Source organism: Urechidicola vernalis (assembly GCF_031846385.1).
GTDB lineage: Bacteria > Bacteroidota > Bacteroidia > Flavobacteriales > Flavobacteriaceae > Urechidicola > Urechidicola vernalis.
The window spans coordinates 57,672-173,014 of record NZ_JAVRHV010000002.1; the positions used below are offsets into that span (position 1 = coordinate 57,672).

General features: G+C 33.8%; 107 protein-coding genes, 3 tRNA genes and 1 other RNA gene (2 of these 111 cut by a window edge). 68 read left to right on the forward strand and 43 right to left on the reverse strand.

What is annotated here, in order from left to right; genetic code table 11:
* The 4 genes from RM519_RS05495 to RM519_RS05510 all read left to right on the forward strand — a co-directional run.
* A protein-coding gene (locus tag RM519_RS05495) for an alpha/beta hydrolase (RefSeq protein WP_311592616.1) crosses the window boundary here: on the forward strand, window positions 1–67 show its 3' portion. 800 nt of this gene lie to the left of the window's left edge; only the last 67 of its 867 coding nucleotides appear in the window; its start codon lies off the left edge, out of view; it ends in the stop codon at window positions 65–67.
* 12 nt (window positions 68–79) lie between these two features.
* Window positions 80–4,549, forward strand: coding sequence for a beta-galactosidase, LacZ type (lacZ, locus tag RM519_RS05500; protein ID WP_311592618.1), 4,470 nt, complete (start codon window positions 80–82; stop codon window positions 4,547–4,549).
* A 7-nt stretch (window positions 4,550–4,556) separates the two neighbouring features.
* Window positions 4,557–5,954: an arylsulfatase gene (locus RM519_RS05505; protein ID WP_311592619.1), complete on the forward strand. Its 1,398-nt coding sequence runs from the start codon at window positions 4,557–4,559 to the stop codon at window positions 5,952–5,954.
* Between the two features lie 91 nt (window positions 5,955–6,045).
* Window positions 6,046–6,759: a DUF4488 domain-containing protein gene (locus RM519_RS05510; protein WP_311592620.1), complete on the forward strand. Its 714-nt coding sequence runs from the start codon at window positions 6,046–6,048 to the stop codon at window positions 6,757–6,759.
* Window positions 6,760–6,772: 13 nt separating this feature from the next.
* Here the strand turns inward: RM519_RS05510 and RM519_RS05515 are convergent, their stop codons facing one another.
* The 4 genes from RM519_RS05515 to RM519_RS05530 form a co-directional block, all read right to left on the reverse strand.
* Entirely contained in the window at window positions 6,773–7,282 is a 510-nt protein-coding gene (locus tag RM519_RS05515) for a lactoylglutathione lyase family protein (RefSeq protein WP_311592621.1), read from the reverse strand.
* Between the two features lie 82 nt (window positions 7,283–7,364).
* Window positions 7,365–8,000, reverse strand: coding sequence for a peptidylprolyl isomerase (locus RM519_RS05520; RefSeq protein ID WP_311592622.1), 636 nt, complete (start codon window positions 7,998–8,000; stop codon window positions 7,365–7,367).
* Window positions 7,993–8,907, reverse strand: a complete 915-nt coding sequence (locus RM519_RS05525) for a sterol desaturase family protein (RefSeq protein WP_311592623.1) — start codon at window positions 8,905–8,907, stop codon at window positions 7,993–7,995. The genes RM519_RS05520 and RM519_RS05525 overlap by 8 nt, the downstream gene beginning before the upstream one ends.
* A 22-nt stretch (window positions 8,908–8,929) precedes the next feature.
* On the reverse strand, window positions 8,930–9,391 hold the full coding sequence (locus RM519_RS05530) for an Lrp/AsnC family transcriptional regulator (protein WP_311592625.1): 462 nt from the start codon (window positions 9,389–9,391) through the stop codon (window positions 8,930–8,932).
* A gap of 170 nt (window positions 9,392–9,561) precedes the next feature.
* Between RM519_RS05530 and RM519_RS05535 the strand changes: the two genes are divergently transcribed.
* Both RM519_RS05535 and kbl read left to right on the forward strand, forming a co-directional pair.
* Window positions 9,562–10,518 carry an NAD-dependent epimerase/dehydratase family protein gene (locus RM519_RS05535; protein WP_311592627.1) on the forward strand — a complete coding sequence of 319 codons (957 nt, stop codon included), beginning with the start codon at window positions 9,562–9,564 and terminating at the stop codon, window positions 10,516–10,518.
* A 12-nt stretch (window positions 10,519–10,530) separates the two neighbouring features.
* On the forward strand, window positions 10,531–11,724 hold the full coding sequence (gene kbl, locus RM519_RS05540; protein WP_311592628.1) for a glycine C-acetyltransferase: 1,194 nt from the start codon (window positions 10,531–10,533) through the stop codon (window positions 11,722–11,724).
* Between the two features lie 85 nt (window positions 11,725–11,809).
* Here the strand turns inward: kbl and RM519_RS05545 are convergent, their stop codons facing one another.
* Complete coding sequence (locus RM519_RS05545; RefSeq protein WP_311592995.1) at window positions 11,810–12,886, reverse strand: PA0069 family radical SAM protein; 1,077 nt, start codon at window positions 12,884–12,886, stop codon at window positions 11,810–11,812.
* A gap of 267 nt (window positions 12,887–13,153) precedes the next feature.
* Here RM519_RS05545 and RM519_RS05550 point away from each other — a divergent pair, with 267 nt between their 5' ends.
* The 4 genes from RM519_RS05550 (at window position 13,154) to RM519_RS05565 (ending at window position 16,678) form a co-directional block, all read left to right on the forward strand.
* The gene (locus tag RM519_RS05550; protein ID WP_311592629.1) at window positions 13,154–14,188 is read left to right on the forward strand and encodes a BLUF domain-containing protein; all 1,035 of its coding nucleotides are present in this window, start codon (window positions 13,154–13,156) and stop codon (window positions 14,186–14,188) included.
* Window positions 14,151–14,489: a hypothetical protein gene (locus tag RM519_RS05555; RefSeq protein ID WP_311592630.1), complete on the forward strand. Its 339-nt coding sequence runs from the start codon at window positions 14,151–14,153 to the stop codon at window positions 14,487–14,489. Before RM519_RS05550 ends, RM519_RS05555 begins: the two co-directional genes overlap by 38 nt.
* A gap of 104 nt (window positions 14,490–14,593) precedes the next feature.
* Window positions 14,594–15,076, forward strand: coding sequence for a nuclear transport factor 2 family protein (locus tag RM519_RS05560; protein WP_311592632.1), 483 nt, complete (start codon window positions 14,594–14,596; stop codon window positions 15,074–15,076).
* Window positions 15,077–15,253: 177 nt separating this feature from the next.
* Complete coding sequence (locus RM519_RS05565; RefSeq protein ID WP_311592633.1) at window positions 15,254–16,678, forward strand: serine hydrolase; 1,425 nt, start codon at window positions 15,254–15,256, stop codon at window positions 16,676–16,678.
* Window positions 16,679–16,696: 18 nt separating this feature from the next.
* Here RM519_RS05565 and aroC read toward each other — a convergent pair whose 3' ends face one another.
* The gene (gene aroC / locus RM519_RS05570) at window positions 16,697–17,761 is read right to left on the reverse strand and encodes a chorismate synthase (RefSeq protein ID WP_311592634.1); all 1,065 of its coding nucleotides are present in this window, start codon (window positions 17,759–17,761) and stop codon (window positions 16,697–16,699) included.
* Window positions 17,762–17,939: 178 nt separating this feature from the next.
* Here aroC and RM519_RS05575 point away from each other — a divergent pair.
* The 3 genes from RM519_RS05575 to RM519_RS05585 all read left to right on the forward strand — a co-directional run bounded on the left by RM519_RS05575 (window position 17,940) and on the right by RM519_RS05585 (window position 19,816).
* Window positions 17,940–18,024: transfer RNA gene (locus RM519_RS05575), tRNA-Ser, on the forward strand.
* A gap of 261 nt (window positions 18,025–18,285) precedes the next feature.
* Entirely contained in the window at window positions 18,286–19,047 is a 762-nt protein-coding gene (locus tag RM519_RS05580) for an FkbM family methyltransferase (RefSeq protein ID WP_311592636.1), read from the forward strand.
* A 76-nt stretch (window positions 19,048–19,123) separates the two neighbouring features.
* Window positions 19,124–19,816: an SIMPL domain-containing protein gene (locus RM519_RS05585; protein WP_311592637.1), complete on the forward strand. Its 693-nt coding sequence runs from the start codon at window positions 19,124–19,126 to the stop codon at window positions 19,814–19,816.
* A gap of 58 nt (window positions 19,817–19,874) precedes the next feature.
* On the opposite strand, the gene RM519_RS05590 is transcribed toward RM519_RS05585, so the two are convergent.
* Together RM519_RS05590 and RM519_RS05595 are read right to left on the reverse strand one after the other, a co-directional pair.
* Window positions 19,875–20,282, reverse strand: a complete 408-nt coding sequence (locus RM519_RS05590) for a hypothetical protein (protein ID WP_311592638.1) — start codon at window positions 20,280–20,282, stop codon at window positions 19,875–19,877.
* Window positions 20,260–20,853 (reverse strand): RNA polymerase sigma factor, encoded by a 594-nt coding sequence (locus tag RM519_RS05595; protein WP_311592639.1) that lies wholly within the window; start codon window positions 20,851–20,853, stop codon window positions 20,260–20,262. Before RM519_RS05595 ends, RM519_RS05590 begins: the two co-directional genes overlap by 23 nt.
* Before the next feature lie 109 nt (window positions 20,854–20,962).
* Between RM519_RS05595 and RM519_RS05600 the strand changes: the two genes are divergently transcribed.
* The 3 genes from RM519_RS05600 (at window position 20,963) to RM519_RS05610 (ending at window position 23,066) form a co-directional block, all read left to right on the forward strand.
* Window positions 20,963–22,402, forward strand: a complete 1,440-nt coding sequence (locus RM519_RS05600; RefSeq protein WP_311592640.1) for an arylsulfatase — start codon at window positions 20,963–20,965, stop codon at window positions 22,400–22,402.
* A 1-nt stretch (window position 22,403) separates the two neighbouring features.
* Complete coding sequence (locus RM519_RS05605) at window positions 22,404–22,631, forward strand: DUF1059 domain-containing protein (protein ID WP_311592641.1); 228 nt, start codon at window positions 22,404–22,406, stop codon at window positions 22,629–22,631.
* A 90-nt stretch (window positions 22,632–22,721) separates the two neighbouring features.
* On the forward strand, window positions 22,722–23,066 hold the full coding sequence (locus RM519_RS05610; RefSeq protein ID WP_311592643.1) for a DUF6249 domain-containing protein: 345 nt from the start codon (window positions 22,722–22,724) through the stop codon (window positions 23,064–23,066).
* Between the two features lie 75 nt (window positions 23,067–23,141).
* Here the strand turns inward: RM519_RS05610 and RM519_RS05615 are convergent, their stop codons facing one another.
* Window positions 23,142–23,921: a S1/P1 nuclease gene (locus tag RM519_RS05615; protein WP_311592644.1), complete on the reverse strand. Its 780-nt coding sequence runs from the start codon at window positions 23,919–23,921 to the stop codon at window positions 23,142–23,144.
* A 112-nt stretch (window positions 23,922–24,033) separates the two neighbouring features.
* On the opposite strand from RM519_RS05615, the gene RM519_RS05620 reads away from it, so the two are divergent.
* The 7 genes from RM519_RS05620 (at window position 24,034) to RM519_RS05650 (ending at window position 28,692) form a co-directional block, all read left to right on the forward strand.
* Window positions 24,034–24,894 (forward strand): SPFH domain-containing protein, encoded by an 861-nt coding sequence (locus RM519_RS05620; protein ID WP_311592645.1) that lies wholly within the window; start codon window positions 24,034–24,036, stop codon window positions 24,892–24,894.
* 4 nt (window positions 24,895–24,898) lie between these two features.
* Window positions 24,899–25,054, forward strand: a complete 156-nt coding sequence (locus tag RM519_RS05625) for a hypothetical protein (protein ID WP_311592647.1) — start codon at window positions 24,899–24,901, stop codon at window positions 25,052–25,054.
* Between the two features lie 244 nt (window positions 25,055–25,298).
* Window positions 25,299–25,811 carry a hypothetical protein gene (locus tag RM519_RS05630; protein ID WP_311592648.1) on the forward strand — a complete coding sequence of 171 codons (513 nt, stop codon included), beginning with the start codon at window positions 25,299–25,301 and terminating at the stop codon, window positions 25,809–25,811.
* Complete coding sequence (locus RM519_RS05635; RefSeq protein ID WP_311592649.1) at window positions 25,804–25,971, forward strand: type II toxin-antitoxin system antitoxin; 168 nt, start codon at window positions 25,804–25,806, stop codon at window positions 25,969–25,971. Before RM519_RS05630 ends, RM519_RS05635 begins: the two co-directional genes overlap by 8 nt.
* Before the next feature lie 32 nt (window positions 25,972–26,003).
* Entirely contained in the window at window positions 26,004–26,585 is a 582-nt protein-coding gene (locus RM519_RS05640) for a hypothetical protein (RefSeq protein WP_311592651.1), read from the forward strand.
* Window positions 26,586–26,650: 65 nt separating this feature from the next.
* A complete protein-coding gene (locus tag RM519_RS05645) occupies window positions 26,651–27,910 on the forward strand; it encodes a DUF819 family protein (protein ID WP_311592652.1) in 1,260 nt (419 codons plus the stop codon).
* Between the two features lie 77 nt (window positions 27,911–27,987).
* Window positions 27,988–28,692: a DUF4369 domain-containing protein gene (locus tag RM519_RS05650; protein ID WP_311592654.1), complete on the forward strand. Its 705-nt coding sequence runs from the start codon at window positions 27,988–27,990 to the stop codon at window positions 28,690–28,692.
* On the opposite strand, the gene RM519_RS05655 is transcribed toward RM519_RS05650, so the two are convergent.
* Window positions 28,693–29,112, reverse strand: coding sequence for a DUF4442 domain-containing protein (locus RM519_RS05655; protein WP_311592657.1), 420 nt, complete (start codon window positions 29,110–29,112; stop codon window positions 28,693–28,695).
* Between the two features lie 334 nt (window positions 29,113–29,446).
* On the opposite strand from RM519_RS05655, the gene RM519_RS05660 reads away from it, so the two are divergent.
* The 4 genes from RM519_RS05660 (at window position 29,447) to RM519_RS05675 (ending at window position 32,819) form a co-directional block, all read left to right on the forward strand.
* Complete coding sequence (locus tag RM519_RS05660; protein ID WP_311592658.1) at window positions 29,447–29,878, forward strand: DUF4870 domain-containing protein; 432 nt, start codon at window positions 29,447–29,449, stop codon at window positions 29,876–29,878.
* Window positions 29,879–29,888: 10 nt separating this feature from the next.
* The gene (locus RM519_RS05665; RefSeq protein ID WP_311592659.1) at window positions 29,889–30,230 is read left to right on the forward strand and encodes a PadR family transcriptional regulator; all 342 of its coding nucleotides are present in this window, start codon (window positions 29,889–29,891) and stop codon (window positions 30,228–30,230) included.
* Window positions 30,227–31,984: a PspC domain-containing protein gene (locus tag RM519_RS05670; RefSeq protein WP_311592660.1), complete on the forward strand. Its 1,758-nt coding sequence runs from the start codon at window positions 30,227–30,229 to the stop codon at window positions 31,982–31,984. Before RM519_RS05665 ends, RM519_RS05670 begins: the two co-directional genes overlap by 4 nt.
* Window positions 31,985–32,102: 118 nt before the next feature.
* Entirely contained in the window at window positions 32,103–32,819 is a 717-nt protein-coding gene (locus tag RM519_RS05675) for a head GIN domain-containing protein (protein ID WP_311592661.1), read from the forward strand.
* Window positions 32,820–33,150: 331 nt separating this feature from the next.
* Here the strand turns inward: RM519_RS05675 and ctlX are convergent, their stop codons facing one another.
* The 7 genes from ctlX to RM519_RS05710 form a co-directional block, all read right to left on the reverse strand.
* Window positions 33,151–34,086: a citrulline utilization hydrolase CtlX gene (gene ctlX / locus RM519_RS05680; RefSeq protein ID WP_311592662.1), complete on the reverse strand. Its 936-nt coding sequence runs from the start codon at window positions 34,084–34,086 to the stop codon at window positions 33,151–33,153.
* Window positions 34,087–34,193: 107 nt separating this feature from the next.
* Window positions 34,194–34,814, reverse strand: coding sequence for a thioredoxin family protein (locus tag RM519_RS05685; protein ID WP_311592664.1), 621 nt, complete (start codon window positions 34,812–34,814; stop codon window positions 34,194–34,196).
* 158 nt (window positions 34,815–34,972) lie between these two features.
* Window positions 34,973–36,226 carry an alginate export family protein gene (locus RM519_RS05690; RefSeq protein ID WP_311592665.1) on the reverse strand — a complete coding sequence of 418 codons (1,254 nt, stop codon included), beginning with the start codon at window positions 36,224–36,226 and terminating at the stop codon, window positions 34,973–34,975.
* A gap of 13 nt (window positions 36,227–36,239) precedes the next feature.
* Window positions 36,240–36,965 (reverse strand): iron-sulfur cluster repair di-iron protein, encoded by a 726-nt coding sequence (ric, locus tag RM519_RS05695; protein ID WP_311592666.1) that lies wholly within the window; start codon window positions 36,963–36,965, stop codon window positions 36,240–36,242.
* Window positions 36,966–37,122: 157 nt separating this feature from the next.
* Window positions 37,123–37,195, reverse strand: a tRNA-Lys gene (locus RM519_RS05700).
* A 62-nt stretch (window positions 37,196–37,257) separates the two neighbouring features.
* Window positions 37,258–38,028 carry an ABC transporter ATP-binding protein gene (locus RM519_RS05705; protein ID WP_311592667.1) on the reverse strand — a complete coding sequence of 257 codons (771 nt, stop codon included), beginning with the start codon at window positions 38,026–38,028 and terminating at the stop codon, window positions 37,258–37,260.
* Window positions 38,028–38,768, reverse strand: a complete 741-nt coding sequence (locus tag RM519_RS05710; protein ID WP_311592668.1) for an MlaE family ABC transporter permease — start codon at window positions 38,766–38,768, stop codon at window positions 38,028–38,030. Before RM519_RS05710 ends, RM519_RS05705 begins: the two co-directional genes overlap by 1 nt.
* Window positions 38,769–38,872: 104 nt before the next feature.
* On the opposite strand from RM519_RS05710, the gene pafA reads away from it, so the two are divergent.
* Genes pafA through RM519_RS05725 form a run of 3 tightly spaced genes read left to right on the forward strand, consistent with a single transcriptional unit; the run spans window position 38,873 to window position 42,418 of the window.
* Entirely contained in the window at window positions 38,873–40,501 is a 1,629-nt protein-coding gene (gene pafA / locus RM519_RS05715; protein ID WP_311592670.1) for an alkaline phosphatase PafA, read from the forward strand.
* 58 nt (window positions 40,502–40,559) lie between these two features.
* A complete protein-coding gene (locus RM519_RS05720; protein ID WP_311592671.1) occupies window positions 40,560–40,943 on the forward strand; it encodes a hypothetical protein in 384 nt (127 codons plus the stop codon).
* A 44-nt stretch (window positions 40,944–40,987) separates the two neighbouring features.
* Window positions 40,988–42,418, forward strand: coding sequence for an amidohydrolase family protein (locus tag RM519_RS05725; protein ID WP_311592672.1), 1,431 nt, complete (start codon window positions 40,988–40,990; stop codon window positions 42,416–42,418).
* Here RM519_RS05725 and RM519_RS05730 read toward each other — a convergent pair whose 3' ends face one another.
* Window positions 42,419–43,774: a UDP-N-acetylmuramate--L-alanine ligase gene (locus RM519_RS05730; RefSeq protein WP_311592673.1), complete on the reverse strand. Its 1,356-nt coding sequence runs from the start codon at window positions 43,772–43,774 to the stop codon at window positions 42,419–42,421.
* A 173-nt stretch (window positions 43,775–43,947) separates the two neighbouring features.
* Between RM519_RS05730 and RM519_RS05735 the strand changes: the two genes are divergently transcribed.
* From RM519_RS05735 to RM519_RS05745, 3 genes are read left to right on the forward strand one after another with little or no spacing between them, the layout of a single operon-like run.
* Window positions 43,948–47,940: a gliding motility-associated C-terminal domain-containing protein gene (locus tag RM519_RS05735; RefSeq protein ID WP_311592674.1), complete on the forward strand. Its 3,993-nt coding sequence runs from the start codon at window positions 43,948–43,950 to the stop codon at window positions 47,938–47,940.
* 24 nt (window positions 47,941–47,964) lie between these two features.
* On the forward strand, window positions 47,965–48,897 hold the full coding sequence (locus tag RM519_RS05740) for a PorP/SprF family type IX secretion system membrane protein (RefSeq protein WP_311592675.1): 933 nt from the start codon (window positions 47,965–47,967) through the stop codon (window positions 48,895–48,897).
* 15 nt (window positions 48,898–48,912) lie between these two features.
* Complete coding sequence (locus tag RM519_RS05745) at window positions 48,913–50,817, forward strand: OmpA family protein (RefSeq protein WP_311592676.1); 1,905 nt, start codon at window positions 48,913–48,915, stop codon at window positions 50,815–50,817.
* A 62-nt stretch (window positions 50,818–50,879) separates the two neighbouring features.
* Here RM519_RS05745 and RM519_RS05750 read toward each other — a convergent pair whose 3' ends face one another.
* Together RM519_RS05750 and RM519_RS05755 are read right to left on the reverse strand one after the other, a co-directional pair.
* Window positions 50,880–51,227: a TfoX/Sxy family protein gene (locus RM519_RS05750; protein ID WP_311592677.1), complete on the reverse strand. Its 348-nt coding sequence runs from the start codon at window positions 51,225–51,227 to the stop codon at window positions 50,880–50,882.
* Complete coding sequence (locus tag RM519_RS05755; protein WP_311592678.1) at window positions 51,227–52,219, reverse strand: M28 family peptidase; 993 nt, start codon at window positions 52,217–52,219, stop codon at window positions 51,227–51,229. Before RM519_RS05755 ends, RM519_RS05750 begins: the two co-directional genes overlap by 1 nt.
* Window positions 52,220–52,295: 76 nt before the next feature.
* Here RM519_RS05755 and kdsA point away from each other — a divergent pair, with 76 nt between their 5' ends.
* Both kdsA and RM519_RS05765 read left to right on the forward strand, forming a co-directional pair.
* Window positions 52,296–53,114, forward strand: coding sequence for a 3-deoxy-8-phosphooctulonate synthase (kdsA, locus tag RM519_RS05760; RefSeq protein ID WP_311592679.1), 819 nt, complete (start codon window positions 52,296–52,298; stop codon window positions 53,112–53,114).
* Window positions 53,115–53,189: 75 nt separating this feature from the next.
* Complete coding sequence (locus RM519_RS05765) at window positions 53,190–53,828, forward strand: peroxiredoxin (RefSeq protein ID WP_311592680.1); 639 nt, start codon at window positions 53,190–53,192, stop codon at window positions 53,826–53,828.
* 61 nt (window positions 53,829–53,889) lie between these two features.
* Here RM519_RS05765 and RM519_RS05770 read toward each other — a convergent pair whose 3' ends face one another.
* From RM519_RS05770 to RM519_RS05780, 3 genes are read right to left on the reverse strand one after another with little or no spacing between them, the layout of a single operon-like run.
* On the reverse strand, window positions 53,890–54,267 hold the full coding sequence (locus tag RM519_RS05770; RefSeq protein WP_311592681.1) for a DUF1801 domain-containing protein: 378 nt from the start codon (window positions 54,265–54,267) through the stop codon (window positions 53,890–53,892).
* The gene (locus RM519_RS05775; protein ID WP_311592682.1) at window positions 54,267–54,488 is read right to left on the reverse strand and encodes a DUF3820 family protein; all 222 of its coding nucleotides are present in this window, start codon (window positions 54,486–54,488) and stop codon (window positions 54,267–54,269) included. The genes RM519_RS05770 and RM519_RS05775 overlap by 1 nt, the downstream gene beginning before the upstream one ends.
* Complete coding sequence (locus tag RM519_RS05780; RefSeq protein WP_311592683.1) at window positions 54,488–55,693, reverse strand: NAD(P)-dependent oxidoreductase; 1,206 nt, start codon at window positions 55,691–55,693, stop codon at window positions 54,488–54,490. Before RM519_RS05780 ends, RM519_RS05775 begins: the two co-directional genes overlap by 1 nt.
* Before the next feature lie 240 nt (window positions 55,694–55,933).
* Here RM519_RS05780 and ssrA point away from each other — a divergent pair.
* Window positions 55,934–56,327: a transfer-messenger RNA gene (gene ssrA, locus RM519_RS05785) on the forward strand.
* A 1,336-nt stretch (window positions 56,328–57,663) separates the two neighbouring features.
* Here the strand turns inward: ssrA and RM519_RS05790 are convergent.
* From RM519_RS05790 to RM519_RS05810, 5 genes are all read right to left on the reverse strand, one after another.
* Window positions 57,664–58,698 (reverse strand): DUF1254 domain-containing protein, encoded by a 1,035-nt coding sequence (locus RM519_RS05790; protein WP_311592684.1) that lies wholly within the window; start codon window positions 58,696–58,698, stop codon window positions 57,664–57,666.
* A 147-nt stretch (window positions 58,699–58,845) separates the two neighbouring features.
* The gene (locus RM519_RS05795) at window positions 58,846–61,566 is read right to left on the reverse strand and encodes an outer membrane beta-barrel protein (protein ID WP_311592685.1); all 2,721 of its coding nucleotides are present in this window, start codon (window positions 61,564–61,566) and stop codon (window positions 58,846–58,848) included.
* A gap of 156 nt (window positions 61,567–61,722) precedes the next feature.
* Window positions 61,723–62,406 carry a hypothetical protein gene (locus tag RM519_RS05800; RefSeq protein ID WP_311592686.1) on the reverse strand — a complete coding sequence of 228 codons (684 nt, stop codon included), beginning with the start codon at window positions 62,404–62,406 and terminating at the stop codon, window positions 61,723–61,725.
* 131 nt (window positions 62,407–62,537) lie between these two features.
* The gene (locus RM519_RS05805; RefSeq protein ID WP_311592687.1) at window positions 62,538–63,209 is read right to left on the reverse strand and encodes a hypothetical protein; all 672 of its coding nucleotides are present in this window, start codon (window positions 63,207–63,209) and stop codon (window positions 62,538–62,540) included.
* A 258-nt stretch (window positions 63,210–63,467) separates the two neighbouring features.
* Entirely contained in the window at window positions 63,468–64,151 is a 684-nt protein-coding gene (locus RM519_RS05810) for a cell division ATP-binding protein FtsE (protein ID WP_311592689.1), read from the reverse strand.
* 123 nt (window positions 64,152–64,274) lie between these two features.
* Between RM519_RS05810 and RM519_RS05815 the strand changes: the two genes are divergently transcribed.
* The 8 genes from RM519_RS05815 to RM519_RS05850 all read left to right on the forward strand — a co-directional run bounded on the left by RM519_RS05815 (window position 64,275) and on the right by RM519_RS05850 (window position 75,926).
* Complete coding sequence (locus RM519_RS05815; RefSeq protein ID WP_311592690.1) at window positions 64,275–65,498, forward strand: TlpA disulfide reductase family protein; 1,224 nt, start codon at window positions 64,275–64,277, stop codon at window positions 65,496–65,498.
* Between the two features lie 154 nt (window positions 65,499–65,652).
* Window positions 65,653–68,676: a tetratricopeptide repeat protein gene (locus RM519_RS05820; RefSeq protein ID WP_311592691.1), complete on the forward strand. Its 3,024-nt coding sequence runs from the start codon at window positions 65,653–65,655 to the stop codon at window positions 68,674–68,676.
* Window positions 68,677–68,710: 34 nt separating this feature from the next.
* Window positions 68,711–70,429: a TonB-dependent receptor gene (locus tag RM519_RS05825; RefSeq protein ID WP_311592692.1), complete on the forward strand. Its 1,719-nt coding sequence runs from the start codon at window positions 68,711–68,713 to the stop codon at window positions 70,427–70,429.
* Between the two features lie 57 nt (window positions 70,430–70,486).
* Window positions 70,487–71,458 (forward strand): YitT family protein, encoded by a 972-nt coding sequence (locus tag RM519_RS05830; RefSeq protein ID WP_311592693.1) that lies wholly within the window; start codon window positions 70,487–70,489, stop codon window positions 71,456–71,458.
* Window positions 71,459–71,520: 62 nt separating this feature from the next.
* Entirely contained in the window at window positions 71,521–72,945 is a 1,425-nt protein-coding gene (locus RM519_RS05835; RefSeq protein ID WP_311592694.1) for a M20/M25/M40 family metallo-hydrolase, read from the forward strand.
* Window positions 72,946–72,947: 2 nt separating this feature from the next.
* Window positions 72,948–74,558: an amidohydrolase gene (locus tag RM519_RS05840; RefSeq protein ID WP_311592695.1), complete on the forward strand. Its 1,611-nt coding sequence runs from the start codon at window positions 72,948–72,950 to the stop codon at window positions 74,556–74,558.
* Window positions 74,558–75,271 (forward strand): uracil-DNA glycosylase family protein, encoded by a 714-nt coding sequence (locus RM519_RS05845; RefSeq protein WP_311592696.1) that lies wholly within the window; start codon window positions 74,558–74,560, stop codon window positions 75,269–75,271. The genes RM519_RS05840 and RM519_RS05845 overlap by 1 nt, the downstream gene beginning before the upstream one ends.
* Before the next feature lie 346 nt (window positions 75,272–75,617).
* Window positions 75,618–75,926, forward strand: coding sequence for a DUF6122 family protein (locus RM519_RS05850; RefSeq protein WP_311592697.1), 309 nt, complete (start codon window positions 75,618–75,620; stop codon window positions 75,924–75,926).
* Window positions 75,927–75,931: 5 nt separating this feature from the next.
* Here RM519_RS05850 and RM519_RS05855 read toward each other — a convergent pair whose 3' ends face one another.
* Genes RM519_RS05855 through RM519_RS05895 form a run of 9 tightly spaced genes read right to left on the reverse strand, consistent with a single transcriptional unit; the run spans window position 75,932 to window position 83,614 of the window.
* Window positions 75,932–76,807 (reverse strand): glycoside hydrolase family 16 protein, encoded by an 876-nt coding sequence (locus tag RM519_RS05855; RefSeq protein ID WP_311592698.1) that lies wholly within the window; start codon window positions 76,805–76,807, stop codon window positions 75,932–75,934.
* Between the two features lie 38 nt (window positions 76,808–76,845).
* The gene (gene trpA / locus RM519_RS05860) at window positions 76,846–77,613 is read right to left on the reverse strand and encodes a tryptophan synthase subunit alpha (RefSeq protein ID WP_311592699.1); all 768 of its coding nucleotides are present in this window, start codon (window positions 77,611–77,613) and stop codon (window positions 76,846–76,848) included.
* On the reverse strand, window positions 77,606–78,796 hold the full coding sequence (gene trpB, locus RM519_RS05865) for a tryptophan synthase subunit beta (RefSeq protein ID WP_311592700.1): 1,191 nt from the start codon (window positions 78,794–78,796) through the stop codon (window positions 77,606–77,608). The genes trpA and trpB overlap by 8 nt, the downstream gene beginning before the upstream one ends.
* A gap of 5 nt (window positions 78,797–78,801) precedes the next feature.
* The gene (locus tag RM519_RS05870; RefSeq protein WP_311592701.1) at window positions 78,802–79,479 is read right to left on the reverse strand and encodes a phosphoribosylanthranilate isomerase; all 678 of its coding nucleotides are present in this window, start codon (window positions 79,477–79,479) and stop codon (window positions 78,802–78,804) included.
* Window positions 79,479–80,270 (reverse strand): indole-3-glycerol phosphate synthase TrpC, encoded by a 792-nt coding sequence (trpC, locus tag RM519_RS05875; protein ID WP_311592702.1) that lies wholly within the window; start codon window positions 80,268–80,270, stop codon window positions 79,479–79,481. Before trpC ends, RM519_RS05870 begins: the two co-directional genes overlap by 1 nt.
* Window positions 80,271–80,289: 19 nt before the next feature.
* Window positions 80,290–80,643, reverse strand: coding sequence for a four helix bundle protein (locus tag RM519_RS05880; protein ID WP_311592703.1), 354 nt, complete (start codon window positions 80,641–80,643; stop codon window positions 80,290–80,292).
* Window positions 80,644–80,655: 12 nt separating this feature from the next.
* Window positions 80,656–81,645, reverse strand: coding sequence for an anthranilate phosphoribosyltransferase (gene trpD / locus RM519_RS05885; protein ID WP_311592704.1), 990 nt, complete (start codon window positions 81,643–81,645; stop codon window positions 80,656–80,658).
* Window positions 81,645–82,220, reverse strand: coding sequence for an anthranilate synthase component II (locus RM519_RS05890; protein ID WP_311592705.1), 576 nt, complete (start codon window positions 82,218–82,220; stop codon window positions 81,645–81,647). The genes trpD and RM519_RS05890 overlap by 1 nt, the downstream gene beginning before the upstream one ends.
* 2 nt (window positions 82,221–82,222) lie before the next feature.
* The gene (locus tag RM519_RS05895) at window positions 82,223–83,614 is read right to left on the reverse strand and encodes an anthranilate synthase component I family protein (RefSeq protein WP_311592706.1); all 1,392 of its coding nucleotides are present in this window, start codon (window positions 83,612–83,614) and stop codon (window positions 82,223–82,225) included.
* Between the two features lie 387 nt (window positions 83,615–84,001).
* On the opposite strand from RM519_RS05895, the gene asnB reads away from it, so the two are divergent.
* The 5 genes from asnB (at window position 84,002) to RM519_RS05920 (ending at window position 88,979) form a co-directional block, all read left to right on the forward strand.
* Window positions 84,002–85,666 (forward strand): asparagine synthase B, encoded by a 1,665-nt coding sequence (gene asnB, locus RM519_RS05900; protein WP_311592707.1) that lies wholly within the window; start codon window positions 84,002–84,004, stop codon window positions 85,664–85,666.
* Window positions 85,667–85,827: 161 nt separating this feature from the next.
* Window positions 85,828–86,388 carry a magnetosome magnetite crystal formation protein family gene (locus RM519_RS05905; RefSeq protein WP_311592708.1) on the forward strand — a complete coding sequence of 187 codons (561 nt, stop codon included), beginning with the start codon at window positions 85,828–85,830 and terminating at the stop codon, window positions 86,386–86,388.
* A gap of 24 nt (window positions 86,389–86,412) precedes the next feature.
* Window positions 86,413–87,108, forward strand: coding sequence for a CPBP family intramembrane glutamic endopeptidase (locus RM519_RS05910; protein WP_311592709.1), 696 nt, complete (start codon window positions 86,413–86,415; stop codon window positions 87,106–87,108).
* Window positions 87,105–87,941 carry a CPBP family intramembrane glutamic endopeptidase gene (locus RM519_RS05915; protein WP_311592710.1) on the forward strand — a complete coding sequence of 279 codons (837 nt, stop codon included), beginning with the start codon at window positions 87,105–87,107 and terminating at the stop codon, window positions 87,939–87,941. The genes RM519_RS05910 and RM519_RS05915 overlap by 4 nt, the downstream gene beginning before the upstream one ends.
* Window positions 87,942–87,959: 18 nt before the next feature.
* Window positions 87,960–88,979, forward strand: a complete 1,020-nt coding sequence (locus tag RM519_RS05920) for a dipeptide epimerase (RefSeq protein ID WP_311592711.1) — start codon at window positions 87,960–87,962, stop codon at window positions 88,977–88,979.
* 69 nt (window positions 88,980–89,048) lie between these two features.
* Here the strand turns inward: RM519_RS05920 and trxB are convergent, their stop codons facing one another.
* Window positions 89,049–89,996 carry a thioredoxin-disulfide reductase gene (gene trxB / locus RM519_RS05925; RefSeq protein WP_311592712.1) on the reverse strand — a complete coding sequence of 316 codons (948 nt, stop codon included), beginning with the start codon at window positions 89,994–89,996 and terminating at the stop codon, window positions 89,049–89,051.
* A 160-nt stretch (window positions 89,997–90,156) separates the two neighbouring features.
* Between trxB and RM519_RS05930 the strand changes: the two genes are divergently transcribed.
* The 11 genes from RM519_RS05930 (at window position 90,157) to scpA (ending at window position 101,647) form a co-directional block, all read left to right on the forward strand.
* Window positions 90,157–90,231 (forward strand) — tRNA-Pro (locus tag RM519_RS05930).
* 449 nt (window positions 90,232–90,680) lie between these two features.
* Entirely contained in the window at window positions 90,681–92,192 is a 1,512-nt protein-coding gene (locus RM519_RS05935; protein WP_311592713.1) for a carboxypeptidase-like regulatory domain-containing protein, read from the forward strand.
* Between the two features lie 93 nt (window positions 92,193–92,285).
* A complete protein-coding gene (locus RM519_RS05940; RefSeq protein WP_311592714.1) occupies window positions 92,286–93,320 on the forward strand; it encodes a hypothetical protein in 1,035 nt (344 codons plus the stop codon).
* 26 nt (window positions 93,321–93,346) lie between these two features.
* On the forward strand, window positions 93,347–94,735 hold the full coding sequence (locus tag RM519_RS05945) for a metal-dependent hydrolase family protein (RefSeq protein WP_311592715.1): 1,389 nt from the start codon (window positions 93,347–93,349) through the stop codon (window positions 94,733–94,735).
* Between the two features lie 63 nt (window positions 94,736–94,798).
* Complete coding sequence (locus tag RM519_RS05950; RefSeq protein ID WP_311592716.1) at window positions 94,799–95,359, forward strand: PepSY domain-containing protein; 561 nt, start codon at window positions 94,799–94,801, stop codon at window positions 95,357–95,359.
* 11 nt (window positions 95,360–95,370) lie between these two features.
* Window positions 95,371–96,675: a carbohydrate porin gene (locus tag RM519_RS05955; protein ID WP_311592718.1), complete on the forward strand. Its 1,305-nt coding sequence runs from the start codon at window positions 95,371–95,373 to the stop codon at window positions 96,673–96,675.
* Window positions 96,676–96,727: 52 nt separating this feature from the next.
* Window positions 96,728–97,168: a hypothetical protein gene (locus RM519_RS05960; protein ID WP_311592719.1), complete on the forward strand. Its 441-nt coding sequence runs from the start codon at window positions 96,728–96,730 to the stop codon at window positions 97,166–97,168.
* 118 nt (window positions 97,169–97,286) lie between these two features.
* On the forward strand, window positions 97,287–97,895 hold the full coding sequence (udk, locus tag RM519_RS05965; protein ID WP_311592720.1) for a uridine kinase: 609 nt from the start codon (window positions 97,287–97,289) through the stop codon (window positions 97,893–97,895).
* A 2-nt stretch (window positions 97,896–97,897) separates the two neighbouring features.
* Window positions 97,898–98,218 carry an FtsB family cell division protein gene (locus RM519_RS05970; protein ID WP_311592721.1) on the forward strand — a complete coding sequence of 107 codons (321 nt, stop codon included), beginning with the start codon at window positions 97,898–97,900 and terminating at the stop codon, window positions 98,216–98,218.
* A 2-nt stretch (window positions 98,219–98,220) separates the two neighbouring features.
* The gene (locus RM519_RS05975; protein WP_311592722.1) at window positions 98,221–99,594 is read left to right on the forward strand and encodes a methylmalonyl-CoA mutase subunit beta; all 1,374 of its coding nucleotides are present in this window, start codon (window positions 98,221–98,223) and stop codon (window positions 99,592–99,594) included.
* On the forward strand, window positions 99,584–101,647 hold the full coding sequence (gene scpA, locus RM519_RS05980; RefSeq protein ID WP_311592723.1) for a methylmalonyl-CoA mutase: 2,064 nt from the start codon (window positions 99,584–99,586) through the stop codon (window positions 101,645–101,647). The genes RM519_RS05975 and scpA overlap by 11 nt, the downstream gene beginning before the upstream one ends.
* Here scpA and RM519_RS05985 read toward each other — a convergent pair.
* The 3 genes from RM519_RS05985 to mgrA all read right to left on the reverse strand — a co-directional run bounded on the left by RM519_RS05985 (window position 101,644) and on the right by mgrA (window position 103,438).
* Window positions 101,644–101,940, reverse strand: a complete 297-nt coding sequence (locus RM519_RS05985) for an isoamylase early set domain-containing protein (RefSeq protein WP_311592724.1) — start codon at window positions 101,938–101,940, stop codon at window positions 101,644–101,646. The genes scpA and RM519_RS05985 overlap by 4 nt on opposite strands.
* 98 nt (window positions 101,941–102,038) lie before the next feature.
* Window positions 102,039–102,416, reverse strand: coding sequence for a hypothetical protein (locus tag RM519_RS05990; RefSeq protein ID WP_311592725.1), 378 nt, complete (start codon window positions 102,414–102,416; stop codon window positions 102,039–102,041).
* Window positions 102,417–102,421: 5 nt separating this feature from the next.
* Window positions 102,422–103,438, reverse strand: a complete 1,017-nt coding sequence (gene mgrA, locus RM519_RS05995) for an L-glyceraldehyde 3-phosphate reductase (RefSeq protein ID WP_311592726.1) — start codon at window positions 103,436–103,438, stop codon at window positions 102,422–102,424.
* Between the two features lie 168 nt (window positions 103,439–103,606).
* Between mgrA and ccsB the strand changes: the two genes are divergently transcribed.
* The 6 genes from ccsB to RM519_RS06020 all read left to right on the forward strand — a co-directional run bounded on the left by ccsB (window position 103,607) and on the right by RM519_RS06020 (window position 110,932).
* Entirely contained in the window at window positions 103,607–106,723 is a 3,117-nt protein-coding gene (ccsB, locus tag RM519_RS06000; protein ID WP_311592727.1) for a c-type cytochrome biogenesis protein CcsB, read from the forward strand.
* A gap of 41 nt (window positions 106,724–106,764) precedes the next feature.
* On the forward strand, window positions 106,765–107,322 hold the full coding sequence (locus RM519_RS06005) for a DUF2892 domain-containing protein (RefSeq protein WP_311592728.1): 558 nt from the start codon (window positions 106,765–106,767) through the stop codon (window positions 107,320–107,322).
* A 106-nt stretch (window positions 107,323–107,428) separates the two neighbouring features.
* Window positions 107,429–107,623, forward strand: coding sequence for a PLDc N-terminal domain-containing protein (locus RM519_RS14010; RefSeq protein ID WP_432280180.1), 195 nt, complete (start codon window positions 107,429–107,431; stop codon window positions 107,621–107,623).
* A 63-nt stretch (window positions 107,624–107,686) separates the two neighbouring features.
* Complete coding sequence (locus tag RM519_RS06010) at window positions 107,687–108,973, forward strand: cryptochrome/photolyase family protein (protein WP_311592729.1); 1,287 nt, start codon at window positions 107,687–107,689, stop codon at window positions 108,971–108,973.
* 128 nt (window positions 108,974–109,101) lie between these two features.
* On the forward strand, window positions 109,102–109,797 hold the full coding sequence (locus RM519_RS06015; RefSeq protein ID WP_311592730.1) for an SDR family NAD(P)-dependent oxidoreductase: 696 nt from the start codon (window positions 109,102–109,104) through the stop codon (window positions 109,795–109,797).
* 73 nt (window positions 109,798–109,870) lie between these two features.
* Window positions 109,871–110,932: an FG-GAP repeat domain-containing protein gene (locus RM519_RS06020; protein WP_311592732.1), complete on the forward strand. Its 1,062-nt coding sequence runs from the start codon at window positions 109,871–109,873 to the stop codon at window positions 110,930–110,932.
* Between the two features lie 43 nt (window positions 110,933–110,975).
* Here RM519_RS06020 and RM519_RS06025 read toward each other — a convergent pair whose 3' ends face one another.
* Together RM519_RS06025 and guaA are read right to left on the reverse strand one after the other, a co-directional pair.
* Window positions 110,976–112,679, reverse strand: a complete 1,704-nt coding sequence (locus RM519_RS06025) for a LysM peptidoglycan-binding domain-containing protein (protein ID WP_311592734.1) — start codon at window positions 112,677–112,679, stop codon at window positions 110,976–110,978.
* Between the two features lie 30 nt (window positions 112,680–112,709).
* Entirely contained in the window at window positions 112,710–114,242 is a 1,533-nt protein-coding gene (gene guaA, locus RM519_RS06030) for a glutamine-hydrolyzing GMP synthase (RefSeq protein WP_311592735.1), read from the reverse strand.
* Between the two features lie 84 nt (window positions 114,243–114,326).
* Here guaA and RM519_RS06035 point away from each other — a divergent pair, with 84 nt between their 5' ends.
* Together RM519_RS06035 and gyrB are read left to right on the forward strand one after the other, a co-directional pair.
* Window positions 114,327–114,797 carry a histidine triad nucleotide-binding protein gene (locus RM519_RS06035; RefSeq protein ID WP_311592736.1) on the forward strand — a complete coding sequence of 157 codons (471 nt, stop codon included), beginning with the start codon at window positions 114,327–114,329 and terminating at the stop codon, window positions 114,795–114,797.
* A gap of 283 nt (window positions 114,798–115,080) precedes the next feature.
* Window positions 115,081–115,343: the 5' portion of a DNA topoisomerase (ATP-hydrolyzing) subunit B gene (gene gyrB, locus RM519_RS06040; protein WP_311592737.1), read on the forward strand. Its footprint extends 1,678 nt past the window's final position; the window shows 263 of its 1,941 coding nt (coding positions 1–263); its start codon is at window positions 115,081–115,083; the stop codon falls past the right edge of the window.

Genomic DNA, 115,343 nt, shown 5'->3' on the forward strand with positions numbered 1-115,343 from the left:
TGGAAACGAAGCCGCTGAAAAATGGCCTGTTTTGGCCGAAGATTGGTTCACTAAAATTTTAAAATAAATCTATACATAAATGCTTAAATCAAAATTACTAATAGCTATTGCAATATTATTTTCATGTGCCCTTTTTGCACAAAAAAATGATGCGCCAAATATTATCATTATCCTAACCGATGATCAGGGATATAAAGATGTTGGTTTTAATGGAAGTAAAGACATTCCTACCCCAAACATAGATCAAATCGCTAAAAACGGAGTTGTTTTTACAAACGGTTACGTTAGTTATGCGGTATGCGGACCCAGTAGAGCAGGATTATTAACCGGACGTTATCAGGATAGGTTTGGTTTTGGACGTAACCCTCTATTGGCACCAAATGATATAAAACAAGGAGTTCCTGTAGAAGAAGAAATGCTTTCCGAAGCACTAGATAAAGTTGGTTACAACACCTTAGCAGTCGGAAAATGGCATTTAGGAGCACATAGAAAACAACGTCCTTTACAACGTGGGTTTGATGAACACTTCGGATTCTTAAGTGGAGGACATCGTTATTTTCCAGAAGATTGGACTTTAAACGATATTTCTGAAATTAGAAGTCAAGGTGACGGTTACAGAACAAAACTTTTAAAAAATGGAAATCGCGTTGAAGAAACAGAATACTTAACGGATGTATTATCTAGAGAAGCGGTGGAATTCATCCATCAAGATCGAAGTGATCCATTCTTTATTTATTTAGCCTACAATGCACCTCATGCACCGCTACAGGCTACTAAAAAATATTTAGATAGATTCCCTCATATTAAGGATAAAAAGAGAAAAACATATGCCGCTATGGTTAGCGCTGTAGACGATGGTGTTGGCGCTGTTTTAGAAGCGTTAGAAGACAAGGGAATTACAGACAATACTATTGTGTATTTCTTATCAGATAATGGTGGCCCTATTAAAAATGGCTCTAATAACGATCCATTAAGAGGTAAAAAAGGTGATCTTTTTGAAGGAGGCATCCGAGTTCCTTTTGCTATGCAATGGCCTAAAATGATTAAGTCAGGACAAACTTATGATCACCCAATTATTTCTTTAGATATTTTTGCCACTGCGGCTGAATATGCCGGTTTTACACCTAAAAATGATATTGACGGTGTAAATATTGTTCCTTATTTAAATGGAAAATCTAAGGAGGCACCACATGATTATTTATTCTGGAGAAAATTTGATCAAGAGAGAATTGCGGTAAGACATGGAGATTATAAACTAGTGCAGGAGTCTGGCAAAAAAGCACAGCTATATAATGTATCGGAAGACAAAAGCGAAAGTAACGCTGTTAGCAACGAAACTGAATTTTCAAACCTAGCTGAGAAGCATGCCTCTTGGAATAAAGAACAAAAAGATCCGGTTTTCTTAGGCTTATTAAAAGATAAAGAATACAACAAGACACACCCTAATCGTTTCAAAATTTCAGAAGTGAAGGACTCCTATCCGGAATGGGAAGATTTATCTATAGTTGGGGTTAATAAGGAAGAGCCAACTGCTACTTTTTATCACAATGTTCCTAAAGGCAAACATAACGATTGGAGTAGTTCTGAAAATTATATTTCATTAAATGGGACTTGGAAATTTAATCACGTAAATAAACCTTCTGACAGACCTATAGATTTTTACAAAACAGATTATGACATTTCTAAATGGAAAGACATTGAAGTACCGTCTGATTGGCAAATGCATGGATATGATTTCCCTATTTACACTAATACTATTTATCCATTTCCAATAGACCCTCCTTTTATTCCAGACAGTTTCAATCCTGTTGGAAGTTATAAACGCAACTTAAAAATAGAAAGTGACTGGGAAGGACAACAAGTATTTATGCACTTTGGCGGAGTTAACTCTGCGTTCTATTTATGGATTAATGGTCAAAAAGTTGGATATAGCGAAGGTGCTAAGACTCCTGCAGAATTCGACATTACAAAATATTTACATGTTGGAAATAACGATGTAGCTGTAGAAGTTTATCGTTGGAGTGATGCTTCTTATTTACAAGATCAAGATTTTTGGAGATTAAGTGGAATTGAACGGGATGTTTATGTATATGCGGTTCCTTTTAATCACATAGCAAATGTTAAGACAAATGCTTCTCTCGATGCTTCATATACTCAAGGAATTTTCAATGCTGATATTACCTTAGCTGGTACTTATGAAGACCAACAAAAATTAGAAATCTCAATCGAAGATACCAATGGAGAAACTGTTTTTAACAAAACGGTTGTGGCTTCAAATGAATTGAACATTTCAGAGCCTGTAAATGGTATTAAATCTTGGTCTGCGGAGAGTCCAACCTTGTACAATTTATCTATCAAATTAATTGAAAACAATTCTGTTATTGACAATACAGAATTAAGAATTGGATTTAGAACAACTGAGATAAAAAATGGACAATTATTAGTAAATGGGCAACCTGTTTTATTAAAAGGAGTTAATAGACATGAACATCATCCAAAAAATGGGCATGTTGTTACTAAGGAAGATATGATGGCTGACATTATAGATTTCAAAAAATACAACATCAACGCAGTAAGAACGGCCCACTACCCTAACGACCCCTTATGGTATAGCCTTTGTGATGAATACGGAATTTACGTTGTCGATGAAGCAAATATCGAATCGCACGGATTTGGATATGCACAGAGCAAAACTCCGGCGGCAAAACCGGAATGGGAAAAAATGCATTTAGATCGTATTGAGCGCATGGTAAAAAGAGACATCAATCATCCTTCAATTGTTTATTGGTCTATGGGTAATGAATCTGGAGCAGGGATTAACTTTAAGAAAGCATATGATTGGATGAAGCGCTATGATACTTCTAGACCTGTTCACTACGAGCGCACTGAACGCAGAGATATTAAATATAAGGAACGTATTACAGACATTATTGGCTGGATGTATACCCAAAGAAAAGGTGTTGAAAGAGACTTACTTTCCAAATTACCAAACATGCCAGAAGAAGAAAGAAGACCTTTTATTTGGTGTGAATATAGTCATGCAATGGGTAACAGTAATGGAAACTTTAAAGACAACTGGGATTGGGTTAGAAAACATCCAAATGTACAAGGTGGATTTATTTGGGATTGGATGGACCAAGGAATTGAAATGACCTCTGATGATGGCGAAATCTATTATGGTTATGGAGGAGATTTTGAACCGAAAAAAGCAAGAATAAACAACGATAATAATTTTTGTGCCAACGGATTAATTGGATCAGACAGAACACCGCATCCGGCTATTTATGAAGTTAAAAAAGCACATCAAGACTATCATTTTACAAGAAATGAAGATGGAACTATTGCTATTTACAACGAGAATTTCTTTATAAACTCAGCCGATGTTGCTTTTTCTTGGGAACTTTTAGAAAACGGATTAGCAATTGAGTCTGGGTCTTTAAATGTTAAAGATATTGCACCGCAACAAACGGCAACCGTTTCGATCAATTTCAACACGAACCTGAAATCGGAAAATGAATATTTCTTAACAATTTTTGGAAAGAAAAAAACGGATGGTGAATTGCTATCTATTGGTCATTCTTTAGCCCATGAACAATTCTTAATTCAAGAAGCCCCGCAAACAACTATAGCCAATAGAAAAGGTAAATTAAAAATTAACATGGACAAGGCCAATCAAACGCATGTTGTTTCTGGTAAGAATTTCGAATATGTATTTGATGCGAATGGCTTTGGGTTAGAATCTATTAAAAACAATGGAGTAGAGCAGTTAACAGCACCTTTAGCGTTGAATTTTTGGCGTGCACCAATCGATAATGACTTTGGAGCATTTAAAGTAGATATGAGACCGAAAGACAGTGTGTATTTTGAATGGAGAAAAGCGGCTAACTCTAAAAAGCTAATTGCTTTAACCCCATCAAAAACTAAAAACACCTATAAATTAGTTTATGAATTTGAGCATCCTTTAATCGATTCTAAGAACACGATTACTTATACAATTCATGGAGATGGTACTTTAGAAGTGCATTCTAAATTAACGCCGAGTGCTACCCACGATTTTAAATTTATGCCTAGATACGGATTTACATTAGGTATTTTGAAAGAGTACAATAATGTCTCATATTACGGAAAAGGGCCTTTCGAAAATTACAACGACAGAAATACAGCTGCCAATGTTGGTGTATACAATTCTTTGGTTGCAAATTTCTTTGAGCCGTATATTAGACCACAAGAAAATGGAAACAGAACAGAGGTTCGTAATGTTTCTTTCGTAAACAATTCAAACGAAGGATTTTATTTTGAAGCGCTGAATACTCCAATTTCTTTTTCTTCTCATCATAATCCTATGAGTGATTTTGATCCTGGAAATATCAAAAAGCAAACACATACGATTGACATTAAACCAAAAGATGCAGTTTATTTACATATAGATCATGCGCAAGTTGGTGTAGGTGGTGATGATAGTTGGAGTAGAAATGGATTAGCCGATCCACAATATAGAATTGACCCAAACAACTGTGAATTTAGTTTCTCAATTAACCTAATAAAGTAATTTATAGATGAGGTCCTTAAAGTTTTTAATCGTCATTTTTCTTGCAGTTAATTTTGCAAATTGTCAAGCACAAAAACAACCAAACATCATCTTAATAGTTGCAGATGATTTAGGATGGGGTGATGTGGGCTTTAACGGACAGGACAAAATCAAAACACCAAATATAGATTTACTTGCAAAGCAAGGAATGGTGTTTAACAACTTTTATGCTGGCTCTACGGTTTGTGGCCCCTCAAGAGCCAGTTTAATGACTGGTATGCACATGGGGCATAGTACCGTAAGAGGAAACCCTAGATGGACTGCTACGGGTAAACCGGTAGACATTACTAAAGAGGATGTAACCATCGCCGAAGAATTGAAAAAGGCAGGGTACCAAACCGCCATGATTGGAAAATGGGGCTTAGCAGAAAATTTAGAAGAAGGAAGACCAAATGAGCAAGGGTTTGATTATTTCTATGGATTTAATAAACATAGACCAGCGCATCATTATTATCCAGATTCTATTTATGAAAACAATAAGAAATTAGTTATTGACGGAAACAATTGGAAAAAAAAGGAGAAGCATTATATCCAAGACATGTTTACTGATAAAGCCAAAAACTATTTACGTAAGCAAAATGACAAACCGTTTTTCTTGTATTTAGCCTATACTACTCCCCATTATGAGTTAACGGTACCAGAAGAATCAAAAAAAGCATACAGAGCATTAGATTGGCCATTAAGAGAAATGAAACCAAGACATTATCTACACGATAAAAATGGTCATGTTACTTATGCTGCCATGGTTAGCAGAATGGATCAACAAATTGGAGAATTAATGAGTCAATTAAAAGAGCAAGGACTCGAAGAAAACACTATTGTAATATTTACCAGTGACAACGGTCATGAATATGACAATGTAAAAAATGAATTCTTTAATAGCAATGGCCCTTACAAAGGTCGAAAAAGAGATCTATACGAAGGCGGGGTAAAATTACCATTTGTTGTAAAATGGCCAAAGAAAATTAAACCAAATACTTATTCAAATCATATTAGTGCGTATTGGGATTTACTCCCAACATTCTGTGATGTTGCAGCAATGAATCCTACAGCAAATATAGATGGTATATCGATGTTAAATAGTTTTAAAGGGAAAGATAAAAAGCAACTTATACACGATTACTTATATTGGGAATTTAATGAAGGTAGAGGGCCGATTCAGGCCATTAGAAAAGGTAAATGGAAATTGGTGAAACGTTATCAAAAAGACTTTGAATTGTATAATTTAGACGAAGATGAAGGGGAAACAAAAAATTTGGCTTCTGAAAACTCAAAAATATTAGACGATTTAAAAACTAAACTCGTTGATGCTAGAACCGAAAATGAAAACTTTCCTTTGATAAAATTAAATCCCAATAAAAAGTAAAGTTTTAGATTTTAGCGACTTCAAAAATAATTAGACTATCAGTTTTTCATTTAATTTGTATTTTAGTGCAAGCAACTAGAACCATTCTATTATGAAAAATATAATCTTAATCTTCATATTTCTTTTCACAACATTTAGTGCAATAAGTCAAAGTCCTGTGGGCGCCTGGGAGCGAACCTATACTGATAATGAAGGAAAAGAATTACGAATGACTGTCATTTTTACCGACAAATATCAAGTTGCAACTTGGTATGATGCCAAAACGGGTGCTTTCGTAATGACCAACGGAGGTACATGGAGTTTAGACGGAAAGACCATGACAGAGAAGGTTGAATTTGATTCGAATGACTCTGAAAATGTAGGTAATGAAGTTTCGTTTGAGGTTGAATTAACCAAAAAATCATTGCAGATAACGGGAACAGATAATATTCTAAAACGCCTAGATAATGGAAAACCTGGAGCACTGCAAGGGGCTTGGCTAATGTCTGGAAGAAAACGTGATGGTGAAATGCAATCTAGAAATACAGATAGACCACGTAAAACCATGAAAATTCTTTCTGGCACTCAATTTCAGTGGATTGCATATAATACAGAAACCAAGCAATTTATGGGAACAGGTGGAGGAAAATACACCACCGTTAACGGAAAATACACTGAAAATATTGAGTTCTTCTCAAGAGATGATAGTCGCGTAGGTGCAAACCTAGAGTTCAATTATGAGTTAAAGGACGGTGCTTGGCACCATTCTGGATTTTCTAGTAAAGGAGCCCCTTTATACGAAGTTTGGAGTACTCGAACGAAATAGATAAAAAGCGTAATTATTCTTGATAAGCTCCTGAAGAGTATGTCAATTCATAACTGTGTGAATATATCTCAAAAACAACTCCAAATGGATCTTCTACATATACCATTTTGTAAGGTTTTTCACCTGGATAATATTCTCTAATTGGCATTCGCTGTTTACCGCCATACGCCACAATTTTTTCTGTTAAACCTTCAATATCTGGGTCTTGAACGCAAAAATGAAAAAGACCTGAATTAAAAGGATTAAATTCGGGTTTCGTGTTTATTGATTGAGGGAAAGAAAACAACTCTATACCAATGCCATCCGAAGTAGACATATGCGCAATTTCAAATGTTTCCCAATCTTCACCAAAAACATCTATACACATAACACCTATAGCAGTATCACTTTCTTTTTGAACTTTAGAAGGAGGCATAATTACATACCACCCCATTACCTCTTCATAAAATTGAACCGCTTTTGTAATGTTAGGTACGGTAATACCAATATGAGAAAACCTTCTCGGATAAGAATTTTTAGACATAGCAATTGTTTTTTTAGTTGAGTGAAAGATACAAAATCCTGTTTTAAAATTTATCCATATTATATGCCCTGATTTCTTTCATTTATTTAAGAATATACGCTTGTTCTATATAATCTAACTTTGGGTATTTGTCTTTTAAAAATGTATTCCCTTTTGATTGTATTACTCCTTGTTCTTTACCAGGAGCTTCACCATATCCCGAATAAAATTTGCGAACAACCCCTTCTCCTTCTACAACTTTTGCAATCACAGGAAAACCTTTAACTCCGGACCATTGCAAGGTATCTAAACGCTTATTATCTTTTAAATTTATATATAATTGCGTACTTCTTGTTTCTACCCCACCTCTAGCAAAGGCTATGGTCATGGATTCATTTGACTGCTTCACCGGTTCATCCGGAATTTTATATTCAGCCCACATTTCATTGTAAAGCGAATCGTTATAAATACCAAATTGCGCAACAAAATCTGGTACTACCCTATAAATAGCAATGTTCTTATAATAATCCCTTCTAATTAATTGATATAATCGATCTACCGCCTTTGGCGATAAAGATCTTGTGGCTTCGATATCGAAATTACCTTGGGTTGTTTCAAAACGTGCTTTAAAAGTTTCTGGTGCCTGTTCTTTAGTCCATCGCTCTCTAAATTGATAAGCACTACATGAGGCTAATACTACTCCTATTAAAAGCGTTACCACTAAAATTCTTTTATTCATTTTTATGATTTTGGGTTTGGTTTGATTTCCATTCTTTTAATAAATCTTCTGATAAAACACCGGTTCCGTCATGTTTCCAGCCTGGTGGTTTGCTAAAATATTTAAATCGATTTAAAAGAGTTGTTTTTGAAGCAATGGCATCTTTTAATAAGGTTCCCCATTCTTTAAATGCAATTAAAATTGGATTGTATGTATTTATGTTTGTTGTTAAGCCATAAATTACTTTTTCTTCTTTTAATTCAGGCTGAAAAGTACCAAACATTTTATCCCAAATAATAAATATACCGGCATGGTTTTTATCTAAATACAAGGGATTACTTCCATGATGAACTCTATGATGTGAAGGTGTGTTAAATATGCCTTCAAACCAACGTGGCATTTTATCAATCAACTCCGTATGAATCCAATATTGATACAATAAACTAATTCCCATTTGGAATAAAATCATTGCAGGATGAAATCCGATGAAGGCTAACCATAAAAAGAAAACGAAAGTGAAGAACCCTCCGGTCCAAGTTTGTCTTAAAGCAGTACTTAAATTGTATTCTTGTGAAGAATGATGTACTACATGCGATGCCCAAAAGAAACGACTCCTATGCCCCATCCTATGCGACCAATAATAAGAAAAATCATCTGCAAAGAGAATCAACAAAAAAGACCACCATGTAACCGGAATCGTAAATAATCTAAAATTTTCATACACAAACATTAACGTAAAAAGCACTAATAATTTACTTATAAAGCCAATAGCAACATTACCAAGCCCCATAGCAATAGAAGTAACAGCGTCCTTTACTTTGTATTTTTTAGGCTGATGTTTAGCAATGATCAAACCTTCAATAACAACTGTTAATGCAAAGAATGGAATAGCATATAATATGATGTTTGGAAAATGGGGTGAATCCATCTACTTTTTGTTTTTAAAAATACTAAATATAATAACCTGTTGTATGATGAATTTCTTTTAACACGAAATAACTTTCAAGTATTCCAATATTCTCAATTTTTGACAATTTAGAACGAACAAAATCGTGATACAATTCCAATCCTTCTAAATTTATCTTTAAAAAAAAATCTACTTTACCTGCCATATGATAACACTCCTGCACTTCGCCAAGGGCCTTTATTTGCCTTTCAAATTTATCAATAAATCCTTCGTTATGGTAACGCAATGTAACCATACAAATAGCAGTAATAGGTTTGTTTATTTTCTTTTTGTCTAACAGCGCAACGTACTTTTTAATATATCCCTTCTTCTCTAATTTTTTTATGCGCTCGTGTACAGGAGATGCAGAGAGACTTATCAAATCGGCTATTTCTTTGGTGGTTTTTTTCGAGTCGTTCTGTAAAATCCTCAAAATTCTTAAATCAATGTCATCTAATACTTCCATAAGGCAGTTAAAATTTCTTTAAAATGAAATATTTTCAAAGAGTAAAAGTAGTTAAAACTTTAAAATAATATTTTAAAAGGATAAAATACTTTAATTACCCTATTTAACAGTTTATATGGTTGTGCTAGTTGAATCAGTCGTAAATTTATACTTTCAAATCACTTATTACTATGTCGTCTGAAACCGTTTTAATAATTGGAGCAAAAGGACAAATTGGCTCTGTGCTCACAAAGGAATTACAACTTAAATTTGGAATAGAAAATGTCGTCGCTTCTGACTTAAGAGAAGACACAGAATTCATCGGTCATTTTGAAGTTATTGATGCCACCGATTTCGATAGAATTGAAGCCGTTGTTAAACAATATGGAATTACTCAAATTTATCATTTGGCTGCCATATTATCAGCAAAAGGAGAAGAAAACCCACTGCTTACCTGGGAAATAAACATGAAAACGATGTTTAACGTTTTTGAGGTTGCTAGGAAAAACAGTGTTCAAAAAGTATTTTATCCAAGTTCTATTGCTGTATTTGGTGATGCAGCACCACCAGATGCTACACCGCAATCAACCTATTTAAACCCATCAACCGTTTACGGAATTAGCAAATCGGCCGGAGAGAATTGGTCAGAGTATTATTTCAATCGTTATGGGTTGGACATTCGCTCAATTCGTTATCCTGGAATTATCGGCTATCAATCATTACCTGGTGGAGGAACAACGGATTACGCTGTAGATATTTATCATAAAGCGGTAAATGAAGAAGATTTTTCATGCTTCTTAGATAAAGATTCTATGTTGCCTATGATTTTTATGAATGATGCCATAAGAGCAACCATAGAATTAATGGATGCTCCAAAAGAAAGTATAAAAACAAGATCGTCATATAACTTAGCCGGAATGAGTTTTGCACCCGAAGAAATTGCAAATGCTATTCAAAAAATACTTCCTAACTTTAAGATTTCATATGCGCCAGATTTCCGTCAAGAAATTGCGGCTAATTGGCCAAGAAGCATTGATGATTCTGATGCAAGAATAGATTGGGGTTGGAAACCACAATACGACTTAGATGGTATGACAAAAGTGATGCTAGAAAAACTGAAAGAACAATATTCAACATTAAACTACTAAAAATACATTAACATGTACGGAGCTATAAAAGAACATTTACAAAAAGAACTTCAAGGCATAGAAGATGCTGGTTTATATAAAAAAGAGCGTATTATAACGACTTCTCAAGATGCCGTTATAAAAGTTTCTACCGGAGAAGAGGTTATTAATTTTTGTGCAAACAACTATTTAGGGCTATCTAATAACAAAGAAGTTATTCAAGCCGCCAAAGACACTTTAGACACACATGGTTTTGGAATGTCTTCTGTTCGATTTATTTGTGGTACACAAGACATCCATAAGCAATTAGAAGAAAAAGTTGCTGAGTTTTTCCATTGTGAAGATACGATTCTTTATGCGGCCGCTTTTGATGCAAACGGAGGTGTATTTGAGCCATTGCTAACCAAAGAAGATGCGATTATTTCAGATTCTTTAAATCATGCTTCTATTATTGACGGTGTTCGCTTGTGCAAAGCAGCACGCTACCGTTATGCAAATAATGATATGGAGGCCTTAGAAGCACAATTAATCGAAGCCAATAAACAACATCACCGATTTAAAATTATTGTTACGGATGGCGTGTTTTCGATGGATGGTATTGTAGCACAATTAGATAAAATTTGTGACTTGGCCGATAAGTATGATGCCTTAGTAATGGTTGATGAATGCCATGCTTCTGGGTTTATTGGAAAAACCGGAAGAGGAACCATTGAGTTGAAAAACGTACTAGGTCGTATTGATATTATTACCGGAACTTTTGGAAAAGCCTTAGGTGGCGCCATGGGCGGATTTACAACTGGTAAAAAAGAAATAATTGATATGCTACGCCAGCGCTCTAGACCTTATTTATTTTCAAATTCTTTAGCCCCTGCCATTGTTGGTGCTAGTTTAAAGGTTTTTGAAATGTTAGAAAGAGACACTTCATTACGTGACAAATTAGAAGAAAACACCAATTACTTTAGAAGTAACATGGAAGCCGCAGGATTTGATTTAGTTGGTGCAGATGCTGCTATTGTTCCGGTAATGTTGTATGACGCTAAGTTATCCCAAACGATGGCGAATAAATTGTTAGATGAAGGTATTTATGTAATCGGGTTTTTCTTTCCGGTAGTGCCAAGAGAACAAGCGAGAATTCGTGTGCAATTATCTGCTGCACATACAAAAGAACATTTAGATAAAGCCATTGCAGCCTTTACAAAAGTAGGTAAAGAATTAGGCGTTATTTAGGTTGTAATCCTGAGCTTGTAGAAGAATCTCTCGTCGTAAGGTAAGGGACTGAGCGCACTTGCAGACAACGTTATAAATATTACACTTAAAACAACTTCATTTGGGCATCGCCCAAAGATTTATCGAACAAATCATAATTTAGCGGAGGCATGCACACCTCCGCTAAATATTTTTTCTTGGCCAATCTAAATTGCAAGGCTACCTGTTCTGCTATTTTACCCTCCCCTTTCATTCTAACTCCAAATCTAGAATCGTTTAAAGATCCACCATGTACTTCTTTAATTTGATTGATAATTTTTGAAGCCCTATCTGGTAAGGTTTTTTGCACCCAATCTGTAAACACCTCGCCAATGGTACCATTTAATCGCACCATGGTATAGGCTACTGATTTTGCACCTAGTGTGCTCACCGTTTCCACCATATTAAATACTTCATGATTATTTAAACCAGGAATTATTGGTGCCATCATTACATTAACCGGAATCCCGTTTTTAGACAACGTTTCCAACGTTTTTAATCGTTGTTTTATACTCGATGTTCTCGGTTCTAATAGTCGTCTAGTATCTTCAGATAGTGATGTGATTGATATGGCCACGTGTACCAAATTTAAGGCAGCCATTTTTTTCAAAATATCCAAGTCGCGCAAGACCAAACTATTTTTTGTAATGATGCTTACCGGGTGCTTATATTTTAACAATACCTGTAACATAGACCGCGTGATTTCTAATTTCCGTTCTATGGGTTGATAGCAATCTGTATTGCCTGAAAACATAATGTTTTCTGCTTTCCAATTTCTGCTTGTTATTTTCTTTTCTAATAATTCGGCAGAATTTTGTTTGAATAATATTTTCTTTTCAAAATCTAAGCCCGCATCATAGCCATAATATTCGTGCGAATTCCTTGCATAACAATAAATACATCCATGCTCACAACCCTGATATGGATTCATAGAGTATGCCATGCCAATATCTGTACTCGTTACTTTATTCAGAATCGATTTTGGAAATATTTCTATGTATTGTGTTCTATTACTCTGGGCAGGCTCACCTTCTATATGTGCATAGTTTAAATACTCATCTTCTACCACATGGCTATGCTGTAAAAAGCGGTTTTGCACCTGTTTTTGTGCACCGCGGCCTTTTATAAAATCTTGCTTTTTGATGCACTAAAATTACAAGAGAACAGCTTGATAAACTAAAATTGTGAATAAGTATATTCAATTTTTATACTCATTCAATTTGTAAGAAAAAAAGGCTAACTTAGCTCAACAACTTATTTAATCAATAAAAATTGACCATATCAAAAACGTTTGCCTCCATTTAAAAAAATGAAATGATCCATTTTTATAGAAGAATTAGGCAAAATTGTTAATTTGAAAAAGGCTTAACAAACATTGATCTCACGTCATTTGAAAGATTTAACTGAAAAAATGAAAAGAATCACTTATATAAGCAAATTGACATATACACTTACCAATAAAGAAATAGAACAGATCGGTAAAATTTCAGTCCGAAATAACCGACTGATTAATATTACTGGTACATTAGTGTTTTTTGAAAAAATGTTTTTTCAAATTATTGATGGGAGTGATAAAGATGTTGAAAACTTATATAACAAAATTGGACGTGATAAAAGACATTACGACATTTTAAAGTTGAAAACTGAAGTTGATATAAATGAAAGACTTTTTCCTAATTGGCATATGAATACAATCAACCTTAATAATAATGTTGATGATTTATTACGACCAATTAAAATTTTACTCCAGTCGGTGACCGAAACTCATTCAATTATAGAGCGTTATACTCAACCAACTATTCTAAAAATACTCAATAAGGGTCAAAACCCTCTTTCCATAAAGCCTGTTGCTAGCGAAAAGGTTATTCTTTTTGCAGACATTATTTCCTTTACGGCTATAAGTGAAAAATTGAGTTCGGAAGCAACTCTCTTAGTTCTAAATTCATACTTTGAAATTTGCAGCCGTATTATCCTTAAGAAAGGTGGAGAGGTTAATAAATTTATGGGTGATGGGTTAATGGCATATTTTAAAACTGAAGATGTAGATAATGCACTTAAAGCCTGTATGGAGATAATGAATGAGTTAAGAAATTTGCGACAAAATTCTGATGAAAATTCACCTCTTAAATTAGTGAAATCTGGTTTTGGACTCGATCAAGGAATAGTTATTGAAGGTAATATGGGTTCTAAATACAAGAAAGATTATACTATCATTGGTAATGCTGTGAATACTGCCGCTCGATTGGAAAAATTGACACGACAGGTTAAACATTCTTTAGTTTTATCGAAATCAATTAAAAACAATTCGAAAGAACCGTGGTCTTTTGTTAGCCTTGGAAAATTTAACTTGAAAGGACAAAAAAACACTAGTGAAGTTTTTTCTATTGACAACAACATTGTCAATAATTATGATGAAAATAGTAACTTTAAACGAAAAATTGAGTAAAGAAACAGAAGATTTAATTTCACTAGAATTTGAGCCATTATTAACTCCAGATGTTAGAGTTTATGACAAAATAGAAGAATTTAGAAAATTTAAGTATGTTTCAGTAATACTTCATCTAAAAGTTGATTTATTCAATAACCAAAAAGACTTGAATAAAATGAAACCTGAAATCAACAAATTACTTTTGAACATTTTTCCCGAGCGAACATTTATTGGTAGAGTTAAATACGTTTATAAAGAAAAGGGAAGAATGCAAACCGAAACAAATTACATGAACTGGAGAATAATTGATGGACTTTAAAAGACAGCTCACAACACAGACTATTTCTCATTGTGGTATTAGGACAAAAAAGAATACATTTAACAAACCAAACGGCTGATTCCGTAAATATGAAAACTCGAAAAATGAAATATTTAATTTTACTAGTCGCCATATCTTTTGTTTCGTGCACTGATCGAATACAATTTGACAGGGACAAGGAAACAAAGGTTATTTTGCAATTGCATAACGCGCAGCGTGGTTATCATTTTGATAAGGATTCAATTTCTTTTGCCAATCAACTTTCTGAAAACTTTGTTTCGGTTAATAGAGGAATTATTTCAAAACCTAAAAAAAGTGAAACAATAGCAAGATACAATAGTTATTTTTCATCGGTTGAATTTGTAAAATGGGACGACGTTACAAAGCCCATTATAAAATTTTCTGAGAATGGAACACTTGCCTATACTATTGTAGATAAAATAGTAAAAGTTGCCTATAAAGACCAGACAGGAAAAACTATTGAAGATGAAACCCATTTTGCTTGGACCGCCATTTATAAAAAGTATGGAAATGAATGGAAAATTGATGCTGTTATATCAACTGAAAAACCGAGTGATACAGAATGAAACTAAAAGACCGTGACTAACTGAGGCTATAATTCATTGTAGTATCGGAATGAAGATAGTAACTTTAAATAAAAATTGTAAAACCAAAACAACTTACATTTTTGCTAGGTTAAAATTTTCAGGATTTCAAGTCGAACAAATCTAATACTTTACCGATATCCACTTTAATCATTCAATATGAAAACATTTATACCAATTCTCCTTCTTTTACTTCTAGCTAGTTGTACGCAAACTAAAAAAAACAATAAGCTTCTGGATGAAAAGATAGCAAGAATAGAAAATGGGCTACAGCCAAATCTTCAAATTAAAGGAGATAGTATACCAAACTATAATATTGAAGAAAGGTTAAAAGAGTTGGGGATTCCTGGAGTAAGTATTGCCGTTATAAATAATGGTGAAATTGAATGGGCGAAGGGCTACGGAATGGCCGATAGTTTAGAAAATCGTTCTGTTACCAGCGAAACCATGTTTCTTGCCGGATCGATCAGTAAACCAGTCGCAGCATTAAGAGCACATCAACTTGCTGAACAAAAGTTGATAAACTTAGACTCAAATGTTAACAATTACCTCTCTAGCTGGAAACTACCCGAGAATTCATTTACTGAGAAAGAAAAGGTAACCACTCGTAGAATCTTAAATCATACAGCCGGATTAACCGTTTGGGGGTTCCCTGGATATGACAAGGGAGATGCAATACCTAGCGTAGCAGACGTTTTGGATGGTAAAGGAAATACGGATTCGGTACGAGTTTACAAAGAACCAGGTGAAAGTTGGATGTATTCTGGAGGAGGATATACAATTATGCAACTTATGATTACCGATGTTGAAGAAAAACCTTTTGCCGAAATAATGCAATCGAACGTATTAGACCCAATGGGTATGACATTGAGCACTTTTGAAAATCCCTTACCACAAAAATTCCATTCAATAGCTGCAACGGGTTATAGAGCCAGTGGCGAAGAAGTTGAAGGCAAATGGCCAATATATCCTGAAACGGCAGCGGCAGGTCTCTGGACTACTCCATCTCAACTTATACTTTGGGCTAAGGAAATTCAAAAAATACAACAATCACAATTAGATGGATTGTTAAAGACCGAGACCGTTAATGAAATGTTGACTGCAGGTATGAATGGACATGGCCTTGGCCCTGGCGTTAATGAATACACATATGGACATGGTGGTGCCGATGAAGGATTTCGAGCACGTCTTGTAGCCTGGAAAGAACATCCTGTAGCTGTTGTTATAATGGTCAATTCAGACAATGGAAGCATTATTCAAGAAATTCTATTGAGTTTGGCTAAAGAATATAACTTACCTGGAATAGATCCAAAAACGAGAGTTGTTAAAACTCAAACAGAAGAGCAACTTAAAAGGTTCGTAGGAAAATATAACTTCCCAGAATTAGGTGATTCAGAAATTCGTATAAAAAACAATGCACTTGAAGTTTCAGCAAATTTTCTAGATGACCCCATCTTGATTCTTCCAGAATCTGACAGTATATTTTTTGATAAAACTGACGGCGAATACTTTACATTTATCATTAATGAAGGAAAGGCTCAAAGTATTAAGGTACAAAGATTTAACGCTACTCGAATTGAATAAAACTTCGGTCATAAATTTTTAAATTTTTGTAGTCTTATCTAACAAATAAAAGTCTACTAATACTAATGCAGCCATTGCCTCTACAATTGGCACGGCTCTTGGCACTACACAAGGATCGTGTCTTCCTCTACCTTGCATTTCAACCACATTACCTTCGCTGTCTATGGTATCTTGTTTTTGAATTAGAGTAGCGACAGGTTTAAAAGCCACTCTAAAATAAATATCCATTCCGTTACTTACTCCACCTTGAATTCCGCCAGACAAGTTTGTTTTAGTAGAACCATCTTGGTTAAACTGGTCGTTATGTTCACTACCTTTCATTTTAGTACCACAAAAGCCACTACCATATTCAAAACCTTTCACAGCATTGATAGATAGCATTGCCTTTCCTAATTCGGCATGCAGTTTGTTAAAAATAGGTTCTCCCAATCCAACAGGCACGTTTTGAATCACGCATGTAATCGTACCTCCAATAGTATCACCTTGTTTTTTAATTTCTTTGATATGTTGAATCATATCTTCTGCAACGTCTTGCTCTGGGCAACGAATTGCGTTTGACTCGATCAAAGAAAAATCTAAATCTTGGTAAGGTTTATTTATAGTAATCTCTCCAACAGAAGAGGTAAATGCATTAATTTTTATTTGTGATATCAATTGTTTGGCTACAGCCCCAGCCACTACCCAATTGGCTGTTTCACGAGCCGATGTACGTCCGCCACCTCTATGATCTCTAACGCCATATTTTTTATTATACGTATAATCGGCATGCGATGGTCTAAACACATCTACATTGTGCGTGTAATCTTTACTTTTCTGATTGGTGTTTTGTATCACAAATCCAATAGAAGTCCCGGTAGTTTTTCCTTCAAAAACCCCAGATAAAAATTGTACTTCATCTGGTTCTTTTCTTGCTGTTACAATAGCCGATTGTCCTGGTCTTCTACGATTTAATTCTGCTTGTACGGCCTCTAAATCTAATTCCAATCCAGCAGGACACCCATCAATAACACCTCCAATTGCAGCGCCATGTGACTCTCCAAAAGTGGTTAATTTTAAAAGATTTCCAAAGGTATTGCTCGCCATAATTGTAAATTTTGAACAAAAGTAAGAAACTGTTATAAATTGTTAGGCTATATGTCACAAATAATTGCCAATAGTTCAATAAGTTTTTTTTCGAAAAAATATTCTAAAAAAGTTTGAGCAAAAGGAAAAAGCATCATATATTTGCACCCGCATTCAGGGAATACCTGATGAGGCTTCTGGAGAAATGGCAGAGTGGTCGAATGCGGCAGTCTTGAAAACTGTTGACTGTAACAGGTCCGGGGGTTCGAATCCCTCTTTCTCCGCAAACAAGCGCAAGGCTTGAAATAAAAATCCACCAAGTTTTACTTGAGTGGATTTTTTAATTTTAAGAATTTGGCATTTGCAAAATGCAATAAGAGGGAGATTGGAACAAAATCCCTCTTTCTCCGCAAAAGAAAACCGAAACGAAAGTTTCGGTTTTTTTATGCTCACCTTTTACCTAAATACAACTCTAATTCTCGTGCACTATATCACTCAATCCATCTATAAAAATTAACTATATTCGCAATCATCAAATTAATCAAATGGGAATCATAGATAAATATTTTGGAGGCAAAGTAGCGCTGAGCAAAGTGAACAAGGTTGATAAAAGCCTTAACAACCAAACATTGAATGCGGCAATAGCATTTAATAAATATGGTGCTTACTGTGTTCCTGCCTCTACACAACACGGCGTGTTAACTCAAAAAATTCTTCAAGGTGATGTGTACGAACCAGATACTATTGAGTTTATGAGAAATAATGTAAAAGGAGGTGACATTATTCATTCCGGAGCATGTTTCGGTGATTTCTTTCCTGGCCTTTCGACAGCCATGCGTCCTGATGCTAAAATTTGGTCATTTGAACCAAGTAGAGAAGGATTTAGATGTGCAGAAATAACAATGCTTCTCAATAACATTACAAACATTACGCTTTCACCAAAAGGACTGGGGGAGAAAAGTTCTTCAGAACGCTTAAACACAAAAGATAAATCTGGAAAAAGCATGGGTGGTGCAAGTACCATTGTTCCCAAATCTCAAAAAGGAGAATTTGAAGAAATTGAAATTGTAGCCATAGATGACGTGATTCCAGAAGATAGAAATATTTCTATTTTACAATTAGATATTGAAGGATTTGAAGAACAAGCTATAAAAGGCGCTATTAAAACTATAACACGTTGTAAGCCAATTTTAATATTAGAAGACAATAAGGATATCGGAAAATCTGACTGGTTTAAAACCAATATTTTATCGTTAGGATATAAATTCAAGAAAAACTTACATTATAATAAATTACTTATTGCTTAATGATAAAAGAAAGTTAGTCAGTGTTCGTTGGCATTAATGTTGTAGTGGTTGGTTAAACAATAAAAACATCTTAAAAATGAAATCACTTTTTATAAACATTATCACCCTATTAATTATTCAACAAGCTTTTTCTCAAAATAAAAACTTCATTGACCAACCATATTTAGAAACCTCTGCCAAGGTTGATACGCTAGTTGTACCTGATAAAATTTACTTAACCATTTATCTCTCAGAACAAGATTCAAAAGGAAAAACGTCTATTGAAATTCAAGAAAATAAAATGGCCAATGCGTTAAAGAATCTCAACATTAATATTGACGAACAACTCTCGTTAAGTGATTTATCATCAAATTTTAAAAAATATTTTTTGAAACAAAAAGATATTCATAAAGCAAAATCTTATTCGCTAATAGTCTATGATGCGTTAACCGCCGGAAAAGTAATCTTGGCGTTAGAAAAAGAAAAAATATCGAATGTTGGAATTGAAAAATTAAGTTATTCAAAAATTGAAGACTTAAAATTGAATCTAAAATCAAAGGCAATACTTAAAGCAAAGCAAAATGCAATTGCACTTACCCAACCACTTGGTCAGAACATTGGAAACGCAATTCACATAACAGATCAATTTCAGAACTTTCGATATAGAAACGAGAAAGAATCTTCCATCAAAATTAAGGGAAGTTCCTTTCAAGATTCTCAACCTTTAGATATTGAATTTGAAAAAATAAGAGTAGAAAGTACTGTTTCCGTAAAATTCGCCTTGGAATAAAATAGAAAAAGCCTTGAGAAATCAAGGCTTTTTCTATTTTATATAACTACTTTATTTTTTATCCCTTAGAATAATAATTCTTGATATACCCTATTTGTACACTGATCATAATAGCTAAAAACACAAATGCATAAATGGTAACATTTGAAGTTGTGAACCCTAAAGAATATTCAAACGACAATCCATTTGTATAGGTTCCAAAATCTATTTTAGAAAGTAAACTATTTTCTGCAATCGTGGTGTTTTTCAATAAATAAACCGTTGCTGCAATAATAACCCCAACAAACAACAACCAAGTTCTTTTAGAAATAAGTGGCTGACTTCTTTTTAATTCTTTCGCTTGCTCAACAGCATAAATTGCATCCATTACATTTTTAGAAAAATCTAATGATGGTTTTTCTTCTGGCAAATCATTTACCATTTTCTTGGTAAATAGATCTAAATTATCCTTTGGCTCTTTGTTCATAATGACTGTAAATTTCATGCTCAACCGAGTTCTTAAAAATACTAAATAATTTCTTACGCGCTCTGTGTAATTTCACTTTGATGTTACTCGCTGTTAATTGAGTAATCTCTTCAATCTCTTTCAAACTTTGTTCTTCAAAATAGAACAAATGAACAATTACGCGCTCTTCATCAGGTAATTGATTCATACAACCCTGAATAATTTCACTTCGCTCTTTACGCTCAATACCTTCAAAAATATGTTCTACGGCTTCCAACTCGTTAGAGGTAACATCGTTAATCTCTACATTGTTATTAAACTTCACATTTCCTTTAATTCTATCTAAACAGGTATTGTACGCAATGCGATACATCCACGTAGAGAATTTGGAATCGCCTTTAAATTTGGCAATTGATTTGTAGGCTTTTACAAAAGTGTCTTGCGCCACTTCCTCGGCCTCTTCTCTATGCTTTAACATTTTTAATGACAGTGCAAACACCATATTTTGGTAGCGTTGCACAAGTATCCCAAAAGACTGGGCGTCTCCGGCCAATACTTTTTCTATATAAAACAGGTCATTTTGATGTTCCATCGCTATTAAGACGATTACGCTTTTGTAAAGGTTACGAAAGTTACAAAGTATTTTTTCTAAATCTGATTATTTCGTATTTTCGTTAGCATCTAAATTGAAAATACAAACTATGAAAACTAAACTAATTATACTAGCAGTACTTGCTTTCTCTTTTAATTCAATAAAATCATACGCTCAAGAAAAACCCAATATCGTCATTGTGTTTTTAGACAATTTTGGATATGGAGAACCTGGTTTTAATGGTGGAGGAATTTTAAGAGGAACCGAAACACCAAGAATGGATCAACTAGCCGATGAAGGATTGAGACTCACAAATTTCAACGTAGAAGTACAATGTACACCATCTAGATCGGCATTGATGACAGGTCGTTATGCAATAAGAAGTGGTAATGGGACCGTACCTATGGGAGAAGGTGTCTACGGTTTGGTACAATGGGAAAAGACAATGGCCGAAATGCTATCAGATTCAGGTTATGCAACAGGTATGTTTGGAAAATGGCATTTAGGGAGAACAGAAGGGCGTTTTCCTACAGATCAAGGGTTTGACGAATGGTATGGAGTTCCAAATTCTACAGATGAGTCTACGTATACATCTTTGGATGGATTCGCAGAAAGCGGCGTTATTCCGACCTATGTAATGGAAGGTAAAAAAGGAATAAGTCCAGAAAAAGTTAAAATCTATGATTTAGATTACAGACCACTCATTGATCGGGACTTAACAGATAAGGCCATGGATTTTATGGAGCGCAAATCGAATGAAGACAAACCTTTCTTTGTGTATTTACCGTATACAGCCACCCACTTCCCTACAATGCCACATCCAGATTTTAAAGGAAAAACAGGTAATGGCCCTTGGGCAGATTTATTGCTACAAATAGATTCTTATACTGGTGAATTGGTAGATAAAATTGAGGAACTTGGAGAAACGGACAACACACTATTTATTTTCACAGCAGATAATGGTCCTGAAGCCTTAAATTTTGACAGTACTAGTTTAACTGTTGAAACCGCTGCTCATGGCTCTCCGGGCCCCTGGAGAGGAACCCTATTTACCGGATTTGAAGGCGCCTTAAGAGTACCGTTTGTTGCAAAATGGCCTGGAAAAATTGACGCAGGTAAATCGAGCGATGAAATTGTACACGCCATGGATTTATTCCCTACAATTGCAAAAATTGCAGGCGGAACAGTTCCTCAAGATAGAGTTATTGACGGGATTGAAATGAGTGATTTCTTTTTAAGCAAAAAAAACAATTCTGGCAGAGAAGGTTTTATAGTTTATATGGGTAACGACATTTTTGGCGTAAAATGGAAGAATTGGAAATTACATTTTAAAGAGCAAAACTCTTGGAATAGTGTTTTGAACAACTACACCATGCCAAAATTGTATAATTTATACACAGATCCACAAGAAAAAGACAATGTACTCTTTCCACATACCTGGGTACCTAAAGTAGCTTTGGGCCAATTAACAGAACATGTAATTTCACTAAAACAAAACCCTCCTATTAAAGCGGGTCAAAAAGACCCATATCAACCTAAAAGTAATTAAAATGAAAACGATGACTTGCAAACAATTAGGAGGTTCATGTGATGAAGAATTTCATGCAACAACTTTTGATGAGATTGAAAAGCAAAGTAAACAACACGGCATGGAAATGCTCCTACAAGGGGATCAAACACATTTAGACCCTATGCATAAAATGAAAAATCTTATGACTAGCCCCGAAAAAATTCGGGAATGGTTTAATAGCGAGCGTAAGGAATTTGATGCTTTATAATTTTTTTTATGATTTTTTGTAACCTCAACTTAAATGGTATCGTCCTAATAGTGAAACACATTAAAACAATCATTTAAAAAACAATTTATCATGGGATCAGAAGTAATTATAGTACCTATCATTTTTGGAATATTTTTCGGAATCGTTTATTTATTCTTTTCAACTAGAAATAAAGAGCGTATGGCGCTAATTGAAAAAGGTATAGGAGCTGAAATTTTTAATAAAGGGAAACAGAGAACTGCACCTATTTGGAAAGTATTTATTTTAAATTTAGCAGTATTATTAATGGGCATTGGAATTGGTGTATTTATTGCAATGTTGTTAGATCAATATACTAATTTAGGCGAAGGAATCTATCCTGCCGTAATATTTACGACTGCTGGTGCTGGCCTTTTTGTAGGGTTCAACCTTACGAAAAACTTAGATAAAGAATAACCAAACTAATTAACTCAACCAAAAAGAGGCATTATCGGTAACGAAAATGCCTCTTTTTATTTATGTCTGTATCGCTTAAAACAAATCGTTTAGCACTTTTGCCAAACGAATCCCGCCTTTTTGCATTTGCGTTCTTGCCGTTTCTAAATACTCATAAGAATAACGATATCTTAAATTCTCTCCTTGTTCAGCAGAACCATATACTTCTTTGGTCAACTCATGCACTTCATTTACCCAATCAACAACAGTTCCTTGCTGCAATGCCGCAACTTGATTTTTTGACAACCTATCTGCATTCTTAGCCAATTCTATATAACTCATAGAATAACCATCAATCATATCGCTATCCCAAACTCTGTGCAAATTAGAATCTTTGTAAAACCATTTTACTTTAAAATCGTTTCCTCCTTTATCCTCTTTTAATCCTATATGCATAGGTTGGTGTAAATCCCCTACTAAATGCACTAACATTTTTAAATGAAAAGCTTTGTCTTCCTTAGATGCGTTTTCATCTGAAATCACTTGCTTACACTTTGCAATTCCAGAAACTAAATCACCTTCAGGGTTTTTCTCAGCGGCAGCATAATCCTGATCCATATCCATGTTTATATAGTGCCATGTATAATATTTATTATACTTTTTATCTGATTTAATCTCATCGGCATAGGTAGATACAAATGCCAATGATTTTCCATTTAACAACTTATCTATCGCTTTTGACGCCTTTTTTGTTAAGTGCTTTTGAGCAATTTCTCCAACAACTCTATGTCCTGTTTGTCCCCATCTTTTATACGATGTTAATGGTAACGCCAACAAAACAACTAACCCAAGTACTAATAATCTATTTACTCTCATGTGATTTATTTTTCAGCTAATTTAAAAATAATTATGCGTAAACATTTGGAAATGAATAAAATTATTTGATATATTTGTGATATCATTTTAATATCACTTTAAAACTACTTATATGAAAGAAGAAAAAAACATCAAAGTATCGAATGGCTATTTTATGCTAGTCATAGTTTTTATACTAATCGCTAATTTAATTTTCGGAATAACACAGGGAAATCCTTTTATGATTATTCCATCAATCATTTTATTTTTTGTATTCCTTCCTGGCTTCTTTATTGTAGCCCCAAATACATCAAAAGTTATTTTATTATTTGGAAAATACATTGGCACAGTAAGAGAAAATGGATTCTATTGGGCAAATCCACTTTACAAAAAGAGAAAAATCTCTTTACGAGCAAGTAATTTTGACAGCGAACGTGTTAAGGTTAACGATAAATTAGGAAACCCAATTATGATCAGTACAATTTTAGTTTGGAAAGTTAAAGACACTTTTAAAGCTGCTTTTGATGTAGATAATTATGAAAACTTTGTACGTGTACAATCGGATGCTGCAGTTCGTAAGTTGGCTAGTTTATATCCATATGACAATTTTGCCGATGAAGGACATGATGAAGACATTACCTTAAGAGCTAGTGTTAATGAAGTTAGTGAGGCTTTAGAACAAGAATTAGCTGAAAGATTGGCAATGGCCGGAATTGAAGTATTAGAAGCACGAATTGGATACTTGGCATATGCACAAGAAATAGCAAATGCTATGCTTAAAAGACAACAAGCAACTGCTATAATTGCTGCACGTCATAAAATTGTTGAAGGCGCCGTTAGTATGGTTGAGATGGCTTTAGACGAGTTAAGTAAAAAGGAAATTGTAGAATTAGACGAAGAACGCAAAGCAGCAATGGTTAGTAATTTAATGGTTATCCTATGTTCTGATAAAGAGGTTGCTCCAGTGTTAAATACAGGTACTTTAAATCACTAGAATTATGACGCAATATAAAATTTTAACCAAAAAACTTTTTAAAAAAGAAGATGCATTTCTTGACACAATGAACTCAGAAGCCAGAAATGGTTGGAAAGTGATTAGTGTAGGATATAACGAAGGGCACATCTCTAAAGTGGTCTTGGAAAAATCAAATTAAAAAAAAATAAAAAAGCTATGATCTGGATACTACTAACCATTATCACTAATTTAATCGCATTATTCATATGAATTATATAAAACCCATTATCTATTTAGCACTTCTTATTTCTGGCTCTTTACTAATTTCTAGCTCAGATGGAAGTTTAGTAACTATTGGCATTCTATTTTTAGCGACAGCGACAGTAAAGTTTTCAAAGAGATCGATTTGTATTTTTAATTCAAAATCAAAATTTTAAACTGAAATGAAAGTATTTGTAGAAGAACAAAGATTTAAAAATTGGGTATTAATCATTTTAATGATTACACCTATCGTTGGAGTACTAATTCCAATTCTTACTTCAAAAGAAGGGTTTCCTGCCTTTAACACTCCAAAGTTTTGGAGTTTAGTAATGGTTTCTTTTTCGGTTGTCCTTGTTTTTCTATTAATCCTTTCCATAAAACTCTCAACAAAAATTAATGAACAAGGAGTATTCTATCGTTTTTATCCAAATCAATGCAAAGAAAAATTCATTCCTTGGAGCCGAATTCAACAATGCCATGTAACCAAGTACAATTCGTTAAGAAAATTTGGAGGATACGGCTATAGACGTTGTTTTTGGGGCAAGAACAAAGGGCTTGCATTAAATGTAGGAGGTAAATACGGAATTCAGTTAGTACTTGAAAACGGAAAAAAAATATTGATCGGTACTCAGAATGAAAACGATGCAAAACGTGTCTTGGAAACATATCAATCTAAAATAAATTCGAATGGCTAAAAAGAAAGCATTTGCCTTAAGAATTAACGAAGACATGCTCAAAGCGGTTGAAAAATGGGCGGCAGACGAGTTTAGATCTACCAATGGGCAATTGGAATGGATGCTAAACAAATGCCTAAAAGAAGCGAATAGGCAACCCAAAAAGAAAACGGAAGAGTAAATTTATTGCTATCTTCGTTAAAAATTAAACCTATGAAAAAGGCCTTCTTTTACTGTGTTACCCTTGTTTTTTTGTTTTCATCAGTTGTTTCCATTGCACAGCATGAAACAGAAGAAGATACGCACAAAGAGCAAACTGAACATTCAGAACATTCCGAATTAAAAAAACATTCCATCTCTGCAGTTTTAAGTCACACCAATATCAATTCCGCCAAAGAAAATCGTAATGGTAGTAATTGGATAGCGGCACCCTCTTTTTGTTTTAACTATAATTTCAATATTAATCATAAATGGGCCATAGGTTTGCACAATGACATCATTGTTGAAAATATAGACTTAGACCATACTCATGACGGTGGTGATGGAGTTATTAGACAAAGACCCATATCCATGGCAATCATGGGAACCTATAAACCATTAAAATATCTTGCCTTTCTTGCTGGAGGCGGTGTCGAACTCTCTAAACATGAAGATTTCCCTGTAATTAGATTAGGAGTTGAAGCACCTATGCACCTTCCTAATAATTGGGAGGTATTCGGTTCTCTTACCGGAGATATCGGTATAGATAGTTACGATAGTATTACCTTCGGAATCGGATTCGCAAAATTGTTCTGATAAATTTTTAAACTGACAAATTCTTAACTAGATATTTATATATTTGTGAAAATCAAATCACATATATGGATTCTACACCTATGTTTACCAACGACACAATGGTCTTTGGTTTATTAATGTTAATGCTGGCATTGGTATTTTACACCTCCTCTAAAAAAACAGGATTTTGGTCTAAATTTTATTCGATAATTCCGGCACTTCTAATGTGCTATTTGCTGCCTGCAGTTCTGAATTCATTAGGATTAATTTCACCAGAAATTTCAAAAACTTATGATATAGCAAAAAACTATTTACTACCAGCAGCCTTGGTTTTAATGACTTTGAGTCTCGATTTAAAATCGGTTTTCAATCTTGGCCCTAAAGCCTTAATTATGTTCTTTACAGGAACTGTTGGAATTGTAATTGGTGGACCTATTGCCATTTTATTAATTTCAATGGTAAGCCCAGAAACGGTTGGAGGTGCTGGACCAGATGCTGTATGGAGAGGACTATCAACACTAGCCGGAAGTTGGATTGGCGGAGGTGCTAATCAAACAGCCATGTATGAAATATTTAAATACAATCCAGAGAAATTTGGAGCCATGATTTTAGTAGATATTGTTGTTGCTCAAATTTGGATGGCAGTATTGCTCTTTGGCATCGGGCAAAAAGAACGCATAGACAAATGGTTAAAAGCAGATAATACGGCCATTGAAGAATTAAAAAACAAGGTAATTAAATATGAAAAAAGTGTTTCGAAGATTCCAAACTTAACGGACTATATGATCATGTTCGGAATTGCATTTACAGCAGTTGGTATTGCACATTTTGGTTCTGATAAAATTTCTACTTTTTTATCTGGTTTCGAATTATTTAGCGATAAAACTTCTGCTCTAGCCTCCTTTACTTCAACCTTCTTTTGGATGATTACCATTGCCACTGTAATTGGAATAATTCTTTCATTTTCTAAAGCAAAAAAATATGAAGGTGCTGGTGCCAGTAAATTGGGAAGTGTATTTATTTATATTTTAGTTGCTTCTATAGGTATGAAAATGGATTTAGGTTCTATTTTCGAAAACCCCGGCCTTCTATTAGTTGGACTTATTTGGATGGCAATCCATGTTATTTTACTAATTGTTGTTGCTAAAATTATTAAAGCCCCTTATTTTTTCTTAGCCGTTGGAAGTAAAGCAAATGTTGGAGGCGCTGCCTCTGCACCGGTAGTAGCAGCTGCGTTTCACCCTTCACTGGCAACAGTAGGTGTTTTACTCGCTGTTGTTGGATATGCCATAGGCACATTTGCCGCCCTATTTTGTGCCAATTTAATGGAAATTGTTTCTCCCTAATTATTATCGCTCTATATCCATTGATTTTTGATAAAAAAATCGATATTTGTAGCCATAAATTTTTTGAGATAAATAAGATGATTAGAAAGATTGTACTTGCTGTTGTAACTGTTGGATTCATGGTAGCCTGTTCTTCAAAAAAAGAAGGTTCTATGGTAGTGGAAGGAACTATTCAAAACTTTAAAAAAGGAACTTTATACTTACAGAAATATCAAGACACTTTGCTAGTGTCTGTGGATTCCATTTTTTTAAATGGTGAAAATAATTTTAGACTTGTAGATAATATTGAGAGTCCTGAAATGTATTATTTAACATTAAATCAAATGGAAAGTGAAAAAATTGATTTCTTTGGCGAAAAAGGAATTATCACTATTAATACCAAATTGGACAAATTTGCGACCACTGCTGAAGTTTCCGGATCTAAAACTCATGATATATTATTAGAGTATCGAGATATGATAAGCCAATTTAACGGTAAGAGATTGGAGATTGTAAAAGAAAACTTTGAAGCACAAAAGAACAATAATAGCGATAGAATGGTTGAGTTAGACGAAGAATTAAATAGACTTCTTAAAAATAGATTTCGTTATACGTCTAGTTTTGCCATTCGAAATAAAGACAGCGAAGTGGCACCATACTTAGCATTATCCGAACTATATGATGCTCACATAACTTTATTGGATACTGTAAACAATTCACTTACAAGTTCTATCCAAAAATCAAAATACGGACTGGCATTGGACAAATATATTAAAGACATTAAAACAGCGGAAAGTAACTAATTAAGTTCTAAGTTTTATACTCCATTCGTAACTAAAGGAAGATACAGTATCTCCTGCTTCATCTACACCTTTAGACACTAATATAATTTGTTGTCCCTTACCCGTTGCTATCGATTGCGCTATAGCTGTTTTGACCATGTCAGTATCGACACAGGAAAACAAGATCGTTCCTTTCGCCTTTTTTAAGAACTCACCTTGTTGTTTGGTTACAAGCATTGAAATTCGTTTACCACTTTCAGCAATTTCACGCATTACAATAATACCTGTAGTTAATTCAGAAGCCATCCCTTGCGTTGCCCAATACAACGATTTAAATGGATTTTGATTGATCCATCTAAATTTTACTTTGGCCACTACTTCTGAATCTGAAATTGATTTTAATCGCACCCCGCTTAAATAAGCAGATGGTAGTTTTGCCATCAAAAAAAGATTAATCTTACTCGGTGTAAACTTCATTTTATACAATTTGAACTCACAATTTACTCATTTTTACTGAATAATAATTTAAGTTTTAAAATTTTATTCCTAAGATGAAAGAAATACAATTTACCCGTACAGCGCCTTTAAATACTGACTTCACCCCTATTCTCAACAAGTAAACCATCAAAGCATAACTGTTAAAATTTGTTAAATTTTAGTACTATGTGTTGCATACTACCTTTTTTTATTTATATCTTTGCATAGTAAATTAAAGGGTAATACCATATAAGTTTCGAAAACTAAGGTAAAATCCACCAACAATAAACAAACCAACATGAAAACTAAAACAGAACAAAACAATGCTTTTCTAATTCATATTTCCGCTTTGGCAGGATACTTTTTTCCTTTGGGAGGAATTGTAGCACCACTTATCTTTTGGCAAGTTAAAAAAGATGAAAGCGCATATTTAGATGAGCAAGGTAAAGAAGCCGTAAATTTTAATTTAAGTTTCTTTTTATATCAATTTATTTTGGGCTTAACCTTTATCCCTTTGTTTATCCGTTCAATTTTCAGAAATGTATCTAACCTAGATCATATGCATAATGATTTCTTTTTTGATTTCCCTAATGTACTTGGTTTTTTCGGAGGTATTTCATTAATAGGAATTTTAGGACTGATTCGATTTGTTCTAATAATTCTAGCAGCAGTTAAAGCAAATAAAGGGGAAGATTATAAATACCCTATTACAATAAAATTCATTAAATAATTCAACACTTATGAAGATTGAAAACACAAAAGCGCAAATGCGAAAAGGGGTTTTGGAGTTTTGTATCCTCTCTATCTTAAACGATAAAGATGCGTACACTTCAGAGATCTTAGAGCATTTGAAAGGTGCAAAATTACTAGTGGTTGAAGGAACCGTTTACCCATTATTAACTCGACTTAAAAATGCCGGGCTCTTAAATTACAGATGGGAAGAATCTACCTCTGGACCACCTCGTAAATATTACGGTTTAACCGAAACCGGAAAACTATTTTTAAAAGAACTAAACACAACTTGGAACGACTTGGTAGAGGCCGTTAATCTGGTAACAACTAATAAATCAACAAAAAAATGAACAAGACTATAAATATTAATCTAGGTGGATTGTTTTTTCATATTGATGAAACTGCATATCAAAAACTAAACAGGTATTTGAACTCCATTCGTAAATCTTTGAGCGATGATCCTCAGGGAAGAGACGAAATTATAAAAGATATTGAATCGCGTATAAGCGAATTATTGTCTGAAAGAATTGTTGACGAAAGACAAGTTGTTAGTGATACTGACATCGACGAAATCGTTACAATTATGGGACAACCAGAAGATTACAACGTAGATGAAGAAATCTTTTCTGAAGACACTTCGTATTCAAGAAAAAGAAGACCATCTAAAAAGTTGTATAGAGATGGTGATGATAAATTTCTAGGTGGCGTTGCTTCTGGAACCGGACATTTTTTAGGAATTGAACCAATATGGTCTAGAATTATTTGGTTGGTAATTGCTTTTGGAACAGGTATCGGGTTTTTGGCTTACATTTTATTATGGATATTACTTCCTGAAGCAAGGAGTACTGCCGAAAAATTAGAAATGGAAGGCGAGTCAGTAAATATTGACAACATTGAAAAAAAAATTCGTGAAGAGTTTGAACATGTGTCAAAACACGTAAAAAAGGGAGCGAATGATATTTCTGAAAAAATCTCGAGCGCTGATTACAAAAAATATAAAGGAAAGGCCAAATCGGGATTGCAAGAATTTCTAGATACTTTGGGAAACGTATTAATCACCTTGTTAAAGGTGTTCGCTAAATTTATCGGTGCATTAATCATATTTATAGCGGCAATTACATTGATAAGTTTAGTAATTGCAATCTTTTCTTGGGGAAGTTTTGAAGCCTTAGGAATGCATGAAGAATTCTTTGATTTTTCACCTCAATTTTTAAGCACAGCACTACCCTATTGGTTAATTGTATTGTTTGTATTTATGGCTGTCTCAATACCATTTGTAGTATTGTTTATGCTTGGTCTTAAAATACTATCTAACAATTCAAAATCATTTGGAAAAGTAACCGGATTAACTCTTTTAGCATTGTGGATAATTGCGGTTTTAGGACTTATATTTTCTGGAATTGATATCTCAAGCCGATATAGCCAATCTGGAATTAGTACTACAAAACATGACCTAGCAATTGTACAAACGGACACTTTAAAGGTTTCCATGCATAAATTTGATTCGGACTATTCATACAATAATAATTACAACAGTTATTATGGTAGAAATAATAGTTATAAGGTCGTTACTGAAAATGATACGAAAAAACTCTACTCTTCTGATGTTGATGTAGACATAAGAAAAAGTGAAACGGACGCAGCGTATGTTAAAATCAGGAAATCTGCCCGTGGAAGAACTTATGATGTTGCAAAAAGTAATGCGGAAAAAATTGAATATCAGTTTCGATTAGACGGTTCAAGCCTTCAATTAGACAACTTCTTTTTAAACAATTTTCCAAATGGTTTTTTTGATCAAGGGATTGATGTAATCATATATCTGCCAGAAGGGTTTACGGTTTATTTAGATACCTCAACAAGAAATTATTTAGACGATGTTTCAAATGTTCAGAATATTTATGACCGCAGTATGACAAAACACCATTACATTATGAGTGAGAGTGAACTAGATTGTTTGGATTGTAATGGAGACGAAAGAAAAAGCGGAAACTACAACGGAAACGTAAATTTAAAAGTAGATGAGAACAGCGTTAATTTAGAAATTAACTCTGATGGAGAGAAAGTTGAAATGAAACTGGACAGTTCTGGAGTAACCATAGATTAAACAAAATCGTCCAATCAATACAATTCATCCCTAAGATATAACAATTCAGTAAAAACTAATTAAAAACCTAACTAACCAAACTTAATTTAGCCAAACAATTTAACTAAAACCAATTATTATGAAAACAACAAAATTTTCAATTTTAGTAGTACTTCTAATCGCAACTACATCCTGCATGTTTGATGGATTTGGAATTAAAGGAAACAGAAATGTAGTTTCTGAAGACCGAAAAATTTCGGCAGAATTTTCTGAAATCAAAGCAAGTCATGGTATTAATGTCTATTTAACTCAAGGAACTCCAACGGATTTACATGTAGAAGCAGACGAAAACATTATTGATCTATTAGTTACTGAAGTAGAAGGAAATACGTTAAAAATTTATTTTGACAAAAATGTCTCTAGAGCAAAGGCAAGAAATGTCTATGTTACTGCAGATGAATTAACTTACCTAAAAGCCACAAGTGGTTCAGAAATTAGAAGTGAAGGAACCATTCGAGCAAAAAATTTAAAATTAAGTTCTAACAGTGGTGCCGAATTAGTTCTTGCCATAAACGCGACCGAAGTAACATGTTCTACAAGTAGTGGTGCGCATGCAAAATTAACTGGAACGACAAAATCTTTTGCCGGTGATGCAAGTAGCGGTAGCCATATTGATGCGGATGATTTAACATCTCAAAAAGCAACAGCAGGTGTTTCTAGTGGAGCCGATATTTCAATACATGCTAGTGAAGAATTAGATGCCAGAGCAAGTAGCGGAGGACACATTTCTTTCGAAGGAAATCCTGCCGTTTTAAACAAATCTAAATCTTCTGGAGGAAGCATATCTAAACGCTAACTAACCGTAGCGTATAACCTGGTTGTAAAAAGTTAACGAATTAAGTTATTTTAAAAATCATGATTCTCTTTTAAAATATAGATAAGTAACAACAACCAACTTTAGTAGTAACACCTTTTTGTTGTTGAGGTGTTGCTACTTTTTTTGTCGCAGGGCGACAGCCAAATATTCAAATATCGAATCAAAATCAACAAAGGTTATAAAAAAGAATTAAGTCAAGTTATCTTCTTTATGATCCATAGAATGAGAGTTATAAATATTCCCTCCTTGAGGAAAACTAGGGAGGTGTGAAAAAAGATTCTTCCCTCCACTCAGAATGACGAAACAGTCTTTAAACATTCGGTAAAAACACCTCAGCCATCATACACCTGGCACTGCCACCTCCACAGGTTTCTATTGTAGATAATGAACTTGAAACTATTTTACTAGTCTTTTCAATTACGGCTCTTTGATCCTTAGTTAAACATGCATCCGCCGCTGCGGACATCACTGTAAAACGTTGGTTATTGGCACCGATTACTTGTAACATATTCCCAGCAAAATTTTCAACTTGAGCTTCAGTAATATTCACAATTTCTTTGCCTGAAGCTTTCATTTGTTTCACCAATTGTTTACGCTCTTTTTTATCATCAATCGAGGCCAAGCAAACAACTGCAAATTCTTCTGCCAAAGCCATCATTACATTGGTATGATAAATTGCTTTTCGCTCACCATTTACAGTTTGATTTGCTGTAAATAATAAAGGTGTAAACTCAAAATCTTCACAAAATTCAATTACTAAATCTTCCTCTGCACGTTGAGACAAAGCACAATAAGCAATCTTATTTTCTCTATCTAGTAAGAGACTTCCTGTTCCTTCCAAATAAATTTCTTCATCTTCTGCAGCCGTATAATCGACGACATCATTTATGTGGAATCCATTCGTTTCTAAGATATCAAAAACGTCCTCTCTCCGCTCATCTCTTCTGTTTTCAGCGAACATTGGATATATACCAACTGTTCCGTCTGCATGAAATGAAATCCAATTATTTGGAAAAATAGAATCAGGAGTATTTGGCTCTGAAGTATCTTCAACTACGATAACATTAATACCTTTAGCCCTTAATTTTGACACAAAAGCATCAAACTCTTCCAAAGCTTTGGCCTGAATAGTTGCCGGCAATGTAGCTTTCAAACTTTTTTGATAATAATTATTTACAGCAGTTTGTTCGTTCATTCTAAAATTTACTGGACGAACCATTAATATTGTATTCGTAATTTGAGCCATAGCATTTTAAATTTTGTGCAAAAAAAAGTTCCTAGAACCGATACAAATGTATCAATAGTTCTAGAAACTTAATACTGCTTTCAATAAAAATTGAAGTTCTATTTTCTTTATTCTTTTACAAGATCTACTAACTCGTTTATGATGGTCTGTCCTTTATCTTTATTATACCAAACCTGAATATCCTCTTTAAATTCTGGAGTTAATTTTCCATGTAATTCTTTATATTCCTTTACCATATCAGTTAAAACTTTTGGCCTAGAGCCATAAGTATCTACTACTTGGCCACTTTCATTGTCAACCATAACTAACTTTGGAATGGATTGCGCACCATTGGTTAAAAAATTACTCATTAAATCAGGGTTTTCGTCTCTAAGCAAGACCTTCAAATCTAAGTTCTCAGATAACTCTGCCACTTTGTTTATTGCAGGTAAAACATGGGCAGCATCTCCACACCAACTTTCCGTTAGCACCAACCAAGTATATTTTTTATCTAACTTCTCAATTGACTCTCTAACTTTTTCAGAAACTTTCAATGTCTTATTCCAACGCTTCATTCTTCGTTGATTAAGACCTGTATAAACTACTCTATCTTCTGATTGATCTACTCCAGTTGTACCATTAGATTTTGCCAAATCATTCACCAATTCGATGTACGATTTATAGGTCATTCCTTTTTCCAAACTAGATTCTACAACTTGTTTACATTCGCGCTCACAAACTACTGACATAATTATTGCTTTTTGAAGGTTATTAAGACGTATTAATTTTACAAATCTTACATTGCAAATATATAAAGACTAAATAGTATTTAATGTAACTTAAGCTACAAAAAAAAGACTTTACTATCTTTTAATAATAAAGTCTTTTAATCTAATTTAATAAAAGGCTATTTTGCCTTGCTTGTAAACAATGTTGGTTTAAATGTTACCATTAACCAAGTCCATGAATTGTACTCATCTTTATCTCCTCCTTTTAGAATTTCCATAGATTCAGTTGCAAACATTGCAGAGTGTCCCGCAGCTATACTAAAAGATTTTGATATTCCATAGCCCATAGTTAAATCCAATTCCGTTCCTAAATTACTATCATACTCTGTAAAACCTTGTTGTATCGTTGCTGGAGCGGAGAAGAAATGTGGTGCTAATTTCGCATTGAATTTATCTTTCTTATACGCTATGTGTCCATAGACATCAACCAATCCAACAGATCCAATATGATTTCCAACATAAAAATAATCCATTAAACCATTAAATTTATGGTTGGTACCAAACAATGGGTTAAACGATTTCACATCAGAACCCGTATCTGTCATATCTTTACCCGAAAAATATTCAGCACCGAATCCTAAAGAAAACTGATTTGTTAACGAATAACCTACATTACCTCCTACATTCATAGCACTAACAGAGTTTCCATTCAAGTCTCCTGTTTGAAAATATATTTGAAAATCTGCATTGAACTTTCCTTTCTTATAATTTAAGTAAGATCCAATAGTTTGAGAGTAGTCAACCTCTAAGTCCATGTTTGTGTCCTCATACTCAACTCCATTATTCAATAATAAGAAACTTAAACCTAAGTTATCAAAATCTGTGTGATACCATGCATATTGAAAAGCTTTATAACCAGCAGCATTAGTGTATGGAGTTGCAATATTAGATTGACTGTCTGCATTCATAGCAATACCAAAATCTAATTTACTTTTCTCTCCAACTTTCCAGTGTGCAACCAAAGCATCATGACTTCTTGCCTGTTGCGCCCAAGCAACGCCTCCAAATATTCTTTCGTTATCGTATGCTATTACTTGTCTACCTAATTGCACTGAAAACTTTTCAGATAAAATAGCTTCTGCCCATGCTTGGTGGAAAGCAATGTTTGTGTCGTCTGAAGATAAAGTACTTACATCACCCCAAACACGAACATTTTGTAAAGACACCCCTAAACGAATTTTATTGTATAAAAAGTCAACGTTTAAACGTGTTCTTTGCGAAATAAAATTCGCTCCATCAGCATCGGTTTCTAATAGTGTTTTTTGCCCATGAGCGTTCTCATAACGCGGTCTAATTTCGGCTGAAAGTCCAAAATCCTGTGCACTCATTATTAATGTAAAAAATAAAAAAGTTGCGGTCAGTAATTTTCTCATAATTGTTAGTTTTTTATTGTAAAGATAATTGTTTTTCTAATTTTATTGATTTAGGGAATAAAATATTATTCTCTAAATGTATGTGTTGATGCAAGTCTTGTTCAAACTCTTGTAATTTAGCATATAAGGCTTTAAAAGTATTACACGCTTCTTCCGGAGGTGTAAAGTCATTCGTTAATTCAGCGATTTCTTTAAAAATGTCTCCAGCGGTTTCATGCTCATTTTCCATCATGTTTATTGGATTATCAACAGAGCCAAAATGTGGTTTCATCGTTTTTATATTTTCATTTTTTGCAAGTACCAATTGCTTAACATATGGAAATAATATCAATTCTTCCTTTTTCATATGCCCTGCAAGTTCTTGAACTACTTCCTCAACCAATTCATTTATTCTTAAAACCTCAACATAATGGTGTCCGTGTACTTTAGCAACTTTATTTGCATATTGTAATAATATCGGAATACTTTCCTCTACATATGTATGGTGAATATTTTGGATATGATCAATTAAAAAGTCTAATTCCCATTTATTATAATTAAACGCTCTTGGAATATTATTGCCAATGCTTTTTAACTCACTTTCCAACGCTTTATAATCAATACCCTTTTTATCACAAGCCTTTTGAATTGTTATTCCACCTCCGCAGCAAAAATCTATTCCATATTTTTTAAATACATCGGCAGCTTTAATGTTTTGATTCACAACATCTGCAACTGTTCTATCCTCATTAACTATCATATCTTTTAAGTTTTAATTCGCAATTTATACGAGCAAAATTAAGACGCATAACAAGAGTATTTTATGATAAAAATCAGTTTAACCAATAAAAGACCAATTAGTACTTATATTCTTTTGAAAATCAAAAAACCGATACAAATGTATCGGTTTTTTTATGTGACTTGGCTGGGGCTCGAACCCAGGACCACCTCCTTAAAAGGGAGGTGCTCTACCAACTGAGCTACCAAGTCGTCCTTCTTTTTCGTTTTAGCGGCTGCAAATATAAACACTTGTTTTAATAAAACAAACAGAATTATAATTTACTTTCATTTAAATAAACTTCTCTTACTTTTTTAAATAAATTAGAAGAATACACAAAATTTATGACTGCCTGATTTTCAGTTATAAAAATCTCTTTATTGGTTCCCTCCCACGCTTTTTTTCCATCTTTTAAAAAAACTATTTTTTCTCCAATTTCCATAACAGAATTCATATCGTGCGAATTTACCACCGTAATTATTCCATTTTCTCTTGTAATTTCTTGTATTAAGTTGTCAATTACCGTTGCTGTTTGAGGATCTAAACCAGAATTAGGCTCATCACAAAATAAATATTTAGGGTTCATAACAATTGCTCTTGCAATAGCAACTCGTTTTTGCATGCCTCCTGAAAGTTCTGCCGGAAATTTCGGATTTGCTCCGACAAGATTTACGCGCTCCAAAACGCTGTTAACCTTGTATTGCATTTCCTTTTTAGTTTGATTGGCAAACATTTTTAATGGAAACATAATATTCTCTTCAACTGTAAGTGAGTCAAACAAAGCACTGCCTTGAAACAACATACCAATCTCTGTTCTTAAAGCTCGCTTTTGATTTATATCTAGTTCTGAATAAATCCTGCCATCAAAAGAAATAGTTCCTTCTTCTGGGGTATGTAACCCTAATAGGCATTTTAAGAATACCGTCTTACCAGAACCACTTTGCCCTATAATCATGTTGGTCTTTCCTTTTTCAAAAGCGGTTGTAAGCCCTTTTAATATATGAGCATCACCAAAACTTTTATGCAATTCTTTAACTTCTATCATTATCCTAAAAGCATTTGGGTTAAGAAATAATTTAATGTAATTATCGAAACACTGGTCCAAACAACTGCTGCTGTACTTGCTCTACCTACTTCTAAAGAACCTCCCTTAACATAATAACCATGATAGGCCGGAACAGTAGCTATTACAAATGCAAACACAAACGTTTTTATTAAAGCATATTTTATATAATATGGATCAAATTCCAAACGAATCCCATCTATATAATCAACAGAATAAAAAAGATCAGTTAACAAACCTGCAGCCCAGCCGCCAACAATTCCTAAAAACATCGCAATTAACACCAACAAAGGATAAAAGAATAAGGTTGCAATAGTTTTAGGTAATACCAAATAATTTAATGAATTAACCCCCATTACTTCCAAGGCGTCAATCTGTTCTGTAACACGCATGGTTCCCATACTAGAGGCAATGTAAGATCCTACTTTCCCTGCTAAAATAATAGATGTAAACGTAGGTCCGAATTCTAAAATCATTGAACGCTTTGTTGCGAACCCAATTAAATATTTAGGGATTAACGGATTATCTACACTTAGCGCCGTTTGTATAGCCACAACTCCTCCAATAAAAAAAGAGATAAACATAATAATCCCTAAAGACTTCAGTCCTAAATCTTCAATCTCTCTCATTAGCATTTCCCAAAACACCTTTCGTTTCTGAGGTCGTTTAAAAACTTGACCAAGCATCAGAAAGTATTTTCCGATATGCTCCAAATAATTCATGTAAATTCTTTTTTGCTAAATTATTATTATTCTATTAATAATGTAATTTAAAATTAATCTTTTAAACTAAAAACTATATTTGCTGCTTTAAATTATTATTCATTATGAAAAATATTCTATTCCTCGTTTTAACATCTTTCATTTTTTTTAATTGCACTGCTCAAGAAAAATCTTCAAAACCTAAATTGGTTGTAGGTATTGTTGTTGATCAAATGCGATATGATTATTTAACCCGATTCGAAAATCATTATGGGGATGGTGGTTTTATGAGGATTATTAATGAAGGTTTTAATGCAAAAAACAATCATTATAATTATGTACCAACTGCCACTGGACCAGGACATGCTTCTATTTTTACTGGAACCACACCAAAATACCATGGAATTATTGGAAATAGTTGGTATGATAAAGAGAATAAAACAAGTGCATACTGTGCAGGTGATGATTCTTATGAATCTGTAGGAACAAAATCTAGTGCTGGCGAAATGTCTCCTCATAGAATGTTAACTACAACATTTACTGATGAAAATAGATTACATACTCAATTTAAAGGAAAAACAATTGGAATTTCTATAAAAGACAGAGGTGCTGTTTTACCTGCAGGTCATACGGCCAACGCTGCTTATTGGTATGAAGGTGGAAAAGATGGCAACTGGATTACAAGTTCTTTCTATAGAAAAGAATTACCAAAATGGGCCAAAGAGTTCAACAAATCTGACATTGTGAAATCTTATCTGAAAGAATGGAATACCTTATATGACATAGAATCGTATATTGAAAGTGGTGATGATGAAAATAAGTTTGAAGGAGGTTTTGATGGAAAGAAAAAAGCGACATTTCCGTATGACTTAAAAAAATTAAGCAAAGAAAATGGAGATTATAGCATTCTAAAATCAACTCCTTATGGAAACAGTTTAGTAGTTGACTTTGCTATGGAGGCAATTAAAGGAGTAGATTTAGGCAAAGACAATTTTACCGATGTGCTAACCGTAAGTTTTTCAAGCCCAGATTATGTAGGACATAATTTTGGTGTAAACTCTAAAGAAGTTCAGGACACCTATATTCGATTAGACAAAGACCTTGAACGTTTCTTAAACTTTTTAGATACACAAGTTGGAAAAGGTGAATTCACAATTTTTCTAACTGCTGACCACGGAGCCATAGATGTTCCCGCTTATTTAAAAAGTAAAAACATTCCGGCAGGATACTTTGATGGAAAAAAATTTAGAACCAAACTAAGTGAATTTTCTAAATCAAAATTCGGTAAAGACCTTGTTGAAAAAATTGGATATGGTGATATTTTCCTTAATAAGGACAAATTAGCCTCCCTAAAACTAAGTGAGACTGATGTAAAACAATCTTTTGTAGATGAAATAATCTCCTACAAACACATTTATAAAGTGTATACATCAAACGAAATTAAAAACTCAAACCAACATGTTGGCATAGAAATGTTACTTCATAACGGGCATAACCAAAAAAGATCTGGTGATGTCATTTTTGTTTTGGAACCATCTGTAATTTCATATGGAAAAACAGGTTCATCACATGGAACAGGCTACAATTTCGATACCCATATACCGTTGCTGTTTTATGGTGCAGGAATTGTACCTGGGCAAACTTTTGAAAGAACCAATATTATAGATATTGCACCTACCATGTCTGCTTTACTAGGAATTGCATTTCCTAATGGCAATACAGGTAATGTGGTCAGTGCTGCTTTAAAAAAATAATTCCAGTTCCAATGAAGCGTGTTAATTTATTAAAACCTTTATTTTAAAATATTTTCAATTGAATATTAAAGCAATACTATCACCAAACAGTGAATTTGACAGAAAACAAGAATTGAACAAATTATTGTATGAGGATATTTCTGAATCTGAAAAAGAAATCCTTAAGCAATGTAAGACTCAAGATGATGAGAGTATAGGACTTATAGGCTGTATTTTAAAAGATAACAGCCTTGAGAACAAGGCTCGTTTACTTATTGCTTCAAAAAATATCTATCACGAATCTCTTTCTAAAATTGCGGACGGATTGCTAGAAAATGAAGATCTTGGGTCGTTAACAGAATCTATCGTCAATAGATTTATAAGAGAGCAAAATGAATTAACTGAGGTTGAAGACAAAATATATTTCATGTTAATGAATATTTTAAAGGACGACCAACTGTAACATTTTTAAAGCTTGAGCGTTCTTATTATATCCTACACTAAATTATGAAATATTTAAAAATACTTGTAAAAATCCTTGTTGCTCTATTAATTATTTGTGCTGTTGCAGTCGGCATCATAATAAAGCTTGATTATAATACTACCTCTTATTTAAAACTAAAAAATCAACCGACCCTTCAACAAAACTCCTACTTAATTAAAAACGTAAATGTTATTCCTATGACTTCCGACACGGTCTTTAGGAATCAAATGGTTTTAATTGAAAATGGAATTATTTCAAAGGTTGCCAAGCATATAAAAAATAAAGATATTGAAATAATTGATGGACAAAATCAATTCCTTTCTCCAGGGTTAATTGATATGCATGTGCATGTTTGGGACAAACAAGAATTAGGACTATATCTGTCTAATGGTGTAACAGCGGTTCGAAATTTATGGGGCATGCCATTTCATTTAAGATTAAAAGAGCAAATTGAAAATCAAGTAATAATTGCACCGCAATTTTTTACTTCGAGTCCAAAACTTACTGGCAAGGATGATTTAGGTGACGACAAGGTTCAAGTTAGTTCTCCTGAAGAAGCTAGAATTCTGGTAAATTCTTACCACAAAAGGGGATATGATTTTATAAAAACGTACGCTGGCATGACAGAAGCGGAATATATTGCCATTGTAGAAGAAGCGGAAATACTTAACATAGATGTCGTAGCACATCCTAGTTTTAACGTAGCATATACAGAGCAATTCCATCCTCAAATTGCGACAATTGAACATACTGAAGATATTGTACAGCAACCTCTAAATTACAAACTAGACACTTTAAAACTTCAGCAAATAGCTAGAGAAATGGCTATGAGAAAACAGGCGTTTAGCCCTACGCTTACGGGCTTTTATAAAATATTTGAAATGTTGACAGATCCCAATATTGAAAACTCAACTCAAACGCAATACATTAACCCGTTACTATTTGAAATGGATAGTAAAAATCAAATAGCAAGATGGCAAAATGAAAAAACTCAGAACCCGTCTACAACCAAAAGAATAAAAGACCAGCACAACTTTCACTTATACGCAATTAATCAGTTGCACAAACAAGGCGTAACAATTGTAAGTAGTACTGATGCCGGGATAGCCCTTACTGCTCCGGGTTTTGCCATTCATCAAGAACTAAACTTTTACAAACAAGCTGATCTAAGTAATTTCGAAGTTTTAAAAACCAGTACGATAAACCCAAGTAAAGTCCATTCTCAATTTAATAATATGGGAAGAATTGTGGAAGGTAATCTTGCCAATTTTAATCTAACCATAGAAAACCCGCTTGAGAATTTAAATACACTTTCTACACCTGTTTGGGTTATGGTGCAAGGTCGAAAAATTGATAAAAATATTTTGCAAGAATTCGAGTCAAAAGCTAAGAATCGTTCAAATAAATTAATTTCAGCCTTAAGATGGGTGGAAAATTTATGGGTAGAAAAATAATTAGTTGGTCAATTTAGAAACTTCATCAAAATCCAATCCACCATAATTCCCAGAGCTCATCAACAGCAATGCTGTATCCTCTATATTCTCACTAAATAAAAACTTTCTAAACTCATCTGGGTTGGTATACACTATTAAATCGTCTCTATTAAAGGCTTCTTTAATCTGCTTTTCTGAAACTTTTTCTAGTTTTTTTATTTCCAATGCATGAGGAGAGTAAAACACAACAGCCTTATCCGCTGGATTCAATGCTCCTTCATATTCCTTTAAAAATTGAGCATTTAAACTACTATAAGTATGTAATTCTAAACACGCCAACACTTGTTTATTCACAAATTGATCTTTCACCGCTTTTGTAGTGGCTTTTACTTTAGAAGGTGCATGCGCAAAATCTTTAAATATTACCGTTGAATCGTTCTGAGCAATTTTTTCTAATCGTTTACTCGCTCCTTTAAAACTTCCAATAGCTTCGTAAAAATCATCTTCATCCACACCTAAATGTTGACAAATCCATTTAGCACCAGCCAAATTTTGCAAATTATGATTTCCGAATATTTCTAATGGCAACACCCCATCAGGAGTATCTAAATACGACACGCCGTTTTCAATGGTAAAATCAGGCGTTTTATATGGATATTTTTTAATTGGTAAATCATTAGATTCCACAACCCGTTTTACCTCTTCATCTTCCTCATTATAAACCATTATACCCCCGTTAGACATGGTATTTATAAAAATGTCAAATTGCTCTACATAGTTTTCAAAAGTTGGAAAAACGTTTATATGATCCCATGCAATTCCGCTTATCAAAGCTATATTTGGCTTGTATAAATGAATTTTTGGCCTTCTATCTATCGGAGAAGACAAGTATTCATCTCCTTCTAAAATCATAAACTCGTTTTCATCTGTTAAATGCACCATGGTATCAAAACCTTCTAACTGAGCACCAACCATATAATCCACTTCCATGTCATGATAATGCAACACATGCAAAATCATTGAGGTAATGGAAGTTTTTCCATGCGAACCAGCAATTACAACTCTTGTTTTTAACTTTGATTGCTCGTATAAAAACTCAGGATACGAGTAAATTTTAACACCTAACTCTTGCGCTTTCAACAACTCTGGATTATCAGGTTTTGCATGCATTCCAAGAATAACAGCATCAAGATCTTTACTTATATTTTCAGGAAACCATCCAAACTCTTTTGGAAATAAGTTATTAACAATTAATCGTGATTTCGACGGCTCGTAAATCACATCATCACTCCCTGTAATTTTATAGTTTTTTTTAGCCAATGCAATTGCCAAATTATGCATAGCACTCCCCCCTATGGCTATAAAGTGTATTTTCATATTTTCATTTTCTAGAAATCAAAAGTAAAAAATATAGGCTTAAATCCTTATTAAAACTCTCTTTTTCACTAAAATTATCTTTTAATAACTTTGTTAACAACTTTTAAAAAGTTTTCAAACCTTAGTGCAATATTCACTAGCTTTATATATCAAATTAACCAAACCTAGAGACTATGACAAAAGACAAATTTATACTGTCTAAAAAAGTTGTATTACTTTTTTTTATCGCCTCATTTTTTATTTACAATTCATCGTATTCTCAATGTACCAATCCTGACCCTACGGGAAGTGCTTCACAAACGTTCTGCTTTGCTGATGATCCACGGATAAGCGCATTGGCTGCAACAGGCGGAACTATTGCTTGGTTTGACGCTCCTACCGGAGGAAATCAATACACTTCTACTGCCCCACTTATAAATGGAGGAATCTATTATGCTGATGATATTTCAAGTGGAGGATGTAGCCCTAACAGGTTAGCAGTTACTGTTACAATGTATGGAGATTACCCTTCAGATATGGATGTATTTGTTGGAAAATGTGCCAGCACCGACCCTACAATCGCAGACTTATCTGCCACAGGAACCAATATTGAATGGTATGATGCCGAAATTGGCGGCACCCAATTAAATTTAACCGATGCTCTGACCGATGGCACGGTTTATTGGGCTCAGCAAACCGAAAACGGCTGTACAAGTCTTAGATTCCCGACAGTTGTAACTATAGTTGACCCACCTGCTCCAATTGTTGTTCCAACCCAATCTTTTTGTTCACCCCCTAGCGTTACAGTTGCAGATTTACAAGGTGTTGGAAGTAATATAATATGGTATGACACTGAAACAAGCACAACTCCACTCGACCCTGCTACACCCTTAGTTGATGGCGAAGATTATTGGGGAGCACAGTCTTCTTCTGCTTTTCCGTGTGAAAGTACCGTTAGAGCTCAGACTACTGTTGAAGTTGACACAACACCTATAGCTGGAACAGATGGCTCTTATACAACATGTGAAATTGATGCGGTTACAACAGATTTATTTTCTTTACTAGGCGGAACACCTGATACAACTGGAACTTGGACTGGACCAAGCACTTTAACCGGAGGGCATTTAGGAACTTATGACCCTGCAATTAATACTGCTGGAACATACACTTATACAGTAACTAGTAGCGGAATTTGCCCAAATGATTCAGCTGATGTTGTGGTGACTATTACGCAAATACCGCCTCCTACAACTTCAAGTTCTTCACAAGAATTTTGCGAAATAGATTTAGCAACTGTTGCTAATCTAGCTGCAAGTGGAACAAGTTTATTGTGGTATGACACGGAAACAAGTACTACCCCTTTACCAACTACTGACTTATTAGTTGATAGTGAAGATTATTGGGCATCACAAACAGACGCAACGTCGGGCTGTGAGAGCGCAACTAGAATTATGGTTAATGTTACTATTATTACACCTCCACCACCAACTACCACAAACGCAAATCAAGAATTTTGTGAAATTGACAACCCTATTATTGCTAATTTAGTTGCAACCGGAGACTCTATAAATTGGTATGCCGATACCACAAGTACAGTAAGATTGAATCCGTCAGATCCTTTAGTAGATGGAGAAGATTATTATGCTACACAGATTGAAGCAGCAACAGGCTGCGAGAGCGCTACAAGATTAATGGTAACGGCTACTATTATAGTTGTTCCTCCACCTACAACGACAGAAGCTAATCAAGAGTTTTGTGAAATAGACGTTGCTACCGTTGCAGATTTAGCCGCTACAGGAACCGGAATTCTATGGTATGATACAGCAACTGACACCACACCATTAGACCCAACAACAGCCATAATTGATGGTGAAGATTATTTTGCAACTCAAACCGACGCAACTTCGAGTTGTGAAAGTGTAACTAGACTAACGGTAACTGCAACAATAATTGTTATTCCACCACCAACAACCGTTGAAACAATACAAGAGTTTTGTGAAATTGACAACTCAACAATTGCGGATTTATCTGCTACAGGATCTAATATTATTTGGTATGCTTCAGAAACCGACACAGCTCCATTAAACGCTACGGATGCTTTAATTAATGGAGAGGATTATTGGGCGTCTCAAACAGATGCAACCTCAGGATGTGAAAGTTCAACTAGATTGGTAGTAACAGTTACCATTAATACTCCTCCTCCTCCAACTACTACACAAGTTGATCAGGAGTTCTGCGAAATTGACAATGCAACCATAGCGGATCTTAACGCGACTGGAAATGGGATACTTTGGTACAACACTGAAACCAGTACTACTCCATTAATCTTGACTGATGCGTTAATTGATGGTGAAGATTATTGGGCTTCTCAAACAAACGCCTCTACAGGTTGTGAAAGTGCTACTAGATTAGTTGTTAACGTTATTATTTTAGTTACACCTCCTCCAACAACTTCAAGTACATCGCAATCATTTTGTGAAATTGATAGTCCAACCGTTGCAAATTTAGCGGCTACTGGAAACAACGTTTCTTGGTATGATAACGAAACCGATACTACCCCTCTAAATGAAACTGACTTATTAGTTGAGGGAGAAGACTATTGGGCCTCACAAACTGATGCTACTACCGGCTGTGAAAGCACAACTCGAATTGTGGTTACGGTTACATTAACATCTCCATTACCCCCTACAACAACCGAAGTGAATCAAACTTTTTGTGAAATTGACAATGCAACAGTTGCCGATTTAGACGTGACTGGAACAAACATAATGTGGTACGCAAGTGAAACAGATACCACACCATTAAATAGTACAGATGCACTTGTTACAGGTGAAGATTATTGGGCATCGCAATCCGATGCTGTATCTGGTTGTGAAAGTGCTACAAGGTTAGTTGTAAATGTTACAATAACGACTGTTCCTCCTCCATCAACAACAGAAACAAACCAAGCGTTTTGTTTAAATGATTATTTACCAGGAGCACCGACTATTGCTGATTTAACCGCAACAGGATCTTCAATCATGTGGTATGCTTCAGAAACCGATACAACTCCTTTAAATGCAACAGATGTATTAATTGATGGTGAAGATTATTGGGCTAGTCAAACAGATGCAACTTCAGCTTGTGCAAGTGCGACAAGGTTGGTTGTTACTGCTAGAGTTGTAGCTTTACAAGCTCCAACTACTTCCAATCCAAATCAGGCCTTTTGCGCTTCTCAAAACCCTACAATCGCAGATTTACAAGCAACAGGAACCAATATTTCATGGTATGATACAGATGTAGCAACAACACCATTAAATTCTACGGATGCTCTAGTAGACGGAGAAGATTATTGGGCTACACAATCTGACGACACAATTATCTGTGAAAGTTTATTACGATTAGTTGTAAACGTATCAATAGCAGATGTTGCTCCACCAGTTATAAGTACACCATCTCAAGCATTCTGTGCTGTCGATATGCCAACTATTGCAGATATCACTGTAACTGGAACAGCAGTTGTTTGGTATAATTCTGAAACTTCGACAACACCATTAAGCGATACAGAATTATTAGTAGATGGAGAAGATTATTGGGCTGCAGATTCTGATGCCGTAACCGGATGTCAAAGTTCAGTAAGAGTTGCTGCAACAGTATCATTAACTGATCCAGGAACTCCTACTCTTACAACATTAGGAAATGAGTTTTGTAAAATTGAAAACCCAACTTTAGCTGATTTAAATTCAAATGTTTCACCTTCAAATGGTGGTTCAGTTAGTTGGTATGATGCTTATCCAAATGGAAATTTATTGAGTTTATCTGAGGCTTTAATTGAAGGTGGAACATATTACGCTGCTGAAACTGACGATTCGGGCTGCTCAAGCGCAACGGCCTTAACTGTAACGGTTACCTTAGAAGCTTGTGATGATTACGCTATAGAAATTTACGATGGATTTTCTCCTTCTGGAAACGGAATAAACGACACTTTTAAAATTAAAAACTTAAAAGAACTATATCCAAACTTTAGAGTTGAATTCTATAATAGATGGGGTGCAAAAGTATATACACAAAACGCTTCTAAACCTGATTGGGATGGAACGTTAAACGGAAATGGAGAATTACTACCGGCCGGTGTTTACTTTGTTATCGTACACTTTAATGAAGACGGAATGAAACCAATACAAGATAGACTATACCTAAGCCGATAACCAAACTTTAATAAGATTTATAAAATGAAAAAAATATATTTACAACTTATAGTACTCTTTGTTTCGGTTACGCTTTGGTCGCAACAAGATGCCCAATACACACAATATATGTATAACATGAGTGTAATTAACCCAGCCTATACAACCAATGATGTAGGTACTATAAATCTAGGTGGCATCCATAGATCTCAATGGGTAGGTGTTAACGGGTCTCCTAAAACCTCTTCGATTTTTGCACATGCACCAATTGACGAAAAAATAGAAGTTGGGTTTTCTTTAGTAAATGATAATGTGGGTGACGGTGTTGTTAAAGAAAATAATCTTTTTGCAGACTTTGCTTATAAATTAGATTTTGAAGAAAGTGGAAGATTATCTTTTGGTTTAAAAGCTGGTGTTTCATTTTTCAACGTTGATTTTACAAATTTCCAGTTGGAATCTGGCGGAGTATTTACTGATCCAGACTTTGCAGAAAATATAAATGAAACTTTTTTCAATGTAGGTGCCGGTATTTATTACAACACAGACAAGTTTTATGTTGGACTCTCTGTCCCAAACTTCTTAGCTGCTAAACACCTGGAACAAAACAATGGACAATACCAAGGAACCGAACAAGCACACTGGTTTCTTACCGGTGGGTATGTATTCGATATTAATGAACAATTTAAACTAAAACCTGCTTTTATGACAAAAGCGGTAAAAGGTGCTCCTGTAACGGTAGATATAACCGCCAATGTTTTATTCAACGAGAAATTTGAATTAGGCGTTGGTTATCGAATAGATGATTCTGTTTCTGGATTGATGAATTTTAGAGCTACACCTGACTTAAGAATTGGTTATGCTTACGACCACACAACTTCTAATTTAGGACCATTCAGTTCGGGCTCACATGAAGTGATAATACTATATGATTTAAATATATTAAAAAAAGGTTTTGACAAATCTCCAAGATTCTTCTAAACACCTCTAATAATTATGAAAAAATTATCGACCCTTATATTATTATTTTTAGTTACCTCACAACTTACGGTGGCACAAAATATTAAAAAAGCAAATCAGTTATTTGAAAAACGAGCATATATCGATGCGGCTGCTCTATTCTTGGAAGAAGAAGAAAAATCACAAGACGTACTTCAAAAACTAGGAGACTGCTACTATTTTAATGCCAATATGAAAAGTGCAGTGCAATGGTATAAATTTTTAATTACGGAACATTTTGAAGGCGGTACTTTGAGCCCAGAATATTTGTTTAGATATGCGCAGGCTTTAAAAGGTATAGAAAATTATAAAGAAGCGGATAAATGGTTTAAAAAATATAACGACTCCGAATCTTTAGTATCGAATGACAACATTGATACAGATTTATTCATAAAAGAGTTAAATGCCAATATAAAAAGACCCTATATTATTCATGATATCTCTTCGAATACTGAAGGGTCTGAATTTGCACCATTTATCCATAACGATACCGTTTATTTTGCTTCTACTAGAAATGGAGGTAATACTTATGAATGGAACAATCTCTCTTATTTAGATTTATATCAGGCATCAATTGATTCCATTGGAGACATAACAAATGTTTCACCTTTAGGACCAGAGATAAACACTAAAGTTCATGAGTCTAATGCCGCAATTACTAAGGACGGACAGACGATGTATTTTACAAGAAATAATTTTAGTACTGGAAAAAAGAAAAAAGACGCCAATAAAATATCTCATTTAAAGATTTACAAAGCGGAGTTACTCGATAGCATCTGGGGTAACGTTACAGAATTACCTTTTAACAGTGATTCCTTTTCCGTAGTTCATCCAGCCTTGAATGCTGACGAATCTAAATTATATTTTGCTTCAGACATGCCTGGTACTATTGGATCTTTTGACCTATTTGTAGTTGATATAAATGAAAATGGAACTTTTGGAACCCCTAAAAACCTCGGTTCTAAAATTAATACAACAAAAAGAGAACAATTTCCTTTTATCAGTAGTACAGAGAATCTTTATTTTGCTTCAGATGGTCATTTAGGTCTTGGAGGATTAGATATATTTAAAAGTAAAATATCTGAAGAAACCTTCTCCTCCCCTATAAATATGAGTAACGTCATAAATAGTAACATGGATGATTTTGCTCTTATTATTGATGAAGAAAGACAAACAGGCTATTTTTCATCAAACCGTTCTGGAGGAAAAGGGAATGATGACATTTATCGCTTTACTCAAACTCCTGAACCTTTTGCAAAAGGAATTGCTAAAGACAAATTAACAAGTTCTCCACTACCTGGAACTGAAGTTATTTTATATGACAGTAGCGGCCAAGAAGTTGAAAGAAGTACTGTTGGAAAAAACGGAACATTTTCATTTGAAGTTGAACCAAATTCTAATTATACATTAAAAGGTAACTTGAAAGCCTATAACCCTGCAGAAGTTAATTTTACAACTGATAAATACGCTCAGGCAATAGTTAATTTAGATTTACTTTTAGAATCATACGAAAAAGCGGAAGAAAAAATTATAGTTGAGTATGGAAAACTTCAGATTAAGATTGACCCAATATTTTTCTATTTTAACAGTTGGGATATTATCCCAGCTGCAAAACCAAACTTAGAAGAAGTTGTAAGGGTTATGAAAAAATATCCAGACATGATAATAGAAATTGGAACTCATACTGATTCTCGTGGAGATGATGATTTTAATCTAGAGTTATCTCACAAACGTGCAAATTCTGTAAGAGATTATTTAGTTACAAAAGGAGTCAACCCAGACAATTTGAAATCAGTTGGATATGGAGAAACGCAATTATTGAACAGATGTGATGATGGTGTAAGATGCTGGGAAAGTGAACATTTTAAAAACAGACGCTGTGAGTTTGTTATCCTAAATTAAAGGCAAAGTAGAATCCCAAAGCAAAGCCGCCAATTTTATTTTTTAAGTTGGCGGCTTTTTATTTATTTCTTTCGTTTCTTACTTGCCCTAGCAAGCGGATTAAAATCAAGAGCGAGTTGGATCCAATATGCTAAATCAGATTCCATATCGGTAGCATCATCGATTAAAAAAACATACCCTTTCATTGGCCTACCCGTAAAATTCATTTCTTTGCATCCCGGTTTTTTAAGAGCGTCCTCATAGGCATCTACTCCTATTCTCGCCATAACTTCATCACGAACCACACCAATACACATTTTATCATCAACCATAAAACACAAGCCTCCGAACATATTCTTTTCAAAAAAATTAACTCTTTTCTCAATTAAGATAGCACGAATACGATCGCCAAGAAACTCATTGTAAGGCATTATTCAGATTTCTTTTTCTTCTTTTTTCTACGGTTCATTTCTTCATCCGTTAACTGAACTCTTGTCGGTGTATCTGTTCCATCAATCATAGAAGTTGTTCCAACTGCAATTGCCTTAATTGTTTCTGTAATTACACCAACATCCAAGGTTTCTGGATTATCTGACGCTTGATGATAATCTTTATCCGTATCTATTGGACTTGTAGAAAACGTATGTGCAGGCACTCCTAACCGCGCTAAAGATGCGTTATCAGATCTAAAGAATAAATTAAACTTTACGTATGGATCTGGATGTAAAACATATCCTGTTCCTTCTAAATTTTTTTGAACAATTTTTCCAAAATCAGAACGCTCAAACCCTGTTAACCAAGCCGTGTTAGGTCCAAAACTTGGAGTCTTACCAATCATTTCTATATTAATTCCTGCTACAATTTTATCAGCATCAACAGTAGTTCCAAAATAGTTAGAACCTACCAAGCCCATTTCTTCAGCGGTAAAGGCTACAAACAAAATACTTCTTTCATTAATATCTTTCTTTTTAAAATAATCTGCCAATGCTAAAACTGCTGCAACTCCTGAGGCATCATCATTTGCTCCATTGTAAATAGAATCTCCATCCACTGCTTTACCAATACCTAAATGATCATAATGAGCAGAAATAACTACATATTCATCTTTTTTACTCTTTCCTTCTAATACTCCAATTACGTTAAACAAGTCTAAGTCATTCCCTTTAATTGTCTTTTTAAATCGTTGGCGAAAATCATCTGCTCCGTTAAATGTTGTTAAACCAACTTTCTCAAATTCCCCTTCAATATACTGTGCTGCCTTTTCAATTCCAGGTGTACCTGCTCGTCTCCCTTCCATATCATCACTTGCCAGCGTGTATAAGTGTTTCTTAACTGTTTTCTCCTTAATTTTTTGTGAAGTTGCTGTACAAGAAACTAACAACAATGTTGCTACTGCCATTGCAGTATTTTTTAATTTATTCATATTCATTTGGTTTTTAATTAGGTACTATAAAAATCAAAGATATAATTAATTTGTACTTTTGCTAAAAATTTAACAAATGGATTTAAACCTGATTCCGAACATAAAACACACCGATTCTGACAACTTCTTTTTATTAGCCGGACCTTGTGCTATTGAAGGTGAAGACATGGCTTTGCGCATTGCAGAAAAAGTGATTTCTATTACTGACAAATTAAAAATCCCTTATGTATTTAAAGGAAGTTTTAAAAAAGCAAATAGAAGTAGAATTGATAGTTTTACTGGAATTGGAGATGAAAATGCATTGAAAATTTTACGCAAAGTTTCAGATACATTTAACGTACCAACGGTTACGGACATTCATGAAGTTTCGGATGCAGCTAAAGCAGCAGAATATGTAGACGTTTTGCAAATTCCAGCATTTTTAGTGAGGCAAACGGATTTAGTAGTTGCAGCAGCAAATACTGGCAAAGTGGTGAATCTTAAAAAGGGGCAATTTATGAGTCCTGATGCTATGCAGCACGCCGTACAAAAAGTAAAAGATAGTGGAAGTGAAAAAGCATGGATTACCGATAGAGGTACTATGTTTGGTTACCAAGATATGATTGTAGATTTTAGAGGTATTCCTGAAATGAAAGCCTTTGCTCCTGTTGTATTAGATGTTACTCATTCATTGCAACAACCAAATCAAAGTAGTGGTGTTACAGGTGGTAGACCAGAAATGATTGAGACAATTGCACGTGCAGGTGTGGTAAACAATGTTGATGGATTATTTATAGAAACTCATTTTGACCCAGCAAATGCAAAAAGTGACGGAGCAAACATGTTAGACTTGGCGCACCTTGAAAATTTACTAACCAATCTAGTGGAAATTAGAAAGGTTGTAAATAGTTTATAGATTATTTAACTTTTATTCGCCATTCTTTAAGTATTTTTACCCTATTAAATTAGTAGGGATTAAAAAATTAAAACAATGGCAGCAATTAGATTAGGAGATATCGCTCCAAACTTTACAGCACAAAGTTCAGAAGGGGAAATAGATTTTCATAAATGGCTAGGAAATAGTTGGGGAATTTTATTCTCTCACCCGGCAGATTACACCCCTGTTTGTACAACCGAATTGGGTACCGTAGCAAAATATACAGAAGAGTTTAACAAGAGAAATGTTAAGGTCGTAGCATTGAGTGTAGATGGGTTAGAATCTCACTTAGGCTGGATTAAAGATATTAATGAGACTCAAAATACCACAGTAAATTTTCCAATCATTGCAGACGAGGATAGAAAAGTTTCGGAATTGTATGATATGATTCATCCAAATGCAGATAGCAAATTAACAGTTCGTTCAGTTTTTATAATTGGTGATGACAAAAAAGTGAAACTAACAATTACATATCCTGCATCAACTGGAAGGAATTTTGATGAGTTGCTACGTGTTATCGATTCGTTACAACTAACTGCTTATCATAAAGTAGCAACGCCTGCAAACTGGAATCCTGGAGAAGATGTCGTAGTCAGCCCTGCAATTCCGACTGATAAAGCAAAAGAAATTTTTACAAAAGGTGTAAAAGAAGTTAAACCGTATCTAAGAATGACACCACAACCAAATTTGTAATTTGGTATTAAATTTAATTTAAAAGGTCGCTTATTACGGCCTTTTTTTGTAATCAATTTCCTTACTTATATTTTGTTGTGTTTCCAGTATCGATTAATTGAGCCGCTGCCGTAATTATTTGCTGCAACAACGCTGTATCAATTTCTTCTATTGACTTGTATTGAATAGAACGTACTCGTTTTCGATTATTATGATCTTTTAGTTGTGGAAAGTTTACTTCTAAAATAGCGCCATCCATAAAGGCAATATCTATAAAGTCGGTGCCTCGCAATACATTCATATATAACAACGATTTTTTATTGTAATGATAAAATGGAAGTCGGAAACTATATTTCTCCACAACGGTTGGTAAAGTCGTTTTAAGCACATCTCGAACATAGAGCATCATAGATTGATATGGCTCCGTTTGTCTAAAAATATGTTCTTCAACTGGGTTCATTAAAACTTCTTCTTAATATCTCTTATCAAATATTCGAGTCCGTTTAATTTGAGTTCGTATACCAAGCCCAATTGCTTCCCTAGTTTACCCGCGGGAAAACCTTTGGCATGATACCAAACCACATAATGCTCGGGTAAATCGATTAAATCTTTTCCCTTGTATTTACCAAAGGGCATTTTTGCCTTGGCTAAATCAATTAAAAATTGCTTGTCTCCTACCATTACTCTTTGTCGTCTGCATAATCTTGTAAGTACGCATAACGATCAGTTAACTCACCTTTAGAAGTCATTTGTGCACGGTGTAATATTCCTGTTTCGTCGTTATTGAAAAACGCAGGTATCACATGTTCTGCAAATTGAGTTCCGAATCCATCAGAAGCATCTCTAGGCAATTCACACGGCAAATTATCTACAGCCATTACAGCTATAACTTTAGAACTCATAAAATCGTCTTCTTGTTCTGTTTGCGGATTGTACCCATAAATAGGATCGGCTATTGTAGAAGGTCTAATAGTAGAAGCAACCGGCCCATCAATATCGCAACTTACATCGGCTACAGTATTTATTTTAAAGTTCGAATTTTTAGCGTCTTCTCTTGTAAATAAATAGGGTGATCCGTCTCCAAAGAAATGACCAGCAATGAATACATCCGAAACCTCAGCAAAACGCATAAAATCACTTTCATACGCTTCAGGGTTATTAAAGAAATCGACATTATTTATTATTTGCCCGTCCTTGCGCTTGTTATAATCTAACACCTCTAATTGCACATATACAGCCTCATCAAAAGATTTTTCTAAAAAGTCAATAACAGAAACCTCTTTTATTCCCATACCATCTAACATTTCTTTGGCTCCGTTTGCAACTCTACCTTTACCTGTCAATACAATTTTAACATCTGGTAAATGCACTCTTTTTAATTCAGAAATTAATGCCTTTTGGTCTTTTAAGTTTTCGGCTTTTTGCAACGCGAACAAGGCGTGTTTAATTCCGTACGCACGCAAACCATTATACGCCCCAACAATACCAGCATAGCGACCAAACGCCACTACACGCTGTTCTTTTTGATTGGTTAGTGTTTCGTGGTCAAAGAGTTCTATATTCTTCTCTAAAATTGTATTTAATAACGTTCTATTGTACGGTTGTTTTTTAATTGTGTGCGAAAAGAAAAAATACTTTTTATTAGGAATTAGACTTTCCATAGGAACCTCTTTTACACCCAATAAAACTTCACAATCCGATACATCTTCCACTACTGAAATACCCGCGCTTACATAATCACTATCCGGAAATGCTCTAATGGGAGATGTTTCTACTTTAATCTCTAAATCAGGATATATTTCTAGTAATTCTTTACACTTATTTGGTGTAAAAACAACGCGTTTGTCTGGTGGATTTTTACGCTCTCGGATAATTCCTATCTTCATGTAATTCTCTGCTAAAATTAAGACTATAAATATATCTGAATTTAAAGGAATGAACAAATAGACAATTGTGCATTTACTAAAAAGCAATTTCATAAATCATACTAGAAATTAGTTCTTGATACTTTTTCTTTCAGAAAAAACTCGAACTGACATCAATTGGATTGAATAACGTGAAAGGCACTAAATATTTATTAATTTTTCATAAATTCGCACACTTGATTTTTTATAAATCAATTTATCGGGGATGACTTGGTTTTGACAGCGAGGTCAGGTGAACTGTAAGCATGTGGAGCATTGAAATAGTACTCCTAAAAATCATTTCAACATTTTAAACGGCGAGAATAACTACGCTTTAGCTGCATAATCTGAATTACAGTAGGATTAGCCTAGTCTGACAAGGTCAGAAAGCTTTATGCCTCTCGAAAGCCTTGGTTAGCGGCGTTCGAATTTTTGGCATCGTAAAAGTTGACATAGGATCACAAAGGTCATGGTTGTAATCCGAAACTAAAATGACTAAGTTTTAAGTGGGCGGTTTTTGGTCAGCTTAGAATCGAAAACTAATCAAAGACTATACATGTAGAAAGCACTTTAGTTGCTTGTTTGGACGAGGGTTCGAGTCCCTCCATCTCCACCAAGAAAAAACCACTTACAAAAAGTGGTTTTTTTATTTTTGAATGACCCAATAACTAATGTTTCTTTTTAGAGATTCCTTCGGAACTTACTTTATGTTTCATTAATTATACTGCAATATACTTCCGATACATGGATTTTTAGACGACATTCAATGTCATAAAAAAAAGCACCAATAAACTAATAATGATGCCTTTTAAAATTGGGGTTATTTTTTAATGTATTTCTAAATTAAATTTCTTCCGTATTAATAATACTACCAACACCATCAACTCAACTACTACCAATATTAATAATGTCTTTATCATTGAATTTATATTTAATTACTCAACAAAATTACCACCAGTAAACAGAATTTAAGACGACATTTCATGTCTGTATAAAACGAAACAACTCGGCCAAGCGACCGAGTTGTATACTAACTAACCAAACTTATTATGAAAAACAATTATCTCTAATTGCTCTACAAAGATATTACAGGTTTCAGTGCTAATACCCGACATTCTATGTCAAGTGACTTAATCAAATTGTGAAACACCTAAAATTTAACATCAAATTAATTCTGTCACACTGAGCATGTCGAAGTGTGGTGAGAATCCTAATTATCGGTATTGTCTTCGACAGGCTCAGAATGACAAACATTGAATAATAAAAAAAACAGTCCGATCGAGCGACCGGACTGTATACTAACTAACCAAACTTATTATGAAAAACAATTATCTCTAATTGCTATACAAAGGTATGTCAGATTACAGCGTCGGTACCCGACATTCTATGTCAAATGACTTAATCAAGTTGCGAAACACCTGAAATTTAACATCAAAGTATTTCTGTCACATTGAGCATGACGAAGTACGGTAAGAATCCTAATTACCTATATTGTCTTCGACAGGCTCAGACTGACAAACATTGAATAAAAAAGAACAGTCCGATCGAGTGACCGGACTGTATACTAACTAACCAAACTTATTATGAAAAACAATTATCTCTAATTGCACTACAAAGATACGGCAGGTTTCAATGATGATACCCGACATTCTATGTCAAGCGTCTTAATCAAATTGTGAAACACCTGAAATTCAACATCAAAGTATTTCTGTCACACTGAGCATGTCGAAGTGTGGTAGGAATCTTAATTATCGATATTGTCTTCGACAGGCTCAGACTGGTAAACATTGAATAAAAAAACAGCCCGATCGAACGATCGGACTGTTAAACTAACTAACCAAACTTATTATGAAATAATTATCTTATCAATAATTATAGTACAAAGATACGTTGGGTTTAGAGGATAGTACACGACATGCAATGTCCTAAAGTACTATTCCGCCTTAAAGAACTTAATCAATTCTTTTTATAGACAGCATAGGGTTATAACCTTCTTCATTATTGCTAACCATTTTACTCGGGCCATAATGACGTAATAAAATATTAAACTTACCTGTTTTATTTCCTTCTAGAATTGGAATATTATTTTGTTCTCCTGTACACCCAAATCTGATTGTATACGTACCATCTGCATTTTGTACTGGGTTTGTAGCACTTGATATATTTGCACCATCATTAAACATACGTCCATCTCCATTATAAACTGTTGCTGACCAAAAATATACAGCCTCAGGATTTTTAAAGGTCACTTCGTACTTACCGTTTGCATCGAGGTATTGACTTGTTTGATAGATATTATCTTCTACCATAGCTCCACCCCATCCGCCAGCCGCGCCAACGTAGTTCATATAATCAGTTTGTCCGCTTTCTTTATTTCCAAAAGCTTTTGACTGATCGTATCCATCGCTAAAATCAAGATTTCCTCTTTCATCCACTTCTTTAAACGATTTCATATCCCATTTTTTAACTTGAAAAGGAGTTGCGCTACCTGCTTCAACAACAAGGTTCTCGCGAATTTCACCTTCTAAAGCACGAACAATCACAAATGCATGTGTAGTTTTAGCTGTGATTTTATGCCTTCCAGATCCATATATCATTCGCTGCGTTTCATGGTTCTCATCTACAATTTGAACAGTTACATACTGATCCGTTTCAGGAACTGTTACATATACTTCGCCACTCGAAACATCAAATACTCCAACCGAATATGGCGTATCTCTGTTCATTCTTACAACAAATTGTTTAGAGGGCTCACTTGGTGGTACCGGCATTGTGAAAAATTTATTTACGCCTCCTGTTTTTTCCAAAATTTTTGCAAAGCGCAAATTTGTATATGCTTGTGGGAAATTTTTCTCTGTAACGATTATAGCATTTTCTGTGCTTGTTGTAGTTTCAGAATTATTTGAACTACTTGCTTTCTTATCTTGACATGATGTTAAGGATAAAGAAACTAATACTGTTAGAAGTAATAGATTTAATTTTTTCATGATTATTTATTTTTTAATTAAGTACAACGTTAATGTGTATGATTTTTTCTTAAACACTCGACAAATGTATTGTGCTTATTTATTACAAATATCGACATAAGATGTCGCATAAAAAAAGCCGCTCAATAGAGCGGCTTTTTTTAAATCTTAATAACTTCTTCTATATCTTCTTCTTCCACTATCACCAAACTTCTTCGCTCCTTTGTTGCCATTTAAATTATAGGTTAAACTAAGCATATAATAATTTCCTAAAACATCTCTTTGTGTTTCTTGAAAATAGTTATCAGAACTAGAACGTTGTAACCCTATACTTTTATTTAAAATATCTAAGGCCGATATCATTACATTTAAACTATTTGAAGGTGTTAAAGCGTAAGAAACCGTAGCATTCCAAATTGGGACTGCTTCATCGCTTCCAAAATTACTATCTGTATAAATATCATATTTAAACTGAGAGTTCAAATTCAATTTATTGGTAATGTTCCAATCTACCTTCGAATAATACGTTTGCGTTAAGAAATCCCTATCGGCGTTATTTCCTGTTGTAAAAGTAGTATAGTTTTTATCCCAAGTAGCACCTATTGAAGCATCTACCTTTTCCTTTTTATTATTCTCTAAAGACAAACTTAACACACCACTTTTTGTTTGTGTTTCATTTATTTCTGTATTAATCATAGAAAAGTACTCGGTATAATTACCTCTAATTCTAATATTATATCTTAAACCCAGTGATTTAATTCTGTTTCCAAAACTGAAATAAGAACTAAAGTTATTTCTATCACCCAAATTGTCAAAACTAGAATAACGAATTCCTAATGGATCTGTAAACTCTGTATTTCCAATACTATTAGTCGTATAATCATAACTTAAGCGTGCAAAGAAACTAAAACCAGAAGAAAAGTCATGTCTTCCATACATTCCAAATACAGAGTAATTCTCCTGTGGAATTAAATCTGGGTTTCCTTGACGAATAAACAATGGATTAAAATCATTTACTACTGGAGATAATTGTGTTGCAGAAGGTAGATTTACCCTTTTTCTAGTTGAAAATCTTACGAATTCTCCTTTTTTAGGGTTCCAACGAATATTTAATTCAGGGTTTACATTTGTGTATGTGTTTTTATAATCTACTCCCTGTTCTACTCCAAAATCTTGTGTTTGCTCTGCTATCCTTGCTCCAGCAGATAGCGTAAATTGGTTATTGTCATACTTATATCGTACACGACCAGTTAAATCTGTTTGCTGATAAAATTCGCTGAAAATTAATGGATCTTGTAAAATATCATTTTCATACTTAACTTGGTTTACATCATTATCATTGTTGTTACCTGCTACCTGGCCTGCTACTTCAATTAAGTGTTTTTCCGTAATCGGTTCTGTGTATTCAAATTCGAAATTATAATTATCTTGATTTCTATTTTGCTCTCTTACCGTTTCTTCTTTTATGTCGAATGCATTCGCAGGATCAGATATATTAAATTTATTTAATTGATTGTTTGTACTAAGGTTTTCGTTTTTAGAACCTCCAAAATCAACTTCAAACTCAATATTTCGTTTGCTATCTTCTTTAAATCTTTTTGTATAATCTAAAGAAAACGACCCGGAATTATTATCACCTGAATTATTCGTATTTCCAATACTCTGCAAATCCAATTCTTCATCTGCATTGTATTTATCTAAACTATTAACTGTTTGACCACTCGTTCTATTTAAACCTCCTCTTGCACGAATACTAACTGAACTAAGTTTGCTTGAACGATCTCTATAACTAAAATTTACATTGTTTCGATTAGATTCACTTTCGCTTCTACTATGAATGTCTGATTTAATCTCAGCATCGCCAATATATTCTATACGTGTTGTCAATACATCTCCAGATGTTCTACCCGCATAGTTGTAAAAATAATCGGCATTTAATGTTTGGTCTTTTTTTATTTCATAGCCCATGTTAACGCCTGCAACTCCTGTAGTAAGGAATCCACCTGATTGATTATTAGATCCCCAACGACCATTACCAGTATCAAACGAAATGATTTCTGAAATATCAGAACCAGAAGTGTTTACATTATTGTATTTACCAATTACAGACGTTTGCAATTTTGACGAAAACCTGTTGTAATTTAAACTTGTTAAATAACGATCATCAGTACCATAACCACCTTGAACTTTTCCAAAGTCATTTACCTTTTTATCGTCTTTTAACTTAAGGTTGATCACTTTTGTTCTTTCTTGATCGTTAACACCAGACACTCTAGATTTTTCACTTTTCTCATCTATTATCTCAATACTTTTAATAGCATCGGCAGATAAATTCTTTGTAGCAATTGCAGGGTCTCCACTAAAAAATTCTTTTCCATCTACATATACTTTGGTAATTTCTTCACCTTGCGCTATAACTTTTCCGGCCGCATCTACTTCTACTCCTGGTAGTTTTTTTAATAAATCCTCTACATTGTCTTCAACTCTTACCTTAAAGGCTTTAGTGCTGTACGCAACCGTATCAGTTTTTATAGAAATCGGCACAATTGCCTGAATTACAACCTCATCCAATTGGTTCTCAAAATCTAAAACAACATCACCTAGATTTATTGTTTCATTCTTATAATCGATAGTTTTTTGAAAGGTTGCAAATCCAATTAAGTGTGCTTGTAATAAAATTTTTCCTTCTTTTAATTGTTTCAATTCAAATGCACCCGACTCGTTTGTTGTTGCATAACTTATTAGTAAGGAATCAGCCGGATTCATTGCAGCAACAGCTACAAATTCTAAAGGTGTTTTGTCTTGATCTAGTATTCTTCCTGAAATGCTTTGCGACCAGTTTAAAGTTGGGATCATAACTAAAGTTATAATCAGTATGAGTTTTCTCATGTGTTTAGTATTGTAATATTATTTGAATTAAAAACTATTCGTTTTTAGACCGCGCAAATTTGTAATAGTTTAATGTGAAAATTCTTAAAATTTTGTTAAAACTAGAACTAAAAAAACCGCCAATGGCGGTTTTCTATATTATCAAGATTTGATTTTTTATTTAAATTGTTTCGCAATCATCTTAGTGTACTTGTCTGCAACCTCTTCATAAGACGTAGGGTCAGTAACTCTAACAGTTATTACTCCGAGTAATTGATCTTCCTTTTCTGCAGTTAAATTATAAGTTACAGCTTCAATTATATATACATTGTATGAAGTCGTTGTTGTTTCAGGTTCAACATAAACACTTCCTAAATCAGAATTGTAAACGCTACCATAAAATGAACCAAACCCATAATAGTGATAGCTATAATTGTAAATAGTCAATCCCATACCTTCTCCAGTATTTACGTTTCTATCATAACCTCCTGTAGTTTCTGATTGATATTTTGTTTGTTTATCTCTAATACCTGTAACAACAGCACCAGTATACCCAGCAGCAACTACTTTCTTAACTTCTGCTTCAACATCTTCTTCGGTTCTTTTCTTATGCTCCATATTTGGAAAAGCAACATGACTCTCTACAGCATCCACACCAGCACTTCTTAATCTATCCGCTAAATCTCTTTCAAATCGCTCTCTGGCAACTTTATCGTTTGTTTTATTAATTACTAAAACCTTTTTCCCTTTCAAAGATTCAAATTGGTCATTTTCATTTCGGTATTGATCTACAACTTCCACAACAGAAACACAACTCGTGAAACCAATAATTACCAATAAAGAGAACAGTATTCTTTTCATAATTTTCGTTTTTATTTATTTTTATGACGACAAATATACAATTGTTAAATTGATATAATCTTAAGCTTTACATAAATAAAAAAGCACAAACGTCAAAGTTTGTGCTTTTCATTAATATGGTCAATTATGAACTATTCAGCGAACTGATCCATCACAATATTAATATATTTTCCTGCCACACCAGAATAAGATTGTGGGTCTTTAATTTTTACCGAAACCGCACCAACTAATTGCTCTCCGTCTTTTAATCCTAGGTTGTAAGAAACTGTTTCTAATAAGAAAATATCAACTACTTTGGTAGTAGAAGATGGTGGAATGTAAGAACCTCCATAACCATATCCGTATACTCCTCCGTAATATGATCCGAATCCTCCATAGTATCTTCCGTAATAAGATGGATAATAGCCTCCAGAATAATAGCCTCCACTAGTTGTGGTTTCTACTTGTTGATCTTTATCCTTTAAAACAGTTAAAATTACACCGTTGTAACCAGCAGCCGTGATTTTATCTATTGAAGCTTGAATCTCCTCAGGCGTTGATTTTTCTTTATACTTTATATTTGGAAAAGCAACATAAGCTTCCGTAGCATCAACTCCTATTGCTCTTAATTCGTTGGCTAAATCTTGTTCCAATCTTTTTTTATTTACCTCATTGGGTGTTTTATGTATAACTAAAACTTTTTCGTTTTTAAGAGCAGCGAAATTATCGTTTTTCCATTGATCTGCTACTTTAACACTAGTACCACATCCAACAAACAATGATGATACTAATAGCAATACAAGGCTTAATTTTAAAATTTTCATATTAGGTTTTTTTAATGATGTTTAAGTTTTGTAAAACAAATATACTGATAGTTTTAGTCTATTATTAGAATATTCTTATATAAAGTCGAAAAAAATTAAATCATTATACACATTCGACACAACTAATGTAGTAAACATCAATAAAAGACTAAAACACTTAACTTAATGTTAACAAAATAAAGCATTTATCTTCTTAAACCTTTAAAGGTTATTAAATTAAAAAATCAAGTGTAAAATTAAAATGGATAATTCCATATTCTAAGCATTCTGTTGCACTACTTCAAATAACTCATCCCCTTCACATTTTAAGGTTTTGTGTGGATATTTCATTATTAAAGCATAATCATGAGTTGCCATTAATATGGTTTTTCCTGTTTTGTGAATTTCCTCCAAAACTTCCATAACTTCAATCGATGTTCTTGGGTCTAAATTACCCGTAGGCTCATCTGCAATTATCAATTCTGGATCGTTAAGTAAGGCTCTTGCAATTGCGATTCGTTGTTGCTCGCCACCAGATAATTCAAAAGGCATTTTAAAACCTTTAGTTTGCATCCCAACTTTTTCTAAAACCTCGGAAATTTTAGCATTCATTTGCGAAGTATCTTTCCAACCCGTTGCCTTCAAAACAAATTGCAAATTCCCTTCAACATTTCGATCATTTAACAATTTAAAATCTTGGAAAACAACTCCAATCTTTCTTCGCAAAAAAGGAATTTGTTTTTCTTTTAATTTTCCCAAATCAAAACCAACTATTGCACCAGTACCCTGTTGCAATTCTAAATCGCCATAAAGCGTTTTCATTAAACTACTTTTACCACTACCCGTTTTACCAATTAAATAAACAAATTCCCCTTCATCTATAGAAATATTAACATTTTTCAATACCAAATTATCTCGTTGAAAAATAGATGCTTCGCTTAAATAAAGAATAGGGTTTGACATGCAGTTTAGAATAAAATCCTCACAAATTTAACCAATCTCTGTAACCTTTCAAAAGAATTCACGACAATAATCCCAGTCAATTAATTTATATATATTTGATCATTCTGAAACCAAGACTAACCCATGAAAAAATACAATTTTATAATTTCAACTATCTTTCTAACAACCTTATTTCTTTCTTGTACATCCAATTCCACGGTTAAAGAATTAAAACAAGGTAATTGGAGAGGTGAAATTACAATTCAACAAAAACAATTGCCTTTTAATTTTGACGTTTCCAAAAACAATGATGATTACAAAATCATTTTACATGATGGAGACAACCCAATTGAAATTGATGAAATTGAAGTTAGAAATGATTCTGTTTTCTTTACAATGCATATTTTTGATATTGACGTAAAAGCAAAAATTCTAGAGAACACAATAGAAGGAACTTATACAAAAAATTACGCCGAAGATTATATACTTCCATTTAAGGCTACCTACAATAAAGAAAGTCGGTTGGACGATGCTAAAGCAGAAACCGATTTTAACGGTAAGTGGTCTTTTAAATTTGACGAAGACCCTGCCGACAAAAAGAAAATTGCTGTTTTTAAAACAGAAGATGGAATTTTAAAAGGTACTCTTCTTACCCCTACAGGAGACTATAGGTTTTTAGAAGGATCTTCGGATAGCGGTGTTTTTAAATTATACGCGTTTGACGGAAACCACATGTATATTTTTGAAGGTAAACTAACCGACAATGACACATTAACCGGAGAATATTGGTCGGGTAAAACCGCATATAAAACTTTTACTGCAACTAGGAATGAAAACGCAACGTTACCAGATGCAAGTACGTTGACTTATCTTAAAGATGGATATGATAAAATTGAATTCTCTTTTCCAGGTTTAAACGGAACTCAAGTAACATTAGAAGACGAAAAATATCAAGATAAAGTTGTGATTCTGCAACTATTAGGATCTTGGTGTCCAAATTGTATGGATGAAACTAAGTTCTTAACCAAATGGTACGATCAGAACAAAGACAGAGGAGTAGAAATTATCGGTTTAGCCTATGAACTAAAGGAAGATTTTGAATACGCAAAAGGCAGAGTGTCCAAAATGAAGACGAGACTTAATGTAAATTATGATTTTGTAATTGCCGGAACTTCTGATGTAGGAAACGCTTCTAACTCATTACCGATGTTAAATAAAGTAATGTCTTTCCCAACATCCATTATAATTGATAAAAATGGCAAAGTAAGAAACATTCATACCGGTTTTAATGGACCTGCTACAGGAGATTATTACGATGAATATGTGCTAGAGTTCAATCATTTACTAGACGATTTATTGTCAGAATAATTAAAAGTCGATTTCCACTTTAGAATTTATAACACGTATTTAAAATTGTAAACATCTTTTTGATAAAATTTAACAGTATCTGATGCAATTTCACAGATAAAAAGCGTTATTGTACTATGCATTATTAGTATAAAATTTGCTTAAAATCGTTGAAATGAATTTCAAAAAACTAACCCTTACTTTCTGTTTAACATTCACTGTATTCCTTTCGTTTTCTCAAAAAACAGCAACTTACACCACTGAACTTAAAGATTACAAGCGTGCTGTTAATTTGTATAACGAACGCTCTTATTCGGGATCACAACAATTGTTTAATCAAATTAAATCTAATTTTGATCCTACAACAGAATTAAGAGCGAATTGCGACTTCTATATTGCAAATTGCGCCATAAGGCTTGGACAGCAAAACGGGGATGATTTAATGTTAGATTTCGTTACCAATTATCCTACGAGCACAAAACAAAACAATGCGTTTTTAGAAACAGCAGAATATTATTACAAAGCTGGAAAATATCCATACGCTTTAAAATGGTATGGAAAAGTAGAAACTTACAATCTAACCAATTATCAAAAAGAAGATTACAACTTTAAGTTTGGATATTGCTTATTTGCAACAAAGAACTATGCAAAATCTAAGGAATATTTTGGAGAAATTTTAGATTCTAAGAAATATGGATCACAAGCTAAATACTATTACGGTTATATGGCCTATGCTGATGATGACTATGAAACAGCTGATAATTATTTGGGGCAGGTCGTAACGGATGCATCTTATAAAAACAAAGTTTCTTACTATTTGGCAGACATGAATTTTAAAGCTGGGAAATTTGAAACTGCCATTGAAAAAGGAGAACCCTTATTGGCGAGATCAAAAAGGGAAGAGCATTCGCAATTATCTAAAATTATTGGTGAAAGTTATTTTAATTTAAATAAATACGCCGAAGCGATTCCACACTTAAAAAATTACAAAGGAACCCGAGGAAAATGGAATAATACAGACTATTACATGTTAGGCTACGCCTATTACAAGCAAGATGATTTTGAAAATGCTATTGCACACTTTAATAAAATTATTGATGGTAAAAACTCCGTGGCTCAAAACGCATATTATCATTTAGCGCAATGCTATTTACATTTAGGTAAAAAATCAGAAGCATTGAATGCTTTTAGAAATGCGAAAGACATGGACTTTGATGAAGAACTTGAACATGATGCACATTTAAATTATGCTAAACTTAGTTACGAAATTGGGAATCCATTCAATAGCGTTCCGGATGTATTGCAAGATTATCTGAGTAAATATCCTAAAACTGGTCATGACGAGGCTATTGAAAAGTTACTGGTAAGTTCGTATATCACTTCTCAAGATTACAACGGTGCATTGAATTATCTTGAAGGTAAAAAAGACTCAAATAGCAAATCATTTTATCAATTAGCGGCATTTTATAACGGTATCACTTTTTTTAATAATGATGAATTGTCAAAGGCAATTGAAAATTTTGAAAAATCACTCGCTACTTCTATCGATAACAAACTAACCGCAAAAGCAAACTATTGGAAAGGAGAAGCAAACTTTAGATTGAATAGGTTCGATGCTGCTGAAACTGATTTCGATTTATTTATTAAAAATAGCGCGGCAAAAGACACAGAAGAATTTGATGATTTTCAATATCAAATTGCATACGTCTATTTTAATCAAAAAAACTATGTAGACGCTGCTGAAGCTTATAAAAAATACATAAAACAAAACCCTAACGATCAATTAAAACTGAATGATAGTTATTCTAGAATGGCCGACACTTATTTTGTATCAAGTGATTACGAAAATGCTATTGACAGTTATGACAAGATTATTAAAAACAGTGCCGCTGATGCCGATTATGCGCAATTTCAAAAAGCCGTTAGTTATGGATATATTAGGCAAGATGATCGAAAAATTGAAGAGTTAAACACTTTTATTAGAAGGTATCCAAAATCAACCTTGCAAGATGATGCGCATTATGTATTGGCTAATGAATATGTTGATGCAAATGAAAATCGATTGGCGTTAGAAACTTATGACAAGTTAATCACAAATTTTGAACATAGCCCTTTCGTTTCAAAAGCCATGCTGAAGAAAAGTGTTGTTTATTATAACAATGAACAAAATGACAACGCCTTAAACACCTACAAAAGAGTTGTTAAGAAATATCCAAATACTCCAGAAGCGAAACAGGCCGTTACAAGTGCTAGACAAATATATGTCGATTTAGGACGAGTAGATGAATATGCCGCTTGGGTGAAAACAATCGATTTTATAAATGTCTCGGATGCTGATTTAGATAACGATACTTACGAATCTGCAGAAAGACAATATTTACAAAGCAATCACAAAAGAGCGATTACAGGATTCCAAAAGTATGTTAGACAATTCCCAACAGGTTTGCATTCTTTACAAGCAAATTATTATTTAGCAGAGTCTCTTTTTGCTGAGGATAACTTAAATGAGACCATTCCGTATTACAAATTTGTTACCGAACAAGGACAAAATGAGTTTACCGAGCAAGCATTATCTAGACTAGCGCTTGCGTATTTAAAAAGTGATAATTGGGATGCTGCCATTCCAACTTTAAAGCGACTAGAGGAAGTTTCTAACAATCCTCAAAACAGCATTTTTGCACAGACTAATTTAATGAAAGGCTACTATGTTCAGGAAAACTATGAGCAAGCAGTTTCCTATGCAGATAACGTTTTAAGTCAGGTTAAAATAGATGATAATATAAAATCTGATGCTCAGATTATTATTGCACGTTCTGCCATAAAAACAGATGATTCTAGTAAAGCAAGACAGGCTTATTCGGAATTAGATCAAATTGCAACAGGCGAATTAAAAGCAGAAGCATTGTATTACAAAGCTTATTTTGAGCATATGGATGGAAGTTATCGTGTATCAAATGAAATTGTACAAGATATTGCTGCCAACTACTCAACTTATAAATATTGGGGAGCCAAAGGACTGATCATTATGGCGAAGAATCATTATGAATTGAAAGATGCATTTCAGGCAACCTATATTTTAGAAAGTGTTCAGAAAAATTTTGCTCAGTTTGATGATGTTGTCGAGGAAGCGAACAAAGCGCTAGAAATAATTAAAACGAACGAGGCCAAAACCAACGATTCAGTAAAACCAGGAAACTAAACTATTTGTGATTTTTAAATCCCAATTCATACCAATGAAAAAAAGCATATCATTTAGCATATTATCAATTATTTCACTTTCGTTTTTTGCTCAAGAAAAAGCAAAGGATACCTTAAAAACAGATGAAATTATTGTTGTAAAACCATACACACCCACAATATCTGCCGCCTATAAGATTAAGACAAATCCAAAATTGGATCCAACTCAAAATGAAAAGGAAACTATTAATTATTCTTTTTTCTCAGTTCCTGTAGCCTCAACGTTTACACCTACAAAAGGAACAGCACAAAGCGTTGTAAGGGAACCATTAGAAAAGGTCTATGAAAATTTTGTTGCCGCTGGTTTTGGAAATTATGGTACTCCTTATTTGGAGGTATTTATACATTCTAATTCACATCAATACAATGATTTTGGAGCATTTATTAAACATCAATCTTCCTCTGGAGGCATAGATGGCATTTTGGTTGATGATGGATATTCAGATTCTGAAATAAATTTATATTACAAGCAATTCGAGCGTTATTATAATTGGGAATTTATAGCAGGCGCACAACACAATGTTCAAAATTGGTATGGACTGCCAAATGACATAATCTATAATCAAACGTTTTTAGATGCGTTGGATCCGAAACAAACCTATTTGAATATTTTTGCGGAAGGAAACATAGATTTTGACGATGCTATTTTTAGCCATGGAACGTTTAATTTAAACCATTTCTCAGATAAATATGGAAGTGGTGAGTTGCATGCATATGTTGCTCCTACTTTCGAATTTCCGCTTTCAACGGATCTATTCACTACCGATGCTTCTTTGGAATTCTTAAGTTCTCAATTCGATAATGCCTATGGACTTATAGGTGCAGTAAAAAATAGTTTTTTGAATTTAGGTGTAATGCCGACGTTTCAAGTTCTAAGAGAAGATTACAGTTTAGACATTGGCGCAAAAGTGTATTATAGTTTCGATCTAGAAAACAGCAACAATAAATTTTATTTTTACCCGGATGTTACCTTCTCTTACAAGTTAATGGATGAAACTGTAATTGCATTTGCAGGTGTAACTGGAGATTTAGAACAAAACTCTTATCAAAAGTTAACAGAAGAAAATCCATTTGTTTCTCCAACACTTAATTTATTACAAACAGATCAGCAATACAATGCTTTTATTGGAGCAAAAGGAAAATTATCTTCAACCGTGAGCTACAACATAACGGGATCTTATAAAAACGAAAATAACAAGGCACAATTTATGAGTAACCAAGCCTTAACTGATGCAACCATTCCGGTTAATGAAAACTACGAAGCTGGGAATTCATTCGATGTTGTTTATGATGATATTTCAACCATAAACATTACAGCAGAATTATCAGTGGACCTTTCAAAAGAGTTTAATTTTGGTGGAAACATTTCTTATAACAATTACAGTCCAACAAATTTTGAAGAAGTCTGGAATTTACCAGACTTCACTTCTACCCTTTTTGCGAAATACAACGCAAAAAACTGGTATATAGGTACGGATTTATATTTTGTTGGAGAACGTAAAGATTTCATAATGCCGTTTATTGGAATTGATACGGTTAAAACACTGGACGCTTATGTAGATTTAAATTTTAACGCAGGGTATGAGTTTTCTGATAGACTAACTGCATTTGCCAAATTGAACAACGTTTTAAGCGATAATTATGAGCGATATTCTAATTTCGAAGTACAAGGGTTCCAAGTCTTAGCAGGTGTTATTTATAAGTTTGATTTTTAATTTTTACTACTATTCTTTTTCAGTACTTTTGAATTAAAGCAAATGCCTTAATTCTAAATGATTCGGTTTTTCAGAAGATTTATTGTTGTAAGAGCCAAAGAGCGACTTAAAAATTATGGCGCAAAGGGTGAAACGCATTCACTTTCTGATGAGTTTCTGGCGGTCAAAGCAAATTTCATCCATTTAGTAAGAGATTCCGTTTTTATAATTATTGGAATTTTTTCGGCTGGGTTCGGACTAAAAGGTTTTCTATTACCAAATCATTTTATAGATGGCGGTGCCATGGGTATTTCACTTCTAATATCCGAGACAACAAATTGGTCACTTGCACTTTTAATTATTGCCGTAAATTTCCCTTTTCTTTTAATGGGCTATACTCAAATTGGTAAACAATTTGCTTTAAAAAGTATACTGGCTATAATTGGACTCGCCTTAATAGTTCACTTTATCCCATTTCCGCTTATTACTTCTGATAAATTGCTAATTGCAGTTTTTGGAGGATTCTTTTTAGGAGTCGGAATCGGAATGTCTATTAGGGGCGGTGCTGTAATTGACGGAACCGAAGTTTTGGCCATTTTTATTAGCAAAAAAACAGGTCTAACAATTGGTGACATCATTCTCATCTTTAATATAATTATTTTCTCATTTGGCGCTTACATCCTGTCGATAGAAATTGCGCTCTATGCAATTTTAACCTATATAGCCGCTTCAAAAACTATAGACTTTGTTATTGAAGGGATTGAAGAATATACAGGGATTACAATTATTTCGGAACGAAGTGAAAGGATCAGAAAAATGATTATTGATAAACTTGGAAGAGGAGTCACTATTTATTCCGGTAAAGGAGGGTATACCAAAGATGGGGATGAAGCGAGATCTATTGATATTTTATATACGGTAATTACAAGACTTGAAATTGCCAACCTTAAAAAAGAAATAGATGCAATTGATACGGATGCTTTTATTATTATGAATAGCATAAAAGACACTAAAGGAGGTATGATAAAAAAACGTCCATTAAAGGATTAAATCAATTAATCTAATACTCTTTCTTTTTCCTTACATTTACATTTTTCAAATTTTACTACACCATGAAACAACATTTCTTGTGGCTATTTTCCGCACTAGCTCTTTTTTCTTGTACTCAAAAAGAAAGTACTACAAACACAATTTCAAAAACATCATTTACAAAAGATTCTACAACAATTAAAAAAGTTTTTGATGCTGCCTTAACGGACGGACAAGCATACGAATGGTTGCGAGAATTAACAACCGATATAGGTCATAGAATGTCTGGTTCTGCACAAGCACAGGAGGCCGTTGAGTGGGGAGAACAATTAATGAAAGATCAAGGGTTTGATAAAGTTTGGCTACAGCCAGTTATGGTACCTCATTGGGTTCGAGGTGAAAAAGAAGTAGCAAACTACACTATTAACGGTCAAAAAATAGATGTCCCGGTTTGTGCATTGGGTGGATCGATTGCCACTCCTTCTAATGGGGTAACTGCTGAAGTTATTGAAGTTTTCAGCATTGAAGAAGCCGAAAAATTAGGAGATAAGTTAAAAGGAAAAATCGTATTCTTTAATCGTCCATTTGATGCTACTCTAGTAAATACTTTTGCCGCTTATAGTGGTTGTGTAAAACAACGTGGAGAAGGAGCAAAAACGGCTGGGCCATTCGGTGCAGTTGCTACCATTGTGCGTTCTATGAGTTCTAGTATTAATGATTACCCCCATACGGGTGGTATGGGTTATGGTGATATTCCTTCTGATCAATATATTCCTTCTGCCGCAATTAGTACGTTGGCTGCAGAAAAATTAAGCAAGCATTTGAAGGAAAATCCTAATTTAAAATTCTACTTAAAACAAAGTTGCAAGACTTTACCAGACGCACCTTCTTTCAATGTTATTGGTGAAATTACAGGAAGTGAATTCCCTAATAAATACATTACAATTGGTGGTCATTTAGATTCATGGGATTTAGGTCAAGGAGCACATGATGATGGAACTGGTGTTGTACAATCTATGGAAGTTTTACGCTTGTTTAAGGAAACAGGAATTAAGCCAAGACATACGCTAAGGGCAGTACTATTTATGAATGAAGAATTTGGTTTAAGAGGTGGAATTAAATATGCGGACGAAGCAAAATTAAAAAATGAGATTCATGTTGCTGCAATAGAATCTGACGCTGGAGGGCATACACCTAGAGGGTTTTCTTATGACGGGAATAAAGAGAATGTCGATGAGTTTATGAGTTGGAAACCATTATTTGAGCCATACGGACTACATCAATGGGATATTGGGTATGCCGGAGCAGATATCGGCCCATTAAAAAACAAGACAATTTCACTTTCTGGTTATAGACCAGACAGTCAACGATATTTCGAATATCATCATTCAGCTAATGATACATTTGATAAAGTCAATGCGCGTGAACTTCATTTGGGCGCCGCCGCAATGACTTCTTTAGTTTATATGATGGACAAATATTTTGATGTAGAACCTGTAAAAAAATAATGATGAAACAATTTCTAATCCTTTTATCCGCAATTGCAATAACCTCATGTTCAAAAGTTGAACAAGCAGATTTAATCGTTCATAACGCAAAAGTATATTCGGTCGATGATCAATTTCAGACCTTCGAAGCATTTGCTATTAAAGATGGAAAATTTATTGGTATTGGCTCAGATGCAGACATAGCTAAGAATTTTGCATCAGAAAAAACTATTAATGCAGAAAGAAAACCAATTTATCCAGGTTTTATAGATGCACATTGCCATTTTTATGGTTTAGGAATGAACCAGCAAGTTGCTAATTTAGTTGGCACCAAAAGCTTTGATGAAATTATAGAACGATTGGTGGCCTTTCAAAAAGAAAAGAATGTGCCTTATATAACCGGACGGGGATGGGATCAAAACGATTGGGATGTAAAAGAATTTCCTACAAAAGATAAATTAGATACACAATTTCCAAATACACCTGTTGCCTTAAGAAGAGTTGACGGTCACGCCTTATTAGTGAATCAGGCTGCAATAGATTTATCAAAATTAACAGCAGAAACTAAAGTAACCGGAGGTGAAGTTATTACCAAAAATGGTAAGATGACGGGTGTATTGATCGATGCTGCTATGAATTTCATAAATACACCGCTACCTTCTAGAAAAGAAGAAATTCAAGGGTTATTAGATGCTCAAAAAATATGTTTCGATTTAGGTTTAACTACTGTCGATGATGCAGGATTAAGTCAAAGTACCATTGAATTAATTGACAGTTTACAGCATTCTGGTGATTTAAAAATGAGAGTATATGCAATGGTTTCGGCAACTCAAAAAAATCTAGACTACTACATTTCAAAAGGAAAAATTAAAACAGACCGATTAAATGTAAGTTCTTTTAAAGTTTATGGAGATGGTGCTTTGGGGTCTAGAGGTGCGGCTATGAGACAATCCTATACTGATAGAGATCATCATTTTGGAGCATTGATATTTAAACCTGAGAGATATGATGAGATTGCAAAGCAAATTGCAGCCTCGGAATATCAAATGAATACACATGCGATTGGTGATTCTGCAAACACACACATTCTTAAAACATATAAGACAGCGCTAAAAGGAGAAAAAAATAGACGTTGGAGAATTGAACATGCTCAGATTATTTCTCCTGAAGATTTTATTGGATTTGAAAACGTGATTCCTTCAATTCAACCAACGCATGCCACAAGTGATATGTATTGGGCAGAGGACCGAGTGGGATCTGAAAGAATTAAAGGAGCTTATGCCTTTAAAGACCTATTAAAACAACACGGAAAAGTTGCATTAGGAACCGATTTTCCTGTTGAATATGTGAGTCCATTTTTAACTTTTTACGCAGCAACGGCAAGACAAGATATTGAGGGATATCCTGAAGGAGGTTATCAAATGGAAAATGCATTAAGTAGAGAAGAAACTTTAAAAGGAATGACTGTTTGGGCGGCTTATTCTAATTTTGAAGAAGATGAAAAAGGAAGTATTGAAATTGGAAAATTTGCTGATTTTATAATGTTAAACCAAGATATTATGGAAGTAGAACTATCTAAAATCCCAAATTCAAAAGTAGTTTCAACATTTGTAAATGGCGAACAAGTGAATTAGTGTTTTTTCACGAACATCCATACAAACCTTTTATTTTTGAGGATACTGAGAAATTGATTGTAGGCACACTTCCTCCTCCTCGTTTTTCTACGGGTGAATTGATAAAGCAAGATGTCGATTTTTGCTATGGCTCCTATTATAATTCGCTGTGGTTATATTTGAATATGATTCATCATCTAGACTTAGAATTTGAAAATACTAACAAAGCCATTGAACAACGAAAAAACTTTTTACACAAACACAAAATTGGTGTTTGTGATATTGTAGATTCCTGTACTCGTGTAAAAATTGATGCTTCAGATTTAGGAATGCAGAACATTCAACTAAGAGATCTTATTGGGTATTTAAATAAATACCCAAAGGTTCATACGCTGCTATTTACTGGAGGTAATTCCAAAAATGGTCCTGAATATTTTTTCAGAAAACACTTAAAAGAATATGAATTGAAATTGGAATTAGTCTCAAATGAAATTCCGAGAGTGCATCAGTTTGAACTATATCATACTAAACCTGACGAAGCACCTCATTTTAAAGAGATTATTGGCTCCGTAAAGAATGACAAGCGCATCATTAAAACTGTATCACTTACCTCACCATCGGGTTCCGCAAACAGAGCGATTGGAAGTAATCCATTATACAAACAACGCAAACAGGAAAATTCTAAATACAACACGTTCGATTTCAGGGTGGAGCAATACAGTCAATGGTTTTAGAAATCGTCACTTCGAGTATCTGCTCCAGCAGATGTATCGAGAAGTCTCACTATTATTGATGAGATTTCTCAATCACTTCACTCATTTCGAAATGACAATACGTTCGATTTTAAGGTAGAGCAATATAGTACTTTGCTTTAGATATGGAAGATTGGTTGATCAGCGTTTTCGTACGTATCGAGAAGAATTTTAAAAAAAGTAACTGTTTTGAATCCAATAAATAAATTCTTAAATATTCAGAACTCTATAGTAATTGTCATGCTGAGCCTGCCGAAGCATCTATAAGAATAAGATTCTTCACTACTTTTCATTTCGTTCAGAATGACAATAAAGCTATTTTTGCAATATGACCTTAAAATTCATCCTTCATTACGGACTTCATTTTATTGCCCCATTCTTAATTGGATATTTTTTCTACAAAGAAAAATGGTTAAAGGTTTCCTTTATTCTAGTTGCAACCATGTTGGTTGATTTAGATCATTTATTTGCAAATCCCATTTTTGATCCAAATCGTTGTAGTGTCGGATATCACCCCTTACATTCATATTGGGCCATTGCTGTTTATTTCTTAGGTTTAATGCCGTCTAAAACAAGAATAGTAGCCATTGGGCTACTATTACATATGTTTGCTGATTGTTTAGATTGTTGGATTTAAACTGCCTAATCTTCTTGAAAAACTCGAATATAATCTACAATAAAAAATTGAGGAAAATTCGTTGTATTATCAGGATTCCCAGGCCAGTTACCTCCTACTGCCATATTAATTAAAAAATGATAATCTTCATGAAATTCGCTCAAACCACTTGGAATAATATCAACAACATGATATTGCTTATCATCTAGATACCACGTAATAGCCTCGCTATCCCAAACTATTGAAAATACATGAAACTCATCGGAAAAATCACCAGATTCCAAAATTGTATTCCCTCCATAATTGGCATGACTACCTGCATTATCCCAATGAATTGTGCCATGCACGGTGTTCTCTCTTCCACTGCCTCCAATCATTTCCATAATGTCAATTTCACCACATTTAGGCCAGCCAACAGTTTCAATATTCTCTCCTAGCATCCAAATGGCAGGCCAAATTCCTTGCCCTCTAGGCAAAGCCGCTCTAACATCTACTCTACCATATTTAAATGTGAATTTGCCAGTAGTGTTAATTCTTGATGAAGTATAACCTTGACCTTCTACCTTTGCTTCAATTATTAAATTACCATCCTTTAAACTAACGTTTTCTCGCTTATAATTTTGCAACTCATTATTTCCCCAACCATTATCTCCAATCTGAAAATTCCAATTATCTTCATCTAAATTTTCTCCATCAAATTCATCTGACCATAATTCTGACATTCCAGTGTATGAAGTAGCCGACTCATGACCTGAAGTTGGAATTACCGGTCCATCCGGGCCAGAATCAATAATATCATCTTTTGTTGGGGCAGATTCAGTTTCTCCATCTCCTCCGCAAGACACTAAGAATAAACAAAACATTAACAACACCGTCTTAACCAATAATAATTCTCTATTCATTTATCTAAATTTATAATAATTCTCTAAATTAGAGAAAATTAACTTAATATATCCTCAACAAACTCATCAATTTTATTAACACCTTTCGACCCTAAAAACTTTACAAAAGCAGATCCAATAATTGCTCCATTAACATATTGGCAAACAGTATTAAAAGTTTCTTTAGATGAAATGCCAAACCCAACAATTAACTTGCTTTTCAAATTCATCGATTTAATTCGCTCGAAATAGGCAATTTGCTGCTCAGAAATCTCACCTTTCGCTCCAGTTATAGAGGCTGAAGCCACTACATATATAAATGCTTCTGTCATGGCATCAATCTTCATAATTCGTTCTTCAGAAGTTTGTGGCGTAATTAAAAATACATTTGAAATTCCATACTTCGCAAATAGTGCTTTGTACTTCGTTTCGTATTCGATCATCGGTAAGTCTGGTAGAATTACAGTATCAATTCCGCATGCAACACATTGTTTACAAAATTTTTCATCTCCATATTTTAAAACTTGATTTAAATACCCCATTAATAAAAGTGGTGTATTATTAGAATCCTTTATCGCTTTTAATTGCTCAAAAATAATATCAAGATTAATTCCGTTTGTCAAGGCAACTGAACTACTATGTTGAATTGTAGGCCCATCTGCCATAGGATCAGAATACGGTAATCCAACTTCTATAAAATCAACACCATTAGAACCTAGTTTTTCAATGATTGAAGTTGTATCATTTAAATTTGGGAATCCAGATGTAAAAAACACAGAACAAAGGTTCTTGTCCTTCTTCGCAAACAATTCTTTTAATTTACTCATCTTTTAAATGCTTTATATAAGTTTCTAAATCCTTATCTCCTCTACCGGATAAATTAACAATAATGACCTGGTCATTTTTAATTTCCATTTTATCTAAAACTGCCAAGGCATGTGCACTTTCCAATGCAGGTATAATCCCCTCTAGTTTTGTTAATTCATATACCGCATCCAATGCTTCTTGATCCGTAGCATTCATAAATATTGCTCTACTACTTTCATTTAAATAAGCATGTAAAGGCCCAATACCAGGATAATCCAACCCCGCAGAAATAGAATAAGGTTCAACTACCTGACCGTATTCATCTTGCATCAATATGGTTTTACTACCATGCAAAACACCTACATCTCCTAATTGTGAAGTTGCAGCACTTTCACCACTATGCACTCCTAATCCTGCCGCCTCAACTGCAATTAAATCCACCTCCTTCTCATCTAAATAATGATAAAATGCTCCGGCGGCGTTTGAACCTCCACCAACGCAAGCAATTACAGTATCAGGGTTTTCTTTACCTGTTTTCTCCTTCAATTGCCATTTCATCTCTTCACTAATTATAGCTTGTAAGCGCCCTACCATATCAGGATAAGGATGTGGGCCAACTACTGAACCTATCAAATAATAAGTATCTTCTGGGTTTCCAATCCAATCGCGAATAGCCTCATTTGTTGCATCTTTTAATGTTTTACTTCCACTGGTTGCAGGAATTACAGTTGCACCTAACATTTTCATTCGTGCAACGTTTGGCGCTTGACGTTTAATATCAATCTCACCCATAAAAACCACGCAATCAATATTCATTAAGGCACAAACTGTAGCAGTAGCAACACCGTGCTGTCCTGCACCTGTCTCCGCAATAATTCTCTTTTTACCTAATTTCTTCGCAATAAGAATTTGACCTATGGTGTTATTTACTTTATGCGCACCTGTGTGATTTAAATCTTCACGTTTCAAATAAATAGTACCACCATATTTTTCAGATAATCTAGGTGCTAGATACAAAGGTGTTGGTCTGCCAACATAGTCCTTTAATAAATATTTATACTCTTTTTGAAATTCTTCCGATTCGATAATTTGCAAATAATTGTCTTCTAATTCCTGGACATTAGGAAACAGTAATTCGGGAATAAATGCGCCTCCAAACTGCCCATAATACCCATTTTCATCTACTTGAAATTGTGATTTCATATAAATTAATTTTTCAACTCGTTTAAAAACGATTGTAATTTCTCCTTGTTTTTTAATCCAGGAGCATCTTCAAATCCACTATTTAAATCTACTCCAATGCATAGCCTATGATTAAATTCTTTTATAGAAGTCCCATCGTTTGGCCCAATACCTCCACTTAATAAAAACGGAGTCTCTCGTTTATACTTTTTTAAAAGATTCCAGTCATATTTTAATCCGGTTCCTCCATACCCTTTTCCTTTAGTATCAAAAATGAACAATTCACAAAAGGGTTCATAGGCTTTTGCTTTCTCAAAATCGAAATGTTCATCAACGGAAAACGCCTTGATTATTTCAAGTTTCTTGTCATACTGAGCCTGTCGAAGTATCTTATCTTGGTGAGACTTCTCTACTGCGCTAGAAGTGACAATTTCCTTTAATTTCTCGCAGAATTCAGGGGTTTCATTTCCGTGTAATTGAATGGCATCTAATTCATAATTTTGAATATACTTCAGAATTGTCTCAATAGATTCATTCACTACCACTCCAACTTTTTTTATTGATTTAGGAATTTTTAATTCAGGAAAATCAATGACGTGACGTTTCGATTTATCATAAAAAATAAACCCTAAATAATCAGGTGATAATTTTATAACCTCCTGAATATTTTCGCTATTGCGCATGCCACAAATCTTAATTTTCATTATCCTATTTGCTTGATAAATTCCTGACATGAAAATCCTGGATTTTCAGTTTTCATAAAATTCTCGCCAATTAAAAATCCATTAAATCCATATTCTTTTAAACCGATAATGGTTCTTGGATCGCTAATACCACTTTCAGATACTTTAATAGATGAATCAGGAATTTGTGAAGCCAATGCAATCGAATGCTCTAAGTCTACCTGAAATGTTTTTAAGTTTCTGTTATTTATTCCGATAATCTTATTATCTAAATCTCCAATTTTATCCAATTCTTCTTGATTGTGAACTTCGTATAAAACATCTAGTCCCAAATCTTCTGCTAAATTTCCAAATTGTTGCAACTCCTTTTTAGACAAACATGCAGCAATTAATAAGATTACATCTGCACCAATAGCTTTGGCTTCCACAATTTGAAATCCATCTACAATAAAATCTTTGCGTAAAATTGGTTTGGTTTGATTTATTTCTCTTGCTTGAACAAGGTCTATTAAAGTCCCCCCAAAAAACTCCTTATCTGTTAAAATGGATTGAGCAGCAACACCTGCACTCAAATAACCTTCTGTCACTTCTTGAATGGAAGAAGTATCATTTATAATTCCTTTAGAAGGAGATTGCCTTTTATACTCAGCAATTATTCCAGAACTCTTAGGATCTAGCAATTCTCTTTTTAAAGAAATCGGGGTCCTTTGAAAACCCGGACTTTTTACCAAAGTACTTACTTGTATTTCTGCCTTTAATTGTGCTACTTCTTGCTTTTTATGAGCCACAATTGTTTCTAATATATTGTTCACTTTAATTATGAATTTTAAATTATGAATTACGAATTGTTTTTTGAATTGTCCCAATTATTTTTAGTAACTCTTCAACATCATTAATCAATTCTTTTGCTTCCGATTCATTCAAATAATCGGTATCTCTTAATAATCGAATCCAATAATGAGATTCTCTTGCCTCTTTATAAGCAATAGTTAATTTGGCATAAAAATCCTTTCTACTCTGACCTCCAATTGCTTCTTCAATATTTGCTCCAATTGATGTTCCAGAACGTAAAAGTTGTTTACTTAAAACAAATTCCTTTTTCTCTTTAATTAAATACTTATACAAAGTTACGACTCGAATAGAAAAAGCATAACTTTTTAATTGAATGATATTATCCTTTTTCATACTTCGTAATTTCTAATTCGTAACTAATTTAGTCAAACATTCTTTCGCTTTTCCTCCTAGCAAAGAGTCTTTTGCTGTTTCAAAACAATTTTCAAAACTACGACTATCATCAACAATTTGTAGCGCAATTGCAGCATTCGTTAAAACGACTGAATTTTGAGCTTCGGTTCCCTTTCCTTCAATAATATTTTTAAATATTTCCGCTGCTTCCTCGACAGAGTTCCCTCCATAGATTGCAGATTGCTCTATTGTTTCTTGACCTAAATCTTCAGGATAAATTAATTTTTCACCAGATCGTGTAAACAATTTAAATCCCCCAGTTAATGAGATCTCATCGTATCCATCTATCGCATGAACAACGCCATAATTGGTATGCTCATCTTGTAAAATATAATTATACAAGCGCGCAATTTCTAAATTAAAAGTTCCCAATAATTGATTTTGGGGAGAACTTGGATTCACCAATGGGCCTAACATATTAAAAAATGTTTTTAACGCCAAAGCTTTTCTAGTTGGTCCTACGGCCTTCATTGCTGGATGAAAAAATGGGGCATGCAAAAAACAAATATTTGCTTTCTCTAAATGCCTTTTCAATTCATTTTCATTGTTGGTAAATTCATATCCAAAATACTGCAACATATCGGACGAACCCGATTTTGAAGACACCGAATAATTTCCATGTTTCGCTACTTTTTGTCCCGTACCTGCTACAATAAAAGAAGTCATCGTAGAAATATTGAAAGTATCTTTTCCATCACCACCCGTACCAACAATATCTATGGTATTAAATTCTGACAAGTCAATTTTAACGCACAGTTCTTTTAGCGCATCTCTGAATCCTCCTAACTCATCGGCAGTAATTGGACGCATCATAAAGACCGTCATAAAAGAGGCTAAATGGGCATCATTATATTTCTCTTGAGCAATATCAATTAATATTGCCTTGGCTTCTGTCCTTGTTAGGCGTTTATGCTGATATAGATTATTTAATATTTGTTTCATTATGAATTTGCTTCGATAAAATTCCTAACTATTTGCTCTCCAACCTCAGTTAAAATAGATTCAGGATGAAATTGAACTGCACTTATCATAAATTCTTTGTGCTGAATTGCCTGAATTAATCCATCTTCATCTCTAGCCGTGACTTGAAGTTTTTCCGGAAAACCTATATCGGTAGCAGCCCAAGAATGATAGCGCGCAGCTAAAAATGTTTCAGGAATTCCTTTAAAAATTGTCGCATCTTTATCTGTCACCTTCATTTCTGTAGCAACTCCATGAAACACATCTTCTAAATTGATAATTGTTCCTCCAAAAACTTCAGTGATAGCCTGTAAACCAAGACACACGCCAAAAATTGGTTTCTTACCTGCATACGTTTTAATGACTTCTTTTAAAATTCCCGCTTCATCAGGAATTCCAGGCCCTGGAGATAACATAATCATATCATACGTTCCAACGTCTGCAATTGAAATTTCATCATTTCTAAAAACCGCTGGAAAAACTCCTGTGATTTTTTCAACCATATGCACCAAATTATAGGTGAATGAATCGTAATTATCTAATATTAATATTTTCATCCCTAAATATTTTCTGCTAATAACAGTGCTTTTTTAAGCGCTGCCAACTTATTATTAACTTCTTGTAATTCTTTTTCTTCATCACTATGAATCACAATTCCTGCTCCTGCCTGATAATACAATGTATTATTTTTACTTACAAAAGAACGAATTGCAATAGCCAAATTTACCGAACCATCAAGTCCAATAATTCCTACAGCACCACCATAAAATCCACGTGTTTGATTTTCATACTTATCGATCAATTGCATTGCCTTATATTTTGGCGCTCCACTTAATGTACCCGCTGGGAAAGTATCTCCAACTATCTCAATTGGCTTACCTTTAATTTCCCCTTGAACTGTTGAAACCAAATGAATTACATGACTAAAATATTGCACCTCTTTAAATACCTCTACATTTACATGATTTGCGTGTTTACTTAAATCATTCCGAGCCAAATCAACAAGCATAACATGCTCTGCTGTTTCTTTTTTATCTTCTGATAATATTTTCCCCAACTTAATATCTTCGGCCATATCACCGGTTCTCCTGAACGTACCGGCAATTGGATTGATAATCGCCTTTCCTTCGGATATTTTAATCTGAGCCTCTGGTGAAGATCCCATCAATTTAAAACTACCATAATCAAAATAGAATAAATAAGGTGATGGGTTGATAGAACGCAATGCTCTATATACGTTAAAATCATCTCCTTTAAATGACTGTTGGAATTGACGCGATAACACCAATTGAAATACATCGCCACGCTTGCAGTGAGATTTCGCTTTTCTAACGTAATCTATAAAATCTTCGTTGGTGCAATTAGAAGTTTCGTTCCCATCAATTTCAAATTGTTGTGTATTGAAAGCTTGTGCATCTATAATTGTTTTGATCTCATCAATTCTCGCATCAGTTCCTTCCTCAATATTTTCAATCAATGTCATTTCATCATTAAAATGATTGATTGCTATAATAAAGCGATAAAAACTGTATTGCAACAGCGGTATCGCTGATGGCGCATCTGGATTTTCCAATACAATATTCTCAAAATACTGCACGCTATCATACGTGGTGTAACCATATAAGCCATTGAAGGATTTCATGGCAGGATCACAATCTAAATCAATCGAACTCGAATAAGCCTGAAACAGTTCATTAAAGTTTTTATCGATTTTTTCATTGGCAACCACCTTACCTTTTTGAGCCAATTGCAAATAATCATTTTCTGCCTTAATTGTCACGATAGGTTCAATAGCAATAAAGGAGAAACTCTCCTCTTTACTATGATAATCAGAACTTTCTAATAATAAGGTATTCGGGTAAACATCTCTTAAACGCAAATACAAACCTACCGGGGTAATTGTATCCGAAATTCGCTTTTTACTAGTTGTTTTAAAATTTATTATTTTCATTTATGCTGAACTTATTTCAGTAGTTAAATAAAAAAAGGCTTATCGTGAGATAAGCCTTTTTGATTTTATAGTTAAATATCATATAATAGGTATTTCTCACTTACTGTTTAAGAGAGTTCCACCACCATATGTTATTTGTTCTTGTCATTTCTGATATTATGTGGACAAATGTAAAATAGTTTTTAAAGAAATCAAACTCATTTTAAAAATAAAATTGAAATAATTATAATTTGATAGATATATCATAAAATGGCCTGTATTCACTTACATAAAATAAATAAAAACACAATTTAAACTTACAATTTCTAACTATTTATTTTATTTTTGTTTTCAAATTAGAATACTAATCCTTTATTTGCATCAGAATTAAAACAAAACAGAAAGATTATGTGTGGAATTGTATGTGCATTTGACTTAAAACAAAAATCGGACGAATTAAGACCTCAACTTTTAGAGATGTCTAAAAAAATTCGTCACCGTGGTCCGGACTGGAGCGGAATATATAGCGACGATAAAGTAATTATGACTCATGAAAGATTGGCTATTGTTGATCCTGCATCTGGGCAACAACCTTTATTTAGTGAAGACAAAAAATTGATTTTAGCAGCAAATGGTGAAATCTACAATCATAGGGAATTACGTCAGCAATTTGATGGATCTTATAACTTTCAAACCGCATCTGACTGTGAAGTTATCTTAGCCTTGTACAAAGAAAAAGGAGTTGAATTTCTTGATGAAATGAATGGAATTTTCGGTTTCGCTTTGTATGATGTAGAAAAAGACGAATATCTTATTGCTCGTGATCATATGGGAATTATCCCTTTATATATTGGTTGGGATCAAAATGGAACTTTCTATGTGGCTTCAGAATTAAAAGCATTGGAAGGTGTTTGTTCTAAAATTGAATTATTTCCTCCAGGACATTATATGAGTTCTAAAGATGGTGAATTTGTTCAATGGTATAAAAGAGATTGGTCAGAATTTGAAGCAGTAAAAGAAAACGAAACAAGTATTGCTGAAGTTAAAGAAGCTTTAGAGGCCGCCGTTCACAGACAATTAATGTCTGATGTTCCTTATGGTGTTTTACTTTCAGGTGGATTAGACTCTTCAGTAACCTCTGCAATTGCTAAGAAATATTCTCAAAAAAGAATTGAGTCTGATGACAAATCAGAAGCGTGGTACCCACAATTACATTCTTTTTCAGTTGGACTAGAAGGCTCTCCAGATTTGGCAGCGGCTCAAAAAGTTGCAGATCATATCGGAACCATTCATCATGAAATAAAATTTACAATTCAAGAAGGTCTTGATGCTATTAAAGATGTTATTTACAATATTGAAACCTATGACATTACTACCATTCGCTCTTCTACGCCAATGTATTTAATGGCCAGGGTAATTAAATCTATGGGGATTAAAATGGTTTTATCTGGTGAAGGTGCTGATGAAATTTTTGGAGGCTATTTATACTTTCACAAAGCGCCCGATTCAGAAGAATTTCACGAAGAAACTGTACGTAAACTAGACAAATTACACATGTATGATTGTTTAAGAGCAAACAAAAGTTTAATGGCTTGGGGAATTGAAGGCCGTGTTCCATTTTTAGACAAAGAGTTTATTGATGTTGCAATGCGTATTAACCCTCAAGACAAAATGATTAACGGAGAGCGCATGGAAAAATGGGTGATTCGTAAAGCGTTCGAAGATATGTTACCTGAAAGTGTTGCTTGGAGACAAAAAGAACAGTTTTCTGATGGGGTTGGCTATGACTGGATTGACACCTTAAAAGAAATAGTTGAAAAAGAAGTTTCTGACGAACAATTAGCAAATGCTAAATTTAGATTCCCAATACAAACTCCTCAAAACAAAGAAGAGTTTTATTACAGGTCTATTTTTGAAGGACATTTTCCAAGTGATACGGCAGCCTTAAGTGTACCACAAGAACCAAGTGTTGCGTGCAGTACAAAAATTGCATTAGAATGGGACGAAGCGTTTAAAAACATGAACGAGCCATCTGGAAGAGCAATTATGAATGTACACGAAGAAGCATATTAAACAAAGAACTTTTTATATTTAAAAAATCCTGCAAATGCAGGATTTTTTGTTTTATATTCGCTACAACACCTGTAATTACTGAAACTGACAGATAGGTGACATTTAAATGGCGTAAGGAAAAACAATAAACCACCATACATTTGTGTCATCAAATTAAGGAAATGGAAAATCAAACTATTGGCAACCGCTTAAAATACCAAAGGACGTTAAAAGGGCTTACACAAGAGCAACTTTCGGATGCTTCGACAGTCGGAATTAGAACTATTCAACGAATAGAAAAAGATGAAGTTACACCTCATAAGCAAACGGTAAAACTATTAGCATCGGCATTAGAGGTATGCATAGAAGATATTTTAATAATTGACAACCCAAACGAGGAAGCGATTCAAAAAAAATGGATGCTTCTAATACATGGTACTCCATTTTTAGGCTTTATTCCTTTTGGTAATATTTTGTTCCCTTTATTTTTATGGATTCATAAATCAAAGGATAATAAAGTATATGATTTACATGGAAAGTCGGTTGTAAATTTCCAATGCTCTTTAACCATTTATTTTATTATTTCATTGCTCTTATTTTTTCCCTTTCCAGGCTTCAATTTCTTCTTAACAGGCGCTATTGTTCTATTTGGGATTATTATAACTGTAAGAAATATTCTTACCTCAATTAATAGCGGCACCTGCTACTACCCGCTTGCTATTCCTTTTTTGAAAGCAACTTAAAAACCACTTAAAATACCCTCTATTATGTTAGGACTATTAGGAATAATAGTAGTCTCTTGGGGACTGCTATACTTTTTCGAAAAAAAACAGATTAATGCTTTAGGGTTTACGCCAATTAAAAAACGATTCAAAGAATTTACTTTGGGGCTTGTAATTATTGGCGTCATAACACTTACAAACATTTATTTTGCCACAATTTTTAAACAGTTCGAATGGCAAATAAATGGAAGTTTCTCATTGACTGACATCGGCAATTCATTTATTTATCATTTGCGATCGGCATTGACTGAAGATTTGGTTTTTAGAGGTGCAATACTCTATATACTTATTCAAAAAATAGGTGCTTCGAAAGGGATTTGGTTATCAGCATTCATTTTTGGAATTTATCACATCTTCTCATACGGAATGTTAAACGAGCGTATTGTTCCGATTGTCTATATAACTATTGTAACAGGACTAACAGGTTATGTTTGGGCATACACTTTTTACAAAACAAAATCTATTATGATGGGCTTAGGATTTCATTTGGGCTCAAATTTTATTACGACGCTTTTTTATAAATCACAACCCTATGGAGAATTACTTTTTACAAAAGTTGCTCAAATAGAATTATCAGAATGGAATCAGTTTTATGTTTCGCTATTAAACGGCCTATTCCCTTCAATAACAACTTTAATCATAGTCATTTTCCTACTAAAAAAAGAAATTATAACACCATGAAAACTCTATTAAAGAATAAATCGAATTTAACGACATACCTTCTTGGCATATTCTTATTTGCCCTATCACTAATTGTCAGTACATTATTAAATAAAGGAGCCGTAAAAACGTATTTCCCTTTTACCTCTGTAATACTTCTTACAATAGCGACCTGGTTCTTATATAAAAGGGAAAACAAACCACTTAAAGAATTAGGGCTAAGTCTAAATTTTAAAAATTTAAAATTCCTTCTTTTTGGAATTATACTAATTGCGTTTGTCTATTTATTAGCAAAATATTTACGAGCCGTTTATTTAGGAGAAACTATCAACTTAAGCACTGCATTAAATACAAAAGCATTGCTGTTTGCATTTTACACTATTCTGCCTACGGTAGCAGTGGAGGAATTTATTTTTAGAGGCTATCTATTTAAAAAAACAATTGAATTGACCTCTGTAGTAAAAGCGAATATAATTTTCGCCCTACTCTTCACTTCCATTCATTTTTTTGACGAAGACATTCTTTCACATCCCGGAAAAATGATCTTAATTGCCACGAGTATTCCTGTTGGTCATTTACTATTTTCAACAGCGCTTTTAAAATCTAAAACTTTATTCTTTCCAATCGGGCTTCATCTTGGAAATAATTGGGCCTCGAGGCATTTAATTTCTACAGATAGTTCAGGTAACAGTATTTTTTATATTACTGATAGTTTTCAATTCAACACTTGGCCCGGTTTTATAAGTTTTGTAGTTCTTTGGAACCTGTTCTTTTTATTGGTTATACTTATCATTTGGAAATGGGATAAAATTGCAATGTACCTAAGTAAAAAATCCTTCAATTTCATAATTTGATTTTTGTACATTTATCTCATGAAATTGACCATCCAAACAACCCCATTTGAACTCCCAATAAAGCACCCGTTTACAACGGCAAGATATACCGTACACACTCAAAAAACAGTCGTTGTTTCTATTTCTGATGGTGTATATACGGGGCTAGGAGAAGCCACTGTAAATCCATATTACAATAGTACCGCCGAAAAGATTCAGAATTCTGTTTCTAGCATAGCGCATATGATTCAAAATAACAGCAACGCAACACCAGAAATACTCTGGAGTCTTTTAGAACCGCATTTAAAAGATGATTATTTCGCTCTATGTGCTATCGACTGTGCTTTTTGGGATTTTTATGCACAACGTAATAAAAAAACTACACGAAGTTTTTGGAGCTCTGATACTCAAAAACCTCCTTTAAGCAATTTCACAATTGGCATCGATTCCATCGAAAAAATGAAATCAAAAATAAATGAAACACCTTGGCCAATTTATAAAATTAAACTAGGAACAGATGAAGATGTAAATATTGTTTCTGAATTAAGAAAAATATCAGATGCTAATTTTAGGATAGACGCAAATTGCGCCTGGACCGTTAATGAAACCATTGAAAATTCTATAAAGTTAGAAAAGTTAGATGTTGAATTTATAGAACAACCTTTACCTGCCGATGATTGGAATGGGATGAAAACACTAAAGAAAAAATCAGTGCTCCCTTTAATTGCTGATGAAAGTTGCCAAAGATATGAAGACGTTGAAAAATGTGCAGAAGGATTTCATGGCATCAATATTAAATTAATGAAATGTGGTGGAATTACATCAGCCTTAAGAATGATTAAAAAGGCCAGAGAACTCAATTTAAAAGTTATGGCCGGCTGCATGACTGAATCTTCGGTTGGTATCTCTAGTTTGGTTCAAATTGCTCAACTACTCGATTACATCGATGCAGACGGAGCGCTACTTCTAAAAGAAGATATTGCAGATGGAATCAAAATTACAGACGGTGTTATTCATTATAGTTCAAACACAGGTAGCGGAGCCTCTTTAATAAAATAAAAAAACCGTCGAATGACGGTTTTTTTTATTCCTAGATTCTTCGCAATTGCTCAAAATAACAATTCACTATTAAATCAATGCTCCTAAATAGCGTTCAGCATCCAAGGCTGCCATACAACCGGTTCCAGCCGCAGTAACTGCTTGACGGTATTCATGATCTTGCACATCTCCTGCTGCAAATACTCCTGGTAAATTTGTCTTTGTAGACTTTCCTTTGGTAATTAAATACCCCGTTTCATTCATATCTAAAACATCCGTAAATAAATCCGTATTTGGTTTGTGACCAATTGCAACGAATACTCCTGTTACAGGAATTTCTTGCTTTTCACCTGATTGGTTATTTCTTGCAACAACTCCTTCTACAACATTATTACCTAATACTTCATCCATTTCTGTATTGAATAGTACCTTGATGTTTTCTGTTCTTTCTACTCTGTGTTGCATTGCTTTTGATGCACGCATCACATCTCTGCGGACTAGCATTGTAACAGATTTACAAATATTTGCTAAATAAGTCGCTTCTTCAGCAGCGGTATCTCCAGCACCAACTACAACAACATCTTGCCCTTTATAAAAGAACCCATCACAAGTAGCACAAGCTGAAACTCCTCCACCAATTAAACGTTGCTCACTTTCTAATCCTAAATATTTTGCCGTTGCACCAGTAGAAATAATAACCGTCTCTGCTTCAACCACTTTAACCTCATCAATTGTAACTTTATGAATACCTCCAACTTCTGTACTAAATTCTACTTTAGTTGCCATTCCAAATCTAACTTCTGTTCCAAAACGCTCAGCCTGATTTTTAAAATCTTCCATCATCATGGTTCCATCTGTTCCTTTAGGATATCCTGGGTAGTTATCAACTTCGGTTGTTGTTGTTAACTGACCTCCCATTTGCATACCTGTATACATCACTGGTTTTAAATCTGCTCTTGCAGCATAAATAGCAGCAGTATACCCAGCAGGACCCGAACCAATAATCAAGCATTTTATTCTCTCTATAGTATCTGACATAATTTTTATCTTTTTTTATCGCACACAAAAATATGAGAAATTCATTCTTTTAAATTGAAATGTTTATAAGTTTTTACAATGGCAAAATAAGAGGAATTAATACATCAAAATTCTCTTGTTTAATTGATTATAACCACTATATTTGCAACCCGAAATTATTCGGGGTGTAGCGTAGCCCGGTTATCGCGCCTCGTTTGGGACGAGGAGGTCGCAGGTTCGAATCCTGCCACCCCGACAAGAGAAAACTTTTCACGATAGTGAGAAGTTTTTTTGTTTTAGTGAGATTTGAACTTGTTCAATAATCGAATCGAAACAAAAAAATGATGAGCAAAGCGAATTAAGTTTCCTTTTGCAACAACCACTCTCAGGAAAACCGACTAACAGGAGGTAATCCTGCCACCCCGACAAAAGGAAAGTCTTGCTTGATAAAGCAGGGCTTTTTTGTTGGAATAAACCGTGAGTGAAAACTCGCAAGGCGAATTGACAACAAAACAAGTCAAAATGCGAAAGCATTTAAGACTTTGCTTTTGCAACATACCCATATTTAGGATCACGCAGTAATCCTGCCACCCAAAAATATAGAACACCTCTTTTTCCCAACAAATGTTAAAACTCAACTAACAAAATCTTAAAGTGTTCGTCTTATTGATAAGGATTTATATTTTTATCAAAAAATTCGACTAAATGAAACACTACTATCTAACTTTAATCATCTCTTTTTTTATTGTACAACTTAACGCTCAAACAGAACTAAGCGCTACAGTAATTGATTCTACCTCACAGCAAACAATACCTTTCGCTTCCATTACTTTAAATAAATCGTTCGGTGTTATAAGCAACAATGAGGGCTATTTTATTATGCATTTAAGGAATACACTAACAAAAAATGATAGTATTGAAATCAGTTGTTTAGGCTATGAAACCAAAAATATGCCTGCCTTAAATTTTAAAGACAGTATCATTCAATTACAACCAAAAACATTTGAATTAAATGAAGTGGTTGTAACTAAAGAGCAATTAACTGCGGATGAAATAATTGAAAAAGTTAAAGAAGGGCTAGCCTCAAACTATGATACCGATTATGTAAAAAGTACTTTGTTTTTTAGAGAATCAAATTTTACAAATGTCGATACAAAAAAAATAGATTTAAAAAAATCTACCATTCCAGAATTTAATCAAGGGTTAATAGATAGTATTCTAATGGCTTTACCAAGTAAGTCCGATCAATATACAGAAATTCTTACTACCAAATATTCCAATCATAAAATAGATGATAGTTATAAGTTAGAAGTCTTGAAAGCGTCTGAATTGTATGACAAAAAAAACGAGATTACTTTTGAAAGTTTTGAAGAACGTCTCACAAACATTATCAAGAATAATGTAAAACCTGACTCCTATTTTAAAATAAAATCTGGTTTGTTTGGAACCAAAGAAGAAATGGATTCTACTTTATTTGAAGATAATGAAGCTAAAGAAGCGAAGGCTTTAATTGAAGAAGAAAAGAAAAAAGAACAAAACCGAAAAAACAACTTTTTAAAATGGCGTAAAAATCAAATTCGGAATTTAGAAAACGCTAGCATCATTTACGAAGACCCATCTCTGAACTTTTTGGAAAAATCGAAAAAATATAGGTTTACGCTAGAAGATTTTGCTTTTTTGAATAATAACTACGTCTACAAAATTAGTTTTGCTCCAAAAGGGAGCGCCGATTATAAAGGTACTTTGTACATAAACCCTCAAGATTACGCAATTGAAAGACTAGATTTTGAAAATGTTAAAACCATTAAAAGCTTTAAGTTACTAGGTTTAATGTTTCAATCTCATATTCATAACGGTAGTTTTATCTACAATAAAAACAGCGAGAATAAATATGTACTATCATACGCAGAGCAGACTATAGGCAATCGTTTTGGCGTAAAAAGACCACTTAAAATTATTGAGAAAAACAAGAATACAAAGGGCAGAAGAAAACAGAATGAAGTTTCGGGCGATTTAAATTTTCAAATGACCGTTATTCAGAAAAATGAATTGGTCGTTTTTGAAAATAATGTCATTTCAAAAACAGAATTCGATGCCTTTAAAGAAGCGGCGAAAGTAACTCCTACATATCTCCCTAGTTATGATCCAGAATTTTGGAAGGGATACAATGTTATTGAACCAAATAAGGCTATAAAAGAGTTTAAAAGTATAGAGTAATACAACCTGCAGATTTTATATTTCTTAATATCACTCTTAATACATTTCAATATTTATTATATTTGAATTAACTAATTCAATAAAATAAATCCTGTGAAAAACCCATCTCTACTAATTATACTTAGCATTTTAGCGCTTTTTATATTCGCTCCAACTGCTAAAAGTCAAACCATAGATAGCGCTCAAATTGGCAAAGAATACCCTTATATACTGCCAATATTAGGCAAAAAAGCCTATGCCAAGGGTTATGAACTACAAATGCCGTTTGGCGTTATGTTGGGTAGTGTTTTTAACAAACAAGGTATTGTTATAGACGACTTCGAAATGGCTATTAGTGATGACGGAACAGTACCTGAAAATTATTTTGGATTAGACGGAATTTTAGATTTTGGCCCATCTGAAGGTAGAATTAACACTATAAATGCAAGAGTTGATGCATGGATATTACCCTTTTTCTCTGTAGGAGGTTATTATGGACAAGTTTGGGGAGAACAAGACATTTCATTTAGTGTTTTAGGAAGCGATTTAATTACCAGTACAACAGATATTGAAGGTAAATATTATGGCTTAAATTTATTGGCAGTAGCCCCTCTTGGCCCTGTAAATATTGCTGCTGATTATTCCTGGTCTTGGACTACAAATTCTCGATTAGACAAACCGGTTTTGGTAAACGTTAGTGGAGTTAGAATTATTAGAAGAATAATGACAAAGAAAAAAGGGCGTTTTTGGGCAATATGGGGTGGAGCTCAGTTCCAAAAATTAGACAGTCAAACATCTGGAAACATTGCTTTTGATGAGGCCTTGGGCATTACGGAAGAAGACAAACAATATATAGACGACACTTGGGATAGTTTTAGGGATGGAAATACGCCAAATGGTAATGGAGACTATTGGGACGATTTAGGTCCACTTGAAAAATTAAGAGCAGAAGCCACCTATAATCTTGTACGTGGAGTTGTAGATACAGATGTATACTATAAATTCAATAAACAATTAGAATATGAATGGAACATGCTTTTAGGATTTAATTACCAGCATAACGAACGTTGGCAATTTAGAGGTGAATATGGTTTTTTAAAATCTAAACAGCAATTGATGCTATCTCTTAATTACAGATTCGGATTATAATAATAATAATAATAAGCTACTAAACTATGAAAACAACATTTAAAAAATTATTCACTTTTGCTTTAGCAATGTCAGTTGTCGCCTTATTTGCTCAAGAAAAAAAATCTAGTCATATACTTATTACCAATGTAAAAGTCTGGGATGGAACTAGTGAAAATTTAATCGATGCAGATGTATTAATTAAAGACAACTTAATTTCAGAGGTTAAAAAAGGAATTAAAGCGCCAAAAGATATTATCACAATTGATGGAAAAGGAGGAACCTTAATGCCAGGCCTTATTGAAGGGCACGGACATTTACAAATGAACGGAACCTCAATTAGCGATATTGAGAATAATAGAAATTGGGAAGAATTAGCAGTACGTTCTGTAGTTAACGCTGAAAATGCATTAATGTCAGGTTTCACTTCCTGGAGAGATGCCGGTGGAATGGGTGCTGGTCTCAAAAAAACTATTGACGCAGGATTAGTAAATGGCCCTAGAATTTATCCTTCAGGCGGATTTATAGGCCCTACCGGTTCTCATGCAGATTTCAGGAATTTGACAACACCAAATGAGACATTTAACGGGCCACAATCTAGCGGAGGTAGATTAGGAATGTCTATAACAGCTGATGGAATTTCGGATATTAAAGCCGCTGTAAGGCAAAATTTTATGCAAGGTGCTTCTCAAGTAAAAATTATGTCAAGTGGCGGGGTTGTTTCTCAATTTGACCCTTGGCAATTAGACGCTTATTCAGCTGAAGAAATTAGAGCTGCTGTTGAAACTGCTGAGGCTTATGGCTCGTATGTTTTATCACATGCCTATAGTAAAAAATCAATCATTCGTTGTTTAGAAAACGGAGTGAAAACAATTGAACATTGCTTTATGTTTGATGGTGATGTCGCCGCTCTTATGGAAGAAAAAGGAGCCTATATGACTACTAACATGCAAGCCTTTTCTCCCGCTCTTTCTCAAGTTTCAGCGATTTCAGCCAGTAAATCATCTGCAAGAAAAGCAGAGTCCGCTCAATTGGCTTTTGAAAATTATGTTGAAAACGTAAAAAAGCATAGACCTAAGTTAGGCTTTCAAGGAGATTGTGTTGGAATGCCAGAAGCATGTAATAAACAAAATGATCATCAGATCTATTTGGGAGCAAATTTTTTCGGAAATCACTACTATTTAAAGGCATTAACTTCGGTAAATGGTGAAATCTTAAAGTTAAGTGGGGAGGTTATGGATCCATACCCAGATGGAAAACTTGGAGTCATAGAAACTGGAGCTTATGCAGATTTACTAATTGTTGACGGAAATCCGCTAACCAATATTGAATTAATTGGTGGAAATGAAAAATGGTTTGACGCGCCTGTACGAGATGGTATTAAAGGAATGAAATTAATCATGAAAGATGGAAAAATATATAAGAATACTTTATAATCTTTCTTAAAAGTTTAAATTTGTAAAGAGGAAAGCAACAATGCTTTCCTCTTTATTTTTTAAATGAAAACCAAAAGGCAAAAACAAGCAAAAACGATTAGAGGCTTTAGAAAGGTACACCGCGCAATGGGCATTTTTCTTTTTTCCTTTTTCTTTATTGTATCTATAAGCGGTGTTTTATTAGGTTGGAAAAAACATTCCAATGAAATCATTTCACCAATCAATCATCAAGGAACTACGGTAAATTTTGAAAAGTGGTTGCCACTTGAAAAACTACATAGCATCTCAGACTCCATTATCAAAAAAGATATTGCTCAAAATATTTCGTTATCTTTAGACAAGATTGAAGTAAAAAAAGAGAAGGGCATGATCAAGTTTGTGTATAAACAAGATTATTGGGGTGTTCAATTAGATGGGGCTACTGGCCAACTTTTGAATGTGGGCAAGCGTAACGCTGACTTTATAGAAAATATTCATGACGGTTCTATTGTAGATAATTACTTGGGCACTAATGGCTATTTCAAATTGTTTTATACCACGCTTATGGGAATTGCCTTATTAACTTTTTCCATTTCTGGTTTTTGGCTTTGGTATGGCCCAAAAAGGATGAGGAAAACAAATTAATTGCAACTACTATGAAACTGAAACACTACCTAACTTTATTGACCATACTCATAAACTTTGTTGGTTTTGCTCAAAATGAACAAAAAGAAGATGTAAAAAAAGACAGCACCGAATTTATTTACAAAAGTAAGAGCAAGTTCAACGGACCAAATTCCATTGCCGAAATTTTAAAATTTGACAACGACCGGGATCCTTATTATAGAATGCCAGTAAAACATACAAAACCTTGGTACGATTGGAAAAAGAATTTACAAGAAAAAACAGGTATTAGCCTTGGACTTGAATATGTTGCTTTAGTTCTTAGTGCAACCGACGTAATAGATGAAGAAAACCATGATAAACTAACAAGCAGTGGCGTTTTAAACATCAGAGCCAATAAAGTTATTGTAAACCGAAAAAAGGGAAAGAATCAAGGTACTTTTTCTGTTCTATTGAGTAGTAGGCATCGATACAATGGAGAGAGCAGTCCTATGTTTCATGGTTTAGATGAATCTGGGTATTATGGGCTAACCGGTACAGGTTTTATGCATTACACATTCAGAATATTAGAACTGCATTATGCGCAGCAGTTTTTAGATGGTAAAATTGGGACTATTGTAGGTAAAATTGATCCTGCCAATTTTTTTAATTTTCATGGTTTAGGGATTCCTACAAAAGCTTTTATCAATTTCGGTTCAATTGCCAGCGGTACAGTAAATATGCACAATCCTGGCTTTGGAATTGGAGCCGGAATTGAAATAACTGAATCTTTATATGCCAAAGTAGCCTTTACAGATGTGTATGGTGATTTATACCAAGATGGAAATTTTTTAGATTTTGGTCGTAATTTTTTTAATGGTGATATACAAACATGGGCCGAAATTGGCTGGGCCCCAACAATTGATGAACGTTTTTCTAAAAACTTTAGTTTAACATTTTGGAGAAGCCCATCTTATACCAGTCATACAGGTGCCGAATATGAAGATGACCTAGGTATTGCATTTAGTTCCTATTGGTTGTTTAATGAATTACATATGCCTTTTTTTAGATTCGGTTTTTCCGGTGGAAAAGCAGAAAACACCTTTTACACCAAAGACGTACAAATAGGCTATGGCCTTAACTTTAAGAGTCATGATTTGTTCGGTATCGCTTTTTCATGGGCAGAGCCAAATATACCTGGAAGCAAAGATCAATTAACAGCAGAACTTTTTTACAGGTATCAAATAACAAGACGTTTCGCTATTACACCTGATGTGCAATGGATTAAAAATCCGACCTTAAATCCAGACGAATCTAGCTTGTGGTATTTTGGGGCTAGAGCACGAATTTCTTTATAAAAAATAAAAAGTTAAAATTCATTATATTTGTATTAAACAAAAACAAACTATTATGAAAAAACTACTTACTCTTTTATTTATTGCTGTGTTAACTTTAAGTTTCTCTCATGAAGCAAATGCGCAAGAGGGCGCAAGAAAACAATTAAACTTTGGTTTCTTAGGAGTGACCTATGAAATCCCTGTTAGCAAAGACATAACAATTGCGCCTTTTGCTGGAACGGATTGGGATATAGATTGGATAACATTTGGTGTTAAAGGTAACTATTATTTTGACCGTGTGTTTAAACTTGAAAGCCCAGATTGGGATGTATATGGAGGCTTAAGTTTAGGATATGCAGTAGGATTAGGAAACAATCCTGATAGTAGTGACGTTGGATTTGGAGCACATGCTGGTGGCCGTTGGTTTTTTAATGAAAAATGGGGATTATTTCTAGAACTTGGTGGTGGAACGACTGGTGGTACTGCAGGAATCGGATTTACAATGAAACTCTAGAAGTTTTCATAAAAAAATATGCAAAAAAGCTTTTCACAATTGTGAAAAGCTTTTTTTATTCAGCCCATTTTAACTGTTTAATTTTAGTAAATTTGCTATGAATATCATCCTATAGCATATGTTAGTAATTGGAATTGCCGGAGGTACCGGAAGTGGTAAAACCACTGTGGTAAATAAAATGTTAAACGAATTACCCAACAAAGAAGTTGGTATTATATCACAAGACTCGTACTACAAAGCCACCGATAATTTGAGTTATGAAGAACGTACTAAAATAAATTTTGACCATCCAAATTCTATCGATTTTGAATTGTTGGTGGAGCATTTAAAAAAATTAAAATCCGGCGAGGCTATAGATCAACCTGTATATTCATTTGTTACGCATAACAGAACAAAAGATACGCATAGAACACACCCTACAAAAGTCTTTATTGTTGAAGGTATTTTAATTTTTAACAACCCAGAGTTGAGAGATTTATGTGACATTAAAATCTTTGTACATGCTGATGCAGATGAACGCTTAATAAGACGTTTAAAAAGAGATATTCAAGAAAGAGGAAGAGATATGAATGAGGTTTTAAACCGTTACCAAGACACCTTAAAACCAATGCACAATCAGTTTATAGAGCCTACTAAAAATTTTGCGGATATTATTATTCCGAACGACCGTTACAATACGGTTGCAGTGGATATCGTTAGAACAGTAATTAACGACAAACTCAATTAAGCATGACCTTAAAACAATTAAAAGAGAACAAATTTTTACGCTTTATAAGCAATAGATATGTCTTGATATTTATTGGCTTTGCCGTATGGATGTTCTTTTTTGATGAGAATTCTTTTTTTGTTGATCGAAAATTTAACAAAACCATTGAAAAACTAGAGAACGATAAGGAATACTATTTAAAAGAAATCGAAAAGGATTCTAAAAAAATAAAGGACCTGGAAAATCCTGAAAAACTAGATAAATTTGCTCGTGAAGAATACAATATGAAAAAAGAAGATGAAGACATTTTTATTATAGAATACGATACCATTAAAAAGAAATAATAATGGATGATTCTTTATTTGAAAACTTTATTCCTGTTTCCGAAAAACAATGGAAACAAAAAATTCAATTCGATTTAAAAGGAAAAGAATACAACGAAACTTTAAGTACAAAAACGAAAGATGGAATTGTAATTAACCCAATTCATCATCTAGACTCCTATAAACAAGTTGTTTCCGATAGATCAACGCACGACTTTAAAATAGGTCAAACTATTTTTATTGCCGATGAACGGGTTGCGAATTCTATTGCACGTAAAGCAATTAAAGGAGGGGTAGAAAGTATTTTATTCAAAGCTTCAGGCCCTTTTAATATTCAAATAGCCCTTAAAAATATTCCCATTGAAATTGAATTACAATTTGAATTTGAGTTCCTTTCTGAAAGTTTTTTAACAGATTTAATAAATCATACAGAGAAATATACAACCTTACTTAATATTGACATCATTGGAAATCTTGGCAAAGAAGGTAATTGGTTTACAACGCTTCAAAATGATTTTAAGGTTTTCAACGCTTTACTTAAGCATACATCTCAAAAATCAATAGTATTTGGAATTGACGCAGCGAACTATCAGAATTCTGGCGCTACAATTACACAGCAAATAGGATTTGCCTTAGCCCATGGATTCGAATATATAAATGATTTTTTGAACGTTACAGACGAGCCAACAGAAAAACGATTGGATTTTAATGTAAACTTCGCTATTGGGAGTAATTATTTTTTTGAAATAGCCAAGTTAAGAGCCTTTCGTACCGTTTGGACCAGCGTTTGTAAAGATTTAAGGCTACAAAGTAAACTGCATATTACTGCATCGCCAAGCACACGTAATAAAACCTTGTATGATTATAACACAAACATGCTCCGTACAACTTCAGAAAGCATGAGTGCTATTTTGGGAGGCGCCAATACTGTTTGTAATTTGGCTTATGATAGTATCTATCATAAATCAAACGCCTTTGGAGAGCGCATTGCACGGAACCAACTTTTAATTCTTAAAAAAGAAAGTTATTTATCAAACGCTAACCAAATGGTAAATGGCAGTTATTATGTTGAGTATTTGACCAAAGAAATTGCTGAAAAATCACTTGAATTATTTAAAGAAATTGAAAAAAATGGAGGGTTTCTTAAGCAATTAAAATTAGGTAATATTCAAGATTCAATAGAGAAATCAGCGACTAAGGAACAAGAGTTATTTGAGGATGGCAGTATCGTATTACTCGGCACAAACAAACATACAAATACAAGTGATACAATGAAAAATGAGCTGGAATTGTATCCTTTTGTAAAAACGAATCCGAGAAAAACACTGATCAAACCAATCATTGCCAAAAGGCTATCTGAGCGTTTAGATCAAGAAAGATTGAAAAATGAAGCGTAGGGCAATTCAACATATCAGTTTAGCTACAGAAAGTTCATCAGCAAGAGGACAGTCTTTTAAGCACGAAAACTATGTTGCGGGTATCTCTCCATTTTTAAGAGGTCCTTATTCTACCATGTATGTTCGTAGACCTTGGACTATAAGACAATATGCAGGATTTTCAACAGCAAAAGAAAGCAACGCGTTTTATAAACGGAACTTAAAGGCAGGTCAAAAAGGACTTTCTATAGCCTTTGATTTGGCTACACATAGAGGTTACGACTCTGATCATGAACGTGTTCAAGGAGATGTTGGAAAAGCGGGAGTTGCCATTGATTCTGTTGAAGATATGAAAGTGCTCTTTGATGAAATTCCATTGGATAAAATGTCTGTCTCAATGACTATGAATGGTGCGGTTTTACCAATCATGGCTTTTTACATTGTAGCAGCTCAAGAGCAGGGTGTAGCTTTAGAAAAACTATCCGGAACCATACAAAACGATATTCTTAAGGAGTTTATGGTTAGAAACACCTACATCTACCCTCCTACCCAATCGATGAGAATTATTTCAGACATCTTTGAATACACCACTAAAAACATGCCTAAATTCAATAGTATCTCCATTTCGGGATACCATATGCAAGAGGCTGGTGCAACGCCTGAAATAGAACTGGCATACACACTAGCGGATGGACTGGAATATATCAGAACTGGGATTAAGTCAGGTATGAAAATAGATGATTTTGCTCCGAGATTATCATTTTTCTGGGCAATTGGTATGGATCATTTTAGAGAGGTTGCCAAACTGCGTGCAGCAAGAATGTTATGGGCAAAAATTGTACAGCAATTCAATCCAAAAAACCAAAAATCATTAATGCTTCGAACACATTGCCAAACGAGTGGCTGGAGTTTAACAGCGCAAGACCCATTTAATAATGTTGCGAGAACAACAATAGAAGCCATGGCTGCCGTATTTGGTGGTACGCAAAGCTTACACACAAATGCATTAGACGAGGCCATAGCCCTGCCTACAGATTTCTCTGCACGTATTGCAAGAAACACGCAAATTTACTTACAAGAAGAAACCTATATAACAAAAACTGTTGACCCTTGGGCTGGCAGTTACCATGTAGAATCCTTAACTGAGAACATTGCCAATGAAGCTTGGAAGTTGATTGAAGAAGTTGAGAATTTAGGAGGTATGACTAAAGCCATTGAAAAAGGCATTCCTAAGTTACGAATAGAAGAAGCGTCTGCAATTAAACAAGCCAAAATAGATAGTGGAAAGGACACAATTGTTGGCGTTAACGCCTTTCAATTAGAAAAAGAAGATGATCTTGTAACGCTTGAAGTTGACAATGATGCAGTTAGAAAAGAGCAGGTTGAAAGACTATCATTATTAAAAGAAAACAGAAACGATAAAGTCGTAAAGAAACTTCTGAAAGAACTAGAAGAAAGTGCAAAAACTGGTAAAGGCAATTTATTAGAATTGGCTGTAGATTGTGCCAAAAATAGAGCTACTTTAGGAGAAATCTCTTCGGCACTTGAAAAAGAATTTGGAAGATATAAAGCAACAACTAATACCATTACAGGCGTGTATAGTAAAGAAATTAAAAACGATCAGCACTTTAAGTTAGCGTGTAGGTTGGCAGATGAGTTTGCAGAAATGGATGGAAGAAGACCACGGATAATGGTTGCTAAAATGGGACAAGATGGGCATGACAGAGGCGCAAAAGTGGTTGCCACAAGTTTTGCCGATTTAGGATTTGATGTTGATATTAGCCCTTTGTTTCAAACACCAAAAGAAGTGGCTAAACAAGCTGTAGAAAACGATGTACACATTTTAGGCATCTCTTCTTTGGCGGCAGGTCATAAAACATTGGTACCACAAGTAATTAAAGAATTACAAAATTATGGTCGCGAAGACATCAAAGTAATCGCAGGTGGTGTCATACCACCCAACGATTATGAATTCTTAATGAACGCTGGTGTAGTGGGGGTGTTTGGCCCAGGTACAAAAATTTCTAAAGCAGCAATTGATATTATTCAATTACTAATTGAAGATCTTTCTTAAACAGTTAACAAGCAGTTTTCTTCACCTGCATATGCATTATAAACAAAAGCATCCGCTTCTGGTTCATTTATATATGCACCGTCTACTATATATCTAAATTCTGAAGATGAATCTTTTTCAAAATCTACAGTAGTCTTGAATTTCCCGTTTTTGAATTTTTTAAGAGGTGTTGCTTCTGAGTTCCAGTCATTAAAATCTCCTACTGCAACAATTGAGTCTGCTTCAATTCCTTCTAATTCAAAAGTTACTTTACAAACTGGTTTAGATTTTAAATATTTTTTAGAGATAGCCATACTATTCTATTTTTACAAATTAATATATGGCAAAACTAAATTTTAATAGCACTTAGAAGAAGTTCAAAATTTGCAAATGTATGTTGTAAATTAACCTTTTAGAATAAGTACTTTAAGGTTTTGTCTTTTTTTATTAAAGGTTTCAACTGGTCTTCCATCAATTTCACATACTTCTTGTGCATTTTTTTCCCAAGTAAATCCGTTAAATCTCTTTCAGTATCATTGCTAAGAATTTTCATAGCGCCTATCTTCTCTTTTTCTACCTTATCACTTTCTAAAATTTCATAAATACGATCCGTTAAGCCTGCATTATACTCCATCAAATCTTCCGTTTTAAGGTTTGACAAATCCAATTCATTCACACTATTTAAAGTCGTTAACAATACTTCTTTCAAAACAGTTTCTTGCGCATTAACATGTTGCAATCCAACAAGAAAAACAAAAATTACAACTATCAATTTCATAAAATTTTTCATCACTTTTATTTTAATATGGTTTCTATTCTCGCTAATTCTTCTTCTGTAAATTTAAGATTTTCGAGCGACTTTATATTATCTAATAATTGTACAGTTTTACTAACACCAACCAGCACAGTCGTAATTTCAGGGTTTCTTAATATCCAAGCAATTGCCATTTGTGCTAAACTCTGTCCTCTATCTACTGCAATTGCATTTAATTGCTGCACTTTTTCCAAAACCTCAGTAGTAATATGATTCTCATTCAAATAGCGGGCATCTTTTACAGCTCTTGAGTCATTAGGCATACCATTTAAATACTTATTTGTTAAGATCCCTTGCTCTAAAGGTGAAAATGCAATAGCACCAATACCCTCTGTATTTAATGTTTCTAAAAGCCCTCCTTCTACCCACCGATCAAACATATTATATCTTGGTTGATGAATTAAACATGGTGTACCAAGTTCTTTTAAAATCTTAGATGCTTTTGCAGTATCTTCTGCAGAGTATTGAGAAATACCAACATACAAGGCTTTTCCTTGTCTTACCAAATGATCTAAGGCTCCCATTGTTTCTTCTAGCGGCGTATCTGGATCTGGTCTATGGTGATAAAAAATATCAACATAATCCAATCCCATTCGCTTTAAACTCTGATCGCAACTTGCAATTAAATATTTTCGAGAACCCAAATTACCATAGGGACCATCCCACATGTCCCATCCGGCTTTAGATGAAATAATCATTTCATCTCTATAAGATTTTAAATCATCCTTTAAAATTCGACCAAAAGTCTCTTCTGCTGCACCATAAGGAGGTCCATAATTATTGGCCAAATCAAAATGCGTTATCCCATTATCAAAAGCTGTTCTAACAATATCTCTTGCCTTTGTATAATCATCTGCATGACCAAAATTATGCCATAGCCCTAAAGATAGTAAGGGTAACAAAATACCACTTTTACCGCATCTGCGATATTGCATGGTGTCATATCTAGAATTTGATGCTTGGTAATTTTGTAATGGATTATGATCGTTTTTATACATGATTTTTGTTCTTATTTATTATTGAGAATCTCAAAGTTAGCGCAATAAATCGATATAAAAAATTGAAAACGATTTAGCAATTTGAATGGGGTAATAATTAACGTTTTACTCATCAATATAATCTTAATAATCCGTACTTTTGCGCAAACTTTTTTAGGATTAAAAAAAATGAATAAACTACTTTCTTTTTTATATTCAACTAGACTTACCGGGGTTTTGTTTATCGTATTTGCTGCTGCCATGGGTATTGCAACTTTTATTGAAAACGATTACGGTACACAAACTGCAAAAGCACTGATTTACCATGCATGGTGGTTCGAAGCCATTATGGTAATATTTGTCTTTAACTTTTTTGGTAACATCTTTAAATATCGATTGTATAGAAAAGAGAAATGGTCTGTGTTGTTATTTCACTTGGCATTCGTTCTTATTATAATTGGTGCCGGTGTTACAAGGTATATAAGTTATGAAGGTATTATGCCAATTATTGAAGGCGAGTCTAACAATACAATGCTTTCTGAAACGACCTATTTTCAAGTAACTACACATAATAATGAAGTTCAAAGAATTTCTGTCCCAGCCCCAGTTTTATTATCGGCTAAAGGATCACCTAATTATACATTTAAAGACAATTTCAAGGGACAAGATTTTGAATTTGACTTGGTAGAATATATACCTAATGCTAAAGAAGAATTTACTTTAGATGAAAACGGTCAATCCTTTTTAAAAATTGTTGAATCATCAAACGGAGGGCGTCATGATCATTATTTAAAGCAAGGCGAAAGTCAATTGATTCACAATGTTTTAATTGGCTATGACAACGAAGGAAACAATACAGTAGATATTTTAACCATTGATGGTCAATTAAAAATTAAATCCATTCATGAGGGAACCTTTTTAAGAATGGCTGATCAATTTAATGGAATCATTGCCAAAGATTCTATTCAAGATTTAAATCTACTTTCTTTACACAACTTGGCTGGGATGAATTTTGTAATTCCAGAACCGGCCGTTAAAGGTTCTTACAAAACTATTGTTGGAGATAAAAATGAAGACCCATTAGATAAATTAGTATTCGACGTTACCGTTGGTGAAGAAACAAAAAAACTTGAACTATCAGGTGCTCAATACTATATGCAATCACCAACACAAATTAGTGTAGGCGGATTACATTTTAGAGTTAATTATGGTGCGCAGCAACTTACACTTCCTTTCCACGTAAAACTGAGGGACTTTCAATTAGACACCTATCCGGGTTCTGAAAACCCCATGTCCTATGCAAGTGAAGTAACCGTAATTGATCCTTCTGAAACATTCGATTTTAGAATTTTCATGAATAACGTATTAAACCATAAAGGGTATCGTTTTTTCCAATCTAGTTACAATATCACTCCAGAGTATGAAGAAACGAGATTATCTGTAAATCATGACTTTTGGGGAACTACAATTACCTACTTCGGCTATACTCTATTGTTTTTAGGATTGATCATAATCATCTTTGCAAAAAACACGCGATTTGATACCTTACGTCAAACGCTGAATAAAGTAAAAGCGAAAAAAGCAGCATTAACCATTGCCGCATTGTTGGCCATAAATACCGGTTTTTCTCAACACGAAGAACATCAACTTACCAATACTCAAATAGATTCTATTGTAAATGCCAATGCTGTTTCTGCAGAACACGCTAAGAAATTTAGCAAATTGGTTATTCAGGATGCAGGTGGAAGAATGAAACCTTTGCATACTTTCTCTTCAGAATTACTAAGAAAAGTAAGTAAAAAAGACAAGTATAAAGGACTGAACTCTAACCAAGTGTTCATTTCTATGCAGCAAAATCCACGCTTTTGGTTTAATGTTCCTATGATTTATATTAAAAAGGAGAACACTAAATTAAGAGATCTTATTGGCATTCCTGAGGATCAGAAATATGCAAGACTTGCAGATTTCTTAACAAACATGGGCGATTACAAATTGGCAAAAGAAAACGAATATGCCTTTAAACAAAAGATTAAATCAAAGTTTGATCAAAGTGTTTTAGATGTTACCAACCGTGTCAATGTTTTATTTGATGCTTTATTTGGAAACTTGTTAGCCATTTTCCCAATTCCTGATGATGAAAACAATACTTGGGTTTCACAAAACGAATTAAAATCAGAATACTATTCTGGAACAGATTCTGTTTTTGTAAAACAGATTTTTCCAGCGTATTTACAAACCTTAATTGAGGCAAAAGAAAAGAATGATTATTCTCAAGCAGACGAAATTCTAAACGGAATTATAAAGTTTCAGCAAAAGTTTGGAAGCGATGTATACCCATCTGACAAGAAGATTGATTTAGAAGTTTTCTATAATGAAAACGACATCTTTAAAAACCTCTTTTGGCAATACATGCTTGGCGGTCTATTCTTATTCATAGTAATAATTATAAATATATTTAACGATTCTAAGTTCTTAAAAACCCTATTAAAAATTGGTTCAATAATTTGTGTATTATTGTTTGCATACCACACTGTTGGTTTAGGGATACGATGGTATATCTCTGGGCACGTGCCATGGAGTAACGGATATGAATCCATGATATATATTGCTTGGGCAACCATGCTTTTCGGATTAATTTTCGGAAAAAAATCGCAATTAACAATTGCTGCAACTGCTTTTGTTACGGCTATGATTTTAATGTTTGCACACATGAACTGGATGGATCCAGAAATCGCAAACTTAGTTCCTGTTTTGGATTCGTATTGGGTAATGATTCACGTATCAATTATTGTGGCCAGTTATGGTCCGTTTACCCTGTGTATGATTCTTGGTTTATTGGCATTATTCTTAATGATCATTACCAATGATAAAAACAAAAAGAAGGTCAAATTAATTGTACAAGAGATAACTGTCATTAGCGAAATGTCTATGACTTTAGGAATTATCTTATTAACGATCGGAAACTTTTTAGGAGCCATTTGGGCAAACGAAAGCTGGGGTCGTTATTGGGGATGGGATCCAAAAGAAACTTGGGCTTTAATTAGTATTATGATTTATGCTTTTATTTTACACATGCGTTTAATTCCAGGCTTAAGAGGTCGTTATGCATTTAATGTTGCTGGTGTATTATCATTTGCATCTATTTTAATGACCTATTTAGGCGTAAACCATTTACTATCCGGATTGCATTCTTATGCTCAAGGAGAAGCTGCAAAAATTCCATACCAAATTTGGACATGGTTAGCGATCTCTATTTTGCTAAGTGTATTGGCCTACTTTAAGTACAAAAAATATTATAAGAAATAAGTGCAAATAGGTATCTTTGCACACCAAATTTAAAAAGAGACATGTTTAATAAAAATATAAAATTAGTTCTTGCTGCAGGTATTATTGCTTGGGCCGTTTTTCAATTTATAGAAGGAAATATAATGAATGGTATTTCACTTATCTTGTTAAGTGGAATCTTTATTCTATTCTATTTTAAAAACGAATTTATTTTGTTGGCGTTTTTACAATTACGAAAGCAAAATTTTGAAAAATGCCAGAAATGGTTGAGTTACATCAAAAACCCTAGTTCTGCATTAATAAAGAAACAAGAAGGATACTATAACTTTTTACAAGGTATCATGGTTTCTCAGTCTAATTTAACGCAGGCCGAGAAATACTTTAAAAAAGCAATTACACTAGGCTTATCTATGGATCATGATTTGGCTATGGCTAAGTTACAATTATCTGGTATTGCCATGTCTAAAAACCGAAAGCAAGAAGCAAACAAGTTAATGGCAGAAGCAAAAAAATTAGACAAACACGGCATGCTAAAAGACCAGATTAAAATGATGAAAGATCAAATGAAAAAAGCCCCTGGTTTAAGTCACCACCAAATGAGAGGTAGAGTTAGAAGATAACACTGCATTTCACAAAAGATATTAATTAAAGAGCAACCTAAATAGGTTGCTCTTTTTTGTTACCTTTATTTTAAAATAAAAACCAACTATGAATTTATTACCCATTATGATTAGCGGCGTTCAAATAGCAATTTTTGGACTCTTATTTCTTACGTTCTATTGCTACGCCTTTGTCTTACTTATCAAAAATAGAAATCAAGGTAATTTTATATTATGGCTTATGCTTTTCATTTTTGTTCCTGTAATTGCTCCTATTTTATTTCTAATAAATTATTTTACTAGAAAAGCGACGACTTCATAATATAAAAAATAAGAATTGATTAGATTTAAGATATGTAAACATAACCCCGTTTATTGTTAAACGATGCGTAAAAAAATGATATCTATTTGTTGGTATCGACGAGATTTAAGGATCAAAGATAATCATGCTTTGCTTAAAGCCTTGAATAGTGGTACTCCAGTGCTGCCAATATTTATTTTTGACAAAAATATTATTGAAGAACTAGATGCAAACGATGCGCGAATAACATTTATTTACGAACAGCTTACTTTATTAAATAAAGAATTTAAAAAAAACAACTCCGGTATATACATTTTAATTGATACACCCATTAAGGCGTGGAAGAAGTTGGTTTCGGAATTCATTGTAAAAGAAGTCTTTTTTAATGAAGACTACGAACCTTATGCTATCGGAAGAGATAAAGAAATTCATGACTTTTTACGCGATAAAAATATTAAAAGTACCGCATGCAAAGATCAGGTTATTTTCTCTGGAAACGAAGTACTAAAAGCGGACCAAACACCGTATACTATATATACCCCTTATAAAAATAAGTGGCGCGAAAAATTACACCCCTCTTTATTAAAAACTTATGATTCTGAGTTCGGTAAAACTTACTTTGAAAATAATTATGAAATCCCAACAATTTCAGAAATTGGTTTTACGCTCTCAACAAAAAAAGTAAAACCTTATAATTTCAACTCACTAGAGAATTACGAAAACACTCGAAATATCCCTGGCTTAAATGGCACGAGCAATCTTTCTCCTCATTTACGTTTCGGAACAGTTAGCATTAGACAAATTGTAAATGAAGTTAAAGAGAATGAATCTTTTTTAAATGAACTTATATGGAGAGAATTCTTTATGCAGATTTTATTTCATTTCCCAAAAGTTATAAACGCTAATTTTAAGCGTAAGTATGATACTGTAGAATGGAGAAATAATGAAAAGGAGTTTGAACTTTGGAAAAGTGGAAATACAGGCTACCCAATGGTTGATGCAGGAATGAGAGAACTTAATGCTACAGGATATATGCATAACAGGGTTAGAATGATTGTTGCCGGTTTTTTATGCAAACATTTACTTATAGATTGGAGATGGGGAGAAGCATATTTTGCCCAAAACTTATTGGATTATGAATTAGCATCTAATAATGGAAATTGGCAATGGGCAGCAGGAACTGGTTGCGATTCGGCTCCATATTTTCGAGTTTTTAACCCCACTACACAACTCAAAAAATTTGACCCAGACCTCGTTTATATTCGAAAATGGATCCCTGAATTTGATGAATTGAATTATCCATTGCCAATGGTAGAACATAAAATGGCTCGTGAAAGAGCAATTAACACCTACAAACGAGGCATATCTTAACCTCTTGCTTAAAAGCATCTATAAATTAAGTCATTCTTAGTTCTTCTCGTTTAACTCTAATAAATTGGTTATCTTTACTATAAATCTTGCTTTTCAAGAAAAGTAAGCATCTGAATAAAGCTAACTCTATGAGAAATTATGTAATAATAGGAGGATCCTCTGGAATAGGAAAAGAAATAGTTTCTATTCTTGAAAATGAAGAAACAAATGTTATCGCAACTTATAACACTAATAAAGTTGAAAACAGGAAAAACGTTGCATTTATTAAGTTAGATATCAATTCTGAAAATTTAGATATCTCTGATTTTCCAGAAGAGATTCATGGGTTGGCATATTGTCCTGGCAGTATAAATTTGAAACCGTTTCATCGTTTTAAAGATGAAGATTTTTTGTCCGATTTTAAACTGCAAGTACTTGGTGCTACTAAAATTATAAAACAACTATTGCCAAATCTAAAAAAAAGTGGTGATGCTTCTATTCTTTTATTTTCTACAATTGCCGTGCAATCTGGTTTTAACTTCCATTCGCAAGTTGCAATTTCCAAAGGTGCAATTGAGGGACTCACTAGATCTTTGTCTGCCGAATTGGCCCCAACTATAAGAGTAAACGCCTTAGCGCCATCGTTAACCAAAACAAATTTAGCGAGCAGATTATTAGGCACTCCTGAAAAAATAGCCTTTCAATCCGCAAGAAATCCATTAAAAAAAATAGGCGCACCAGAAGATATTGCAAAGGCTGCAGTATTCTTATTAACCCGAAACTCCTCATGGGTTACAGGGCAAATAATCCATGTAGATGGAGGGAGTTCGGTAATCAAAAGTTAATGCGTCTTAAAGTTGAAAAAAAAGTATGAAATATTTTAAAATGCTAATTTGCATTGCCTTCCCAATTTTATCAATGAGTCAAGAACTTAAATTTGTTTCAAATTCTAGAAATGTACTTGGTCAAAGTAAAGACAAATCAGCATCAATTAGTGCTGGTGATATAGATAATGATGGTGATCTCGATTTGATTGTTGCAAATGGTAGGCATTGGCCAGAATCAAACAAAATATTCATCAACAATGGTTATGGAAAATTCACAGTATCAAAACTACTAGATCAATTAGAGGAAACGAGTTACGCAACAGAATTAGCAGATATTGACAATGATGGTGATTTAGATATTGCTGTTGGAAATGATATGGCTCCAAATGCCATTTATTTAAATGATGGTAAAGGCAATTATACTAGATCAACTAATTTTGGTGAAGCATACAGCCCAACCAGAAACTTAAAAACAGTTGATATAGATTTAGATGGCGATATTGATATCCTAATTACAAACAGAGGAAAAGAAAATGAAATTTGCTTAAACAATGGTAAAGGCATTTTTTCTAAAGTATTGAAATTCGGTTCTAAAGATGATTCTACAATCGATGTTGCAGTTGTCGACATCAATAAAGATGGTCATTTAGATTTAATCCTTGCAAATAGAGACCAGCAACAAAACTATATTTATTTAAACGACGGAAATTTAAATTTTACGGAAAAAATTCCCTTTGGAACTGGGAAAGACGAAACGAGATCTGTTGGTGTTTTTGACTTCAACAACGATACGTATTTAGATATTGTTACGGCAAATATTAAAGAACCGAACAGTATCTATTTTGGTAGTAAAAAACTAGATTTCAGTAAACAGGAAGCATTTGACAAAACAGCAAGCAACTCCTACTCTATGGACTTTGGAGATTTGGATGGTAATGGCAGTTATGACATTGTTGTTGCCAATGTAAACGAACCAAATATGGTGTTCTTAAATTTAGGTAAAGAAAATGGTTGGCAAAAAATTATTCTAAGAGATAAACCATTTTACACCTATGATATTATTCTTGCTGACTTAAATAATGACAATAGGTTAGATATTATAGAAAGTAATTCTGAGGAGATGAATTTCATTTATTTAAATATTTTAAAATAAAAAAGCAGCCATAAGGCTGCTTTTTTATTTTTCTAAATCAGAGTTAATTCAATTCTATTAAACTCAAATCACTTTGGTATTGCAATAAGTATATTCCTTTATTTTCTGTACTACCGAACAAGCGCTTTTTATAATCAAACTTGGTCAATACACGTTCTGAAACACCAAGTGTTGCTCCCTCATTAAAATCCTCTCCACTAGACAAACGCAACAAAGTATCATACATTACGTCAAAACCTCTTTTAGCATAATCAGATGGTCGTACATGATATTTCTGTCTGTACATTCCTTGAAAGTTAGCATATGCACTACTGGCTACATTGTTAAACTCAGTTGACGCGTATGTGAAATTCAATCGAGCCAAATGCTCGTTCATTACATCTTTATAGTTATTCCCTTTTTGTGGAGCAAACATTTGAATTTCTCTATTCTCTAATGGCAAGGTCCCCAAATTATTTACAGCATCATTGGTAACAATATTATCATCGCTTAAAAGAATAACCCAGTTCTTTTTTTGAATGGTATCTATTACTTCAATAAAACGATCTTTTGCAATATATCCACCAATTGGTTTAATTATCGTTATTTCTCCAATAGAATCATGTGTACTCAAAAGTTCTTTTACTCTATTAATTCTTATAGCAGAAGCGTTAGAATTATCCCCAACAATTATAACTTTCTCATTCGTATAGGTAGCAACTAAATGTTGCTCAATTTTTGCTTCTAACAATTCTTTATTTGGAGCAACTTTTATCAAATTATTATCAGATATACTTGCTTGAGACTTAGAATAAATTGGAGCAATTACAGGAACATCATTCAATGTTTTTGAAACTTGCTTAGCCTTATTCATAAATAACGGACCAACAATAGCATCTACTTCATCAAAATCATACGAATTTGCGATTGTAGAAACTTTACCTGCGTTGTTTTCGGTATCAACGACATCTAAAGAAACATTCATTCCCTGAGCACGCAATGAATCCAGCGCTACCAAAGCCCCAGAATGAAAGTCTGTTACAATATTTAACAATCTATTGTCCCATTCAAATTCTTCATCTTCAAAATCAAAAGACTTCAACTTATAAGGCAACATCAACAAAACATTTAAAGGTTTGTTAGTTACTTCATCAACAAATAAATTCAAATCTTCTAATTCACGCTCATCTTCTTTCTCTCCTACTTTTAAATTCATTCCCAATTTCAACCCGTCCTCTAATGCAGGATTCATTCCATACAACTCCTCTTCAGTAATACTATATTTCTTAGTAATATTATAAACAGTATCGTCTTTTACTACTAAATGCATAATTGCATTCGGATCTATCTCCTCTTCAACTATCATTTTTTCTACTTCTGAAGCATCTGGAATTCGAATAATTCTTCCGGTACTTAAATAATCTCCAGTTAAATTATTGACTTTTTTAATCGCTTCTACAGTCACTCCATATTTTTGAGCAATGCTAAATAAAGTCTCCTTACGTTGCACAGTGTGTAAGCCCTCTGAATCCACTACTCCTTCTACAAATGCTCTATTTGGAATAATGATAACCGTATTTGCTTTTGGCTTTTTAGCTACATCCGGATTTAAACGCAATAAATCCTTTTGCTTCATATTATTATCCTTAGCAATACTTTTCATAGTCTCTCCAACTTTAACTGTATAAGAGATGTATTTCTTTTGTTGGCTAAACGAATTGAACACAACAAATAATACCATGAAAACTAAAACACCAAATTTCTTCATATCCTTAATTTAATTACTCAACATCAAAAACTATTCCCACTCAATTGTAGCAGGCGGTTTTGAACTAATATCATATACTACCCTATTAACGCCTTTTACGTTATTTATTATTTTGTTTGAGGTCTCTTGTAAAAATTTATATGGTAAATCTACCCAGTCGGCTGTCATTCCATCTACAGATTCAACAGCTCTCAATGCTACACATTTCTCATACGTTCGCTCATCACCCATCACTCCAACAGAGTTTACTGGCAATAACATTGCACCAGCCTGCCAAACATCATTATACAAGCCCCATTTCTTTAATCCGTTTATAAAGATTGCATCCACCTCTTGCAACATACGCACTTTTTCAGCCGTAATATCTCCTAAAATACGAATTCCTAAACCAGGACCTGGAAATGGATGACGTCCTAATAATTCAGCATCAATACCCATAGATTTTCCAACTCTACGAACCTCATCTTTAAAAATCATACGTAAAGGCTCTACCACTTTCAATTTCATGAAATCTGGCAAACCACCAACATTATGATGACTCTTAATTGTTGCACTTGGTCCTCCTGTTGCTGATACTGATTCTATCACATCAGGATAAATAGTTCCTTGTGCTAAAAACTTCACATCTTCTAATAAATGTGATTCATCATCAAAAACTTCAATAAATACACGTCCAATGATTTTACGTTTTCCTTCTGGGTCACTTTCGCCAGCCAGTTCTTTTAAGAAACGATCAGCAGCATCTACGCCTTTTACATTTAAGCCCATCCCTTCGTACTGCTTCAATACACTTTCGAATTCGTCTTTACGCAACAATCCATTATTTACAAATATGCAATAAAGATTTTCACCTATAGCCTTGTTTAAAAGTACCGCAGCAACTGTAGAATCAACTCCACCAGACAAGCCTAAAACAACTTTATCATTACCCACTTTTTCTTTTAAAGCAGCAACCGTAGTTTCAACAAATGAATCTGGTGTCCATTCTTGATTTAAACCTGCAATCTTAACTAAAAAGTTTTCCAATAATTGAGCCCCATCGGTAGAATGATATACCTCAGGATGAAATTGAATCGCAAAAGTATCTTCTCCCTCAATCTTATATGCTGCATTGGTTACATCTTCCGTACTTGCAATCATCTTATAATTAGAAGGTAAAGACAAAATTGTATCTGAATGGCTCATCCAAACTTGGCTTCCTTCATTGATTCCTGCGAATAACGTTTCAGAAGTATCTAAGTGTGTTAAATGGGCTCTTCCATACTCACGCGTATTAGACGCTCCTACCTCACCTCCATAATTATGAGCTAAATATTGCGCTCCATAACAAACGCCTAATAAAGGAATCTTTCCTTTTATTTCTGACAAGTCTGGGTTTGGTGCTTCTTCTCCTCTAACTGAGTGTGGACTACCGGACAGAATTACTGCCTTGTAATCAGATACGTTAAACTTTTTGCTATTGTAAGGGTGTATTTCGCTGTATATGTTGAGCTCTCGAACTCTACGTGCAATTAATTGCGTGAACTGCGAACCGAAATCTAAAATAAGTACTTTGTGTTGCATGCGCAAAAATAAAACTAAAATCAGAAACCCTACTCAACTATTGATTTATTTTTTTACGTTTGAAATCAATTTAATTTTCCATCTATGAAAACTGCTTTACAACTTGTTTTATTTTGTTTATTCTCTGTCAGTATTTCCTATGCTCAAAGCGATGCTTATCAAAAAAAGAAGCAAGATAAAATTGACAAAGGTTCCGTATTTACTAAAATCATCAATAGAGAATTACCTGCAACCATTGAATATGAAGATGAGGAAATTATTGCATTTGTCCCTAATCGATTACAAGCTCCAGTTCACTTATTAATTGTTCCTAAAAAAGAAATCTATACGATTAACGATGCAGAACAAGAAGACACCGAAGTTTTAGGTAAAATGTTACTCGTTGCTAAAAAATTAGCAAAAGAAAAGGGTATTGCAGAAACCGGTTATCGAATCGCTATTAACACCAACGAAGATTCTGGGCAATCAGTTTTTCATATTCATATGCATTTACTAGGCGGAAAAAAATTAGGGCCAATGGTGGATCAAACAGGAACAAGTAAGCATAAGGACTAATTCGACGTTTTTTACATTTTAAAACAGTAAATAAACCCATATTAACCGTTTTTTTTACTTCGATAAAACCTGTACAATGCACTTTCTTTAAAAAGCAATTTTAAAGACATCCGTTGCGTCCTGACTTCTAATATAAGGTGTTTTTTAGCCGTTTTAAGCCACTTTTAGTTTTTTACAAAATGTTAATAACTTCAATACTCCTATTGAAAAACTAAAAAAAAACCACTCTTTTAAAAAGTATCTTTGATAGGATTTTTTTTAGAACAGAAAACATAATTAATTTATGAGCGAAGAAGCAAAAAAACACAATTATTCGGCCGATAGTATTCAGGCCCTTGAAGGAATGGAGCACGTACGTATGCGCCCTTCCATGTATATTGGAGATGTAGGAGTTAGAGGTTTACACCACTTAGTATATGAAGTAGTAGACAACTCTATTGATGAGGCAATGGGTGGTCACTGTGACACCATTGATGTATGGATTAACGAAGATAATTCAATTTCTGTAAAAGATAACGGACGTGGTATTCCAGTTGGAATTCACAA

What these genes read in the sequence shown, in the direction of transcription:
- aroC (WP_311592634.1), bottom strand. Translation starts at nt 17,761, where the DNA reads ATGGCGAGCAATACCTTTGGAAATCTTTTAAAATTAACCACTTTTGGA.
- RM519_RS05840 (WP_311592695.1), top strand. Translation starts at nt 72,948, where the DNA reads ATGAAACAATTTCTAATCCTTTTATCCGCAATTGCAATAACCTCATGT.
- RM519_RS05920 (WP_311592711.1), top strand. Translation starts at nt 87,960, where the DNA reads ATGAAATTGACCATCCAAACAACCCCATTTGAACTCCCAATAAAGCAC.
- RM519_RS05510 (WP_311592620.1), top strand. Translation starts at nt 6,046, where the DNA reads ATGAAAAATATAATCTTAATCTTCATATTTCTTTTCACAACATTTAGT.
- RM519_RS05580 (WP_311592636.1), top strand. Translation starts at nt 18,286, where the DNA reads ATGGGAATCATAGATAAATATTTTGGAGGCAAAGTAGCGCTGAGCAAA.
- RM519_RS05550 (WP_311592629.1), top strand. Translation starts at nt 13,154, where the DNA reads ATGAAAAGAATCACTTATATAAGCAAATTGACATATACACTTACCAAT.
- RM519_RS05640 (WP_311592651.1), top strand. Translation starts at nt 26,004, where the DNA reads ATGAAAAAGGCCTTCTTTTACTGTGTTACCCTTGTTTTTTTGTTTTCA.
- RM519_RS05525 (WP_311592623.1), bottom strand. Translation starts at nt 8,907, where the DNA reads ATGGATTCACCCCATTTTCCAAACATCATATTATATGCTATTCCATTC.
- RM519_RS05735 (WP_311592674.1), top strand. Translation starts at nt 43,948, where the DNA reads ATGACAAAAGACAAATTTATACTGTCTAAAAAAGTTGTATTACTTTTT.
- RM519_RS05685 (WP_311592664.1), bottom strand. Translation starts at nt 34,814, where the DNA reads ATGTCAGTAGTTTGTGAGCGCGAATGTAAACAAGTTGTAGAATCTAGT.
- trpD (WP_311592704.1), bottom strand. Translation starts at nt 81,645, where the DNA reads ATGAAACAAATATTAAATAATCTATATCAGCATAAACGCCTAACAAGG.
- RM519_RS05825 (WP_311592692.1), top strand. Translation starts at nt 68,711, where the DNA reads ATGAAAAAAAGCATATCATTTAGCATATTATCAATTATTTCACTTTCG.
- RM519_RS05595 (WP_311592639.1), bottom strand. Translation starts at nt 20,853, where the DNA reads ATGGAACATCAAAATGACCTGTTTTATATAGAAAAAGTATTGGCCGGA.
- RM519_RS05820 (WP_311592691.1), top strand. Translation starts at nt 65,653, where the DNA reads ATGAATTTCAAAAAACTAACCCTTACTTTCTGTTTAACATTCACTGTA.
- RM519_RS14010 (WP_432280180.1), top strand. Translation starts at nt 107,429, where the DNA reads ATGATTAGCGGCGTTCAAATAGCAATTTTTGGACTCTTATTTCTTACG.
- RM519_RS05800 (WP_311592686.1), bottom strand. Translation starts at nt 62,406, where the DNA reads ATGAAAAGAATACTGTTCTCTTTATTGGTAATTATTGGTTTCACGAGT.
- RM519_RS05665 (WP_311592659.1), top strand. Translation starts at nt 29,889, where the DNA reads ATGAAGATTGAAAACACAAAAGCGCAAATGCGAAAAGGGGTTTTGGAG.
- ric (WP_311592666.1), bottom strand. Translation starts at nt 36,965, where the DNA reads ATGATAGTTAATGAGGATAGAACAGTTGCAGATGTTGTGAATCAAAAC.
- RM519_RS05530 (WP_311592625.1), bottom strand. Translation starts at nt 9,391, where the DNA reads ATGGAAGTATTAGATGACATTGATTTAAGAATTTTGAGGATTTTACAG.
- RM519_RS05895 (WP_311592706.1), bottom strand. Translation starts at nt 83,614, where the DNA reads ATGAAAATAATAAATTTTAAAACAACTAGTAAAAAGCGAATTTCGGAT.
- RM519_RS05805 (WP_311592687.1), bottom strand. Translation starts at nt 63,209, where the DNA reads ATGAAAATTTTAAAATTAAGCCTTGTATTGCTATTAGTATCATCATTG.
- RM519_RS05905 (WP_311592708.1), top strand. Translation starts at nt 85,828, where the DNA reads ATGGAAAATCAAACTATTGGCAACCGCTTAAAATACCAAAGGACGTTA.
- RM519_RS05795 (WP_311592685.1), bottom strand. Translation starts at nt 61,566, where the DNA reads ATGAGAAAACTCATACTGATTATAACTTTAGTTATGATCCCAACTTTA.
- RM519_RS05625 (WP_311592647.1), top strand. Translation starts at nt 24,899, where the DNA reads ATGACGCAATATAAAATTTTAACCAAAAAACTTTTTAAAAAAGAAGAT.
- RM519_RS05645 (WP_311592652.1), top strand. Translation starts at nt 26,651, where the DNA reads ATGGATTCTACACCTATGTTTACCAACGACACAATGGTCTTTGGTTTA.
- RM519_RS05620 (WP_311592645.1), top strand. Translation starts at nt 24,034, where the DNA reads ATGAAAGAAGAAAAAAACATCAAAGTATCGAATGGCTATTTTATGCTA.
- RM519_RS05650 (WP_311592654.1), top strand. Translation starts at nt 27,988, where the DNA reads ATGATTAGAAAGATTGTACTTGCTGTTGTAACTGTTGGATTCATGGTA.
- RM519_RS06025 (WP_311592734.1), bottom strand. Translation starts at nt 112,679, where the DNA reads ATGAAGAAATTTGGTGTTTTAGTTTTCATGGTATTATTTGTTGTGTTC.
- RM519_RS05835 (WP_311592694.1), top strand. Translation starts at nt 71,521, where the DNA reads ATGAAACAACATTTCTTGTGGCTATTTTCCGCACTAGCTCTTTTTTCT.
- RM519_RS05830 (WP_311592693.1), top strand. Translation starts at nt 70,487, where the DNA reads ATGATTCGGTTTTTCAGAAGATTTATTGTTGTAAGAGCCAAAGAGCGA.
- scpA (WP_311592723.1), top strand. Translation starts at nt 99,584, where the DNA reads ATGAAGCGTAGGGCAATTCAACATATCAGTTTAGCTACAGAAAGTTCA.
- RM519_RS06010 (WP_311592729.1), top strand. Translation starts at nt 107,687, where the DNA reads ATGCGTAAAAAAATGATATCTATTTGTTGGTATCGACGAGATTTAAGG.
- RM519_RS05990 (WP_311592725.1), bottom strand. Translation starts at nt 102,416, where the DNA reads ATGAAAAATTTTATGAAATTGATAGTTGTAATTTTTGTTTTTCTTGTT.
- trpB (WP_311592700.1), bottom strand. Translation starts at nt 78,796, where the DNA reads ATGAAATCACAATTTCAAGTAGATGAAAATGGGTATTATGGGCAGTTT.
- kbl (WP_311592628.1), top strand. Translation starts at nt 10,531, where the DNA reads ATGTACGGAGCTATAAAAGAACATTTACAAAAAGAACTTCAAGGCATA.
- ctlX (WP_311592662.1), bottom strand. Translation starts at nt 34,086, where the DNA reads ATGGCTCAAATTACGAATACAATATTAATGGTTCGTCCAGTAAATTTT.
- RM519_RS05725 (WP_311592672.1), top strand. Translation starts at nt 40,988, where the DNA reads ATGAAATATTTAAAAATACTTGTAAAAATCCTTGTTGCTCTATTAATT.
- RM519_RS05780 (WP_311592683.1), bottom strand. Translation starts at nt 55,693, where the DNA reads ATGAAGATAGGAATTATCCGAGAGCGTAAAAATCCACCAGACAAACGC.
- mgrA (WP_311592726.1), bottom strand. Translation starts at nt 103,438, where the DNA reads ATGTATAAAAACGATCATAATCCATTACAAAATTACCAAGCATCAAAT.
- RM519_RS05600 (WP_311592640.1), top strand. Translation starts at nt 20,963, where the DNA reads ATGAAAACTAAACTAATTATACTAGCAGTACTTGCTTTCTCTTTTAAT.
- RM519_RS05880 (WP_311592703.1), bottom strand. Translation starts at nt 80,643, where the DNA reads ATGAAAAAGGATAATATCATTCAATTAAAAAGTTATGCTTTTTCTATT.
- RM519_RS05655 (WP_311592657.1), bottom strand. Translation starts at nt 29,112, where the DNA reads ATGGCAAAACTACCATCTGCTTATTTAAGCGGGGTGCGATTAAAATCA.
- RM519_RS05945 (WP_311592715.1), top strand. Translation starts at nt 93,347, where the DNA reads ATGAAAACAACATTTAAAAAATTATTCACTTTTGCTTTAGCAATGTCA.
- RM519_RS05710 (WP_311592668.1), bottom strand. Translation starts at nt 38,768, where the DNA reads ATGAATTATTTGGAGCATATCGGAAAATACTTTCTGATGCTTGGTCAA.
- lacZ (WP_311592618.1), top strand. Translation starts at nt 80, where the DNA reads ATGCTTAAATCAAAATTACTAATAGCTATTGCAATATTATTTTCATGT.
- RM519_RS05955 (WP_311592718.1), top strand. Translation starts at nt 95,371, where the DNA reads ATGAAACTGAAACACTACCTAACTTTATTGACCATACTCATAAACTTT.
- kdsA (WP_311592679.1), top strand. Translation starts at nt 52,296, where the DNA reads ATGGATTTAAACCTGATTCCGAACATAAAACACACCGATTCTGACAAC.
- RM519_RS05670 (WP_311592660.1), top strand. Translation starts at nt 30,227, where the DNA reads ATGAACAAGACTATAAATATTAATCTAGGTGGATTGTTTTTTCATATT.
- RM519_RS05815 (WP_311592690.1), top strand. Translation starts at nt 64,275, where the DNA reads ATGAAAAAATACAATTTTATAATTTCAACTATCTTTCTAACAACCTTA.
- trpA (WP_311592699.1), bottom strand. Translation starts at nt 77,613, where the DNA reads ATGAGTAAATTAAAAGAATTGTTTGCGAAGAAGGACAAGAACCTTTGT.
- RM519_RS05850 (WP_311592697.1), top strand. Translation starts at nt 75,618, where the DNA reads ATGACCTTAAAATTCATCCTTCATTACGGACTTCATTTTATTGCCCCA.
- RM519_RS05590 (WP_311592638.1), bottom strand. Translation starts at nt 20,282, where the DNA reads ATGAACAAAGAGCCAAAGGATAATTTAGATCTATTTACCAAGAAAATG.
- RM519_RS05765 (WP_311592680.1), top strand. Translation starts at nt 53,190, where the DNA reads ATGGCAGCAATTAGATTAGGAGATATCGCTCCAAACTTTACAGCACAA.
- trxB (WP_311592712.1), bottom strand. Translation starts at nt 89,996, where the DNA reads ATGTCAGATACTATAGAGAGAATAAAATGCTTGATTATTGGTTCGGGT.
- RM519_RS05660 (WP_311592658.1), top strand. Translation starts at nt 29,447, where the DNA reads ATGAAAACTAAAACAGAACAAAACAATGCTTTTCTAATTCATATTTCC.
- ccsB (WP_311592727.1), top strand. Translation starts at nt 103,607, where the DNA reads ATGAATAAACTACTTTCTTTTTTATATTCAACTAGACTTACCGGGGTT.
- udk (WP_311592720.1), top strand. Translation starts at nt 97,287, where the DNA reads ATGTTAGTAATTGGAATTGCCGGAGGTACCGGAAGTGGTAAAACCACT.
- RM519_RS05515 (WP_311592621.1), bottom strand. Translation starts at nt 7,282, where the DNA reads ATGTCTAAAAATTCTTATCCGAGAAGGTTTTCTCATATTGGTATTACC.
- RM519_RS05615 (WP_311592644.1), bottom strand. Translation starts at nt 23,921, where the DNA reads ATGAGAGTAAATAGATTATTAGTACTTGGGTTAGTTGTTTTGTTGGCG.
- RM519_RS05950 (WP_311592716.1), top strand. Translation starts at nt 94,799, where the DNA reads ATGAAAACCAAAAGGCAAAAACAAGCAAAAACGATTAGAGGCTTTAGA.
- RM519_RS06035 (WP_311592736.1), top strand. Translation starts at nt 114,327, where the DNA reads ATGAAAACTGCTTTACAACTTGTTTTATTTTGTTTATTCTCTGTCAGT.
- RM519_RS05730 (WP_311592673.1), bottom strand. Translation starts at nt 43,774, where the DNA reads ATGAAAATACACTTTATAGCCATAGGGGGGAGTGCTATGCATAATTTG.
- guaA (WP_311592735.1), bottom strand. Translation starts at nt 114,242, where the DNA reads ATGCAACACAAAGTACTTATTTTAGATTTCGGTTCGCAGTTCACGCAA.
- RM519_RS05960 (WP_311592719.1), top strand. Translation starts at nt 96,728, where the DNA reads ATGAAAAAACTACTTACTCTTTTATTTATTGCTGTGTTAACTTTAAGT.
- RM519_RS05745 (WP_311592676.1), top strand. Translation starts at nt 48,913, where the DNA reads ATGAAAAAATTATCGACCCTTATATTATTATTTTTAGTTACCTCACAA.
- RM519_RS05770 (WP_311592681.1), bottom strand. Translation starts at nt 54,267, where the DNA reads ATGAACCCAGTTGAAGAACATATTTTTAGACAAACGGAGCCATATCAA.
- RM519_RS05975 (WP_311592722.1), top strand. Translation starts at nt 98,221, where the DNA reads ATGGATGATTCTTTATTTGAAAACTTTATTCCTGTTTCCGAAAAACAA.
- RM519_RS05775 (WP_311592682.1), bottom strand. Translation starts at nt 54,488, where the DNA reads ATGGTAGGAGACAAGCAATTTTTAATTGATTTAGCCAAGGCAAAAATG.
- RM519_RS05915 (WP_311592710.1), top strand. Translation starts at nt 87,105, where the DNA reads ATGAAAACTCTATTAAAGAATAAATCGAATTTAACGACATACCTTCTT.
- RM519_RS05855 (WP_311592698.1), bottom strand. Translation starts at nt 76,807, where the DNA reads ATGAATAGAGAATTATTATTGGTTAAGACGGTGTTGTTAATGTTTTGT.
- RM519_RS05740 (WP_311592675.1), top strand. Translation starts at nt 47,965, where the DNA reads ATGAAAAAAATATATTTACAACTTATAGTACTCTTTGTTTCGGTTACG.
- RM519_RS05755 (WP_311592678.1), bottom strand. Translation starts at nt 52,219, where the DNA reads ATGAATAAATTAAAAAATACTGCAATGGCAGTAGCAACATTGTTGTTA.
- RM519_RS05910 (WP_311592709.1), top strand. Translation starts at nt 86,413, where the DNA reads ATGTTAGGACTATTAGGAATAATAGTAGTCTCTTGGGGACTGCTATAC.
- RM519_RS05555 (WP_311592630.1), top strand. Translation starts at nt 14,151, where the DNA reads ATGATGAAAATAGTAACTTTAAACGAAAAATTGAGTAAAGAAACAGAA.
- RM519_RS05750 (WP_311592677.1), bottom strand. Translation starts at nt 51,227, where the DNA reads ATGCCTTACAATGAGTTTCTTGGCGATCGTATTCGTGCTATCTTAATT.
- RM519_RS05565 (WP_311592633.1), top strand. Translation starts at nt 15,254, where the DNA reads ATGAAAACATTTATACCAATTCTCCTTCTTTTACTTCTAGCTAGTTGT.
- RM519_RS05610 (WP_311592643.1), top strand. Translation starts at nt 22,722, where the DNA reads ATGGGATCAGAAGTAATTATAGTACCTATCATTTTTGGAATATTTTTC.
- RM519_RS05535 (WP_311592627.1), top strand. Translation starts at nt 9,562, where the DNA reads ATGTCGTCTGAAACCGTTTTAATAATTGGAGCAAAAGGACAAATTGGC.
- RM519_RS05810 (WP_311592689.1), bottom strand. Translation starts at nt 64,151, where the DNA reads ATGTCAAACCCTATTCTTTATTTAAGCGAAGCATCTATTTTTCAACGA.
- RM519_RS05870 (WP_311592701.1), bottom strand. Translation starts at nt 79,479, where the DNA reads ATGAAAATTAAGATTTGTGGCATGCGCAATAGCGAAAATATTCAGGAG.
- asnB (WP_311592707.1), top strand. Translation starts at nt 84,002, where the DNA reads ATGTGTGGAATTGTATGTGCATTTGACTTAAAACAAAAATCGGACGAA.
- RM519_RS06015 (WP_311592730.1), top strand. Translation starts at nt 109,102, where the DNA reads ATGAGAAATTATGTAATAATAGGAGGATCCTCTGGAATAGGAAAAGAA.
- RM519_RS05520 (WP_311592622.1), bottom strand. Translation starts at nt 8,000, where the DNA reads ATGAATAAAAGAATTTTAGTGGTAACGCTTTTAATAGGAGTAGTATTA.
- RM519_RS05890 (WP_311592705.1), bottom strand. Translation starts at nt 82,220, where the DNA reads ATGAAAATATTAATATTAGATAATTACGATTCATTCACCTATAATTTG.
- RM519_RS05790 (WP_311592684.1), bottom strand. Translation starts at nt 58,698, where the DNA reads ATGAAAAAATTAAATCTATTACTTCTAACAGTATTAGTTTCTTTATCC.
- RM519_RS05985 (WP_311592724.1), bottom strand. Translation starts at nt 101,940, where the DNA reads ATGGCTATCTCTAAAAAATATTTAAAATCTAAACCAGTTTGTAAAGTA.
- RM519_RS05705 (WP_311592667.1), bottom strand. Translation starts at nt 38,028, where the DNA reads ATGATAGAAGTTAAAGAATTGCATAAAAGTTTTGGTGATGCTCATATA.
- RM519_RS05635 (WP_311592649.1), top strand. Translation starts at nt 25,804, where the DNA reads ATGGCTAAAAAGAAAGCATTTGCCTTAAGAATTAACGAAGACATGCTC.
- RM519_RS05675 (WP_311592661.1), top strand. Translation starts at nt 32,103, where the DNA reads ATGAAAACAACAAAATTTTCAATTTTAGTAGTACTTCTAATCGCAACT.
- RM519_RS05630 (WP_311592648.1), top strand. Translation starts at nt 25,299, where the DNA reads ATGAAAGTATTTGTAGAAGAACAAAGATTTAAAAATTGGGTATTAATC.
- pafA (WP_311592670.1), top strand. Translation starts at nt 38,873, where the DNA reads ATGAAAAATATTCTATTCCTCGTTTTAACATCTTTCATTTTTTTTAAT.
- RM519_RS05585 (WP_311592637.1), top strand. Translation starts at nt 19,124, where the DNA reads ATGAAATCACTTTTTATAAACATTATCACCCTATTAATTATTCAACAA.
- RM519_RS05690 (WP_311592665.1), bottom strand. Translation starts at nt 36,226, where the DNA reads ATGAGAAAATTACTGACCGCAACTTTTTTATTTTTTACATTAATAATG.
- RM519_RS06020 (WP_311592732.1), top strand. Translation starts at nt 109,871, where the DNA reads ATGAGTCAAGAACTTAAATTTGTTTCAAATTCTAGAAATGTACTTGGT.
- RM519_RS05605 (WP_311592641.1), top strand. Translation starts at nt 22,404, where the DNA reads ATGAAAACGATGACTTGCAAACAATTAGGAGGTTCATGTGATGAAGAA.
- RM519_RS05560 (WP_311592632.1), top strand. Translation starts at nt 14,594, where the DNA reads ATGAAATATTTAATTTTACTAGTCGCCATATCTTTTGTTTCGTGCACT.
- RM519_RS05970 (WP_311592721.1), top strand. Translation starts at nt 97,898, where the DNA reads ATGACCTTAAAACAATTAAAAGAGAACAAATTTTTACGCTTTATAAGC.
- RM519_RS05935 (WP_311592713.1), top strand. Translation starts at nt 90,681, where the DNA reads ATGAAACACTACTATCTAACTTTAATCATCTCTTTTTTTATTGTACAA.
- RM519_RS06005 (WP_311592728.1), top strand. Translation starts at nt 106,765, where the DNA reads ATGTTTAATAAAAATATAAAATTAGTTCTTGCTGCAGGTATTATTGCT.
- RM519_RS05505 (WP_311592619.1), top strand. Translation starts at nt 4,557, where the DNA reads ATGAGGTCCTTAAAGTTTTTAATCGTCATTTTTCTTGCAGTTAATTTT.